The sequence below is a fragment of the Poritiphilus flavus genome, assembly GCF_009901585.1.
Lineage (GTDB): Bacteria > Bacteroidota > Bacteroidia > Flavobacteriales > Flavobacteriaceae > Poritiphilus > Poritiphilus flavus.
The window spans coordinates 115,344-230,686 of record NZ_WXYO01000006.1 but is presented as its reverse complement, the minus strand read 5'-3'; the positions used below and the strand labels follow the sequence as shown (position 1 = coordinate 230,686).

At 42.3% G+C, this 115,343-nt stretch carries 87 protein-coding genes (2 of these 87 cut by a window edge); 26 read left to right on the top strand and 61 right to left on the bottom strand.

The window, feature by feature from the left end; translation table 11 throughout:
- Together GTQ38_RS13760 and GTQ38_RS13755 are read right to left on the bottom strand one after the other, a co-directional pair.
- Positions 1-1,953, bottom strand: the 5' portion of a protein-coding gene (locus tag GTQ38_RS13760; RefSeq protein WP_238857940.1) for an ABC transporter permease. The gene continues 603 nt to the left of window position 1, outside the view; 1,953 of the gene's 2,556 nt are visible here — the first part of the coding sequence; the start codon lies at positions 1,951-1,953; the stop codon falls past the left edge of the window.
- A 2-nt stretch (positions 1,954-1,955) separates the two neighbouring features.
- Complete coding sequence (locus GTQ38_RS13755) at positions 1,956-2,639, bottom strand: ABC transporter ATP-binding protein (protein WP_161436120.1); 684 nt, start codon at positions 2,637-2,639, stop codon at positions 1,956-1,958.
- A gap of 76 nt (positions 2,640-2,715) precedes the next feature.
- Between GTQ38_RS13755 and GTQ38_RS13750 the strand changes: the two genes are divergently transcribed.
- Positions 2,716-3,426: an arylesterase gene (locus GTQ38_RS13750; RefSeq protein ID WP_161436119.1), complete on the top strand. Its 711-nt coding sequence runs from the start codon at positions 2,716-2,718 to the stop codon at positions 3,424-3,426.
- Between the two features lie 83 nt (positions 3,427-3,509).
- On the top strand, positions 3,510-4,244 hold the full coding sequence (locus tag GTQ38_RS13745) for a class I SAM-dependent methyltransferase (RefSeq protein ID WP_161436118.1): 735 nt from the start codon (positions 3,510-3,512) through the stop codon (positions 4,242-4,244).
- A gap of 3 nt (positions 4,245-4,247) precedes the next feature.
- On the opposite strand, the gene GTQ38_RS13740 is transcribed toward GTQ38_RS13745, so the two are convergent.
- Positions 4,248-5,840: an FAD-binding protein gene (locus GTQ38_RS13740; protein WP_161436117.1), complete on the bottom strand. Its 1,593-nt coding sequence runs from the start codon at positions 5,838-5,840 to the stop codon at positions 4,248-4,250.
- Position 5,841: 1 nt separating this feature from the next.
- A complete protein-coding gene (locus tag GTQ38_RS13735; protein WP_161436116.1) occupies positions 5,842-6,180 on the bottom strand; it encodes a hypothetical protein in 339 nt (112 codons plus the stop codon).
- Positions 6,181-6,499: 319 nt separating this feature from the next.
- Here GTQ38_RS13735 and GTQ38_RS13730 point away from each other — a divergent pair, with 319 nt between their 5' ends.
- Positions 6,500-7,672, top strand: a complete 1,173-nt coding sequence (locus GTQ38_RS13730; RefSeq protein WP_161436115.1) for a hypothetical protein — start codon at positions 6,500-6,502, stop codon at positions 7,670-7,672.
- A gap of 1,168 nt (positions 7,673-8,840) precedes the next feature.
- Here the strand turns inward: GTQ38_RS13730 and GTQ38_RS13725 are convergent.
- The 14 genes from GTQ38_RS13725 to GTQ38_RS13660 form a co-directional block, all read right to left on the bottom strand.
- On the bottom strand, positions 8,841-10,442 hold the full coding sequence (locus GTQ38_RS13725; protein WP_161436114.1) for a TIR domain-containing protein: 1,602 nt from the start codon (positions 10,440-10,442) through the stop codon (positions 8,841-8,843).
- A 470-nt stretch (positions 10,443-10,912) separates the two neighbouring features.
- Positions 10,913-12,043, bottom strand: a complete 1,131-nt coding sequence (locus GTQ38_RS13720) for a serine hydrolase domain-containing protein (protein ID WP_238857939.1) — start codon at positions 12,041-12,043, stop codon at positions 10,913-10,915.
- A gap of 588 nt (positions 12,044-12,631) precedes the next feature.
- Positions 12,632-14,167 (bottom strand): YifB family Mg chelatase-like AAA ATPase, encoded by a 1,536-nt coding sequence (locus GTQ38_RS13715; protein ID WP_161436112.1) that lies wholly within the window; start codon positions 14,165-14,167, stop codon positions 12,632-12,634.
- A gap of 28 nt (positions 14,168-14,195) precedes the next feature.
- Positions 14,196-15,971: a hypothetical protein gene (locus GTQ38_RS13710; protein WP_161436111.1), complete on the bottom strand. Its 1,776-nt coding sequence runs from the start codon at positions 15,969-15,971 to the stop codon at positions 14,196-14,198.
- Between the two features lie 6 nt (positions 15,972-15,977).
- Positions 15,978-17,312: a DUF4249 domain-containing protein gene (locus tag GTQ38_RS13705; protein WP_161436110.1), complete on the bottom strand. Its 1,335-nt coding sequence runs from the start codon at positions 17,310-17,312 to the stop codon at positions 15,978-15,980.
- Complete coding sequence (locus GTQ38_RS13700; RefSeq protein WP_161436109.1) at positions 17,309-18,649, bottom strand: DUF4249 domain-containing protein; 1,341 nt, start codon at positions 18,647-18,649, stop codon at positions 17,309-17,311. Before GTQ38_RS13700 ends, GTQ38_RS13705 begins: the two co-directional genes overlap by 4 nt.
- Complete coding sequence (locus GTQ38_RS13695) at positions 18,646-19,938, bottom strand: DUF4249 domain-containing protein (protein WP_161436108.1); 1,293 nt, start codon at positions 19,936-19,938, stop codon at positions 18,646-18,648. The genes GTQ38_RS13700 and GTQ38_RS13695 overlap by 4 nt, the downstream gene beginning before the upstream one ends.
- 12 nt (positions 19,939-19,950) lie before the next feature.
- Positions 19,951-22,725: a TonB-dependent receptor gene (locus GTQ38_RS13690; protein WP_161436107.1), complete on the bottom strand. Its 2,775-nt coding sequence runs from the start codon at positions 22,723-22,725 to the stop codon at positions 19,951-19,953.
- A gap of 99 nt (positions 22,726-22,824) precedes the next feature.
- Positions 22,825-25,221, bottom strand: coding sequence for a penicillin acylase family protein (locus GTQ38_RS13685; protein WP_161436106.1), 2,397 nt, complete (start codon positions 25,219-25,221; stop codon positions 22,825-22,827).
- Positions 25,222-25,334: 113 nt separating this feature from the next.
- Positions 25,335-27,323, bottom strand: coding sequence for a protein-disulfide reductase DsbD family protein (locus GTQ38_RS13680; protein ID WP_161436105.1), 1,989 nt, complete (start codon positions 27,321-27,323; stop codon positions 25,335-25,337).
- A complete protein-coding gene (tilS, locus tag GTQ38_RS13675) occupies positions 27,320-28,714 on the bottom strand; it encodes a tRNA lysidine(34) synthetase TilS (protein WP_238857938.1) in 1,395 nt (464 codons plus the stop codon). The genes GTQ38_RS13680 and tilS overlap by 4 nt, the downstream gene beginning before the upstream one ends.
- Entirely contained in the window at positions 28,641-29,465 is an 825-nt protein-coding gene (locus GTQ38_RS13670; protein ID WP_161436104.1) for an alpha/beta hydrolase, read from the bottom strand. Before GTQ38_RS13670 ends, tilS begins: the two co-directional genes overlap by 74 nt.
- Positions 29,466-29,505: 40 nt before the next feature.
- Positions 29,506-30,807, bottom strand: coding sequence for an anthranilate synthase component I family protein (locus tag GTQ38_RS13665; protein WP_161436103.1), 1,302 nt, complete (start codon positions 30,805-30,807; stop codon positions 29,506-29,508).
- A 6-nt stretch (positions 30,808-30,813) separates the two neighbouring features.
- Positions 30,814-31,347, bottom strand: a complete 534-nt coding sequence (locus tag GTQ38_RS13660; RefSeq protein WP_161436102.1) for an NADPH-dependent FMN reductase — start codon at positions 31,345-31,347, stop codon at positions 30,814-30,816.
- A 130-nt stretch (positions 31,348-31,477) separates the two neighbouring features.
- Here GTQ38_RS13660 and GTQ38_RS13655 point away from each other — a divergent pair, with 130 nt between their 5' ends.
- Positions 31,478-32,659 carry an acyltransferase family protein gene (locus GTQ38_RS13655; protein ID WP_161436101.1) on the top strand — a complete coding sequence of 394 codons (1,182 nt, stop codon included), beginning with the start codon at positions 31,478-31,480 and terminating at the stop codon, positions 32,657-32,659.
- Positions 32,660-32,744: 85 nt separating this feature from the next.
- Positions 32,745-34,163: a DUF3179 domain-containing protein gene (locus tag GTQ38_RS13650; RefSeq protein WP_161436100.1), complete on the top strand. Its 1,419-nt coding sequence runs from the start codon at positions 32,745-32,747 to the stop codon at positions 34,161-34,163.
- 73 nt (positions 34,164-34,236) lie between these two features.
- Here the strand turns inward: GTQ38_RS13650 and lpdA are convergent, their stop codons facing one another.
- Together lpdA and GTQ38_RS13640 are read right to left on the bottom strand one after the other, a co-directional pair.
- Positions 34,237-35,643 (bottom strand): dihydrolipoyl dehydrogenase, encoded by a 1,407-nt coding sequence (lpdA, locus tag GTQ38_RS13645; RefSeq protein WP_161436099.1) that lies wholly within the window; start codon positions 35,641-35,643, stop codon positions 34,237-34,239.
- Positions 35,644-35,745: 102 nt separating this feature from the next.
- Positions 35,746-36,204, bottom strand: a complete 459-nt coding sequence (locus GTQ38_RS13640) for an Lrp/AsnC family transcriptional regulator (RefSeq protein WP_161436098.1) — start codon at positions 36,202-36,204, stop codon at positions 35,746-35,748.
- 153 nt (positions 36,205-36,357) lie between these two features.
- Here GTQ38_RS13640 and GTQ38_RS13635 point away from each other — a divergent pair, with 153 nt between their 5' ends.
- The 8 genes from GTQ38_RS13635 (at position 36,358) to ribB (ending at position 45,932) form a co-directional block, all read left to right on the top strand.
- Positions 36,358-37,578, top strand: a complete 1,221-nt coding sequence (locus GTQ38_RS13635; RefSeq protein ID WP_161436097.1) for a PLP-dependent transferase — start codon at positions 36,358-36,360, stop codon at positions 37,576-37,578.
- A 74-nt stretch (positions 37,579-37,652) separates the two neighbouring features.
- Positions 37,653-39,140 carry a Na+/H+ antiporter NhaC gene (nhaC, locus tag GTQ38_RS13630; protein ID WP_161436096.1) on the top strand — a complete coding sequence of 496 codons (1,488 nt, stop codon included), beginning with the start codon at positions 37,653-37,655 and terminating at the stop codon, positions 39,138-39,140.
- A 109-nt stretch (positions 39,141-39,249) separates the two neighbouring features.
- Positions 39,250-39,756: a thiol peroxidase gene (gene tpx / locus GTQ38_RS13625; RefSeq protein ID WP_161436095.1), complete on the top strand. Its 507-nt coding sequence runs from the start codon at positions 39,250-39,252 to the stop codon at positions 39,754-39,756.
- Positions 39,749-40,114: a diacylglycerol kinase family protein gene (locus tag GTQ38_RS13620; RefSeq protein WP_161436094.1), complete on the top strand. Its 366-nt coding sequence runs from the start codon at positions 39,749-39,751 to the stop codon at positions 40,112-40,114. The genes tpx and GTQ38_RS13620 overlap by 8 nt, the downstream gene beginning before the upstream one ends.
- Positions 40,115-40,178: 64 nt before the next feature.
- Positions 40,179-42,551, top strand: coding sequence for a DNA translocase FtsK (locus GTQ38_RS13615; protein ID WP_161436093.1), 2,373 nt, complete (start codon positions 40,179-40,181; stop codon positions 42,549-42,551).
- A 4-nt stretch (positions 42,552-42,555) separates the two neighbouring features.
- Positions 42,556-43,200, top strand: coding sequence for a LolA family protein (locus GTQ38_RS13610; RefSeq protein ID WP_161436092.1), 645 nt, complete (start codon positions 42,556-42,558; stop codon positions 43,198-43,200).
- Between the two features lie 72 nt (positions 43,201-43,272).
- The gene (locus tag GTQ38_RS13605; protein WP_238857956.1) at positions 43,273-44,790 is read left to right on the top strand and encodes an LptF/LptG family permease; all 1,518 of its coding nucleotides are present in this window, start codon (positions 43,273-43,275) and stop codon (positions 44,788-44,790) included.
- Positions 44,790-45,932 carry a 3,4-dihydroxy-2-butanone-4-phosphate synthase gene (gene ribB, locus GTQ38_RS13600; RefSeq protein WP_161436090.1) on the top strand — a complete coding sequence of 381 codons (1,143 nt, stop codon included), beginning with the start codon at positions 44,790-44,792 and terminating at the stop codon, positions 45,930-45,932. Before GTQ38_RS13605 ends, ribB begins: the two co-directional genes overlap by 1 nt.
- A gap of 6 nt (positions 45,933-45,938) precedes the next feature.
- Here the strand turns inward: ribB and GTQ38_RS13595 are convergent, their stop codons facing one another.
- The 10 genes from GTQ38_RS13595 to GTQ38_RS13550 all read right to left on the bottom strand — a co-directional run bounded on the left by GTQ38_RS13595 (position 45,939) and on the right by GTQ38_RS13550 (position 57,394).
- Positions 45,939-47,132, bottom strand: a complete 1,194-nt coding sequence (locus tag GTQ38_RS13595; protein ID WP_161436089.1) for a DegT/DnrJ/EryC1/StrS family aminotransferase — start codon at positions 47,130-47,132, stop codon at positions 45,939-45,941.
- A gap of 280 nt (positions 47,133-47,412) precedes the next feature.
- Positions 47,413-48,057 carry an NAD(P)H-dependent oxidoreductase gene (locus GTQ38_RS13590; RefSeq protein WP_161436088.1) on the bottom strand — a complete coding sequence of 215 codons (645 nt, stop codon included), beginning with the start codon at positions 48,055-48,057 and terminating at the stop codon, positions 47,413-47,415.
- Between the two features lie 5 nt (positions 48,058-48,062).
- Entirely contained in the window at positions 48,063-48,818 is a 756-nt protein-coding gene (locus tag GTQ38_RS13585) for a sulfite exporter TauE/SafE family protein (protein WP_161436087.1), read from the bottom strand.
- Positions 48,819-48,947: 129 nt separating this feature from the next.
- Positions 48,948-49,967, bottom strand: a complete 1,020-nt coding sequence (locus GTQ38_RS13580; RefSeq protein WP_161436086.1) for a transporter family protein — start codon at positions 49,965-49,967, stop codon at positions 48,948-48,950.
- 70 nt (positions 49,968-50,037) lie between these two features.
- The gene (locus GTQ38_RS13575; RefSeq protein WP_238857937.1) at positions 50,038-50,430 is read right to left on the bottom strand and encodes a hypothetical protein; all 393 of its coding nucleotides are present in this window, start codon (positions 50,428-50,430) and stop codon (positions 50,038-50,040) included.
- A 46-nt stretch (positions 50,431-50,476) separates the two neighbouring features.
- Positions 50,477-51,136, bottom strand: a complete 660-nt coding sequence (locus tag GTQ38_RS13570) for an O-methyltransferase (protein WP_161436085.1) — start codon at positions 51,134-51,136, stop codon at positions 50,477-50,479.
- Between the two features lie 93 nt (positions 51,137-51,229).
- Positions 51,230-52,402 (bottom strand): serine hydrolase domain-containing protein, encoded by a 1,173-nt coding sequence (locus GTQ38_RS13565; RefSeq protein WP_161436084.1) that lies wholly within the window; start codon positions 52,400-52,402, stop codon positions 51,230-51,232.
- Between the two features lie 88 nt (positions 52,403-52,490).
- Positions 52,491-52,913, bottom strand: coding sequence for a hypothetical protein (locus GTQ38_RS13560; protein WP_161436083.1), 423 nt, complete (start codon positions 52,911-52,913; stop codon positions 52,491-52,493).
- Positions 52,914-53,113: 200 nt separating this feature from the next.
- The gene (locus GTQ38_RS13555; protein ID WP_161436082.1) at positions 53,114-54,061 is read right to left on the bottom strand and encodes an NAD(P)-dependent alcohol dehydrogenase; all 948 of its coding nucleotides are present in this window, start codon (positions 54,059-54,061) and stop codon (positions 53,114-53,116) included.
- 33 nt (positions 54,062-54,094) lie between these two features.
- The gene (locus GTQ38_RS13550) at positions 54,095-57,394 is read right to left on the bottom strand and encodes a malectin domain-containing carbohydrate-binding protein (RefSeq protein ID WP_161436081.1); all 3,300 of its coding nucleotides are present in this window, start codon (positions 57,392-57,394) and stop codon (positions 54,095-54,097) included.
- A gap of 311 nt (positions 57,395-57,705) precedes the next feature.
- On the opposite strand from GTQ38_RS13550, the gene GTQ38_RS13545 reads away from it, so the two are divergent.
- Positions 57,706-58,599 (top strand): FkbM family methyltransferase, encoded by an 894-nt coding sequence (locus GTQ38_RS13545; RefSeq protein WP_161436080.1) that lies wholly within the window; start codon positions 57,706-57,708, stop codon positions 58,597-58,599.
- A gap of 1 nt (position 58,600) precedes the next feature.
- Here the strand turns inward: GTQ38_RS13545 and GTQ38_RS13540 are convergent, their stop codons facing one another.
- The 3 genes from GTQ38_RS13540 to GTQ38_RS13530 form a co-directional block, all read right to left on the bottom strand.
- On the bottom strand, positions 58,601-59,227 hold the full coding sequence (locus GTQ38_RS13540; protein ID WP_161436079.1) for a class I SAM-dependent methyltransferase: 627 nt from the start codon (positions 59,225-59,227) through the stop codon (positions 58,601-58,603).
- A 183-nt stretch (positions 59,228-59,410) separates the two neighbouring features.
- Positions 59,411-60,532, bottom strand: a complete 1,122-nt coding sequence (locus GTQ38_RS13535) for a ligand-binding sensor domain-containing protein (RefSeq protein ID WP_161436078.1) — start codon at positions 60,530-60,532, stop codon at positions 59,411-59,413.
- 154 nt (positions 60,533-60,686) lie between these two features.
- Positions 60,687-62,012, bottom strand: a complete 1,326-nt coding sequence (locus tag GTQ38_RS13530) for a purple acid phosphatase family protein (RefSeq protein WP_161436077.1) — start codon at positions 62,010-62,012, stop codon at positions 60,687-60,689.
- Positions 62,013-62,335: 323 nt separating this feature from the next.
- On the opposite strand from GTQ38_RS13530, the gene mog reads away from it, so the two are divergent.
- Positions 62,336-62,869: a molybdopterin adenylyltransferase gene (gene mog, locus GTQ38_RS13525; RefSeq protein WP_161436076.1), complete on the top strand. Its 534-nt coding sequence runs from the start codon at positions 62,336-62,338 to the stop codon at positions 62,867-62,869.
- A 76-nt stretch (positions 62,870-62,945) separates the two neighbouring features.
- Here mog and GTQ38_RS13520 read toward each other — a convergent pair whose 3' ends face one another.
- A complete protein-coding gene (locus GTQ38_RS13520) occupies positions 62,946-64,334 on the bottom strand; it encodes a C40 family peptidase (RefSeq protein WP_161436075.1) in 1,389 nt (462 codons plus the stop codon).
- A 288-nt stretch (positions 64,335-64,622) separates the two neighbouring features.
- Between GTQ38_RS13520 and GTQ38_RS13515 the strand changes: the two genes are divergently transcribed.
- From GTQ38_RS13515 to GTQ38_RS13495, 5 genes are read left to right on the top strand one after another with little or no spacing between them, the layout of a single operon-like run.
- Entirely contained in the window at positions 64,623-66,026 is a 1,404-nt protein-coding gene (locus tag GTQ38_RS13515) for a YfcC family protein (protein ID WP_161436074.1), read from the top strand.
- 5 nt (positions 66,027-66,031) lie between these two features.
- The gene (gene argE, locus GTQ38_RS13510; protein ID WP_161436073.1) at positions 66,032-67,198 is read left to right on the top strand and encodes an acetylornithine deacetylase; all 1,167 of its coding nucleotides are present in this window, start codon (positions 66,032-66,034) and stop codon (positions 67,196-67,198) included.
- Positions 67,199-67,254: 56 nt separating this feature from the next.
- Complete coding sequence (locus tag GTQ38_RS13505) at positions 67,255-68,523, top strand: dipeptidase (protein WP_161436072.1); 1,269 nt, start codon at positions 67,255-67,257, stop codon at positions 68,521-68,523.
- 57 nt (positions 68,524-68,580) lie between these two features.
- The gene (locus GTQ38_RS13500) at positions 68,581-69,060 is read left to right on the top strand and encodes a DUF6702 family protein (protein WP_161436071.1); all 480 of its coding nucleotides are present in this window, start codon (positions 68,581-68,583) and stop codon (positions 69,058-69,060) included.
- 1 nt (position 69,061) lies between these two features.
- Entirely contained in the window at positions 69,062-69,646 is a 585-nt protein-coding gene (locus GTQ38_RS13495) for a HupE/UreJ family protein (protein WP_161436070.1), read from the top strand.
- Positions 69,647-69,651: 5 nt separating this feature from the next.
- On the opposite strand, the gene GTQ38_RS13490 is transcribed toward GTQ38_RS13495, so the two are convergent.
- The 11 genes from GTQ38_RS13490 to GTQ38_RS13440 all read right to left on the bottom strand — a co-directional run bounded on the left by GTQ38_RS13490 (position 69,652) and on the right by GTQ38_RS13440 (position 81,309).
- On the bottom strand, positions 69,652-69,900 hold the full coding sequence (locus GTQ38_RS13490; protein WP_161436384.1) for an Ada metal-binding domain-containing protein: 249 nt from the start codon (positions 69,898-69,900) through the stop codon (positions 69,652-69,654).
- 3 nt (positions 69,901-69,903) lie between these two features.
- The gene (locus GTQ38_RS13485) at positions 69,904-70,611 is read right to left on the bottom strand and encodes a 2OG-Fe(II) oxygenase (protein WP_161436069.1); all 708 of its coding nucleotides are present in this window, start codon (positions 70,609-70,611) and stop codon (positions 69,904-69,906) included.
- A gap of 25 nt (positions 70,612-70,636) precedes the next feature.
- The gene (locus GTQ38_RS13480) at positions 70,637-71,368 is read right to left on the bottom strand and encodes an alpha/beta fold hydrolase (protein WP_161436068.1); all 732 of its coding nucleotides are present in this window, start codon (positions 71,366-71,368) and stop codon (positions 70,637-70,639) included.
- 119 nt (positions 71,369-71,487) lie between these two features.
- Positions 71,488-72,321, bottom strand: a complete 834-nt coding sequence (locus GTQ38_RS13475; protein WP_161436067.1) for a bifunctional helix-turn-helix domain-containing protein/methylated-DNA--[protein]-cysteine S-methyltransferase — start codon at positions 72,319-72,321, stop codon at positions 71,488-71,490.
- 358 nt (positions 72,322-72,679) lie between these two features.
- Positions 72,680-73,495, bottom strand: a complete 816-nt coding sequence (locus tag GTQ38_RS13470) for a hypothetical protein (RefSeq protein ID WP_161436066.1) — start codon at positions 73,493-73,495, stop codon at positions 72,680-72,682.
- A gap of 294 nt (positions 73,496-73,789) precedes the next feature.
- Complete coding sequence (locus GTQ38_RS13465; RefSeq protein ID WP_238857936.1) at positions 73,790-74,317, bottom strand: Swt1 family HEPN domain-containing protein; 528 nt, start codon at positions 74,315-74,317, stop codon at positions 73,790-73,792.
- A gap of 53 nt (positions 74,318-74,370) precedes the next feature.
- On the bottom strand, positions 74,371-74,997 hold the full coding sequence (locus GTQ38_RS13460; RefSeq protein ID WP_161436065.1) for a DUF5343 domain-containing protein: 627 nt from the start codon (positions 74,995-74,997) through the stop codon (positions 74,371-74,373).
- A 605-nt stretch (positions 74,998-75,602) separates the two neighbouring features.
- Positions 75,603-75,980, bottom strand: a complete 378-nt coding sequence (locus tag GTQ38_RS13455) for a DUF2200 domain-containing protein (RefSeq protein ID WP_161436064.1) — start codon at positions 75,978-75,980, stop codon at positions 75,603-75,605.
- A 1,502-nt stretch (positions 75,981-77,482) separates the two neighbouring features.
- Positions 77,483-78,064 carry an HD domain-containing protein gene (locus tag GTQ38_RS13450; RefSeq protein ID WP_161436063.1) on the bottom strand — a complete coding sequence of 194 codons (582 nt, stop codon included), beginning with the start codon at positions 78,062-78,064 and terminating at the stop codon, positions 77,483-77,485.
- 211 nt (positions 78,065-78,275) lie between these two features.
- Positions 78,276-79,628 carry a serine hydrolase domain-containing protein gene (locus tag GTQ38_RS13445; protein ID WP_161436062.1) on the bottom strand — a complete coding sequence of 451 codons (1,353 nt, stop codon included), beginning with the start codon at positions 79,626-79,628 and terminating at the stop codon, positions 78,276-78,278.
- A 139-nt stretch (positions 79,629-79,767) separates the two neighbouring features.
- Positions 79,768-81,309 (bottom strand): arylsulfatase, encoded by a 1,542-nt coding sequence (locus tag GTQ38_RS13440; RefSeq protein ID WP_161436061.1) that lies wholly within the window; start codon positions 81,307-81,309, stop codon positions 79,768-79,770.
- Between the two features lie 1,323 nt (positions 81,310-82,632).
- Here GTQ38_RS13440 and GTQ38_RS13435 point away from each other — a divergent pair.
- Positions 82,633-83,445, top strand: a complete 813-nt coding sequence (locus GTQ38_RS13435) for a hypothetical protein (protein WP_161436060.1) — start codon at positions 82,633-82,635, stop codon at positions 83,443-83,445.
- Between the two features lie 82 nt (positions 83,446-83,527).
- Here GTQ38_RS13435 and GTQ38_RS21190 read toward each other — a convergent pair whose 3' ends face one another.
- The 13 genes from GTQ38_RS21190 to GTQ38_RS13370 form a co-directional block, all read right to left on the bottom strand.
- Positions 83,528-85,729 carry a carbohydrate binding family 9 domain-containing protein gene (locus GTQ38_RS21190; protein WP_161436059.1) on the bottom strand — a complete coding sequence of 734 codons (2,202 nt, stop codon included), beginning with the start codon at positions 85,727-85,729 and terminating at the stop codon, positions 83,528-83,530.
- 137 nt (positions 85,730-85,866) lie between these two features.
- Complete coding sequence (locus GTQ38_RS13425; protein WP_161436058.1) at positions 85,867-86,934, bottom strand: bifunctional transcriptional activator/DNA repair enzyme AdaA; 1,068 nt, start codon at positions 86,932-86,934, stop codon at positions 85,867-85,869.
- A complete protein-coding gene (locus GTQ38_RS13420) occupies positions 86,931-87,689 on the bottom strand; it encodes an isocitrate lyase/PEP mutase family protein (RefSeq protein WP_161436057.1) in 759 nt (252 codons plus the stop codon). The genes GTQ38_RS13425 and GTQ38_RS13420 overlap by 4 nt, the downstream gene beginning before the upstream one ends.
- Before the next feature lie 2 nt (positions 87,690-87,691).
- Complete coding sequence (locus GTQ38_RS13415) at positions 87,692-88,204, bottom strand: hypothetical protein (protein WP_161436056.1); 513 nt, start codon at positions 88,202-88,204, stop codon at positions 87,692-87,694.
- Positions 88,205-88,285: 81 nt separating this feature from the next.
- The gene (locus GTQ38_RS13410) at positions 88,286-89,941 is read right to left on the bottom strand and encodes a S41 family peptidase (RefSeq protein ID WP_161436055.1); all 1,656 of its coding nucleotides are present in this window, start codon (positions 89,939-89,941) and stop codon (positions 88,286-88,288) included.
- 135 nt (positions 89,942-90,076) lie between these two features.
- Positions 90,077-90,910, bottom strand: a complete 834-nt coding sequence (locus tag GTQ38_RS13405; protein WP_161436054.1) for a LytTR family DNA-binding domain-containing protein — start codon at positions 90,908-90,910, stop codon at positions 90,077-90,079.
- 433 nt (positions 90,911-91,343) lie between these two features.
- A complete protein-coding gene (locus GTQ38_RS13400; protein ID WP_161436053.1) occupies positions 91,344-92,585 on the bottom strand; it encodes a DUF6625 family protein in 1,242 nt (413 codons plus the stop codon).
- A 225-nt stretch (positions 92,586-92,810) separates the two neighbouring features.
- On the bottom strand, positions 92,811-93,428 hold the full coding sequence (locus tag GTQ38_RS13395) for a hypothetical protein (RefSeq protein ID WP_161436052.1): 618 nt from the start codon (positions 93,426-93,428) through the stop codon (positions 92,811-92,813).
- Positions 93,421-94,302 (bottom strand): DUF6734 family protein, encoded by an 882-nt coding sequence (locus GTQ38_RS13390; protein ID WP_161436051.1) that lies wholly within the window; start codon positions 94,300-94,302, stop codon positions 93,421-93,423. The genes GTQ38_RS13395 and GTQ38_RS13390 overlap by 8 nt, the downstream gene beginning before the upstream one ends.
- A gap of 268 nt (positions 94,303-94,570) precedes the next feature.
- On the bottom strand, positions 94,571-96,862 hold the full coding sequence (locus GTQ38_RS13385) for a S41 family peptidase (protein WP_161436050.1): 2,292 nt from the start codon (positions 96,860-96,862) through the stop codon (positions 94,571-94,573).
- A 421-nt stretch (positions 96,863-97,283) separates the two neighbouring features.
- Positions 97,284-98,207 carry a thiopeptide-type bacteriocin biosynthesis protein gene (locus GTQ38_RS13380; RefSeq protein ID WP_161436049.1) on the bottom strand — a complete coding sequence of 308 codons (924 nt, stop codon included), beginning with the start codon at positions 98,205-98,207 and terminating at the stop codon, positions 97,284-97,286.
- The gene (locus GTQ38_RS13375; RefSeq protein WP_161436048.1) at positions 98,200-100,437 is read right to left on the bottom strand and encodes a lantibiotic dehydratase family protein; all 2,238 of its coding nucleotides are present in this window, start codon (positions 100,435-100,437) and stop codon (positions 98,200-98,202) included. The genes GTQ38_RS13380 and GTQ38_RS13375 overlap by 8 nt, the downstream gene beginning before the upstream one ends.
- A 21-nt stretch (positions 100,438-100,458) precedes the next feature.
- Entirely contained in the window at positions 100,459-101,667 is a 1,209-nt protein-coding gene (locus GTQ38_RS13370; RefSeq protein ID WP_161436047.1) for a lanthionine synthetase C family protein, read from the bottom strand.
- A gap of 604 nt (positions 101,668-102,271) precedes the next feature.
- On the opposite strand from GTQ38_RS13370, the gene GTQ38_RS13365 reads away from it, so the two are divergent.
- Positions 102,272-102,634: a helix-turn-helix transcriptional regulator gene (locus GTQ38_RS13365; protein WP_161436046.1), complete on the top strand. Its 363-nt coding sequence runs from the start codon at positions 102,272-102,274 to the stop codon at positions 102,632-102,634.
- A 25-nt stretch (positions 102,635-102,659) separates the two neighbouring features.
- Here GTQ38_RS13365 and GTQ38_RS13360 read toward each other — a convergent pair whose 3' ends face one another.
- The 3 genes from GTQ38_RS13360 to GTQ38_RS21215 all read right to left on the bottom strand — a co-directional run bounded on the left by GTQ38_RS13360 (position 102,660) and on the right by GTQ38_RS21215 (position 106,729).
- Complete coding sequence (locus tag GTQ38_RS13360) at positions 102,660-103,970, bottom strand: HlyD family secretion protein (protein ID WP_161436045.1); 1,311 nt, start codon at positions 103,968-103,970, stop codon at positions 102,660-102,662.
- Between the two features lie 80 nt (positions 103,971-104,050).
- Positions 104,051-106,258, bottom strand: a complete 2,208-nt coding sequence (locus tag GTQ38_RS13355; protein WP_161436044.1) for a peptidase domain-containing ABC transporter — start codon at positions 106,256-106,258, stop codon at positions 104,051-104,053.
- A gap of 186 nt (positions 106,259-106,444) precedes the next feature.
- Positions 106,445-106,729 (bottom strand): LytTR family transcriptional regulator DNA-binding domain-containing protein, encoded by a 285-nt coding sequence (locus tag GTQ38_RS21215; protein ID WP_161436043.1) that lies wholly within the window; start codon positions 106,727-106,729, stop codon positions 106,445-106,447.
- A 167-nt stretch (positions 106,730-106,896) separates the two neighbouring features.
- Between GTQ38_RS21215 and GTQ38_RS13345 the strand changes: the two genes are divergently transcribed.
- The 4 genes from GTQ38_RS13345 to GTQ38_RS13330 all read left to right on the top strand — a co-directional run.
- A complete protein-coding gene (locus GTQ38_RS13345) occupies positions 106,897-109,983 on the top strand; it encodes a SusC/RagA family TonB-linked outer membrane protein (protein WP_161436042.1) in 3,087 nt (1,028 codons plus the stop codon).
- 14 nt (positions 109,984-109,997) lie between these two features.
- A complete protein-coding gene (locus GTQ38_RS13340) occupies positions 109,998-111,671 on the top strand; it encodes a RagB/SusD family nutrient uptake outer membrane protein (protein ID WP_161436041.1) in 1,674 nt (557 codons plus the stop codon).
- A 148-nt stretch (positions 111,672-111,819) separates the two neighbouring features.
- Entirely contained in the window at positions 111,820-113,883 is a 2,064-nt protein-coding gene (locus GTQ38_RS13335; protein WP_161436040.1) for a glycosyl hydrolase 115 family protein, read from the top strand.
- Positions 113,870-115,343: the 5' portion of a GH92 family glycosyl hydrolase gene (locus GTQ38_RS13330; RefSeq protein ID WP_161436039.1), read on the top strand. It continues 851 nt past the right edge of the window; the window shows 1,474 of its 2,325 coding nt (coding positions 1-1,474); the start codon lies at positions 113,870-113,872; its stop codon lies beyond the right edge, outside the window. The genes GTQ38_RS13335 and GTQ38_RS13330 overlap by 14 nt, the downstream gene beginning before the upstream one ends.

Genomic DNA, 115,343 nt, shown 5'->3' with positions numbered 1-115,343 from the left:
TTCCCGTATGCTACCAATAAGGGTATTGATAAGCACACCCTGTACGTTGAACACTACCCTGTCCCCTACTTTTACCCTGGCATCGTTCGCAAAGTTTTCGGCTACAGAAATAGGAACCAGGGTATCTGAACTTACGCTTCCTGTCCAGGTGCCATCCCTTACAGTTTCAGAAGCGATCAGGGAATCGCGGTAAGTCACTCTAAATTCGTGATTCATAACCCATCTTCCTACCCTGGAAGTGCTGTCTTTTCTGATCTCACTGATCGTCTGACCGTTTATTCCATGGACCCTCATGGTAATGATAGGTATATTGTCTATTACAGGCAGACCCTTGGGTAATATGGCATCGGCCACCTCTTCGGTCTGCGTTCGCTGCACATCGAGCAATATGATATTCGGGCTTTCTTCATTCCGATCTACTGTGAGTTTGGATAATAAAATGTCTTTGGTAAAGTACAGCGTACTGATCAAAAAAGTCCCGACGCCTATGGCAAGGATCAAAGTAGTGGTCTGATTGTTAGGTCTGTGCAGATTCCTGATACTTTGGCGGGTACAGAAACCCCATTTCAAAGGAAAGTAATTCTTTAGCATTCGCATTAGAAGGCTGGACAGTCCTACCAGGAGCGCGAAAGTCACCAGTATGCCAAGTACAAAGGCTACGGAATAATTGATATCGTCCAGCAACCAGAACGAAAAGAGCAAAATGAAGAAGAATATTGAGCCAATGATTCCAAGCCTTACCCCAAGTGAACTCCGCCCTGGTCTTTCAACTGCCCTCAACACATGAAGTGGCGAAACGAACCAGGTCTTTACCAATGGTAACAGCGCGAATAAAACCGCCATAAAGAACCCCAGCAATACGCCTGTGAGTACAGCCGTTCCGGAAATGGAGATCTCAATATCCACAGGAAGCAGATCTTGCAGAAGCAAAGGTGCCAGTTGCTGTACCATTATGCCCAGAGCCGCCCCAGCGATCCCACCAAAAATACCGAGCACTGCTATTTGTAGGAGATAAATAAGGAAGGTTTGCTTTCTGGTGGCTCCAATGCACTTAAGAACCGCAACATCCGATAGCTTCTCGCGTATATAAATGTGTATAGCACTGGCGATACCCACACAACCCAGTAAAAGCGCTATAAAGGCCACAAGGTTGAGGAACTTACCGAAATTCGAGTAACTACGTCCCATATTACGGCTGGTATCCAGATGCGTGTCCATATCTGCGCCTTCGGCATCAAGTACAGGGTCAAGATCTTCGTAGAGCTTCTCCAGGTCCATGGAAGGCGTGGCCAGAAAATAGTAACTGTAATTTACGCGGCTACCGCGCTGCAATAATCCCGTGGCTTCAATAAGGTCGTAGGGCATAAATATCGCTGGAGCAATACTACTGGAGATTGCAGACCTTCCCGGAACCATTTTCAGGGAGCCGGCTATTTCCAGGGTGGAAGTCCCGATCTTTATACTATCTCCCGGTTTGAGGCGGTATTGCAGCATAACGGTACCATCTACCAGGACTTTCCCGGTGCTTTGATACAGGGAACCGGCTTCTTCCGGTTCAGTTTCCAGACTTCCGTAGAAGGGGAAATCTCCGGCTATTCCTCTCACCTGCGCCAGTTTTGTCGCCCCGTTTTTGGGAAAAGCTACCATGGAAACAAAGCTGATCTCTTTTCCTTCTTCACCTCCAAGGGAGTCTATAATGCCGGCAACCTTTTCGTTTGGTGGGTGATTGCTATCAATGATATAGTCTGCTCCCATCAGGGATTTGGACTGCTGGGAAATATTATCCGTCAGATTATCACCAAAGGACTGAATAGAGACCAGGGCTCCTATACCCATTACAATGGAAGCCATAAAAAGAAATAGCTTCCTGGCACTGGCCTTGCCATCCCGCCAGGCCATCTTGAGCAGCCAGCGCGTTCCGGCCTTGGTTTTGTACTTTCTTCGGATATCCATACCTAAACCGCGGTTTGTATGCTGCTGATCTGTCCACCCTTCAAATTCAGTACCCGCTGATTTCGTGCCGCTAGATCCAGATCATGGGTAACCATGACCAATGTAGTACCTGCATCCTTGTTCAGGTCAAAGAGCAGTTCTATCACCTTTTCCCCGGTCTCCATGTCAAGATCCCCGGTAGGTTCATCAGCAAAAAGTATGGCCGGTTTATTCGCAAAAGCCCTTGCAAGGGCGACCCGCTGTTGTTCTCCTCCGGAAAGCTGCCTGGGATAATGGTCCTTACGCTGTGCAAGGCCAACTTTTTCGAGTAATTCCAAGGCCACCTTATCCGCAGACGATGCTCCCATGAGTTCCAAAGGCACCGCCACGTTTTCCAGGGCTGTCAGCGTTGGCAGCAGCTGAAAGTCCTGAAAAATAAACCCCACTTTTTCGTTTCGCAGCAGCGCCCTTTGGTCCTCATTAAGCGTTCCGAGATCCGTTCCGCATAACTCCACTATGCCCGAATCCGGTGTATCAAGTCCCGCGCAAAGCCCCAGTAAGGTGGTTTTTCCACTACCTGATGGGCCCACAATGGCGAAGGTATCTCCTTCTTCTATCGTAAAGGAAATGTCGTTCAAAATCTTTAAGGTGTTGGATCCGCTTTGATAGCTCTTCTCCAGATGCTGTACGTTTAATATCTTTGACATCTCCTCCTTTTGAAAGTATTGATTCTTAAAAGGAGGAAAAATAAAGAATTGTATTTGGATTTTAGCCCGTTGTCTTATGAGAGTGATGTTAAAGTTTTGTTATCTATTGGGGCTCTTCCTGCTTATTTCATGCGGGAATGCAACAAAGAAGGAATCGGAGAGCACAGTATCCGGAACAGAGGGACAGTCTGCCACTGAAGAGAGTTCCGAAACAGATGCGGATTCCGGAGTGATTTTATTCTTTGGCGATAGCCTGACAGCCGGGATGGGACTGGAACCGGACGAGGCTTTTCCGGCGGTCATTCAGGAGATCATAGATTCCCTTCAACTCAATTATAAAGTGATCAATGCCGGGCTTAGCGGAGAAACCACCGCGGCGGGAAAAAACCGTCTTAGCTGGCTGCTGACTCAGCAGGTGGATGTATTTGTACTTGAACTCGGCGCGAACGACGGGCTGAGAGGTATTCCACTGACGGAAACAAGAGGTAATCTCCAGGCTATCATAGAGGCCGTACGCAAGGAAAATGCTGAAACGGAGATCATTCTGGCCGGGATGCAGATACCACCCAATATGGGACCTGAATATACCAGTGAATTCCGTTCAATTTTTCCGGATTTGGCAGAAAAGAACGATTTACACCTTATTCCTTTCCTGCTTAAGGATGTGGGGGGAATAGCCGAGCTGAACCAGGAAGACGGCATCCACCCTACCGCGGAAGGCCAAAGGATACTGGCACAGAATGTATGGCAGGTTCTGGAAAACGTGATTACTGAAAATGGCGATTAGCGGCCAAAAAGCGGCATTTCAAAGAGAATACTTTTGCACCGGGCTTTTATTCCTTAAATTCGGAAGTCTTCATTCATTGAACTATGAAAAAATTGCTGCTGAAGTTCCTCAAAACAGCTCCTTTTGAGTATTACCAATACCTGAAGACCAGGGTAAAAAGGTCAAGATCAGGTGGATTGATCCGCAAATACCTCAAAAACTCCCAAAGCCCAAAACTCAATATAGGCAGTGGACGAAACGTACTTCCTGGCTGGTTAAATACAGACAGATACCCCCCTAACACCAAAAAGGAAGAAGTGGTTTACCTCGATGCCAGTATCCGTTTTCCATTCGCGGATGACACTTTTGAGTTTATTTATTCAGAACATATTTTTGAGCACCTTGAGTTCAAGGATTCCTGCAATATGCTGGCCGAATGTTATCGCGTACTAAGACCAGGCGGTACCATGCGTATGGCCATTCCGCATATAGGCTTCCTACAGGAATTATATAACCGTCCTGAAGCGCCTGTATTAAAGGAGTATATCTCATATTCCATGAAAGATGCCTGCCCGGAGATCCATGAGGTACTGGGCGAAAACGAACATTCTAACATCTTTGTGATCAATAATTTTTACCGGGACTGGGGGCATCAGGTGATCCATAGTTTCGGGAGTTTGAAAGACCTGATCGGAAAATTTGGCTTTAACCCTATAGTCCGCAAAGAGGTTAGTGAGAGCGAATTCACTGAACTTACCGGACTGGAAGGAAACGGACGTGGGGAATACCCCAGGGAATTCTACGATGTACAAACCCTGGTAGTGGAAGCCAAAAAATAGTTGCTAAACAATCAGATCTTCCGTATTTGGCAGAGGCTCAGATAGTTTTGTTGTATCCAGAAATGGTGCGGAAAACACCTCCTGCATGGGTACTGTCAGCAATTCTTCCCGAACTTTCTTCCACTTCTTCACATCCTCTCCAAACATATGCTCTACCAAACCAGGGAAATCCCAGGCCGCGTTTTTCCCCCAATGAATGGTAAAGGGAATATTGTTGTCTTTTAAAACCTCGATCATCTTTTTGGAGTATTCCTGCAGACTTATGATCTTTTCCTTGTCGCTCCACTGAATTCCGTCTATCTCAACCATACAGGTAAATGGAAACCTTGAAAAGGCCAGGGTAGCCTCGGATTTCTTGATAAACCGCATAGCAAAGATCCCTGGAACCGGATTATCTCTTGTAAGCTTGGCCAATAACTCCAAAGCTTTTGAAGAATGGGTATGATCTACACCAAAGGAACAGGCGAAAGCCCTGCCCTGATACCCGGCATCCCAGAAAATCTCTGACAATTTGCCTACCGTTGTTTTTTCTTCTTTGGGTAAAATAGAGGATTTAAGCAAGTTGATCAGCTTAGGAATGGATTTTGGAAGCTTTTCCGCGATCTTGATAAACAGGTAAATGAGATCGAGGTAGACAAACTCTTTTTGAAAGGGTATGGGATTTCCAAAATCCGCCTTATAATTCTCGTAATATTTGATTTTGTAAATGAATTCTACCGGGTATTTGTCTTCATCGCTATAAGGGTTCGTGAACACCTTGTAGTGAAACGGCCGGACCCCATTGAAATCCGCTCCAGGAATTTGAGGGTCAAAACCACTGAAGTCCAGGGTATCTGCAAGCTCAAGCGCCCTGGCCTTGTCTATCTTCTTTACAAACCTATGCAGCAAATAAAGGTTTTCAGCCTCAATGACCACCCCGTGAATAAAGCCCATCGAACCAAGACCTACCAAGGCAGCATTGAAGGTGTCATCGTCCCGAATGATCCTGGCTTGGAAATTCTGGATATAAGTATCGCGCAGGGCCGGTTTGGACGCACGTTCCAGGTAGATTACATCTTTAGGCCGGGGCCCCACGATCAGGTTGAGCCCAACTACGTAATCCTGAACAGAACCCACGTCTATGGTGGATCCGTGCACGCCGGTAGAAATACAGCCCGCAATGGTCTGGCCATTACTGGCACCTGAGGTTTTCAGAGATTTTCCCCGCCTTTCCAGGAATCGGGAGATCTCCTTGATCTGATTCCCGCACTGGAACAAGAACAGATTGCTGTGTTCGTAAGTGGAATCCTCGTGCATTTCCCCTTCGAAGATGGGAAACTTCAGGTTCATAAAGCTATTGAAGTGCATGCGGTCTTCCGCATGGGCAATATTGGACATGGACCATTTGGATCCAATGGCCCTAAAGCGCTGATGTGAGTCCGCGGCCTGCTTGATCAGTTTCTGTATCTCCGCGGCCGCGTCGTTGTATTTTTCAAAATCGTTAAGTCCGGAACTGTTCTTCTCCAGCTTCGTGGTCAGGAAGAACTTTAGGGGAAATGGGCCATTTTTGTGCAGGGTATCCCAGCGGGTGCGATCCTGTATCGTTGTTGTTGCCATATTACATACTGTTTTCTTTGATACAGACGTATTTGATCTTCACCTTTTTCTTCCTTCCAAAGGTGATCGCATTCAAGAGAATGCCTCCAAAACTGCTGCGGTATTCCACAGTGTGCAGTGCCCCTGAAGGGCAGTCCGAAATATTGAAATAGTGATCTCCAGTGGTAAGTTTCCGACTCACCACGGTATCCAGGGTGTGGACATTATAACCGGCATAGGCATCTTCCCGTTCTGTATCCGCAGGTTCCCATTGGCCGTTATCAACCTGGAAACGAATGGAATAGCAGGAGCTCATCAAAAGGAATATCCCAAAGCACAGAGCCAACTTAAAACCACGCATAGCTTAATCTTTTAAGGGTTTAACTTAAACAGCAATTGCTTAAAAAGCGATCGTAAAAAAATGGGGGAAGTGTATCACCGACGGTGATGAAACTAAGATACAATTTTATTTGATAATCGTACGGGAATTGAAAGATAAATCTTAATTTTATAATGGCCCTGTATCTATTCCGTTTTTAATCTTATCGGTTCCATTTTCGACACTTTATCTCTTCAAATTCTAGGGCTTTGCTGAATTTCATGGATGTAAAATGGGAGTTTTTATCTATGACAACTAAAAATCATTTCTTATTAAAAAGCGTGTTCAAAATATTAAGATTATGGGGGACGTGATATGGGGCATCTTAGGCTGGGGTATGGTTGCATTTGGCTCTGGAATAGGAATTTACATGACTATTAAGTTTAGAAATGATAGTCGCGGTAAAACTGAAAAAATAATTTCTCTGAATGAAAAAATTAATTCTGTAGGGCTTATAAATGAAGAACTAAATAGAAGAATTGAAAATATTGCCTGTGACATCGAAGATATTGCGACTAGTACTAATAGAATTTCTAAGAAGACTCGAAAATTGACAGAATCCAATTTGGCCTTATCAAAAACGATAAAGAATTTCACAAAAGGTAGTAACCAGCCATTCTTAATCTATTTTGACCAATTTAGTTCACCAAACGAACTTTCGATTTACACTAGGATAGACGGTGATGCCCCTACCTATATTACGAACATAGTCGTATCCGAATTCTACTACACATCTAAGGAAATATTTAATCAGAATCTTCGCGGACCTGCTATACATGAGAACGACCATGTCCAAAATTTTTATCCAAGGCAAATCCTACCCAATATCTATCAACAATTAGGGACCATAAAAAACCTAAAAGGAAAAAAATGGAGACGTTTTTATATTGAAATTCAAACTAATAATGCAAAATATTATCAGCATTCCTTTGTGCTATTCTATGAAAATATTGGAATTTCTCAATGGGAACATGAATCCAAGCTATATGATCAGAGCAGGAACAAAATCATAATGAGCCATAAATCACCTTTCATTACTAGAGAGACAATAACGAAAATGGAGGGCGAAGAATATTGGCATATACACGGTGGTTGGTTTCAGGATAATTACTTACCAAAAGAGGAAGTCCAAGATCACTTTGAAATACCCGAAGAACAATTAAAACTAGAAACCACGGCGTTAGAAAAACTAACTCAGTCCGAATTAATTGCCTTGGCTAATGAACAAATCCAAACGCTTGATTCTAAAATCGAAGCCTATCGCAAAAAGAAAAAGAAAATTTCAAATCGTTATAGGCCTTTAAAAGACAAAATCATGGCTGACACATCTGACATGGGGAAATTAAATAGAGAAATGAGGAATATTATGGACAAAGAATCGGAGGAACTTAACAAAGAAATCGAAGAGCTCATTTTAGATTACCACAAAAATCTTAGAATTAAACTTGTGACAATAAGAGACTTTTTTTTTTAGTAGAATTCCTGATTATTTTGAAAATCCGCCTCAAGATATTCCAGCAAAAGTGGATAGGATAAGGATGGATAGACAGTATATTAATCCTAATAATGCCGCTTTGCTGGAAGGAGTTAGTAAAGATTTAAAAGATCTACTTGATAGATATGAAACTAAATCGCAATAACTGTTTGCCCAAAGTATCGCAATATAATTTCTGAACTTCAATAATCGCAGTGTTTACCTACAGGTAGGATAGACATGCATATTCTATAAAAACTTAAGACTAAGCATTATAATCACTCTCAACTCCAAACTCGAATAAACTTTAAGTTCATCTCTTCAAAAGATTAAGTTCATCTCATCAAGAGTTTAGGTTAAACTTTCTAAGACTTTAAGTTAGACTTTTATAAAGCGTGGATTTTCATGGAGGTTGAAATACAGCCCAACCCTCCGCTACCGCGAGATTGTATCTCGTGGTAAATCCATAAATAGAATCAATCAGCCCGGATGATCGGCTTTCTTATTGCTTTTTGCTATGCATTCCTCTCTCCTGATATTTATCAGGCTCGTCGGATGCAGTAAAAGCAATGGAAAAAGGATGCCTTCTCCATATGTATTTTTGCATTACCCTCCTGTCGGTCGGGCAAACAAAACCAGTTCAGAAACTTCGCCCTACAGGCATAAATCCTGTAGGGTACCATTACGAAGCTTTCTTCGCTTATACTTCGGAGAAGGAGGACTCTCAATTGGACTGAAGATTTTAAAATGAAGGTTTTTAAGAAATAGCGGTGCTGCAAGCGGAAGTGCGTTCCGCCGTTCGGGTTAGAATACTGATTTATAGAAGAAGCTAACCAGGCGGAAAAGAGCATGGAGCGCAGGCAATTTGAGCGTTATCGCCAAAGGCAATAATTTCCTATAAAACCTTCTTGAACTTTTGGTTCTTTTGTTTCAAGACAAAAGAACATCAAGCAACAATACATCTAAGGATAAAATTAGTTCGGATTATACTTGTAGGCCTTAAGCTCATCGTTCAAAAAGACTAGTAATAAGTTTTATGCACGTGACAAACAAGCACAGATTACACCTTGTCCGCCTTTGGTGGAAATCCGCGTTATCCAGGTTTAAGGTTTTAGCATCAAACACTCATAACTCATAACTCATAACTCACAACTCATAACTATCATCCCTACCATCCAAAATCCTTAATCGCTCTCACCCTGTAGCTACGGTGTTCTACATGCCGGTTGTAATGATAAGAAGTGTTACCATCGAGAAATCTCAATAGCCGAGCCTGATGCTCTTCAAAAGGAGTGGAGCTCCAATAGAGTCCGTTGGTAAACTCCCCTTTATTATCAGCCCCCTGCCCTATGCTATTGTACATGCTTTGCAATTCTTCAAAGGAAGGAAGTCTCCAGCCTGCCCCTAGTTGCTCGTCAATTTTATTGGCATCCTGCCAGGGCATGGGGCCGGCATCATCAAGATGCGCGATCTTGCCGGTATTATTGTCTGTGTTGAGTTCAAAAATAATGCCTTCCTGGTGGTAGTCGCCCACAGCAAAAGTTACAGCAGCCTCAGTGAGCGTTACGGATTCTTCATCAGCACTTTCTGAATTGTCTGTCGCCTCCACTTTCGTTTCATTAGTAGCCGCGGCTTCCGGAGCTTCATTTTCTGTACTGTTGCCAAAAAGCGAAAAAAGCCAGATGATCAAAACTACGAATACAGCCCCCATTGCCGCCCGGATGATGTTCCTTTTTGTGAAAATATTTGAAGCCTCTGATGCTTTTTCCGGCTTCTCCCCGCTCGACTCCACTTTAGTTTTCGCCTGAGCTGGAGTGGTAGAAGGCGCGGTAACTGAGGTCTTTTCAGGTCTTTTTGTTTCTGGAATATCACTTTTGGCTACTTTGGCAGAACGGCTTCTTTTCTTACGTTCCGCCCTTTTGCTTTTTACAGTTGCATGTTCCTCTCTGAACCCATTTTCCGTCTCGGGCTGTTGGTCAGCCAGGGCTGCTTCTTCCCTTATCCTTCTTGCCTTTTCAAGACGTCTCTTCTCCAGGGCCTCTTCCCAAAGCCTGTCCTCCTCTTCCCTTCTTCTTGCAGAGGCCTCCGCCGCTTCCCTGATTCGTTTGGCTACTTCTGCCCTCCTTCTGGCTTCGGCTTCTTCTCTTGAGCTGGCCTTCTGGCCAATTTCTTGCTGTGATTCACTGTTTTCTTCCATATCGTTTGCCTTATTTTCTGCGGGATCAAAACTTATGGCTACCTGTCCCGATTCTTCGCTTTTTGCCCTTTTCTTTTTGGATCGCTTTTGGTCTAAATGTTCTACAAGATCTTTGATGATCGAATTTATGCCAGATGCAATATTGCCATATGCCTCTTCAAGCGAGCCCCATTCCTTTAAAGGTTGACCCTCCTCCGGTAAAAGGGGTAAGTCCTTTAGCGAAAATTGATAGTCCCCTAAATCGAATTCCTCGTCCCAGTCGCACTGCTCCAGGAGTATTGGAATGACCACAGACTTTTGTTCCTTTTGCCTGTCCATCACCAGCTTGAACTCCGGCTGGCGCATAAAGCCGGTCTTCATAAATGCTTCACTCAGCAGAAGCACGAATACTTCCGTATGGCTGGCGCGTGATTCAAAGTGGAATTGCCAGGGTTCTCCCGGAATTACAGCATCTTCAAGCCATAAATTCAAATCGTAAGTGCCCCTCAAATCGTCCAGATGTGCTGAAAGATCAAGCATGACATCTTTATCCTCCAGAGCATAAATCCCAAACATATTTAGCTTCCGAGCCATTGATTCTGCCTTAGTAAGATCGGGAAATTCTCAGGCTATTTAATGGACTAAAAGGACCTGGATTTCCACTGGAACAAATCACTCTAACCTCTCTAATATAGAGAAAATGAGATAAATGGAGGTTTTTAGACGGATGGATTTTTAGATGGTTGGATGGTTAGACGGGCGGACGGGTGGACAGTTAGACGGATAGATTCTTAGACAGCCAGACTTTTGGACCATTAGATTTTTAGATTATTAGATGGCTAGACTGATAGATAGTTAGATGGATGGATTTTCAGACATATAGACTGTTAGATATTTAGACAGTTACATATTTCCATTAGTTCACTTTAAAATTACCAAATCTTCAAATTACCGCATAGATACATTTTCACATTGATACATTGGTACATTGGATGGTTGGATGGTTGGATGGTTAGATGGTTAGACTGTTCACTGATTACTGATTACTGTTCACTGTTTACTGCTCACTGCTCACTGCCCACTGCCAACTGATTAAGTGGTTTTTCGCTCGTATGGACCCGAATGACTTCCTGAACAATATTGTAGAGGTCAGTGATCACGTGCTGTGCTATCCTGGATTGGTTGTTTAGCAGTACGCATATACCGAGGTCTTCCTCGGGAAAGAGCCCTATTTCATTGCGGAAGCGGTTAACACTTCCCCCGTGGTGCCACATGGTGTTTTCGATCTCTGAGTTACCGGACCGGTATCTATGAATCCTCCAGCCAAAACCGTAATACGAGGCTGTATATCCCGGCCAACGCTGATAGTATTTATGCCGCCCGGGTATCTCAATAAATGGGGTAAAGGCTTCCTGTAAGGCTTCTCGTGTCATTACATCAGGACGGTGTCCGAGTAAAAGCTGCATCCATTTGGCCATATCCTCTGCATTGGAATTGATTCCTCCGGCAGCAACGGCATTATAGTAGGAGTTGGTTAGCTTCCCGGATCTCCACCCACGCCGGGCTCTGACATGTGGTTTGGCTTTGTTCTCTGTCTTCCTTAGTGCCTCAAAGTCCATTGTGGTCGCACACATTTCAAGCGGATTAAAAAAGCGTTTTTCCAGGGATGTGGTAATCTCCTGCCCGGTAACCTTCTCCATCATTTCCCCGGAAAGTGCAAATAGCGCATTTTGATAGCTATACAGTTCCCCAGGCTTGCTTATGGGTTGTACCTCAGTAAATCGGCCTGCGATCTCGTCGAGAGCCAGGCCGGCGTCAACAAGATTTGTGAAGCTGTGATAGGGTGCTCCTGAGGTATGTGACAACAAATGGGCCAGAGTGATGTTTTCGGTATTCTCCCGATCTCCTAACTCAAATTCAGGAATGAAGTCACTAACTCTGTCTTCCCAGCTCAACTTTCCTTCAGCTTTTAGATCTGCTGCAAGCACCCCTGTAAATCCTTTTGAAAGCGAACCCAGTCGAAAGACCGTTTGTCCGTCTACCTTCTTGCCTGTACTGCCATCTCGTATTCCGAATCCATTAGCCAGTAGCACTTGTTTCCCTTTTACAATACTTACACCGGCACCCACAACTTCGCCGGATGTTATGGCCTTACTAAAATAAGAGTCAATGGCCTGTTGCAAGGCAAATTGCATTTCTTTATCAAGAAACCTATTATATTGTTTTACAGATGTATAGGTATTTTCATCTAAGGTTTCTGTTGAAGAATGAGTGGCTGAAACAGAGTCATTACCACTTGACGTCAGAACAAGTAGGAATAGAAACAAAATCGCCAGGCCAGCGAAGACTTTAAATCGGTACATGGGCAAAAATAGCTTTCGTCCGGATAAGAAATGAGACAGGACTTTTGGATATTAAACCCATTAATCCGTTGATTATTATATGTTCCGGTGTTTTTATCAACATCCAGCTAAAATTAAAGAAAATCTATTTAAGATAATACAGAATTACTTTTCAAGTTCGGATAGATTTTTTGGATTGTGAGATCGTTAGATGGATAGATGGTTGGACGGTTAGATCGTTAGATAGTTGGATGGCTAGACGGTTAGATTGTTAGACGGTTGGATGGTTAGATTGTTAGATAGTTGGATGGTTAGATTGCTAGACTGTTGGATGGATAGATGGTCAGACGGTTAGATGGCTGGATTTTTAGACGGTTAGACTGTTCACTGATTACTGTTCACTGATTACTGCCTACTGTTCACTGCCAACTGCCTACTGCACTACCCCATCCATCCTTCTCTATCCAGGCTACGGTACTGGATGGCCTCTCCGATATGTTCCGGAAGTAATTCGTCTTTGTTTTCCAGATCAGCTATGGTACGGGCTACTTTTAAGATACGGTCATAGGCCCTTGCAGAGAGTTGCAATTGTTCCATGGCATTTTGAAGCAGTTCCTTAGAGGTACGATCCAAAGGGCAGAATGTGCGCAGTTGTTTGGTGCTCATTTGCGCATTGTAATGCACTCCGTTTACATCTACAAAGCGTTGCGTCTGAAGCATACGAGCTGCTCTCACACGCTCCCTGATAAGCAGGCTGCTTTCCCCCTTGCGGTCGTCCGACAATTTCTCAAAGGGAACAGGGGTAACTTCTATATGCAGATCGATACGATCCAGCAAAGGCCCTGAAATTTTACCAAGATAGCGCTGCATCTCCGCCGGCGAATTGGTTACCGGGGCATCTGGATCATTAAAATAGCCCCCTGGGCTCGGATTCATACTGGCTACCAGCATAAAACTGCTTGGGTAAGTTACGGTGAATTTTGCCCTGGATATGGTTACCTCCCGATCTTCCAAAGGTTGTCTCATAACCTCCAGCACACTCCTCTTAAACTCCGGTAACTCATCCAGGAAAAGCACTCCATTATGCGAAAGTGAGATCTCTCCGGGTTGAGGATAACTTCCACCACCCACCAGGGCTACGTCCGATATGGTATGATGCGGACTCCGAAAAGGCCGTTGACTCATCAGGCCGCTGTTGGTGGTCTTTCCCACCACACTGTGTATTTTGGTCGTTTCCAGGGCTTCCTGTAAAGTCATCGGCGGTAGAATGGATGGTAAACGCTTAGCCAGCATGGTCTTTCCCGAGCCGGGCGGGCCGATCAGGATGATGTTGTGGCCTCCGGCTGCCGCTATCTCCATCGCCCTTTTGGTGCTTTCCTGACCCTTGACGTCCGAGAAGTCGAACTCGGGAAAATCCAGCTGCCTTAAAAACTCTGACTGAGTATCTACCACAGTAGGCGTGATGGGTTCTTTGTTGTTGAAATGATTAATAACCTGGGTGATATTGCTCGCTGCCAAAACTTCCAGTCCCTCCACTATGGCGGCCTCCCGGGCATTATCCTCGGGCAATATCAGGCCCCGGAAGCCATCTTCTTTGGCCTTTATTGCCATGGGAAGCACCCCTTGGATGGGTTGCAATGCACCGTCCAGCGACAGCTCTCCCATAATGACATAGTCCCCGATCTCCATAGCCTCAATTTGTCCTGAGGCTACCAGGATTCCCAGCGCAATGGTCAGGTCATAAGCAGCACCCTCCTTTCTAAGGTCTGCAGGGGCCATATTAATAATGATCTTTTTTCCGGGTACTTTAAGACCGTTGTTCTGCAGGGCCGCCGCTATCCTGAAATTGCTTTCTTTAACCGCATTGTCGGGTAATCCCACCAGGTGATATCCTATTCCCAGGGCCACGTTAACCTCTACGGTAATCGTTGTAGCCTCCACGCCGAAGACGGCACTGCCATAAACTTTTGTAAGCATAGATCCGCTATTTTCTCAAGCGGCTAATCTAATTGCTGACAGTGAAGATTTTTTGCAGGGAAATAGGTTTTCCATAAGACGTATAGCCTTCCAATCGAATTTCGTAGGTGCCGGCCACATCCGAAGTGTAAAATGGAAGTGGAATTTCCGGACTTTGAACTACCAATCTGGGTTCCCAAAGTAATTGTGTCCTGAAATCTGGGATCCTGGCAAACTCCGGGGAATTTTCTTCAGTATATGCCGGTCTGTAGTACTCCTTTTCGGGACTGGGCTTCAACAGGGGTATGATACCATTTGAAGGTTTCCGGACTTTGTCAATATAGTCTCCATTCAAAGTTTCCAGCACCACCAATCCCTGATAGGTTTTAGAACCAAGTACATATCTATCCCGAAGTACGCCGATGCTTTTGATGGACCTGGCATCATAATCCAAAATGCTGTTATGATCCGGAACAAGTATACCATCAATGGTAACCAGGGGAGGGAAAGCGGTGTACTCCGAATTCAAAGGTTCCAGTGGTTCCCGTACCCAGAAGGTATAGGAATCCTTGTCTTCTTTCTTTACCCATACATGTTCTACGACCTCTACCAGGGTTTCCCTAAGGGTACCGAAACGGGTGTAATCCTCCAATTCAAAGACCAGCGGAATTTCCCCATCAAAAGGATCTGTAACTTCAGCCGCCTTCAGGGTATCCGGTTTTACCTGGAAATAGGCATTCTCCAACTGGTTATTCAGGCTGCGTTCCAAAATGGCTTCACGGTCTTTGACGGAGATCTTAAAGTTGTAGAAATCCTTTAGGTCAAAATCCCAATCAGAGAGATCGGCTATAGTATACTTATGAGGGGATTGATTTCCGTCCATTAACTGTAATACCGCAATATCCGTGTTGTACGGTTTGTTCAGGTAAGTCACAAAATTACCCTTGTCATCCGTTAGCGCGGACTTGGTCTGAAAATCCTTTCCGGGCAGGGATACACCGATATACTCCTTTTTCACGGGATCACCGGTGTTAGCGTTTACTACTCGTCCGGAAAACAATTCCCCTCGTTGTTCCGGGATAAACACCACTGAATTAACACGATTAGGCACCTCCTTAAGCTTTGCTGAATATTCCTCGGCATTGGCCGTAGCTGTAATCTGAGGAGGGGCCTTAAAATCGTCCAATTTCCGGACAGAGAGGGAATAGGTTCCAAAACCCAGGTTCCCTCTGTAGTTTTTTAGTATCAATTCAACCCTTTCCCTGTTCCCGTAGGTATCCTTATCGGTTAACAAGGCCACCGGGCTATCTGTGCTCAGATTGGAAAGCACGTTAGTTGTTGAATCCTGTACTTCTTCCTCTGAGGCCAAAATCGCACTTTGATCTGAGCGGTAAGGGTTGATCACCGCCAGATCACTCTTAAAAAATTGCCGGGAGCCGGCATTTTTCATCCAGTTGGTATAGGCTACCAGTTTGTAATTTCCTGAGGGCACATCCACAGGCAGAAAAAAGTCGCCCTGTCCCATTCCCCGCCTGAGCTTTATCTTGTTGGTAAAGATCTTGCTACCATCCTCTCCCAATAACTCTACATAGGCAACCTGGCTGATATTGCTCATTTTCAGGCTTCGGGTATTGAGGCAATAGATCGAATAGTACAGGTATTCGCCCGGAAAGAGAATAGATGACGACTGATGCAAATACAGGCTCTCCAGAGGGGTTTGTTTTAGCGCTTGCAACTCTTCTTCGCTCTTAATAATAACCTGGCCTTCTACCTTTGGGAGGCAGAAAACAGCAAGACAAAAAAGTAAACTTATCGTTTTTTTCATAATCATTTATTCTATCCAAAAATCAGGAACAACATTACTTCCAAGTATCGTGCAATCCCCGCAAATACGGTCTACAAAAATGTATGGTCCCGGGCAAACAGCCTCAAGTCCGCCATTGTTTTCATCCACATAGGAGATCACGTCAATATTTACTCGCTCTACCACAGATTGGGGACAGGGCATAATCGATTCATCTATACAAAATGAAGGGTGGGCCTCAGGGCTGGATTGTAAATTGCAATTGACGATATAGGCCGGCTTAGGCTCTCCGTCAAAAAAGTCTTCAAAATCAAAAAACAGTCGCTGTTCGGAAACCGAGCTGACCGAAAAGTAGCCCAGAACAGGGATTTGCCTGCCATCTTCAAAGCTGATATTGCTTTCGAGTAAACCGGGTTGTACCTGCGCAAAAACGGATTCGGATTTGGCAAAGTCATCCAATTGCTGGTAAAAAGAAAAGGCCTCTAAATCCTGAACAAACTGCCGTACCAGTATGCTGTACCTGTGCGTTATTATAAAATCTTCTTTGCTGATGAACCGTACCAAAAAACGTTCCACGCCATTGCCAGAAAGGTCTTCAGTACTATTTAAAATGACATCTTCTGAAGCCCTGGTATTGTAACAAACCCTTTCCTCTTGCTCGCGAGGTACTAATTCCAGGTCATAAGTAATTACAGGTAGCGCACAGGGATCATAATTGGTCAGCTTAAATTCTACAGCGGTCCAAAGAGGCGCAATGACCTTATAGGTCTCTTCGTAATTATAGCGGTAATACTCAGATTGTCCCTCTGAAACCGAGCTATCGATATAAATTAAAATTCCTTCCTCATCAAATTCATTTCGCCCTCTTTCGGCATAGATATTAGTCAAGGTGGATTCTCCAAAATAGGACTCCGGTTGGGATTGTAGTACCTCGCCCCTGGCAGTGGTGATAAACAATTGATATGCTCTCCCCGCTTCAGCAGCAAAGGCCGTTTCCGAAAAATACCTGCCAGGTTCATCTTCTACGAATCGGATCTCATTGCCTTGCTCATCCCGAACACGGACATCGGCGTCCCTTTCATACAAAACCGGTTTTTCATTTATCTCTTCCCGAGGTAACACAGAAAGGGCTGGTTCCGTTTCATCAAAGCTGATAATACTATCGTTTAGAAAACTAACTGCCCTGCTCAAAGTCACTTGCTGTGTTTTTAATTCATTTGTCAAGGTTGCCTCTACAACCAGAACCTGATCCACATCGATCTGGGCGCTGAGTTCTGTATCTATAGCTACTTCTTCAATGCAGCTACACAGCCCAAGGATCAGGCCAAAACTAACCAGGTATGTTATTCTTATTATTTTCAATCTTCTATCCAAAAATCTGGGACCACATTGCTCCCGAGTATGGTGCAATCTCCACAAATACGGTCAACAAAAATGTATGGCCCTGGGCAAACCGCCTCAAAACCGCCGTTATTCTGATCTATATATGAGATCACATCAATATCTACTCTCTCAACAACGGACGGAGGACAAGATCTGCCTGTTAATCCAGGAGAGCAAAAGGACACGTGTGCCTCCGGACTGGATTGCAAATTGCAATTGACGATATAGGCCGGCTTAGGTTCTCCATCAAAAAAATCCTCAAAATCAAAGAACAATCTGCTTTCCGAAACTGAGGCCACGGAAAAGTAGCCGAGTACAGGGGTCATTCTGCCATCTTCAAAGCTTATGTTGCTTTCCAGTAATCCAGGCTGGACCTGTGCAAAAACAGATTCAGACTTGGCAAACTCATCTAATTGCTGATAAAAGGAGTACGCATCAACATCCTGTACAAACTGCCTTACCAGTATGCTGTATCTATGTGTTATGATGAAATCATCTCTGCTGATAAATCGCACCGGAAACCGTTCTACCGAATTCCCATCAAGGTTTTCTGTTGAATTGAGGATCACATTTTCGGAAGCCCTGGTATTATAGCAGACTCTTTCCTCCTGCTCGCGGGGAACAACATCCAGATCGTAGGTGATCACGGGTAGCGCACAGGGATCATAGTTGGTCAGCTTAAATTCTACAGCGGTCCAAAGAGGTGCAATTATCTTATAGGTCTCTTCGTAATTGTATCGAAAGTATTCAGATTGTCCCTGTAGATCAGTACCATCTATGTAGATAAAGATCCCTTCCTCATCAAATTCGTTTCTCCCGCGTTCCGCGTAGATATTATTAAGAGCGGATTCTCCGGAGTAAAATTCCGGCTGCGATTGCAGCACTTCGCCCCTGGCGGTGGTGATGAGCAATTGATACTCCCTACCAGATTCCGCGGCAAAGGCCGTTTCCGATAAATACCTGCCAGGTTCACCTTCTATGAAGCGGATCTCAGTGCCCTGACCATCCCGCACCCTGACATCAGCGCCCCTTTCATACAATACCGGCTTTTCGTTGACCTCTTCCCGGGGAACGAGCGAAAGTGCCGGCTCCGTTTCGTCAAAGCTGATAATGCTATCATTCAGAAAGCTTACCGCCCTGCTTAAAGTCACCAGTTGCGGTTTTAGTTCATTGGTAAGCGTAGCCTCTACCACCAGAACCTGATCCACATCGATCTGAGCTTTGAGTTCCGTGTCTATACCTATTTCCTCAATACAACTCCACAGGCCTAAGATCAGGCCGAAAAATATCAGGTATGCATTTCTTATATATTTCATTCTTCTATCCAAAAATCTGGTACTACATTGGACCCCAACTCCCTGCAATCCACGCAGGCCTTAGATTTTGTATAAAAAGGAGCCCGGTCCCGGTTTCCTTCCTCGTCAATGACTTCCCCGTAGGTCGGATTATCACCTACGTAATCTATCAGCCCCGCTTTTATGGCCGATATCAGTGGTGAACCGGCTGTTCCGTCAACCACCAGTTCCCCGTCAATAAAGGTAAAGTGGAAACCTTCAGGATAAAGCGGCGGGGAACCCAGGGGGGCACAATTGATCGCATAAGGCGGCAGGTCTTCGTCCGGATAAAAATCCCTATAGTTAAAAAAGAACCTTTTTTCGCTATAGGAACTCAACTCAAAGTAACCTAATACCAACGCATTTTCAGTGTTTACTGCCCTGATATTCCCTCCTAAAAATCCCGGTTGGGTACTGGTAAAAACGCTTTCTGATGATGAAAAGTCCTCCAGGGTGGTGAAATAGGAATTCGCCTCTGCCGTCTGATGATATTGTTTAACCAGTATGCTATAGCGATGTGAGATTGTATAGTTATCGCTTTTCAGGAAGCGCACTTCAAAGTCGTCCAGTTCGTTTGTACTCAGATCCGCTGTCGAGGCCAATATCAAGTCTAAGGAGTGCTGGGTTCCAAAGCAGGTCTGCGCTTCTTCAGTCCTTGGTGCTACGGTGACCTCGTATCCATCGCCATCAGCAAAAAAAACGTCATCCACCTCATCCCATTCAAACGGATTGTAATCCGGAGCGATGATCTTAAAGGTCTCCTCGTATTCATATCTGTAAAAATTGGTGCCTCCGGAAGCTCCCTCAGCATCGACCAGGATCGCAATCCCATCCTCACCGAGATCATCTGGCCTTCTTATGGCCTGAATATCACCTATGGCAACCGGAGATGGCAGTTCTTCCGGATCGGATAGATAATTCATGCCATCCGAGGTCTGGATCTCAAGTTGGTATCGCGTACCAACTGACAGTTGCATTGGTCCGGTGGAACGGTATGTCCCTGCTTCACTTTCCAAAAACTCCATACGGTTCCCGCTTTCGTCTATAAGGCTGACACTGGCATTGGTTTCCGCAGCGGCGATCTCGGACTCAAATGGGAAAGTCCTTGAGAGATAAATGACCTGAACCCTGTTCTCATCGGTCAGGCGGGCATCCACTACCAGGGCATTCTCAAATTGCTCCGTAGTGGCCTCGAAAGGTTCTACACAGGCCTGAAATCCCAAAAAGACCCCAGTCAACAAGAACAAATTCGATATGTACCTAGCTATCACCTTCACCAGCGGTTAGAATTTAAAATTATAGGTTATAGACGGGATGGGAATGGCAAATATGGAGCTTTGCAACGCCCTTACTTCTCCCGCTTCTGTCACAAAAAACACGGAATAGGGATTGTTTCTCCCCAAAACGTTGTAAACGGAAATTGTCCAGAAACTATGGGCCAACTTTTTAATCTTATGGTTGCCTTCAATATTTACACCCAGATCAAGACGGTAATAATCCGGAATGCGGAATTCATTACGATTACTGTAAAAAACGTATTCCGCATTGTTGAAATTGAATTGACCTATGGGATAGGTCACCGGTCGCCCCGTCTGATATGCAAAATTAAGTGACAAGCTGTAACGCCGTGTGAATTTGTAATTCGCGATAAGGCTTACGTCATGAGGCCTATCGTAATTGGATGGAAAAAATACCCCTCCATTGATACGCTCTTCCGGGAAAGGGCTGTCAAAACGGATCTTGGATCTGGAATAGGTATAGCCCAGCCATCCGTTCAGCTTACCCCGGTTCTTGCGTAAAAGGAATTCTACGCCATAGGCCCGGCCGTCTCCCTGAAGTACTTCAGTCTCTATTTGCTGGTTCAGCAGCAGTTGAGCCCCTGTCTTAAAATCCAAAACATCCTGGGAACGCTTGTAAAAGCCTTCAAGGCTTACTTCAAACATATCGTCCTCAAAATTCTTAAAGAAGCCCAGGGTAGCCTGCTGGGAGGTTTGTGGTTTGATATTGGAATCGGACAGTTTCCAGGTGTCTATGGGTGATACCGTAGTGGTATTGGACAAGGTGTGAATATACTGGTACATATTGTTAACACTGGCCTTTATCGAAAAGTCCGGTGTGATGAGATATCTGGCAGAAAGCCGTAGTTCCGGCCCGCCATAAGTCTCAATGACCTCATTGTTATCAAAGGTCTCCGTCCCTATCTGGGACCCCTGATTTCTGGGTACTCCCTCTGCATAAACCCGCTGTTCCGAAGGCCCAAGGGCTGCAAAAAATGAATAGCGTACTCCTGCATTGATGGCGAACTTTTCGGATATGGTAAAATTATCCCCTATATAAATACCTCCTTCGAAGCCTTTTTCCTCCGGAACCGTAATTGGATTGATCGCCGAATCGGGTCCAAGCGGATCTATGGAACCAGGATTTACCGTATACAATTTGGCGGCAATCCCATATTTAAAGGTATGCTTGTCGCTGTATCTGAAATTGTTGTAAAGCTTCAGTTCGGTTTCCTCTACCGAGTAGCCCAGGTCAAAATCCGTATTGCTTTCGCCATCGAACTCGATATCAAAGGCGTAACGGCTGTTAGACAATACCAGCCCTCCATTATTCCTTTCATTAAAGGTGTGTTTCCATTCCACGGAAGCTGCCCGGTTACTGTAACCAAAGAGGGAATCTGAAGTAATGCTAAAATTATCGCGGGAGTAGTAGGCCGTCGCTTTCAGGCGGTTGTTTTCATTAATGCGATCCGTATAGTTTATAATGACATCGTAGAAAGAGGCTTCACTGTTGCTAAGGTCCTCATCGTCCAGGGACCTGAGGATCCAGTCTGAATAGGCGCCCCGACCGCCCAGTACCAGGGAGGATTTGCCCTCCTTAATAGGGACTTCAAGGGCGATATTCGCCGTAACCGGTCCTATAGAGGCTTCACCAGCAAACTTGTCGGTATTCCCGTCTATGGTTTGTATATCAAATACAGAAGACAGACGGCCGGCAAATTCCACGGGGATATTGCCTTTGTATATCTCAACACTTTTGGTAACAAAGGGGTTAAGCGCCTGGAAGATCCCAAAGAAATGGGTCGGGTTATACACCACGGCATTGTCCATTAAGAACAGGTTCTGATCTGTTTTACCACCCCTGACATTGATCCCCAGTGCCCCCTCACCAGCGGTGGAGATCCCCGGAAGCGTGGTAGCTACCTGAAGGACGTTACGCTCACCAAGTACAAGGGGAATATCTTTAGTTTCTTCCGAATCTATGATCTCTGTACCTGTCACCTCCTCTTCTACATTTTTCTTCTTATCAGCCTCAAGGATAACTTCACTCAACTGCTGAACGCTCTCTCCGACGAATATGTCCAGTTGACCGGAATTGTACACGATCACGTTCTTTTTAACACTTTTCATGCCGATAAAGCGGGTTTCCAGCAGGTTGCGCCCAGCCGGAAGACTAATTTGATAATATCCGTTTTCGTCTGACACGGTACCTAACCCCCTGTTGGTAACCACTATGGCGATGTCTCCAATAGGTTCATTGGTCTTTTCGTTTCGCACATAGCCAGACAGCGTATATCTGGCCTGACGATCCTGACGGTTTTCCCTTCCAATCCGTATGGTCTCTATCTGTTCCTCTTCCGTTGAGGTCTCATCCGCATAGAAAATGGGTGTTGGCGACTCATTCTCCGGGTCTACACCGGTATCATCCGTAACCACGGGGGTTCCTTTTTGAAAGAAATCTTCCGGAAGGCTGTCGTAGATTGTATTGTTTTTGGAAAGTACCACCTCATTTTCATTCAGCTGGTAGTAATTGATATCTGTTTCCTTAAAAAGCTCTGTAAGTACCTCATCCAGGCTGGCATCTGCAAAATCCACACTTACTTTTTTAGAGCCAAACCACTGGCTGATGAAGTAGAAACGATAGGGACTCAGGCTTTCAATCTGTTTTATAACAGATTCAATATCAGAATCCTGTGCTGAAAATGTTAAGGTGTTGGTAGTTTGTGCGAAAGTTAGCGCATGCGCCAGGAAAAGCGTAAGGGCGAGTATTTTGTATCTCATTTAGACGAAAATGCGGCCCTAACCATACCCTCAGATCGATCCTAAGATCTTCTCTTCATAGCAATTTAAAGAATGGACCGGTATTGATGTTTGAATTAGCTAATCTCTTGGATTAAAGATAAGCAAAGAATTCGAAGTCTCTACGATTTCCTCTTTATTCATAAGCATTTTCCGAAATTCACCCTTATTGTATAAAACGGCCTGATCCTGGTAATAACGGCTGAAGGGATTTCCGGATTGACCGGTTGGTAAAATACTCACGCTATTTTCAATATCGGAGAAGTCTATGATACGTCTCGTAGAGGGGCCGGAACTTACGTTGTAACCGCCTTCCGTATTATCTGTAAAGGACATATTGTTGATTACCCCTCGTGTTCCTTCGATGGGAAAGGGACCAACATTAAAAAAGGACCTCAAGGCTTCTACCCGCCCAATTGGATGATTGTGCTCCAAGGTATGCAGCTTGTCCCAGGTCCAGCTGGCGCCATCCTCCCCAAATTCCATTTCCAGCGATTCAATAGCACGCACCAGGGAACGGGTAATAATGTCTTTGCGTGTTTCAACACTGTCTTCCGAATTGACATCATCCCACCAGATGGAATTTTCCATTTTTGCCATAGAAGCGATCAGGCGTTTGTACAAATGGGTCCTGAGTAGCTGATTAAAACCTTCCTCCCCCAGTTCATCCATAAAAATGTCCCTTAACAGGAAGGAGATCCATCGCTGATATACTGAGGCTGCTATGCTATTTAACGGAAAGTCCCCGTTCCAGGCGCTAAGACGATCCAGTTTTTTGATCTGATCATCGGACAGTTGTTTAACATCCACGGATTTGGCCAGGTTTTTTACAACCTCAGGACTCACTGATGAGGTCACATCCAGCATCATTTCACTTACCTGGCGCAGGTCCCAATTATCCGTAGAATCCAGCAATTGTACTATGCGTTTTGCACGGTCTTCAGGCAGATAATAGCCGGGATAAAGTCCTCCCGTAATGGAATCCGGTTGATTATTCGCTGAATACACGTAATGCGACCTGGGATTTATAGCCCTGGGATTTTCTGAATTGTCCAGGTAGCGCAATGGTTCATCTTTGGTTGAAGACCCATCCAGAATGAACTTGGTATGGGTACCATCGGGCATGAGGTAGAGCTTTGCAGTCGCAAACCATCCTATATTCCCATTGGCATCACCGTACATAATATTCAATCCCGGTGCATGAACATTAGGTAAGTTAATCCTGAAAGATTCCAGATCGTCAGCATGGCTCATACCATACAAGGCCTCCAGTAATTTATTCTCGCCCTTTGTGTACATCCACGACATGCTAACCGGGTCGCTTTCCTTCAACTCAGCCGCTATTCCATTCATGAGAGGTCCGTGAGCTGTTTTACGATAGGTGAAGGTCACACTACCCGAGTCCTTAACCACAATCTGCCGGCTAAGGGTTTCATACTCTTTCCATCCGTCAGGACTACGGTATTTGGTACTGTCATTGGGATTTTGCTGCTCGTAATAAAAATTCAGATCGTCATTCTGAAACATAGTCATCCCAAAGGCGAGATTCCTGTCATGAGCAAGGATTGGAAACGGTATACCCGCCATATGATAGCCGTATTTTTCAAAATCCGGGGTCACCAGATGTGCCTCGTACCAAACTGATGGTTGGGCAAACCCAATATGGGGGTCGTTCGCCAGGATAACCTTGCCGTTGGCTGTTTTCTCAGGGCCAAGTACCCAGCTGTTACTGCCAATGAATTGTGGTACCGGCAACTTTTCCATTGCCCTGTCGGTAACCGCAGATAGTAAATTCAGGGTAGAATCTGTTAGCCGGGGTTTATGGTTGGGGATGCGTTCCAATTCCGGTCCTATATCAATCCCAAGGTCTTTCAGGTAGTCTGGCCCCAACTTTTCCCTGATCTCAGTAAGCAAAGGGTCCGTTTTGTGGGCCATTGCGAAACTAAAGGCCATATAGCCCATAGCATTATAAACATCTACAAGCGTAAACTCGGTCTTTTCCAAACCGGTCAGGTAGAATTCAACTGGTGTCGGCCCATTGGCGATGAATTCGTTAATTCCATCCAAATATGCCTGTGAGAGTATGGCGGTTTCGCTATCCGGAGAAAGAAGCCCAACCGCCTTATTGGAGTTCTCATCTATGCCAAGTGCAAGAAAGAATTTGTCTGTCTGTATAAGGTCCTTTCCAAAAACCTCGGACAGGCCTCCACGCGCAACCCTCCTCAATAACTCCATCTGCCACAGCCTGTCCTGGGCATGTACATAACCCAGGGTCCTGAAGGCATCTTCTTCGTTCTGTGCATAGATATGCGGAATCCCATGGGGGTCAAAGTAAACCTCAACAGCGCCGGAGAGATTCGCCATGGATTCAGTTCCGTCGTAGTCCGGTTTAAGCTTTAAAAATAAGACCACTGTGGCGATCACGAGTAGTAACAACAGGGCAAGAAGAACAAGGCCAAATCTTTTTAGCTTTTTCACGTGTCAGTTTTGCATATTAAAGATAGCGGTATTTTGACGATAAAAAAACCAGGTAATCGTAAGTGAGGTTGTTGATTTTAATAGCCTGAAACTGAATAACTAAAGACGAAAATCTACTTTTTTTCAAGCAGGGCGATTTGTACGTATTTTCTTAAGCCTCCCTGGAGCCAGGCCTTGTATGTGTCGCTATCCGTTGTTTGAATCGCCGAATTCAGAACTTCTAATTCGGGAGATAACAAGACATAATACGGCTGGGAAATTGCTCCAAAATTAACGGTTTGGAAGGTTCCCCATTTTTCACCTATGGTTTCAATGGTCTTTACCCGACCCGACTGGAATTTAAAATCGAATTGCTCTGATTCCGGCAGCTGTTTCCTATCGTCAATATAAAGGGAGATCAATACAAAATCGTTTTTTAGCATATTGTAGATCTCGGGTTCACTCCAGACGTTTTCTTCCATTTTGCGACAGTTTACACAGGCCCAACCTGTGAAATCAAGCAAAACGGGCTTACCGTTTTCTTTGGCGAAAGTCATTCCCTGATCAAAGTCCTTAAAACAATCTATTCCAAGGGGACAATCGCTTTCTTTTTCAAATATGCTATAGAAATCAGGGGGTGGAAAACCACTGAGTAGTTTAAGGTTAACAAACTGAAGCGAGCCCAGGATTAAGTATATGGCGAAGAGACCACTGAGCACCCCTACTCCAATCCTGGTTTTTGAAAGTTTTTGCCCACTATCACTTTTTGTGAACCGAAGCCCACCAAAGAGGTAAATGGTAAGCAGTAATCCGAGAAGGATCCAAATGCCAAGAAATATCTCCCTTTTAAGCAGTCCCCAGTTTCCAACAAGATCCGCATTAGAGAGAAACTTCAATGCAAGGGCTAATTCCAGAAAACCCAGGACCACCTTAACCGTATTCATCCAACCTCCTGATTTCGGCAAGGAATTCAACCACGCAGGGAACAATGCGAATAAGCCAAAAGGCAATGCAAGGGCCAGGCCAAAGCCGAGCATCCCGGCAGATAAATTATCCGCTACATCGCCTACCGCCAAGGTAGTACTACCCAGCAAACCGCCTAAAATGGGACCTGTACAGGAGAATGAAACTATCGCCAGAGTAACAGCCATGAAAAAAATACCCAGGGCACCGCCTACTTTCCCTGAGGCTGCATCCATCTTGTTTGCCCATGAACTGGGCAGGGTAAGCTCGTAATAGCCAAAAAATGAGAAGGCAAAGAAAACGAAGATCAGGAAGAACAGAATATTCAGCCACATATTCGTGGCAATGGTGTTGAGGATCTGAGAGTCTACCGAATCAAACAGGTGAAATGGCAAACTCAGCAGAAAATAGATCAGGACGATAAAGAAACCGTACAGCAGTGCACTCCGAATTCCTTTTGAACGGTCTCTGGAATGCTTGGTAAAGAAAGCCACAGTAAGCGGGATCATGGGAAAAACACAGGGGGTCAGTAAGGCTATCAAACCTCCCAGGAATCCCAAACCAAAGATCATCCAAAGCGCTGAACCTCCGTTAGCATCCACTTGCCCTTCGGCACTCAGCAACTCCTTATTCTTTAGGTCGAGCTTTAGCGAAGCTGCAAGAGCTTTACTTTTATCATCCAGGGTCTTTTCCTCGGTAATGACCGCCTGACCATCCAGGGAAAAATTAAAGACGATTTCCTTGGGAATACAAACTTCCTTACATACCTGATAAAAAAGAACGACCTCAATCTGATTAGGTCTGGGTTCCAGTAGGCGGATCTTTTGCGTAAAAACCGCCTTTTTCTTGAAAAAGGTCTCGTCTACCTCAAAGATATCGCTATAAGCGGTAAGGGTTTCACTTTCTTCCGTCTCCCCAAGCAATTCATAGGATTCTCCCGCCTTTTCATAGGTAAAAACACTGGGTAAAGAGCCACCTTCCGCCGTGTACTGAGAGTATACGTGCCAGCCTTCGAGGATGTCTCCCTTAAAGACGAGTTCGTATTCAGAATCTGAAAGCTGATTCATTTCCTGCGACCACAATACAGGTTCATCCTCAGTCTGCGCAAAGGCAAGACCCAGGGTAAATAATGTCAGTATGCTAACTAAGATATGTTTCATTCCAACCAGGTAATTTTCAGGATATGCCCGGTAGCATCCGTTACCTTGAATCTATCGTCCGCACGTCTGCCTAAAATCCAGACGATGTCGTCTCCAGAGCATAAAAGCCATTGTTTTTCTTTGGCAATAATGTCCATCTTCTCGTCCTTGAAGAACTTAGAGACCTTTTTTTTGCCCTGCATTCCCAGAGGATAAAAATAGTCTCCTTTCTTCCATTTCCTTACGACCAGCTTAGGGTTTAACGTTTCTTTATCAACATATATTATCCGTTTCCCCGTCTCTTCAATGGCCTTAACTTCTTGTTTTACAAGACGAAACGGGGTTTCTTGCCCTTTATCCTCTTTAAAAACTTCATATTCTTCGTAATTCCCATCCCGCAACTCTGCCAGCAGCAATTCGTCCCGGTCTTTGAGTAAACGATGCGTTTTAGAACGGATCTCTTTGCCACTAACTGCTGTTAGCAGTGACTGTAGATCACTCCACTCTGTAAAGCCATAATCCTTAAACAACAAGTGTAAATAGGCGTCCAGTGGCTGAAGTTGACTTAGCTTATTGCAATCCACCCTGATAACATCGGCATCTGACTGGAATAGCCGGTTTCGGAGTTCGTCGGCCTGCTGCTCAAGAATCGCGGCGCTGCCACTCAGGTAGGACAGGGAATTTTTAAAATTTTTTAAAAAGGTAGGATGCAATTCCTTAAGTTTTGGCAATAGCTCATGCCTGATCTGATTCCTAAGGTATTTGGTATCCGTATTTGAAGCATCTTCACGCCATTCCAATCCTTGTTCTGATGCATACAGAACTATCTGCTCCCTGGAGAATCCTAATAATGGTCTTGCAACCCAGTCGGTTTTCCCGGGAATTCCAGCCAAACCTTCTATTCCTGAACCCCTGGAGAGATTGATAAGAAAGGTTTCCAACTGATCGTCCAAATGATGCGCCGTTAACAGCCAGGAATACCCCTTCTCCTTTACGAGCTCTTTAAACCATTCATAGCGTAGTTCCCGAGCCGCCATTTGAATTGACAGTTTATTTCTATTTGCGTAACTTTCTGTTTTAAAGCTTTTTATATAATATGGCTTTTGCAATTTATCAGCAAGTTGGCCAACGAACTTAGCATCTTTCTCACTCTCTTTTCCGCGAAGTTTGAAGTTGCAATGTGCAATCCCAAAATCCAATTTAAGTGCAGCGCATAAGTGCACCAGCACCGTACTATCCACACCCCCACTGCAGGCAATTAAGAAAGGCTCCTTCTGAATTTCAGGAAATGTCTTTTCAATATGTTCTTTGAATTCATTCAGCACAACCCAAAAGTACTTAAAGTTGTTTCTGCAGCCAATTTCGGATCTCTGTGAAGAGCTCAGACCTGCGATGGTCATAATGAAGCTCATGCAGGCACCCCTCAAAAATCTTTAAGGTTGTCTGCGTAGAATTATTGTGAAACTCCCGGGTGCCGTTTACGGCTATGATCGGATCTTCGGAACCGTGAAACAGCAAGGTATCCAGCTGCAATAAATGGGCATCTCTAATGGCCCGAATACCTGCGTCCATTACCGGAAAGGAGAACATGGGACTCACCTTGTCATGGATCAGCGGATCATTCTGATATTTCTCCACTTCTTCGGTCAGCGTTGAAATTCCCTTTGGATCCAAACCAGAAGGCAGGGTGAGTGAGGGATAAAGTTTCAGCATTAGTTTGCCTAAAAACATTTTCCAGGCGGGTGGTTTAAAGGCCAGTTTCAGATAAGGACTTGTAACTATAAGCCCGCCGATATCCGGTTTATACCTCAGAGCATAATTTAAGACCAGATTCCCACCCATGCTATGACCATAAAGAAAGACCGGCAGTTCCGGGAATCTTTGCTGAGCTTTGGTCAGGACAAATCCAAGAATATCCAGCAAGGCCTCATAACCAGGGCAATGACCCCGTTTTCCACCGGATTTGCCATGTCCAATATTATCATATAGCAATACAGCACAGGATGCTTCCAACAACGCCGGCACTACTCCTTCCAGATATCTGCCGGAATGTTCACCCAATCCGTGTACCAGTATCACAACTGCTTTTGGTTCAAGTGGTTCTACCAGTTGTAAAAAGAGTCTGGTATGCTGGGTATCCTCAAAGAATTCTTCTCGCTTCATTGGAACAAGGTCAGTATTTTTTTGCGGCACTGAAAAGAGATCAGCCTTTTTCAAGTACTTCTTTCATCGCTTTGGCCTTTATAAGGCATTCTTCGTACTCCTTTTCCGGGGACGCCTTGGCCGTAATAGCGCTTCCAACCGAGTAGGAAACATATTTTCGACTTTCGTTATACAAGATACTGCGGATAACTACATTGAAATCGAAATCCCCTTCCGGGGTAAAATACCCGACAGCACCACTATATAGCCCCCTTTTACTGGCTTCAAGTTCTTCAATAATTTTCATTGCCGAGATCTTTGGAGCCCCGGTCATACTGCCCATGGGAAATGTCTCTTTGACAAGCTCAACGGGGTCCGTGCGCTCCTCGAGCTGGCAAACAACAGTGGATATCATTTGATGTACCTGGTCAAAGGTGTAAACCTTGCAAAGCTCTTCTACCTGTACACTACCCTTCACTGCACTTTTGGAGAGGTCATTTCTCACCAGGTCGACGATCATTATGTTTTCCGCCCTTTCTTTGGGATCCTGTTCCAGGGCTTTCTTCAAACGGAAATCTTCCTCCTCATCCCCTGAGCGACGTGCTGTACCTTTTATGGGCTGGGAGATCAGTTTTAACCCCTCTTTTCTCAGATAGCGTTCGGGAGAGGCAGACATCAGGTACTGATCATCCCTCCTCAGGTAAACTGCAAAAGGTGGACGTGAGATGGCATTGAGTTCTTTAAAGGTTTTTTCAGCATCAATTTCCGTATTCTCCATAAAGAATTCCTGGCAGAAATTGGCCTCGTAGACATCTCCCCTGTGAATATGCGACAACAATTGTCTGACCCTTTCAAAATAGCTATCCTTAAATATCTGCATACGAATTCGTACCGGATGGGATTCAGATGCCGTCTTTGCTTCAGGGGGTAACAAACCAAGGATAGCCACGAAGTCCGTCCGGGCCTCCTGTTCAACTTCGTTCAGGTAGAGGAAATCCACACTATTGTCAACTATTCGTATGATCTTCAGGGGTTGAAAAAAATGGAGGTCTGGAAAGCCAAGGCCATCGGGGTTATTGGAATCCAATTGCTCTATCTCATTCTTGAGATCATAGGAGAAGTACCCGAAGATCCAGTCTGAAGTCTGCTTCCTGAATTCCTTCAAACGGTCAAAGGCGTTCGGTTTAGCCATTGTGATCTCCGTCTTTGCCTCTACCGCCAATAAAGCGTCAAAAGAGCTGTACTTCCTTTTGTGATCGTTGCTATCCAGCCAAATTAAGCGATCAAATTGCCTGGCCCATGCCAATAATTGTTCTTTGAACTTCGGAACTTCCGTAATCGTGAATGTGACCTTGTCACGCAATGGGTGTCAAATTTGAGAAAGAAAATCATTCAATGCCTTGCTGTGCGCTTCTGCCAGAGTGGAATCCGTGATTCCCTCACCTTCTTTGAAGTTCTCATTAAAACGGGGAAGTGAAAACTCGCCAAAGACCTCTGCGCCGAAACGACCAAAAATCGCACTCACTACTGCTAAGGCACCTACTCCTCCGCGTTGCCCTGGAGAGGCAGACATCAAAAGTACCTTTTTGCCTTTCAGAAAGCCTCTCTCCAGACGGGAAAGCCAATCGATCAGGTTCTTAAAGTAGGCAGAGGGGTTGCCGTTGTGCTCATTTACTGAAATGATCAGGCCCTCTGCTTTTTGTATATCGTTCTTAAGTTCTATCAGCGAATTGGAAAAGCCCTTTTCCTTTTCATAGTCCATACTATACATCGGGAACGGGAAATTTGCCATATTCAGCAGTTGAACCTGATGCGGGTCAACCAGGGTTGCGGTATATTTTACCAATTTGAAATTCACGGAGTTGGAGGAGTTGCTACCAGCAAATGCCAAGATTGTCGCCATATAATGATTATTGTGTTCTTCTTGGCGAAAATACCGCAAAACCGATTGAATTGCGAGTATTTTATCTAATTTTGCCGAGTAAAACATCCAAAAACCCTCTTATACAAGTATATAGGGGTAATTCATCGGAATGAAAACTAAAGCCGCAAGACTGTATTTCATAGACGCCATGAGGGCCTGGGCTATTCTTATGATGCTCCAGGGTCATTTCATTGACGGTCTACTGGATACGGTCTTCCGGGATCCTGATAGTTCCGTGTATACCGTCTGGAAGTATTTCCGTGGAATAACCGCACCCGTCTTTTTTACGGTGTCCGGTTTCATATTTACTTATTTACTCATCCGGGTTCCGGAGGTAGGGTTGGAAAATCCAAGGGTTAAAAAAGGACTGAAGCGCGGGTTGCAATTGCTATTGATCGGTTACCTGCTCCGACTGAATTTATTCGGGCTGTTTAAAGGACACATTTACGATGCCTTCTACCTGGTTGACGTACTGCACTGCATCGGCCTTTCGATTATCGGGATCATCGGTGTATATCTGCTTTCACAAAAAGCCCAAAAGATATTCCCGCTATTGCTGTTAGGGATAACCTTGGTGTTGTTTATGTTTGAGCCGGTCTATAAATTGTGGACCTACCCGCTCTTACCGGAAGGAATAGCCAACTATTTTACCAAAGCCAACGGTTCTGTTTTTACCATTATCCCATGGATGGGTTATACTGCTTTTGGTGGATTTTTATCTGTATTATTTACACGGTTTAAGAACTACAAAAGGCTTTATCCTGCGGCTATTGCTATATCTTCCTTATCCGGTTTTGCATTGATCTTATATTCCTCTTCCCTCTTTGTCAGTCTTTCCAGACTTACTGGAATACAGCTGTTTGCAGATATCTATTTTAACAATTATCTGTTTATCAGGCTCGGGGATGTTTTGGTAGTATTCGCGGTCTTTATGATCTTCAGATCCCTGGTTACCCAAAGGACAGTGCTCCGAATCGGCCAGAATACCTTATCTATTTACGTAATCCACTTTATTATCCTTTACGGAAGTTTTACCGGATTGGGATTGTATCGCTTTTTCCACCATAGCCTGACCCCGGCTGTGGCCATACCCGGAGCATTGGCGTTTATGGTTCTTTGTTCCTACGCCGCTCTGCAATACGATACCCATGAGGTAGCTGTAAAACAATTCATCAGCAAATCCATCAAAAGTGCCTGGTTCAGAATTGAGCCCTTTTATCAGACTGCGCAAAGGGTTTTGAAGGCGAACATCTACAAGCTACTTAGATTATTAGGGGCCGTAAAGAACTGATCTACCAGCTATTAATCATAAAATATAGTTAAAATCATAATGTTCCGGTCGGAATGTCGACTATATCTTCAGCTAGGAAAAAGATATGTTTACATTCGTCAAGTACGGAACCCTGTTTTCGTTTCTATTCAGTGCGCTTCTGCTGATTACCGTTCTGAGTCGTGAAGAAAGCGAATTCATAGATAGAACGGAAACGAGCGCATCCACCGACCTCACAGAACAAGAGATTGGCCATTTTATCAATCTGGTCACCCGTAATGAAGAAAGTGTAGCCACACAGGCCATCATATATATCGATAACAACTGGAAGCCTGGTTATGAAGTTATGCTCCTGGAGAGTATATACTTTTCCCTGAACGGCAAACATTCAGCAAAGCTTATTCATCTTTTGGAACGCAAGACGGGTAAGGCGTATGGTGCAGACCTGGACAAATGGTTTGAGTGGTTGTGGAACCGACCTGCAACCTTCTCACCTGCCTATTTTGAATTCAAAGCCCAGCTTCATCAACTCATAGATCCGCGATTCTACAAGTATTTTTCCGAACGCCATTCCACAGCCAGGATCCGATTGGATGAGGTCCGATGGGGAGGGGTGCTACAGGATGGAATACCACCCTTGCGAAACCCCAAAATGATAGCGGCAGACGGGGCTTATTATCTGAATGACGATGACGTGGTTTTTGGCATAGAGGTCAACGGAGACGCCAGAGCCTATCCAAAACGCATACTGGCCTGGCATGAAATGTTTGTAGATACTGTTGGAGATACTCCCGTGGCCGGGGTATATTGCACACTTTGCGGAACGGTCATACTGTATAAGACGGACCATAAAGGGGTCCGGCACAGCATGGGAACCAGTGGATTTCTGTATCGCTCCAATAAACTCATGTATGATAAAGAGACGCAATCTCTGTGGAGTACCCTGGAGGGGGAGCCTGTGATCGGCCCCCTGGCAGGAAAAGGCATACAATTAGACTATCTCAGTGTGGTGACCACTACCTGGGGTGAATGGAAGAAGCGCCAGCCAAAGACTACAGTACTATCTCTGGATACCGGGCACAGAAGAGATTATAGTGAAGGAGCTGCCTACCGCGATTATTTTGCGACAGACGAATTGATGTTCGGTGTTCCTAAAACTGACAACAGTCTAAAGAACAAAGCAGAGATACTGGCCATACGACTTCAGAACAAAACAAGTGAAAATCTGGCGATTTCCAGTAGATTCCTTGCGAAGAATCCCATTTACCATTCCAGGCTGGGAAACACAAATTTTACGGTATTCACGGACCGGACCGGTGCCCATCGCGTGTTCGACACCGCAGCATTAGAATTTAAGACCTACGACGGTAGATCCAAAGCACAGGACACTCAGGGAGGCAAATGGATACTGAGCGAGAACGAGTTAGTATCGGAAAGCGGTCAATCCTTAAAACGGATTCCGACTTTTAACGCCTTTTGGTTTGGTTACAAGGCGGCCTTTCCTGATGTACAATTGATCAAATGAGGAGGATTGCTATGAAGAGGAGATGCCCCATCGCGCCCTAAAGGGCGGATGGGGTTTTCTAATTTCTTCAGGCTTAGATATGCAATGGGCGGTTATCCGTAGCAGCAAGCGCGGCCTCTTTAACCGCTTCCGCGTAGGTAGGATGCGCATGGCTCATCCTGGAGATATCTTCGGCCGAAGCACGGAATTCCATTGCCGTAACGGCTTCTGTGATCAGGTCCGCGCATCGGGCCCCTATCATATGCACCCCAAGAACCTCGTCTGTGGACGCATCAGCCAGTATTTTTACGAAGCCATCAATATCCATACTTGCCCTGGACCGGCCTAATGCGCGCATTGGGAACTGGCCGACCTTGTAAGCCACCCCGGCTTCCTTGAGTTCTTCCTCCGTTTTCCCGACAGCGGCTACCTCAGGCCAGGTATAAACCACCCCGGGAATGAGATTATAATCAATATGGGGCTTTTGTCCGGCAAGGATCTCGGCAACCATGGTCCCCTCCTCTTCGGCCTTATGGGCCAGCATCGCGCCTCGTATCACATCGCCTATAGCGTAAATATTCGGAGTTGCGGTTTGCAAATGTTCGTTGACCTCTACTCTGCCGTGATCGTCAATTTTTACCCCGGCGGCCTCCGCATTCAGTCCTTCGGTATATGGCCTTCTTCCTACGGAAACCAAGCAGTAATCGCCTTTGAGAACTACCTCTTCCCCTTTGGCGTTATCTGCTTTCACCGTGATTTCCTTGCCTTTGCGTTCCACAGATTTTACCTTGTGAGAGAGGAGGAATTTCATTTTTTGCTTTTTAAGCACTTTCATCAATTCTTTAGAAAGAGAGGCATCCATTCCGGGAATGATACGGTCCATAAACTCCACTACGGTAACCTCGGCACCCAGGCGTTTATATACCTGCCCAAGTTCCAGTCCTATGACCCCTCCTCCGATGATAATCATATGCTTGGGTATTTCAGGAAGTTTCAAAGCTTCAGTGGAAGTGATAACGCGTTCCTTATCCAAAGTGATAAACGGGAGGTTTGAAGGTTTGGATCCTGTGGCTATTATGATGTTTTTAGCTTCAATGGTCTCCTTTTTGCCGTCGCTTTTAGCGATCTCAACATGTGTGGCATCCTGAAAACTTCCTAATCCCTCGTATACATCAATCTTATTCTTGTCCATAAGGAACTGCACCCCCTTGGTGGTCTGGTCTACAACGGCCTGCTTTCTGGCGATCATTTTTTCCAGATTTACTTTAACTTCTCCGGGGATCTCAATACCATGGGTCTCAAAATGCTTTACAGCATCCTCGTAGTGATGGCTGGAATCCAACAGGGCTTTGGATGGGATACAACCCACATTCAAACAGGTTCCGCCAAGGGTGGAATATTTTTCAATAATCGCGGTTTTCATTCCCAGTTGGGCACAGCGAATTGCAGCTACATAACCGCCCGGGCCGGAGCCTATAACGGCCACATCGTATTGCGTCATAATATGATTTTTGTATAAAGAATAAATTCGCTCAGAACAGGATCATTCTGAATTAACAAAAGTACGAATGTTTTACGGTTCAACAAGGCGGTGTTCCAAGCTTTAAAGCTGAATGGCGGTACTGTATTTGACCTCCTGGATCGCGAACGAGCTTTGGGTGCTGCCGATATTTTTCAAAGCCGTTAATTTACCTACCAAAAATTCCCGATAGGCTTCCATATCCTTAACACAGATCTTTAAGAGATAATCGTAGTCTCCGCTGATATGGTAGCACTCAACAACCTCCTCAAGCTGGAGGACCTCTCGCTCAAATTGACGCACATATTCCTTGATGTGTTGTACCAGTTTAACATGACAAAAGACCACAAAGGCCTTGTCAATAAGACCTTTGTTTAATAGGGTAACATACTTTGCTATTACCCCCTTATTCTCCAACCGTCTGATTCGCTCGTAAACAGCCGTATTGGACAGTTCCAGATCATTGGCGTAGGCCTTGATCGTCCGTTTGCTGTCTGTCTGTAACAACATCAGCAGCTTTTTGTCAATTTCGTCCAGTTGCATGCCGAAAGATTTTCCTTTTTATGAATTAATCCAAGAAAGTTTTAGATTGAAAATCTGTATTTGTCTTTAAGAATAGAATTATTTTCTAAATATAGGGATATACATTGATAAAATGTCTTATACATGGTATTTTTATAGTCTAAATATATTGCAATGGACTATAAGGCATCAGATCAATTTCAAGACTTACAGTATTTTGGTGAATTCGGAGGGGTAAATCCCTCCATATCAGATTCTTCAACCTACACCTTTCTCTCTGCCAAAACCATGTTCGACACTTTCGAAGGAAACACCGAGGGCTGCTATTTATACAGTAGGCACTCGTCCCCTTCCAATCTGTATTTGGGTGAGGCCCTGGCCGCTCTGGAGGGCACAGAAACCGCTAACGTCTTTGCAAGCGGTATGGGAGCGATAAGTGCCGTGATACTACAATTGTGCAGTTCCGGGGATCATATCATCAGCAGCAGAACGATTTACGGAGGCACTTATGCCTTCCTTAAAAACTTCCTGAAAAAATTCAATATTGGGATCTCTTTCGTCGACATTACGAATCTGAAAGCCGTCAGAGAAGCCGTATGCGATGAAACCAGGTTGATCTATTGCGAATCTATCAGCAACCCATTGCTGGAAGTAGCCGATATACCCGGGTTAAGCAGAATTGCCCTGGAAAACAAGCTTCCCTTAGTAGTAGACAACACCTTCTCCCCCCTATCCATTCCTGCTGCCAAATTAGGTGCAGACATTGTGATCCACAGCCTTACGAAATTCATCAATGGTACCAGTGACGCTGTGGCCGGCGCGGTTTGTGGCTCAAAAGACTTTTGCCTAAGCCTTAAGGACGTGAATACCGGTGCCGGCATGCTGCTTGGAAGCACTTTAGATAGCTTGAAAGCGGCCTCCATTCTAAAAAATATGCGAACTCTTCACATCCGTATTAAAAAACACAGTCATAACGCCCATTACCTCGCCAGGCGGTTTGAAGAGGATGGTCTGAGGGTTGTTTACCCGGGCCTTAGGAGTCATAATGGACACAGTATCATGCAAAAACAGATGGTTTCCGAATATGGATTTGGGGGTATTCTTACCCTGGACGTTGGGAACCTTAGCCGAGCCAACGCACTCATGGAACTAATGCAAAAGCGCAACCTGGGATACCTGGCCGTGAGCCTCGGTTTTTACAAAACCCTCTTCAGTGCACCTGGCAGTTCAACCTCTTCGGAGATCCCCGAAGAGGAGCAAGCCGCCATGGGCCTTACGGATGGTCTGATCCGTTTTTCCGTCGGTCTGGACAACAATATTGAGAGGACCTACTTAAACATGAAGGCCTGCATGCTGGAACTGGGCGTTCTGAGCGAGAAAACAGCACTGGTTTAGGCCAATAACGGGCCTGGTTTGCACAAGCGTAGGCAAAATCGTATTATTACGGGCAAACTAATCCAAACTTCTCTATGTCCGAGAAAAAAACCAATAAGTACAGGCAAAACGAAAATATAGTTGAGAATCGGGAATTAAACATTTGGGAAGCTCTTATTCCAGTGTTTGCTCTGATAGGAATGCTTGCCTACAACGTTTACGTTTTTGGCAACGATGCTATTAGCGGTTCGAATCAATTCATTCTTTTGATGGGAGGCGCGGTAGCCGCGATTGTGGGCTTTTTCAATAAGGTATCCTACAAGCAAATGCTTGCAGAAGTAGCAGAGAATGTGAGATCCACCACTGGCGCGCTCTTGATTCTCTTAATGGTTGGAGCTTTGGCGGGAACCTGGTTGATCAGCGGCATTATTCCCGCGATGATCTATTACGGACTTCTGATCTTGAATCCCACGATATTTTTGGGAGCATGCGTAGTAATTTGCGCCCTGATATCTGTGGCCACCGGCAGTAGCTGGACCACGGCCGCAACTATTGGGATAGCCATGATAGGTATAGGTGACGCTTTGGGTATTTCCCTGGGGATGACCGCAGGTGCCGTGCTTTCAGGAGCTTACTTTGGGGATAAAATGTCTCCGCTCAGCGATACTACGAACCTGGCTCCCGCTATGGCTGGTGGCACCCTGTTCAATCATATCCGTTATATGGCATGGACTACCATACCAACTATTCTGGTTACTTTAACGGTCTTCATTATAATCGGGTTCTTTTTAGAACCTGGAGATAACGCATCGGGTACCGAAACCATTCTGGCATCCATTAAGGACACTTTTAATATCAACGGATGGCTGTTTTTAGTACCGCTTGTTGTAATCTTTATGATCGTCCGCAAAACCCCTCCGTTAGTAGCGTTATTGGTAGGGACCTTGTTGGGTGGAATCTTTGCGTTGATCTTTCAACCAGGGATCGTTGCCGGCATTACAGGTGTTGCAGAGTTGAACTTCGAATCTGCTTATAAAGGTGTCTTAAATGCAATCACACTGGAGACTCAGATCCCAACAGAAAATGAGCAGCTCGTGGATCTTTTCAAAGCCAAAGGCATGAAAGGTATGCTTGGTACGATTTGGCTGATTGTCTGTGCGATGGTCTTCGGAGGTGTAATGGATGCCATTGGAGCATTATCCAGGATCACGAAATCGCTTTTGTCCCTTGCTAAAAGCACCTTGGGGCTTTTTGCCAGTACTGTGGGCAGTTGTCTTGCACTGAATATAACAGCCTCAGATCAGTACCTGGCTATTGTAGTTCCCGGGAAAATGTTTGCAAAAGCTTATTCAGACAGAGGCCTGGCTCCAGAAAACCTCAGCAGGACCCTGGAGGACTCCGGAACGGTAACTTCTGTACTGGTGCCCTGGAATACCTGTGGAGCTTATCACAGCGGTGTACTCGGAGTAGGAGTAGGTGAATATTTTTTCTATGCCATTTTCAATTGGCTCAGTCCATTTACTACTTTGCTTTTTGCCGCTTTTAACATAAAAATTAAGCAGCTTTCTGCCGCCAAAGCATAACTATTGGCCCGTCCGATTGAATATCGGAGTTTAAACCAAATTTTTCTTAAAGGGAACTTCCCTTTCAACTATTATTTTTTAATTTCACGATGAATTTAAAACTCTAGCAATGGCAACAATAACTTTAGGTGGCAATACAGTTCATACCCTGGGCGAACTCCCTGCTGTAGGTAGTTCAGCTCCGAATTTCACTCTTACCAAAGACGATCTTTCTTCGGCTTCCCTTTCGGATTTTAGCGGAAAAAAGGTGGTTCTCAATATTTTTCCCAGCGTAGATACCGGCACTTGTGCTCAGTCCGTCAGGCAGTTCAATCAGGAAGCTGCTGAGCTAAGCAATACCGAAGTGCTGTGTATTTCAAGAGATCTTCCCTTTGCTCAAAAACGATTTTGTGGCGCGGAGGGGATAGAAAATGTCCACATGCTCTCAGACTTCAAGGATCACAAGTTTGGAAAAGATTACAGAGTTGAGTTTACGGATGGTGGTTTTCAAGGACTGCTTTCGCGATGTGTTGTGGTCCTGAACGAAGAAGGTAAAGTTCTGCACACCGAGCAGGTTGGAGAAACAGCGGATGAACCTAACTATAAAGCCGCATTAGAAGCCCTGATGGATGGCTAAAGAAAGCTTTCTGGTAAACAGGATCAAAAGTGTTGGGTATGCCCTCAAAGGGGCCATACTGCTGATTCGGACCGAAGGGAGTATTAAGATACAGGTCTTCATTACCCTCTTGGTCACGGCTGCCGGATTCTATTACAATATATCAGCAACGGAATGGATACTACAGATCCTGGCTATAGCCCTGGTACTTGGTATAGAAGGCCTTAACACAGCAGTAGAGAAAACTTCGGATTACATCCAACCTGAGTTCGACGATAAGATCGGATTCATCAAAGACATCTCCGCGGGGGCCGTAATGCTGGTGTCTATAGCGGCGACAATTGTCGGACTTATCATCTACATCCCCAAAATATTTTAGGAGGAGCCTTCCGGCGGCTTCACCTGTAAATTTGTATTTTTACCCCATAGAACAGTGCGATTGAATGGCAAAGAAGCGAAAAAAAACAAAACCTACGTCTTCCAAAAAAAAGGTTTCTTTCAGGTTTTCAAAACAGAATAAGATCATCCTTGGCAGTCTTTTGGTACTGCTGAGTATTGCACTTTTCTTCTCGTTTATATCCTATTATTTCACCTGGCAGGAAGACCAGAGTATGCTTAGCGAATTTGCTGACAGGAATGAACAGGCTAAAAACCTGCTGAATAAATTCGGTGCCAGTGTCAGCCATTTTTTCATGTATAAGGGCTTCGGCCTGGCATCATTTGCCTTTCCTTTCTTACTGTGTGTCACAGGACTTCATCTGTTTCTGGGGCTGGGCAGTAAAGGACTGTTGAGCAAGTGGGTATGGGGATTGGTTTTCGTTATTTGGTTTTCCATCGCATTGGGCTTTTTTGCCCTGGAGCAGCCTCTGCTGGGTGGGCTCATTGGATTTGAGATGAATGATTTCCTTCAGGATTATGCGGGAAAGATAGGGGTCATGCTTTTATTGGTCTTTGGACTTACTGTAATCCTGGTCCGATTGTTCAAATTCAGCCCGGAAGATCTGGCCGCTTATTTCAAAACAAAGCAGAAGCCACTGGCAACGGAGATCAGCGGAGGGGTAGTAAAAGATTCCGGGGACAGCATTATTTTGGATGTAGGTGAGGATACCCCGGTGGTGATAGACACTTACACGCATAAAGAAGATATTCCTCCTCTGAAGAAGGAAAAGGAAGTAAAGAAAGAGGCGCCAAAAACGGCTGAGAAGGAAGCGGATAAGATGCCGGACATCGAGATGAAGGTGGAGAAAATAAAGGAGGAAAAAGAGGTCAAAGATGTGCTTTCCAAAAAATTGGTAGAGGATTTTGGGGAATTCGACCCTACCCTGGAGCTGGGTAACTATAAGTTTCCCCATCTGGACCTGCTTGATCATCACGGATCTACCGGAGGGATCACCATCAACCAGGAAGAATTAGAAGGAAACAAAAACCGTATCGTTGAGACCTTAAAGAATTACAAGATCGGTATCGCCCAGATCAAAGCGACCATCGGCCCCACAGTTACCCTCTATGAGATAGTACCCGAAGCCGGGGTGCGCATCTCCAGGATCAAGAACCTGGAAGACGATATTGCCTTGTCTCTGGCAGCCCTGGGCATACGGATCATCGCGCCAATTCCCGGGAAGGGAACCATTGGTATTGAGGTACCGAACAAGAACTCCACTATAGTTTCCATGCGTTCGGTTATCGCATCGAGCAAATTCCAGAAGGCGGAGATGCAACTGCCTATCGCCTTCGGTAAGACCATCAGCAATGAAACTTTTGTAGTGGACCTTGCTAAAATGCCTCACTTATTGATGGCCGGTGCCACAGGTCAGGGAAAATCAGTAGGCCTGAATGCCGTACTCACTTCCCTACTCTACAAAAAGCACCCTGCGGAGGTAAAATTTATCCTGGTCGACCCGAAGAAAGTGGAGCTTACCATTTACAATAAGATAGAGCGTCACTATCTGGCCAAATTGCCGGATTCTGAAGAAGCCATCATCACGGATACAACGAAGGTGGTGCATACGCTGAATTCGCTTTGCATTGAAATGGACAACAGGTACGAACTCCTGAAGCACGCCATGGTGCGGAACATCAAAGAGTACAACGCCAAGTTTAAGACCCGTAAGCTAAACCCCAATGACGGGCATAAGTTTCTGCCTTATATCGTTTTGGTGATAGATGAATTTGCAGACCTGATCATGACCGCCGGCAAGGAAATAGAAACACCCATAGCAAGGCTTGCCCAGCTGGCCCGTGCGATTGGCATACACCTGATAATCGCTACTCAACGCCCTTCCGTAAATGTCATAACGGGTATCATCAAAGCCAATTTCCCCGCGAGGATAGCCTTCAGGGTTACCTCAAAGATCGATTCAAGGACCATACTGGATACTACTGGTGCCGATCAGCTTATCGGTCGGGGGGACATGTTATTTACGCAGGGCAACGACATTACCAGACTGCAATGTGCGTTTGTGGATACCCCTGAGGTGGCCAAGATCGCTGAATATATAGGTGCGCAACGGGCATATCCTGAAGCATTCCAACTCCCGGAGTACGTTGGAGAAGATTCTGGCACAGGTATTGCATACGAAATTGAGGACCGGGATGCCATGTTCCGCGAAGCCGCAGAAGTTGTTGTTATCGCGCAGCAGGGGTCAGCCTCCCTTATTCAGCGCAAGCTGAAATTGGGCTATAACAGAGCGGGAAGGATCATAGATCAATTGGAAGCTGCAGGTGTAGTAGGACCTTTTGAAGGAAGCAAAGCCCGACAGGTATTGGTCCCGGATATTTATGCGTTAGACCAGTTATTAAAAAATGAAACGAAATAGTCTTATGAAAAAAATATTACTCTTTACCGGAATGATGCTCGCGGTATTTACTGCCTCCGCTCAAAATTCCGAAAAGGCCAAGGCTTTGCTGGATGAAGTCTACAACAAGGTGAAGGGATATGAGAACATTGAGATAGACTTCAAATACGAACTCCATAATTCTGAAGCTAACATCAATCAGGAAACCCGTGGAGATGTAACACTGCAGGGAGATAAGTACCTGTTCAATTATCTGGGTTCCCAACAGTTATACGACGGCAATAAGGTTTATACCATCGTTCCTGAGAATGAGGAAGTGACCATAGAAGACCGAGCCGAGGATGAGAACACCGTAACTCCTTCCAAAATGCTCACTTTTTATAAGCAGGGCCACAACTACTCCTGGGATATCCTACAGAATGTAAAAGGAAGAAAGATCCAATTTGTAAAACTCATCCCAATTGATACCAATTCGGAGATCGCGTCGATCTTGCTTGGAGTGGATGCAGAGACTAAACACATCCACAAGCTTATAGAGACCGGGAAGAACGGCACCAAGACAACTATCACTGTTAATTCTTTTAAAACAGACCAGCAGTTGTCAAAATCCTTATTTACTTTTGATGAGAATAAATACAAGAGCGAAGGATACTACATCATAAGAAATTAGATCTTGCGCATATTAGACCAGTATATATTAGGGCGATGGCTCTATAACTTTTTTAGCTCGTTTGTCATATTGATGTTCATCTTCATATTTCAGACGATCTGGTTGTTTATTGACGATTTGGCCGGAAGGGGGTTGGATATCGTCATCATAGGAAAATTCCTGTTCTACCTGATGCCCAACTTAACGGAGAAAGTACTTCCTCTGACAGTGCTGCTTTCTTCCATCATCACTTTCGGAACTTTTGCGGAAAATTACGAGTTTGCCGCGATGAAAGCTTCGGGAATCTCCCTGCAGAGATCCATGCTGCCGCTGATAGTACTGGTAACCTTTCTCGGAGGCCTTACTTTTTACTTTGCAAACAGCGTGATCCCGGCATCGGAACAAAAGATCTATAACCTGAGAAGGAATATCGCCAAGGTAAAGCCAGCCGCGGTGATAGAAGAGGGTGTTTTCAGTGATTTTGAGGGAATGAATATCAAGGTGGATTCCAAGAGCGGGGAAAACGACCGCTTTCTCGAAAATGTGATCATCCACAAAAAGTCAGACCTGCAAAAAAACACCACAGTGATCAAGGCAAAAACCGGGGAACTTATCAGTAGTGAAGGGTCGGAGATCATACAATTGGTGCTCAAAGACGGGCACTATTACGAAGATATAGTTACCAAAAACAATAAAAGTCGGCAGAAATTCCCTTTTGCCAAGTCTAATTTCGAGACCTACACCATCAATATAGAGATCCCGGAGAACGACCAGGACCTGGAGGAAGACCGGAATATCCGTACGGATAAGATGAAGAACATCTACCGGCTAAGGAAGGATATAGATTCCCTGCAGGAAAACAATATTAAAGTGATCAATGCCTTCTCCAAGAATATCACGACCAGAGTGGGTGCTTTTGTGCCCCTCCATCCTAAAGATACCACAAAGGTCAAGGCTGATGATGACATGGAAGGAGACAGCATCTCCCCTGCTGAAAAAGAACTGCGGATAAAACAGAGCATTCAGGTGAGGAAGTCCAAGGTCTTGCTCTCCCCAATGGCCAAAGTTGCTTCCGTTCAGGACAGCAATAAGGTGGAGAACAGCGCCAGGCTGGAGAATGCCATGGATATTGTAAAATTGTACCAACCCTGGAAGCAAAACCAGATACTGAGCACCGCTAAAAGCAATATTTCGAACATTTTAAACTCCGTGAGCAACAAAAAGGAAGAGCTGGAAAGGCGTTACAAAATATACAATATGCACATTCTCTCGTTGCACAAAAAGTATGCCCTCGCATTTTCCTGTATCATACTGTTTTTTGTGGGTGCACCACTCGGAGCCATTATCCGAAAAGGAGGACTTGGATTGCCAATGGTTATCGCCATTGTCCTTTTCCTGGCCTATTACTTTATAGGGGTGTTCGCAGGTAATTACTCCAAAGAGGGAAACATCCACCCAATCCTCGGTGCATGGCTATCTACACTAATAATGTTACCTTTGGGGGTCTTTTTGACCAAAAGAGCAACGGCAGACAAGGGTCTGATGACCTTTGGCCATGTTATTGATGCGATAAAAGAGCTGTTTAGAAAAAAGAAGAAGGCTGAATCCTGATGAATGTAAGTACGGAAAAGACTATAGAGCTTAACACGATTGAAGAGGCTATTGCCGATATTAAGGCCGGAAAGGTCATTATTGTCGTAGATGATGAAAACCGTGAAAATGAGGGTGATTTCATCGCGGCAGCGGAAGCGGCAACACCGGAGATGATCAACTTTATGGCTACTCACGGCCGGGGACTCATCTGTGCGCCCCTTACCGAGGCCCGCTGTGAAGAACTGGAACTCAATATGATGGTAGAGAACAATACCGTTCTACACCACACCCAATTCACCGTATCCGTAGATCTGATCGGACATGGCTGTACCACCGGGATTTCCGTTCAGGACAGAGCGAAGACTATCAAGGCCCTGGTAAATAAGGAAACCAAACCCTTCGACCTGGGAAGGCCAGGGCATATTTTCCCTCTAAGAGCAAAGAACGGAGGTGTACTGAGGCGTACCGGGCATACTGAAGCCGCGGTTGATTTTGCGCGTCTTGCCGGCTTTGAACCAGCAGGCATACTGGTAGAAATACTGAATGAGGATGGAACGATGGCCAGATTGCCGCATTTGGTGGATGTAGCTAAAAAATTCGACCTGAAACTGGTTTCCATAGAAGACCTGGTGGCCTACAGAATGCGACATGACAGTCTGATCACCAAAAAAGACGCTTTTGAGGTGGAAACGCGCTTTGGAAAGTACGAGTTGCACGTATACCAACAAACGACCAATGACCAGGTTCACCTGGCGCTTACACGAGGCGACTGGAAATTAGACGAACCTGTGTTGACCCGTATCAATTCCACACTTGTCAATAACGATATCCTGGGAACGCTCACCAATAATGCCGACAAGAAACTGGATGATATGTTTAAGTCGCTCAACGACGAAGGCAAGGGAGCTATAGTCTTTATCAATCAGCAAAGCGAGTCCTTCAACCTGCTTAAACGGATTGCCGGTCTCAAAGAAAACCAGAAAAAAGGTATTCTGAAAGCGCCAAAAATTGAAATGGACGCGAAGGACTTCGGGATTGGAGCACAGATCTTACACGACCTGGAAATCAGCAAAATGCGTCTGATGACCAACAGCCAGCAAACCCGGAGGGTGGGTATGATCGGCTACGGTCTGGAAATTGTGGAATACGTATCTTACTAACAACCTTTAGGGGATCTTCCGCAGCACCTCAGCCATTTTGGCTGCCCTTGAATGCACCTCATCTTCGGTCCAACCCAGTTTGATTAAACAGGAGATGTTTCTTCCGATCCAATGATCGGAAGCTTCAAAATGCGCATCTGAGAATTGGGGTAAGCCTTCCAAAACTTCCTTGCTTACTGGCCCCAGGGTCTTTAATTGCTTAAAATGGTCCCATTTTCTGTGGTAATGCCAGTTGTTGTCGAACCAATAAAAACAGCCGTCCAGTCCCGCCTCGGACAGCGCTTTTTTGGCTCTTGCGGCACTGAGCTGGTCTGGCATAAAGAAATTGAGGAAGGAGTAATTCTCTACTCCACCTTCCGGCACTCTTCTGAAAGTGATCCCGGAAACACTTTCCAGGGCTTGCCTCAGACTATTGTAATTGCTTTTTTGTATGGCAAGGAATTCGTCTAACCTTGCAATTTGCGCCAGGCCTACGGCCGCGTTCAACTCGGAGATCCGGAAGTTATAACCCAAAAACGGATGCTTCTCTGCGCCCCTGTCATAACCAATGTGATCATGGCCGTGGTCCGAATAATGATCGGCATTGCGGTAAAAGCCAGTATTGTTTGTGATCAGAGCTCCGCCTTCCCCGCAGGTGATTGTTTTTACATAGTCAAAGGAAAAACAGCCCAGATCCCCATAGCTTCCAAGGGGTTTGCCCTGATAACTGCCTCCTATGGCCTGGCAGGCGTCTTCGATAAGCAAAAGTCCATGAGATTTAGCTATAGCCGAGAGCGCTTGCAGATCGGCCATAGAACCACACATATGCACCGGCATGATGGCCCTGGTACGTTCTGTGATGGCCTTTTCTACCGCCGAAGGATCCAGCGTAAGCGTATCATCAATATTTACCATGACCGGGACAGCACCTAAAGCCAGAACAGCCTCAAAACTGGCAACAAAAGTAAAATTTGGGATGATCACTTCATCTCCTGCGCCAATACCGGCCGCGGCCATGGCTACCGTGAGGGCGGCTGTACCACTACTGACCAAAAGCGCATGTTTGGTCTGCATTCTGCTGGCTAAGGCCTCTTCAAGAGATCTGGCCTTCCAATGCCCGTTGCGCATCCCGTCAAAACCGTATCGCATGAGCACCCCGGATTCCAGTACATCGTTTACCTGCGCTTTCTCTGTCTCTCCAAATAATTCAAATCCCGGCATAAAAGTTTTGTTGATGTAAGTTTAAGTCTAAGTACAAGTATAAGTCTAAGTTCCCAATTATTGCCCTTGAGTTTTACCCCTCACTGATTACTGTTTACTGATCACTGTTTACTATTCACTGCCCTAATTAGGTCTCGACTCCATCTTCACTAAAGTTTCGATGGACACGTGCGCTCGACCTGACAAAGTTAACTGTTCACTGATTACTGTTCACTGATTACTGCCAACTGCCCACTGCCCACTGTTCACTGTTCACTGATTACTGTTCACTGATTACTGTTTACTGATCCCCCTTTATATCGATCACACTTTTATCCATAGAACGGCGAACCTTTTTAAAATCCTGAAACATATCATCCTCAGCCCTGTAACCTACCGGAAGTACCAGAACGGAATTTAAGCCCAATTGTTCCAGCTTTAGAACCTGATCGTACTCTGATGGAAGGAAGCCTTCCATAGGACAGGAGTCTATCCTTTCCACAGCACAGATGGTCAACAGGTTCCCCATGGCCAAATAAGCCTGTTTTGCCGCCCATTCTTTGATCTCCTGGGTTTTCTTCGCCCGGAAATTCTGTACCATGGCCTGCTTAAAGGGGTCCAGGATCTCATCGCTGGTTCCCCGTACCTGCTGTACTCGCCTGAAATAACTCAGGATATAATCATCGTCCACGTTGGTTTCTATGCAAAGGATCAGTACGTGAGAAGCCTGCGCCACTTGTTTCTGATCAAAGGAGTAGCTGACCAACTTTTCCTGAATTTGCTTATCAGAAACCACGATCAGCTTAATAGGCTGTAAGCCATAGGAAGTGGCCGTAAGATTGAAAGCCTGCTTTAGCTTGTCTATCTTTTCCTGCGGTAGCATCCGCCCGGCATCAAACTTCTTTACGGCATATCGCCATTCCAGATCTGCTATTATATTCCCCATTGTCACTATTTAAAAAACCATAATTTAATTGATAAAATGATCACTACTACCACCAGGAAAGTTTTGATAAACCCATCTCCCTTCTTTACGGATATCCTGCTGGCCAACCATGCTCCGGATCCGTTGCCAATGGCCAAAACCAGCCCCACTTCCCATATAACCTTATCGTTAAGGATAAAGACCAGCAAGGCGGATAAGGTGTAAATCAATACCACGGCCACCTTGGTGGCATTCGTTCTGACCAGGTTCATCCGGTTGACGTAGTGCAAAAATAAGATTATAATGAATCCCAGGCCCGCATTGATAAAACCGCCGTAGATCCCAAAGAAAAAGAATGCGAAAATAGCCAGCCAGAGGTATTTTCCCTTTAGCCTTTCTTCCATCTGTTCTATCTTCATTTTGGGTTTGAAAATAATGATGCAAACCACTAAGATCATTATAATGGCCAGGATGCGGTTAAAGGTCTCTTCTTTGATATCTACAGCCAGATACGCGCCAATAATCGCACCCAAAAGGGCGGAAATACCCAAATAAACATTGAAGGGATAAGTGGATACGCCTTTGCTTTTAAACCCACCAACGGCAAGAGCATTCTGAATGGTAATTGCAACTCTGTTAGTCCCGTTCGCGACGCTGGACGGCAGGCCCAAAAAAATAAGCACCGGAAGTGAAAGAAGGGACCCTCCACCTGCGACCGTATTGATAAACCCAACGGCAAATCCAACGCCGATGAGAAGTGGGTAATGGTACCATTCTTCCATTCAGCAAAAATAGTACATCTGATCAAGTATTAACAGTGCTCCGCAAGATTAAAAAACCAACCCCATTTCAGATCCAAAAAAGAAGGCCGACCCAATGGCCGGCCTGCTCTTCATTTCCGTTCAAAGGATTCAAAAAGCGTATTGCAATCCAGCGGTAATCGTCTCTTTGGTCTTCAGTTGAATACCGTTCAGATCTTGTACCAGAGGCAGCGCCATTTCCAGGCCAAACCTCAGGTTTTTCAAGGCTCCTGAAGGAATATAAGTATTGAATCCAATGCCCCCGTTTACGAATGTTCCACCACTGTTCGCGGTATCCGCGGTTATTACCATCATTGGGTTTAAATTAGGGTCCGCACCTTCTATTTCTCCTACAATTAGGCCTTCCAGTCTGGCTGAGACACTTAGCCAGGGACTTGCCTTTACGGCGAACCAGTTGTTGAGGCTATAGCGGTTTCCATAACGGTAATCCCTTTCGTTTTCTCCAAAGCGAAATATCCCTCTCAACTGAGACCCCCAGGAAATTTGATCCGTCTGTCCCAGATAGGTCAGGGCCAGGTTTGTATCGAAAGTACCACTTCCAATTTGCATTGGATATGGCAATTCTGTCTCATTAGGTGCTGAAGCCGGGGTTACATCACTTTCAGTTACCGAGCCCGTTGGGATTGAAAAGCCCAACTGCCCATGCATGGTCTGTCGGTTCTTATTAAAAAATTTATAGAGCCCGGAAATCCGGATATCTCCAAAACCGGATGCCTCGGTGGTAAAACTACCGCCCATTCGGGTAATATGGTCCATTTCCATGGACAGATAGTTTAGCATCACCATTAGGGTGATCTTATCACTGGGCGCGTACATGGCTCCGAGCATATGCATATTCATAGGCATGTTGGTTGGAGTGACCATATAGTCTGCCAAAGCCTGATCGGTGGTAGCATCATCCGAACCTGCCCGCAGTTCATCCATATTCATGTACATATAGCGATAAGAGAACATCCATTCTCCCTTACCGTGCATATGATCTCCCATTACGGAAATAGGAGCATGTCCATCCGGTCTGCCAGCAGACCATTCTGTTGTATTTTGTTGATCGTCCTGGGCCACAAGCAGCCCACCGGCCATTATTAAAATGGCACATATTTTAAGTTTCATTGATCTTTTGTTAAGTGAATAATAAAGTGAAGAAGCACTTGGCCTTTTACAGGTAGTGCCCCCTGATCTCTTAGGAAATCCCGGAAATAATATTCACTGAAGTCGGAGGGTGAAAGTCTTGGTAGCTATAGAGATAGTGGTAGTTCTTAAGGTAGAAATCCGGAGTTGATCTCTTGAAAAACTGGTTGGCTTTGGCATGTACATCAAGTAAAACCACAAAACCTATAGGGTATTCTTCCATGAGGATACTCGGGAGGTTCCGTTGTTTTTCTTCATTTTGCTCATTGAGCATTTGCATCAGGTAGCACTTACCATTACAATCGAGTTCCGGCTTGTCCTGATTGATACAGAAAAACTCCGCGATATAGTCCTGGTTAACAATATATTCAAAAACTGGTGCCACCGGGCGGTACATGGCCAGCATGTATAAAAAAACAAAGAAAAATACCCCCGCTTTTTTCATGCCGCAAAGGTAATGCGGAAGGAGGAATAAGTAAATATGAATAATCTTAATTTTTGTAGCTGATGGCCAGGCCGCCGCCTGAATTGTCCACAGTGGTTGTAAAATCATCCAAAGCCATTACGTATTCCAGGTATTCCCTGGTGCCCGCCATACCTCTTTTACCAGGTGGACGAATGTTATGTGCTGCAAAGCATCCTTTGGAGACCAGTTTGGGCGCGACATCTTTAAAATAATTGATATACCAGCCCTTATCGGCATCGCTAAAAACAAAATCAAAGGGTCCTTTAAGTTCTTTTACGAGTTGATGAGCATTTGCCAGGCGCGCATCTATAAAATCCGATAAGCCGGCTTTTTCAAAATTGGCCAGCGCCTCTTTATACCTGCTTTCATCTATTTCAATGGTAATCAACTTACCCCCGGTTTTGCTGAAAGCCCAGGCCATCCAGATGGCGGAGTGCCCCGTGGAAGTCCCTATCTCAAGCCCCCGGGTATAACCATTCTTAAGGATGATATCGTAAAGCAACTGACCGTCGGAAGCCGGCACATTCATATCGCGCCATTTTCGTTTATTACTTTTTAAAAATTCCATGACCTTCCGATCCAGCTCCTTATCGGAGCTGACTTCCTGGGCCGCCGACTGGAATCCGATAAAACAAAGAACAAGGGTAAGTTTTAGTGCGACAGTTTTAATTAGGCCTGATTTCATCTTCTTATGGTTTAGGAAGTTACTTAAGGTATTGAATTACGGAAGACGAAGAAAGAAGATTAACAGTTCATTACTGAGTTTAACAATTGTTTTTTAGTGCTCGTCAATGGCGGGCAACAAATACTTTTCCACAATCCGGAACTGTGGTACTCTGCCAGTATAGTTACCTCCTGTAAAAACTATGACCGTTTTTAAGGGGGGAATAACAATGATCTTTTGCCCACCCCATCCCCCGGCATGGTAGGCCTCGATCTGTTCACCCTGATGTTCCAGAGGATTTATCCACCAGGAATAGGAATACCCCTGTTTACGAGAGGTCTCTCCAGGTACCTTAATGCCCGTATTGGACTTATACGGAATACGGCTTTTTGCCACCCAGGCGGATGAAACGATCTGTTCACCATTCCAAACACCCTCATCCAAATAGGTAATTCCTACCTTTAACATATCCCTGGGTTTAAGTTTCAGGCCTCCTGCTGATTCAATGACGCCATTCTCAAAGCGTACTGACCAATTGGCGTTTTCGATGTTCAGAGGTTCCCACAGATACTGCTGTGAAAATTCATCAATTGGCATTCCCGTTGCGTTCTTTAGGATCTCTCCTAACAGGATCTGGCTTCCTCCGTAATAAGCAAAACCGCTGCCAGGGGCACGGACTAAATTACCACTGAGGATATGTGAAACCGGGTCCATCTCGGAATACCAAATCCCAATGATAGGGTTTTCCAGGCTGCTGTAAGGAGCATTCCATTCTTCCCATTCAAGGCCGGGGGTCATGGTGAGAAGGTGTTCTATAGTGAGATGTTCTTTCCCGTCCCGAGCCAAATGTTGATGTTCCGGGAGATAGTCAAATATGGATTGGTCGACGTCTGCTATGAATCCCTTATCCACAGCAACTCCAATACAAACTGAGGTAATACTCTTGGTGTCGGACATAATGCTATGGCTCATATCCCGATCCCAGTTCACCAACTTTCCGTGATGGCGAGGTCCATCCCATTGGTAAATATGTCCTGGAAAATACTCCTCCAGGACCAGTTTCCCTTCCTTATAAAGCAGCAGGGAATGTATCTCCCCAAAACGGCCAGCTCCAATTTTATTTACAGCCTTTATGATGGGTACTGAATCCAACCCCACTTCGGTCAGGGTCCCGGTCTGTAAATCGTCAGCAAGTTCTGGAGGTGGATTATAGACATAGGAGTCTTTGGTTTGAGACTGACAACCCAAAAAAAGAAGCAAAAGAGTCAGAAATACCAGCTGTTTCATTGATCCTGAAGTTTAGTTTTTGCCGGGCATAGAACCAAACAAATCCCTGTAATTTACAGAAATCACAACAGCGAAATAATGATCAGGATCAGCTGCTTTTGAGCTGTCCGCTTCTAAAAGGTAAAAAATACGTCAGAGCAGTAATCGCGCAAATGATTAAATAGGGTTTCATAAGATATTGCCCCAGGAATTCAGCTTCTAAGGGAACGTTTTGGAACTGTGTAAATCCCAACGCGCCTATAACATAGCTTATAGGTATGAATATTAAGACATATGGGGCCAATTCTCTCGCCTTCCAAATCACCAAAAAGTAGATAAAAGCAGTCAGGAAATTAGAGATCCCAAAACTACCCATAAGAACAAGACTATCCGGAATTGGCTCTATTCCGGCCAGGTTTACCGCCGCGTATTTTACCCCATACGTATGCATAATTCCTCTGATCAAATCCATTATTGCTGCCATGAAAAGTACGAACACGTTTAATTTGAGGATGTTTTCTTTACTGAACATTTTCTTTTTCTTTTTGAATTATTAGTAATAATTTTTCGTTTGGCAAGCATTGGGTCAACCCAAACACGGGTGCGCCAAAAAGGTTGCTGTAAAGATTGACGAATGTCCTAGCCGATTGTTACCAGAGCATGAGAAGTTATATTCATTTGCCAGGGAATAAATGACTCTGGCGTGCTCTTCTTACCGCCTTTTTTGTTCTATTAGTCCCAAAGAACGGCTACCTTACCCCGGGTACGCATGGTTTCAATATAAGCTATGGCCTCGGGTATCTTCTGATAGGCATAAATACGGTCTATATGCGCTCTTACTTTGCCCTCCCCCAGCAATCCGGCCAAGGTATCCAGGTCTACAGTATTGGCCTGGGCTACAAATTGTGCCAGGGGGTACTTGCTTAAGGCCCTTTTCAAAAGCAAGCTCATCAGGGAGCCCATAGTGGTAAAACCGACTATCACCCCTCTGCTTCCCATACGCTTGTAGTCTGCATGCGTAAGGTTACCATGGGTATCGATCACCAGGTCGTATTTCCCCTGATGACTATGAATGTTTTCCTTGTCATAGGCAAGTACTTCATCAGCTCCCAGACCTTTAACAAAATCCACGTTTTTAGCAGAGCAAACCGCCGTGACTTTTGCACCATAGGCCTTGGCGATCTGCACGGTAAAATGACCAACTCCCCCGGAAGAGCCGTTAATCAGTACGGATTCATTTTCCTTGAGATTACCGTGGGTGATCAGGGCTTGCAAGGCAGTCAGGCCGGCTACAGGGACACATGCCATTTCCTTAAGGTCTGCTCCCTCGGGAACCCTGGCGCAGGCTGCCGCAGGCGCGCAGGTATACTCGGAGAATGCTCCTCCCTCGAAGTTTTCTCCATACACCTTGTCCCCTACTTTGAACTGCGTAACTCCATCGCCTATTTCCTCCACCGTGCCCGCAAAATCAGCCCCGAGAACCTTTTCCTTTGGCTTAAATAACCCCATGGAGAATCGTATAAAGAAAGGGCTTCCCCTAAGGGTATGCCAATCCGCCGGATTGACGGAATTAGCTGCCACCTTAACCAGAATATGACCAGCTTTAAGCTGTGGTTTCTCAACCTCTTCCAATTGTAGTATTTCAGGTCCGCCGTATTTGGATTTGGTGATCGCTTTCATTTTTGGTGTTCTCCTTTTCCCGGTTTTGAGAATTTAAAGCTTGACTATTTTTCGTACTATTTCTTCACCAGATTCCAACCGGAGTTGAAGAAGGTAGAGGCCTGCCGGCGAATCCAGAGTAAAACTTGCTTTGTTGGAATTTCTAAATTTCTGTGTAAGAACAACCTGGCCCGACATATCCCGAACAACAAGATCAAATGCGTGCAATGATACCGGTAAACTCACTTCAAATCTACCTTGCGATGGATTGGGGAAGACCACAACTTCATTAAAATAAGGCTCAGCCAGGCGTGACTTCAAGACGAACCACTCCGCAGAGTTAGGTTCAAGTTGTAACCATCTGGTCTTATAACTTACGTTGTGATTACCCCCTATACTACCTCCTGCCATAATCAAACGATCCGAAGAAACGGCTAAGGCAGGAGTCAATATGGCTTCAGGAAGCTCACATAGTTCAGACCAGGTATCCGTACTGGAATCGTATTGAGTAAGTGAATTAAAAACAACAAACCCTTCTCCCCTGCCCCCGGCGATCAATATTTTGTCGCCGTGCACCGCGGTGGCCATCTCAAAATGTGAACGATCATATAGCAGGTCCGCTTTTTGAGACCAGGAATCCGTTGCGGGATCATATGCGTGTAACAGACTTACATAATCTACTCCATTGTCATGTCCAAACTGACCTCCAATTGCATAGACCAAACCGTCTATAGTTGCGGCGCTCAGGTGGTTCCTGGGGTTTGGAAGGGGAGCCGCTGATTGCCAGCCTGCTGCCAGATCATTAATATCAAGTACATAGTGATCTTCGGAATCCGTAATCCTGTCTTCAAGAAGTCCACCGAAAAAATGGATCTTTCCATTGAGAAAGGTTGCAGCCCCGGAGCCTCTTTTCTCAGGAAGCGCGGGTCCCTCACTCCAGCTGTCTGTAGCGGTATGATAAATTTGAACCCTGTCAGTGACCGGACCGGGATTGTTCCCGACAAAGCCTCCTATTATCCAGAACTCATCATTAACGGCAACCATTGCGCCGTGGGTGACCGGTAGCAACATCGGTGTTCCTATACTCCAGGTATCAGTATCAATATCGTATATTTCCGTACTATTGAAAATTTCTATATTCCCATCATAACCTCCCGCCAGATATAGTCTCCCATTGACATTCGCACTTTGCCCCTCTATATGGGGGTACGATATGTTCGCCAGATCGTTCCAACTGCAATCCACTGCCGGTGGGGGAACCACGACCTCTCCACTGCCGAATATTTCCATGGCAGACAAAGTGGGTCTGTTTATACTGGCAGTAAATACGATATTCAGCATACCATCTGTAACTGCCGTATTCACTGTTTTGATCACGGCATGGCGTGCTCCTACCTCATCGGTAATATCCAGGTCTATGATCATTGGAGTTCCTTCAACCTCTACCGAAAACACTCTCTGGCCAGATCCGGTCCAATAGATCTCCGCAAAATGAAGTTTTATTTCATAATTACCCTCATCCAGGGGAATAGCATACTGGAATCCTCCAAGGTTCTCAGTGGAAGTACGGCCTGTACGATATAGTTCATCGCGATCCGTTCCTCCTATAGCAGCACTCGGATTAGAAGATGCCCTTCCTCCGATAAAGTAGGTATCCGCCTCGAATACTTCATCACCGAAACTCACCTGGCCACCACAGCTGTTTATACGGGCTATAAGATTCGTTTCGCCTCCTGTAGGCGGTGCTGCCTCCGTAAGGCTTACAACCCAATCCTGGGTAGTTACACCGTCTTCTGCCGTAACTGAATAGGTGACCGAACCCGAACTAAAATCTGTTGTAGCTCCGGAGCCTGGGACCACTGTTGCCCCTTCTGAAAGCGTAATAGCCGGGGCTACAGCACTAAGATCTGTGCCATGGGCAACCTCAACAGCAATGGTGTGATCTGTAGGATTGATTGTTGCTATACCCGTTTGTTGATCCACAGCAAAAGAGAGTATATCAGTATCTGTACCCAAGGAGTTTAGGCTGAATACCTCAAGGGCGGACACCAGGGGTCCGTTCACGCTGGCGGAAAATTCGATGTTAAGAATACCGTCCGCGACTGCGGTGTTTATAGTTTTTACCAGGGCATTACGTGCACCCACTTCATCGGTGATATCCAGATCCACGATCATTGGAGTTCCTTCTACCGCTACCGAAAAGACCCTTTGGCCTGATCCGGTCCAATAGATCTCTGCAAAGTGCAGCCTTAGTTCGTAATTACCGTCAATTACAGGAAGGGCGTACTGGAATCCTCCCAAATTCTGAGTGGCAGTCCGACCCGTATGGTAGAGCTGATCCATATTTGTCCCTCCTATTTCCGCATTGGTACCTGAAGAAGGTCTTCCTCCATTGAAAAAAGTGTCTGCCTCAAATACTTGATATCCAAGATTCATTTGCCCTCCACCACAGTTTATACGGGCTATCAGATGGAGTTCACCGCCTGTAGGAAGCGACGCTTCCGTTAGGTTTACAACCCAATCCTGGGTGGTAAGTCCGTCTTCTGCTGTAACCGCATAAGTCGCCGTACCCGAACTAAAATCGGTAGTGGTCCCGGGTGCCGGAACCACAGTCGCTCCTTCAGACAAACTAATTGCCGGAGTTATAGCGGTGAGATCCGTACCATTGGCAACCTCAATGGCGATAGTATGATCTGTTGGATTGATCGTAGATGAACCGGTTTGTTGATCGACAACAAAGGAAAGTATATCGGTTTCTGTACTTAAAGTTGTTTCTCCCAAAATTTCCAAGGCAGATAACAGCGGGCGGTTTACGTTGGCGGAGAACTCAATATTAAGCAGGCCATCTGTCACTGAAGTGTTCGCCGTCTTAATCACCGCATGACGCGCTCCTACCTCGGCAGTAATATCAAAGTCTAAGAGTATAGGGTTTCCTTCAACCTCCACCGAAAAAACCCTTTGGCCCGAGCCGGTCCAATAGATCTCTGCGAAGTGAAGCTTTATCTCGTAAGTACCATTGTCCACAGGTATGGCATACTGAAAACCTCCCAGATTCTGAGTGGCCGTTCGGCCCGAGCGGTAAAGCTCATCCTGATCGGTACCTCCTATGGCTGCATTCGTACTGGAAGCAGGTCTTCCTCCGATAAAAAAATCGTCCGCCAGGTATACTTCATCACCGTAACTCAACTGGCCACCACCACAGTTTAATCTTAATTCAAAAGCCGCGGGAACTGGGTAATTCAGGCTGCCGGGAGCGTTGTAATCGATAGAAATTGAAGCAGATGAAACAGGAAACAGGGCAAGCAGAAAAATCAACATTAATAGTCGATGAAATAGTGCGCGTTCCCTTTTCATACGATAAATTCTTGTTGGTTAAGCAGAAGGGTAATGTACAAAAAAAAACATACCACTTAACGATAAAATCAATACTTTTAAAGATTTTATAACGCCCTGTTAATCTAACGGTTAACTATAATAACATAGTGAAATTCTGGTGCTCCACCTTGACAATATTGAGCATAGCAATTAAGATTAAAAATTACCTTGCTGTCTTCGGGCTGAAATGCCGGGATATTCCTTTCCACTGATGATATTTTGAATATCAGATTTAATTGAGATCAGCCGTGATTTATTGGATATCTTTGGGACCGCAACAACAGATCTAAATGAGGAGTCTTCTGAGAAGCCTATTGTATAAGGAAGGTATAAACAAAATAGTCAGGGGGTTAATGCGTCTTATGGGCCCGTTGGTACCGGATAGGTATAGAATTAATCCGAGCGGGCTGGTCAATATCCGGGTGAATTCTGAAATTTCTTTAAAACTCAGTACAAACCAAACCAGTTACGTCACCCGCCGACTGTATTGGAACGACCCTCTAGAGTTTGAATACACCTCCGTTTTCCTGGATTTGATCAAGAAAGTGGACACCTTCTGGGATGTTGGGGCGAACATTGGCTACTACAGTATTCTGGGAACAAAGATAAATCCGGATCTCAAGGTGGAGGCCTTTGAGCCTTCTATAGGACCGTTGAAATATTTGTCCGAAAACTTAAGAATAAACGAGGTTTCCGATAAAATTCAGGTTCACCCCTATGCGCTTTCAAATGCAAGTGGGGACATAGATTTTTACGAGGTATTCAATCCGAAGTTTCCCAAAATCCTGAATCTATCCGGAGAACACAATACGGGGACAAAAAGGGGGATTCCATCCCAAAAAGTAACAGTCGCTGCTAAGCGACTCAGTGATATTCGCCTTCAGACCCCGCCTATAGACCTTGTAAAGATAGACGTTGAGGGTGCGGAGGTGGCCGTACTACGCGGGGGTTTGGATGCCATTAAAAAGGACCGTCCGATAGTTATTTGTGAGCTTTTGTTTGATCTGAACGAGTCAGAACTGGAGTCCTATTTCAAGGATCTGGAATATTCCTTTTTCGCTCACATCGGACATGGCCTAAAGAGGATAACTTCCCTGACCCGAAAGGAAGACAATGGAATACGGGATGTATTTTTCGTACCGCTGGAAAAAGAGCATTTGGTCACGGAATTCGAAATACTTTGATTCAGACTTTGAGGCAATTGTCCTGGCGATAGAAAAGCGCAGTGCACCAGGGTTTTGAGTTAATGGGGCCCATTCCCTGAAAATCAATACGTTTAAAACCGTTGTTTTGGAGAATTTCATATCCCTCAGCGTATTCCATTCGGTCTGCATTGTCCCAAATGATGACGCCTTCGGGTTTTAAGGCATTAAGGGAGTTTTTACAGCATTGAATTCTATCCCGTCCATCAATAATTATCACATCAAATTGCTGTTCGTATTTTAGAATGGACCGCGAATAGGCATTGGCCTCCAAAGACTCCAGGGAGCTGTGGACATTAGGTATTTTGGAAAACTTAGGTTCCAGCATCCTATACCACTTCTCGTCGTGTTCTACAGAGAACACCTCACAACCCAATGAAGACAACCAGAGGGTTGAATTTCCACTGCCGAACTCAAATACTTTGAAATCTGCCCTAATTCTCGGTCTGATAAAGGCAATAAAGCTGTAGGTAAACCATGGGATAGGCTCTTTCTCCCGGTTTACGGGTTGCTTAAGAAGAACTGTTTTGGTCCAACCGTATTTGGACAAAAAATTCTTTTGCAGGAGATAATACGCCAAAACGATCCTTCCTACTCTTGTTTTGTTCAAAAATTTGGTCAGCTTATCCTGAAAACTACTCAATTATTTGGCTTTTGAAGTAGTGCGCAAATTAGCAAACCGGATTGAATTAATGTGGGGATTTGAGAAAATTGTGGGTTGAATTTGCGTTGGGACTAACTTCTTCGGTTAAAATCTAAGCTACAATTTTGGATGGATTGTCGGAAAGAATTTTTATCTCGTCCAAGGTTCTTTATCGGAGACATTCGTTATTTCTTTACCGTCATAAAGGCTAATTCCTGCCCAGGTTGTAAACCAAATTTGCCCTTTGTGATCAGAATAAATGCTTAGGACCCCGTTTGTGGCCAGCCCATCTTTGGTAGTAAACTGTGTGAATTTTTTGCCATCATATCGATACACGCCGTGATTTTCCGCCGCAAACCAAATATTACCTGCCTGATCTTCACAAAAACTATAGGTTTCTACTCCTGCAATTATTCCTTCTTTTGTAAAGTTTATAAAGGTCTTACCATCATATTTACTGGCCCCTCCGTAATAGGTTCCTATCCAAATATTTCCCTGGCTGTCCTCAAAAACATCCGTCACATTATTATCTGTGAGTCCGTTCCCGGTGGTGAAAAACTCAAATTTATCGCCGTCAAATTTACTTATACCGTAGCCATCATTCACAAACCAAATATGACCTTTTTGATCTATCAGAATATCCCTGACCCGATTTCTTGACAACTTGGATTCCGGATTAGGAACATTAGGTTTCCGGACCTTAAAGTCTTCAAACTTTGATCCGTCAAACTTGCTTACGCCACCTACTGTACCCACCCATATTGTACCTTCTTCGTCAATTTCAACTGTCCAGATCTCATTGTCTATCAAGCCGTCCTGGGTGGTATAATTTCTAAACTCTATTCCGTTATAGCTGGTAAGCCCATCAGAGGTTCCCAACCAAATTTTTCCTTTTTTGTCTTCAGCTATGGCCCGGACCGCGTTGCCCCCTATCCCATTTTCGGGAGTGTACTGTTTTAGCGATTTACGGTCATAAAACAGGACCCCATCGTGATTCGTACCAAACCAATAGTTAGCCTTCTTGTCCTCATAGATCTGCCATACAAATTCACTGACTGTCCCATTTAAGGTGGAATGTAGTCCGGAGTTCTTAAAGCTCTGAGAGTAAACCAAGGGCTGGTGTGCTTTTTTTTGAGGCTTACTCAATACTTCCGTATTCTCTTTCGGCGCTTGTTCCCCTTCCTGGCCCTTGCAAGAGTAAGCCAATATGATAGCAAACCCCATAATTAAAAGCCCGGTTGAAATAACCGATGCGCTTTTAACTTCTACCATATTTATTTGATTTTTTCTAATGGTCCTGACTCCTAGCTTAGAGACCTTTGATTAATAGCTTAATTAAAAGTATTGACTAAGGCAGATAAAAGCAAGGGCAAATAGAAGGGATGGGCCGGTGGTGCATGAAAACCAGGGTATCTCTATTGCACTTCTACTTCAATTCTTTCTTGCCGGTTCTGAAATCTTTGGTAATTACCGCTTTGTCATACTCTTCACCCAGTACGGTGTAGGCTACATAGGTTAGTGTGTTGTCCTGAATTGTGATCACCTGGAAGAACTGTTTCTGTTCCGCGGATTTGTCCAACTGATAACCTTGTTTCTTATAGGCTTTCATTTGTTCAGCATCCAGCTCGTACTGTTTGGGACCGCTTACGGAAGTGACATAGACCGTACCAAGCTGATCGGGGTCTTCTGAGTCCGTGGTTCTAACAGGGACATGGCCTCTTGCATAGGTATGATCATGACCATTTAGTACTAAATCTACCCCATATTTGTCCAGAAGTGGTTTCCAGTTTTCCCGTGCAAATTCAAAGTCGCGCCCTTTTGCCGGGGAGAATACGGAATGATGACAACTAATGATCTTCCACTTTGCCGTGCAATCTTTCAATTGCTTTTCTATATAGCTGGTTTGTTCTTCAAGCTTATCATTAGAATTGAGGACAATGATCCTTATGTCCTGATAATCTATGGTATAAACAGTTTCATGTAGTTCAGGGTCCAGGTCCTCTTCAACCGGAAGTGTAAACTGGGGGCGCCATTGAATGGAGAGCCTCCTGGACTCCCCCTCTGTGATGGACGAGAATTCATGATTCCCGACAACGGGTATTGCTGTCCATTGGCTATGGATAAATCCACCGGCTTTATACCATTCTGCCCATTCCTGGTCCTTATGTGCATTGTTGATAAGATCCCCGGCATGGATCACAAACGCTGCATTGGGGGAGGTTTGGTAGGCCATACGGATCAGACGTGACCAGTGCTCGAGAATATCGTTTTGGGCATCGCCAAAATATACAAATTGAGTTGGTGCATAGCCAACCCCAGAGGTACGAAACTGAATCCATTCAGACCAGTGATCGCTACCGTCTCCAACCCTGTATACATACAGCTGATCCGGTTTTAATCCATCAAATATGACGTTGTGGTAATGGACCATCAGAGAGGTATTTCCTTTGTATAAGCCTAAATCAAATTGTTCCGTTTTGGCCTTTATGCTAACCGCCTTTTCAACAAAGTCGGAATTCACTTCGGCTTCTGCTATTTGGGCAAAGGCTTCGGTAATATTCGCATCAGTGCGCCAGGTAACGGCTCTATGTGTTGAAGGATCACCATGGAACGTCAGTATAATTCTATCCGGATCCTTACTCGGGATCTCCCAGTGATGCAGGCCATCATGATGAGTCTGCGCCAGTGCAGGGACAAAGTAGAGGATTGCCAGAGAGGCCAGGTAAGGTGCTAAACTTTTGAATATTTTCATGCTTCCATTTCTTTACCAATCCAACGCTCATTTTACAGCTCTAAACTAATAAGCTAAAAGGCAATTCAGTTCCTAAAGGTCTTTATTTATTTGTTAAATATTTCAAATCTATATTATTTAGATTGACAGTTTTGCAGAAATCAGCTTTGGCAAGGCCAATCAACTGGTATTGGCTACAAAGATAGGAATGCCTTCTCATATGTTTCTTTAAACAAGACTCTGGCCTGGTTAAAAGGCGTTCGGAAAAGCAGGATTTTATATGACTTTTAATTGTGCGGCAATTTCAATAGTTGTACTCTTGTTAACGCTAAAGTTGAGTACAAATGGGAAAAATAAAAATTGGTATAATCAATGTGTCGGATCGGGCCAGCCGGGGCGAATATGAGGATTTACCAGGTAGGGAAGTAAAGCGACTTCTGAATATGTGGCTTTCTAGCCCATGGGAAGCGGAGTATGCAGTTATTCCGGATGAACAAGCCTTGCTGGAAGAAGAAATGATCAACATGGCGGATAACAAGGGCTGCTGTCTGATCGTAACTACCGGTGGCACAGGACCCGCAGTACGAGATGTAACCCCTGAGGCAACCATCGCCGTTTGTGAAAAACTACTTCCCGGATTTGGAGAACAGATGAGGCAGGTGAGCTTACAATATGTGCCCACTGCTATTCTCTCACGTCAAACCGCTGGAATCCGTGGGAATTCGTTGATCGTCAATCTACCGGGTAAACCGAAATCTATTCGAGAATGTCTGGAGGCTGTTTTTCCGGCTATTCCCTATTGTATTGATCTTATTGAAGGTCCTTATCTGGAAACTAATCCAAAGGAAATGAAAGTATTTCGCCCGGGTCAGCGCTAAAGGCGAAGTATCCTTTCAAGAGGATTGGGCACAGCTTGGAACGAATCATTTCATGAATTAGGGCTTCGACACCGCTTCAATCTTCAAAAAGATTCGTCATCGCGTAGATCTCATCAATTACGGGTTCAATGACATCTTCAATTCCGGAACCAGCGGTGACAGAAGTTATGACCGCCTCTCCAATAATGTGTCTTCCAATTAGTTTCCCGTCTTTGTCCTGATGAATACCTTCTATTGGATACCTTTTCAGAAAGGTAGCCAGTTGCTCATCTGAATACGATGTCTTTAATCCCCAAATAGCATGAAGAATGAGAGGTTCTCCGTTGGGAGCATCGCCCACGTACAACATATTGTGTCCTTTTTTCCTTAAAATGGTCAGAAACGGAACTCCTTTTTCTTTGATCAATTTTATTTTCTCCTCTGCCGTATCCGGAAAATCGTATTTACGGCCAATCTTCAACTGATCCCTGGAATCCCGGGGAAGCCAAACTCTGTACGTACCGAACAAATCGCGAATTAAGGACGAACAATCCCGGTTTTCCAGATTTCCTCCCCAACCATAAGGTCTTCCTATCAAATTAGAAATCAATTGCCGAAGCTTGCCACCGTTGAACTCCAAATTGTCAAATGCTACCTTGTTTTTAGCTACTGCTGCCTTTAAGATCCTGGCTTTTTGGTTTTCATCCGCGTTCGCGAAGTAAACCGAAATCATATCGGGTTTATCCGGTATTTCTTCATAGGGCATAAACATTCCCATCTTGGCATTTATCGCATAATTCGAAAGCGGGCTTTTCAAATTGAGCCCATCGGAGAGCGGCTGGCAAAACATCGCTGTAGTCCATTGCTCTGCGAAATCATCATCGACAATAGCGACATCACGCATCGCCACCCAGCCTTTGTAAAACGGACTGATAACATAACACCACTGTCTATCGATAGAGATGTGCGCAATCAATACAGGGGTATTGGCCCACAAAGCGGTTTCCTGAAAATAATCAAAAGGGTAACCCTCCCCCGCGTTTGAGTACACGTCAAAGCCGGGACGAATTGTTGGGATCCTTCGCAAATCAGTATGTGTGATGGTTATGGCTCTTTTTAAAAAATTGGGAAAGCTATTCCGGTCGATGTTTTGCACAACTTCTTCCCGTTGCCATTTTTTATGGTTCTTTTTATTCTCACCATACCATTCATCATCATCCAGGTATTTATCAAGGTAAGACAGGTCCTTTCCCGGAAATGTAGTTAAAGAATCAAGAATTTCCCCTGGGCTTAATGTCCATGGTATAAAGAATTTTTGCCGGTACTCTGCTTGCAACGCTTCCGGGATCTGGAAATCCCCATTGGGATAATCCAATTGATCATAGGAGTAGGTGTCTATTCGGGTCGAACCCTCTTCCATTTTTACGTCCTTGCAGCCAAGAATTCCTCCAATACAGCATAGAAATAAGAACCAAAATAGACGCATGAATATTTATTTTTTACGGATTGATCAATTCAGGTTTAAGATTGCAACAAGTCATTTTTAATGACATCAACAAAGTTTGAAAATACTCCTATTCTAACAAACTACAAATGTTCTTCTAACGAATAAATGACATCATTCTTTCATTTTATCTCAACAATAAGACCTATTTGATAAATTTTATACCATATTAGTCTGTACCGAATATTTTAGTTTAAATAGACCGGAATTAATGAAAATCAGGTTTATTTGTTCTTAAACCAATAATTCGCTGCAGTCCTATTGAGATAAATGAGTAAATCGATTTCCAAAACCCCCTCTTTTTTTCAGCGTATACCCCATGCCATCACCATGCTTTTCGGCATTATTGTACTGGTAAGCCTGTTGACTTATATACTGCCAGCAGGAACTTACGAGCGGATTCTGGTTGATGGAAGGCAAACTGTTGTTCCGGGCTCCTACAAAACCATAGACTCAACCCCTGTTGGACTATTAGACATGTTCAAGTCCATTCCCCTGGGTTTTAAAGCGGCGGTGGAAATAATCTTTATCGTACTTGCCGGGGGGATCATGTTTGGCTTTATGGATAGATCCAAGGCGGTTGAAAACGCGGTGGGGACCCTGGTGAAGAAATTAGGTCTGAAAAACAAACATATGATCATTGTGATCATGACCTTTATCTACGGGATACTGGGTATAACCGTGGGTTATGAAAACAATATTGCCATGGTACCCATAGCGGCTGTACTCAGCCTGGCATTGGGAGGGGATCTAATACTGGCTGCCGGTATCTCCGTTGGGGCCATGACCATTGGCTTTGGGCTATCGCCTATAAATCCGTATACGGTCGGAACAGGACACAAAATAGCCGAACTACCTATGTTTTCAGGCGCCCTACTCCGCAGTGTACTCTGTTTTTCCGCCTTAGGTGTAATGGCATACTACAATGTGAGGTATTTTAAGAAGATCGCCCTGGATCCCAGCAAAAGTTTGGGCAAAGGTCTTGACGATAGTGAACTGGGATTGTCCCGGCCCTTACAAGAATATCAATTGAGCAGAAAAAACTGGATGGTCATTTCCATTTTTGTAATAGGCCTGTTGGTTGTCTTGTACGGCGTCTTCAATCTCAATTGGTACATCAACGAACTTTCAGCAGTATTCTTAGTGGTAGCATTGCTTTGTGGAATTGTTTCTGGCATGGGCGCTACCACTATGAGCGAAACCGTATTAAAATCAGTTGCTCTTGCCGCACCAGGGGCATTTATGGTAGGCTTTGCAACATCCATAAAAGTGCTTATGGAAATGGGAAACATTGGGGATACCATCTCCTACCAGTTTTCGAACGCCCTGGAAGGATTGCCCTTATACGCCTCGGCAATAGGCATGTCCATTTCCCAAAGCCTAATCAATTTTTTTATCCCTTCCGGTAGTGGTCAGGCACTGGCTACTTTACCCGTTATGTTACCCCTGGGAGAGTCTCTGGGACTTAGTAGGCAAATCACCATTCTGGCCTTTCAGATCGGTGATGGACTGTCTAACCTGGTCAACCCGACCCTCGGAGGGCTTATCGCCATGCTAAGTATGTGCAGAGTACCCATTGATCGGTGGATTCGTTTTATATTTCCAGTATTGATCAGTGTGTTTTTTTTAGCCTTTTTGGCCTTGATCATTGCCGTAGCAGTAAATTATAGTTAGATCTTATGAGTGTAGAGAATATCCTTGCAAAACTAGTGTCTTTTCCCATCCTTGGAGGTGAAAGTAATTTGAGCATTCTGAATTGGATAAAAGACTATTTGGAATCGCATGGAGTTGAAGTGAATTTGGTACCTAATGAAGTAGGGAATAAAGCTTCATTGCATTGCCGGATAGGCCCTGCTGCAGATGGCGGTGTTATCCTTTCAGGGCATATGGATGTGGTACCTGTGGAAGGTCAGGATTGGACCACGGACCCCTTTACCCTTACGGATAAAGGTGATGGAAAACTTTACGGACGGGGATCCTGTGATATGAAAGGATTCCTGGCCTGTTGTTTGGCCGCATTGCCTCAAATGCTTAAAGCTGATCTAAAAAAGCCGATTTACTTTGCTTTTTCCTATGATGAAGAGATTGGGTGTTTGGCTGCTCCTGAACTGGCACGGGCCATCAAAGACCACTACAGCGAGACCCCTAAATACGCTTTGATAGGCGAGCCATCCTTAATGGAGCCTATTGTCGGTCAGAAAAGCATCTATATTCTTGAGACCTATGTCAACGGTTCGGCCGGACACAGTAGCCGAATAAAGCAGGAAGTAAGTGCCATCCACGAAGCCATGCGACTGATTCTCTGGCTGGAAAACAAAATGAACGAATTGATCGCTGATGGCCGTTTGGACGAGCGCTTCCATCCCCCCCACTCATCCATTCATATTGGATTGGTCCAAGGAGGGATTGCGCCAAATGTCATTGCGGATAAAGCCCATTTTTTCTGGGATTTACGAACCATTCCCATGGATGATATTATGAGCATAGTAGAAGAGTTTGAAGCCTATTGCAGGCAGCGCGAAGCCGAACTGCGAAAGATCTTTCCCGATTTTTCCATAAAAACCGTTGAAAACCATCCACCTGTACCCTTTTTGGATACCAGGGCGGACGACGACATAGTCGATTTAATCAAAAGAATATCCGGAAATTCTAAGTTGAATACCGTTTCTTATGCTGCAGAGGCAGGGCAATTTGCGAATGAAGGATTTAATTCGGCCATTTGCGGTCCCGGTTCCATTGCACAAGCCCACAGAGCTGATGAATTTATTGCTAAGGAACAATTGGAAAAAGGAGTGGAAATGATGTATAAGCTCATTAAGGAGCTTTCTTCGGAGGATTTTGTATGATTCCATACGTTTCTATTGTTGTATATTTAAATCAATGCAAACATCAAACTAAAAACATGCTTAAACTACATCAAAATTACCTGGTTTTATTGCTGCTTGTGCTCTTTATAAGCAGTTGCAAAGAAAAATCCGCAAGCTCAGATGCCGATGCGGAAACCGAAGAAGAATTGGTACAAAGGGCCCTTGCAATCCACAAAGAAGTCCTTACACTGGATACCCATGCGGATACTCCTTTGCGGATGATTGAACCGGGCTTTGATATGGCGGAGCGCCATGATCCTAATGAAACCGGATCTAAGGTTGATTATCCCCGTATGAAGGAAGGGGATCTGGACGCCATCTTCTTCGCGGCCTTTGTTGCACAGGATATCAGAGATGACGATGGAAACACCCGGGCAAAGGAGCTATGCCTGCAAATGATAGATTCCGTAATAACCTCAACCGAAAGAAACTCGGACATAGTGGGATTGGCGCTAAATCCAGAGGATGCCTATTCTCTGGAAAAAGAGGGCAAGCGGGCGATCTATATCGGTATAGAAAACGGCTACCCCATCGGGGACGACCTTTCCAATGTTGAGCTGTATTTTAATAAAGGAGTGCGCTATATCACCCTGGTCCATTCGTCCAACAACGACTTGGCGGATTCCGCTACAGATACGAATGGAGCAGAACACGGAGGCCTGAGTGACTTTGGTGCGGAGGTAGTAGCAGAAATGAATCGTTTGGGTATTATGGTTGATGTATCCCATGGTAATGACAGCCTGTTTTACGATGCAATTGCCCTTTCCAAGGCACCTATAATTGCCAGCCATTCCAATGCCAGGGCAGTAACGGATCACCAACGGAACATGACGGACGAAATGCTTAAACTCATGGCGGAAAACGGTGGTGTGGTGCAGCTGACCATGCTGGCAGATTACCTTCGGGAAGCACCGCCTAATGCGGAGCGGGACTCCGCAATCGCGGTCTTACGGGCGAACATGAAACCCATTGGTGAAATGACAAAGGAAGAAAAAGCGGCGCTCCGCCAGTCCTTTCAGCAAGTGAATGAAAAATACCCCAACCCGCCTGCAACGGTTACTCATGTGGCAGATCATATTGACCATATTGTAGAGGTAGCGGGAATAGACCATGTGGGAATAGGATGTGATTTTGATGGTGGTGGTGGAATTGAGGGGGTTTTCGATGCCAGCGAGGTAATGAACATCACTATTGAACTGGTAAGGCGCGGATACACCAAAGCACAGATTGAGAAGATCTGGGGCGGTAATCTGATCCGGGTCTTTAAAGAAGTTCAGGCTGTAGCAGAGAAAATACAGTCTTAGAAGATAAGCTGATCTAATTTTTTGATGGTGTTGCAATGGTTGTTTATTTTGATTGCATTGGGTTTTTCCAAGCCCGAAGCTACTCATCCATTGCGCTTGTCCTTATGCGAAATTGAATATTCCTCGGGCAAGCAAATACTCTCCATTAACCTCAAACTATTCCTAACGGATGTCAACGAAGCCATTGTATTTGACCCCTACAGCAAGGAGCTCGCCTTTTGTCAGCCAAACGAACCGGCCAAAGCGAATAAAATGCTCATGGAATATGTCAACCAGTTTTTCTATGTAAAGGCAAATGGAAAAAAGGTTGAGCTGAAGATAAAGCGTAAAAAACTGAGCGGAGAAGGAGAAAATACCGCCCTGTGGGTGTACTTTGACTACAGGCATCCCGCACCCTTGAGCTCCCTGGAAATCAAAAACGCGGTTTTTACGGATCTGTTCTTTGATCAAAACAACATCGTTTATGTACACGTAAACGGAAAAAATAAAAGCATGATGCTCAATAAAAAAACTCCGGTCCACAAACTCAAATTCTAGTATGCATCCATTTGAATTTTACCTAAAACTGGGGTTTGAGCACATCGCGAACGTGGCAGGCTATGACCACATCCTCTTCCTGGTAGTACTATGCGCTGTGTATCGGATTGAAAACTGGCGGAAGATCCTCATTTTGGTTACTGCATTCACCATCGGCCATAGCGTAACCCTGATTTTGGTGTCCCTGGATATCTTTTCTATCCCATCCAACATCATCAAATTCCTTATACCCCTGACCATATTTTTAACTGCTCTCCATAACGTTATTGGCAAGCTTGAAACCGGAAATTCCATAAAAATGAAACGGAATTACGCTATGGCACTATTCTTTGGAATGATCCATGGTATGGACTTTTCCAACTACTTCAAAGCGCTGATCATGGATCCGTCGGATATTGTGATCCCCTTGTTAGGCTTTAATATCGGTATAGAACTTGGGCAACTCTTGATTGTCTTTTTTGTTGTCGGGATCGCTTTCCTCTTTCTCCATGTCTTAAAAGTAAAACACCGGGAGTGGAATTTGTTCATTTCAGGAGCAGCTGCCGGCATGTCCCTGATTTCTATGCTGGAAAATTCCTTTTGGTAAAATCATTAGGTTATATTTTCCTCTTTCCATCGACTGTATTCCCGTCGCATACAATGACCACAGGGCCTGTACCCCATCTCCTTTGCCTGCTTTTCATTTGAAAAAAAGACCCGGTTCACCTCTTTCATTCTTTTTCCTGATTTACAACGGAGTCTGCCATAGATCTTCAGCTTTCGATTACCCCCTAAGGTGATCGATCCTTCCTTTATTTTTTCCCGAAGCAGTTGCGGGCTCAATTCAGAATGGGCAATCATCATCTAAGTAGTTGCATCGTGGAAGATAATACCCATGGTCCAACGGTTGCCCAGATGTACCTCGCTTACACCGTGTTTCATATTTGCGCGATAATAGCCTCTGCTTCCTTTAATCGGCCTGAAGTTGGTGGCAAAAAGTACCATATCGCCCTTTTGTGGGTTTAATACATTGGCCTTGGATTGTGCCCGGGGTACTTGTTGGGTCAACACAAATTCCCCTCCGGTATAATCCTCTCCTGGTTCTGTCAGGCAAAAAACGGCCTGTATTGGAAAATACACTTCCCCATACAGATCCTGGTGTAAAGTATTAAAGCCGCCCTCTTCATATTTTAGTAATAGAGGCGTAGGTTTGTTTTGATCGTTTTCCGCGCATTTTCGCTGCAATTCCTGATGGGAATTCGGGTACTCCACTTCAATTTTCAGGGCTTTCATCCAGTCATTGGCAATAGTACTTAGCCCGGGATACAGTGAGACGCGCAAGTCCTGAATGATTTTCGGAAGTGGGTAATCAAAATATTTGTATTCCCCTTTTCCAAAGCGATGCCTTTCCATTACCACAGTTTTTCTAAACAGCTCAGATTGGTCATAGTACTTGATAATTTCCTCACATTGTGCGCTGTTTAAAACTTTTGGGACTCTACAATACCCTTTGGAATGCAGTTCTTCAGTGATAACATTCCAATCCAATGCTTTTATTTTATCTCTAATCATAGTTTTTGCTTTTCCGTTGTTCCCTTTAATTCAATTGGGCAATTTCTGTAAATATGTCTACAAGCTCATTTGGTTTACTAAAGAATGGGGAATGGCTGGCATTCAATTTATAGACCTTTCTGCACGGGGTTTCCGCATACATTTTTTGTTGGATGAAAGGCGTCACCGCCCTGTCATCGGTACATTCAATGTAATATCTTGGAACACTGCCGTAATGCTCCTTCGACAATTGTAAAGCCACCGTCCCTGATTCTATGGGCTCATGGCTCAGGATCACTTTGGCCATTTCGGTAATGTCATCATCACAGTCGTGGTACAGGCCTTCCTTAAAGATCTCAGTTCGCAGGGTATGCGATTTGCTTTCCTCATGAATATCCACATAACCTTTTAGCCATCCTTCGGTGTCCTGAACGGAGTACTCTTTTTGGGTTTTTCCGTTCGGAATGAGATAAGCGGCCAGATAGATCAGCTTTTCGATCTTTTCAGGTCGGAATTCAGCCGCCTGTGAGATCATAATGCCATTTTTACTATGCCCAACCAGGATGACCTTACCATCGATACTATCGATTAGATCACACAATTTTTGAACGGTTTTGCTAAAGGTCACCTCCCCTATTGGGGTTTTGTCCCTGCCCATACCGGGAAGGTCTATCGCGTGGACAGTATGACCTTGTTTTTCCAATATTGGGCTCACTTTGTGCCAGTTCCAGGCGCTGTGCCAGGATCCGTGGATCAGGATGAACGTCTTTTTTTCCATAATGCTGTGTTTTTAGTTTATAGTGGATTAAAGGATTTTTGATTTCACCAACAGCCATGGCTTCGCCTGTAGAGTCATAGCTCTATTTTCAATAATTAGAAATCTGTTGGTGGAATGGCTTACTGGGCTGCTTCCCAGCCTATCATCGCCGTTTTTCTGGTGTTACCCCAGGCATATCCACCTATGTTTCCGGAGGCCTGTATCACGCGATGACAGGGTATCAGGAACGCGACCGGATTACTGCCCACGGCTGTACCAACAGCCCTTGAGGCGTTTGGTGCCGATATTTCCTTAGCAATATTTCCATAAGTTGTCAGGGAACCTTGCGGTATTTTCAGTAGAGCCTGCCAAACCTTTAGTTGAAAAGGGGTGGCGTTCAGATGCAGTTTTATCTGGTTTAGTTTACTCCAGTCGTTCTGAAATATAAAAAGCGCATCCTGCTGTAGTTTATCCACAACCTGTTTGTAAGAGGCATTGGCAAAACGGACTTTTAGATCGGCCAGGCCTTTTGTTTCGTCATCATTGAAGGCCATATGGCAGATCCCTTTGGGTGTTGAGGCAACGATGAGGTTACCGAAAGGGCTTTCGGCAAAACTGTAATTGATAGCCAGGCTTTCCCCTCCATTTTTAAATTCGCCTGGGGTCATACCCTCAATATTGATAAAGAGATCGTGTAATCTTCCTGTACCAGACAGGCCGGTCTCCAGGGCCGTGTCAAACAAGGTAGCCTGTTTTTCTTTCAACAATTGTTTGGCGTATTCCACGCTGATGTATTGCATGAATTTCTTTGGGCTTACCCCTGCCCAATCGCTAAACAGTCTTTGAAAGTGATACGGACTCAGGTGTACACTTTCGGCAATGTCGCTTAAGGAGGGTTGCTCCTTAAAATTCTCCTTGATATAATTGATAGCGTCCGCTATCCTATCATAATTAATTTGTTGCTGCGTTTTCATATTCTTTGATTTTATAGGACAAATGTAGAGGGATGCTATTGCCCTTAAAACCCGATTCTTGCTCAATTGATTACAGCGTATTGGGATGGTCTTTTTGGATGGTTACAAGTTATGGAGTTTTTGAGAAGCTTGTGGACTGGGGTTGTCTTCAGAATATCTGAAGCCCTCCAGTCCTCGTGCATTTGGATTATCTTAAAATTCATGAACAAATTAGGATTATATCTAGCAGAATTCGATCAAAACTCAAAGGCATAACCTCTGATTCCAGGCCTTTCCATATCTGCAATCCGGTTTTTTTGGACTTTATCTTCAAATTGCTTCTTTAAGGAATTTGACATATTGCGTTTAACTGACTCATTTAGCTATTTGTTCCAATCTGTCCATAATTGGTAATCTTCATCGTTGTTGGGTCAATTAGTGGATGGTTGATTTTCTCGCTTGCTTGAAGAGGTCTACCAAATAGTGTTATTCGTTGTTGACCATTAATGTTCCATTTAACAGCAAAAGGAACAACGTTTATATGACGATACACCTTTACCATCTGTGGTGATCCACCAATATCTCTTCCAGTATTGTCACCTTTGAGCATTTCGCAAAGAACTTCAAAAGGTTCGTAATCAAGTCCTCCAGATGTTAGCTTGTCTCTAAGCCTCAGGATATTAATAAGTTTTTCTTTTGCCTCATCGACATAATTACCTATGAACATTACTTTGCGTTCACCTTCTATTCCCCTCCAAAAGCTGGCCGGTCTATATGTGAAAGCATTTTGACTATTAACGAAATGAATAGTCCAGATGAAATATCTAGAATATTTCCAAGAATATCCTCCCAAGATAAATTGAGCATCTGGAATTTTATAATCTTCCATAAGTTCACTTCGAAATTCTAACAAGTCATTAAAACATCTGAGTACAAATCCCTTGAAGAAGGCTAGATCTTGAAATCGCTTTTGTGAACGTGGATGATTATTTATTGCATTGATCAATTGAGTAATCATTGGATACGCATAATGGGTATCTCCAGCAAAAGTGATGAAGCTGTCCTCTCTGGGCAATGGAAAAATTTTCGGATTGGCATCCCACGCACCAACTGATCTCAACCGACTATCGGTTGCAATTACCAGCTCTTCGACCTGAGAAGAGACTTTCCTTAACCATGATACACATAAAGTCATTTTCGATTATCTATTTCGTGGAGAATATAGTTACCTAAAGACTCTAATATCAATATGATTTGATAAATCCGTTAGTATTAGCAAAATTCGAAATCCAAGCATTTTAAGGTTGTAATTTTTCAGTTTTCATAATGGTCAAACACTAATTATAGCGGCTGCTGTGTTTAATACGTCTCATTCTAACAATATTATAATGATATATTTCAGACTTCGAATCAATATCTGAAGCATAAGAAAAAATCTGAAAATGCCGATTAGAGTTGTAAGAAGTAGCAATTAGATATGGCCATTACATCATATTCCAACCTGCCTTATCCAATCCCTTATTAAAGTTCCAATTCTAGCCAAATCTTGTTCCGATAATTCTCCACTATGCATTATGACATTTCTTGACCTTTCAAGCGCTTTTATAATTTGTTGAGCCCATTCTAATGATACTATGTGGGGTTCGAAATACTCCCAATTGTCACCGCGCATAATAGAAATTAAATCGCCAAATTCCGTATAATTTATAAAATTGTCCCCTCTTTGCGTATGCCAACGAATTTTGTCCTCTTCTTCCTTCCTTGTTTCAGCCCTTTCTCTTACCTTGTTTGGAACACATTGCTCCCACCAATCCGCACCTTTTTCTTCTAAGAGCTTTTGAGTCACAAATTCACGAATACTGTTTTCAAAAGCACATATTGAAGTATATACATAAGACATCTTTTTAGAGTTTGCGACTAATTCTTGGGGTAATTCATCGATGCACAAAAGGCTATTTATTTGTTCTTCATCAACTTTGGCAAAAGACTTTCTCCCTGTAGCCTCAGTTGCTTCCAAAGCTTGTTTGGTCAATATACCCTTGAAAACGAATGAATATAAGGGGTCCGAATTCACAATAAGTGTTCCTTTAGAGCTTTAAAAATTGCGTCAAAAACAGCTATATCCTTTGTTTCTGGAAGATGAATTTGAATATTATAATGCATTTCTGTGGTAATCTTTTTATTGATTATCTCCCCCAGCTGTTTTGTTTCATCATATTCTGGTTCTTCTTGAGTTTCATATTCCTGTGGCTCAACCCTGGTTATTCCAGTATTTGAAAAATCGGCTATGTTGCACAATTCCTTAAATGTTTTTGCCATTAAGTCAAGGACGTTGTCAGTTTTCTTTCCTTGAAAGATAGTTTTCATCTTGTTCTTGACCTCGCTCTTTGTCATTTTTTGTGCATTTTTGTTAAGTTGGAATAGGTCTGAATAAGCGTCTTGTATGCACTCAGCTAATACTGTTTTTGTTCTAGTCTGGTCAATAAATGCGAAATACTTCTCAGTAGGAACTCCGTTACCATCTAACAATCCTAGGTCCTTAAAAAGTTTCAGGTAAAGTCGGTCATTTGTGCTTTTGAAACCTAATTGTTCCAAAAATGCAATTGTAAATTTGTCGGGTGCCTGAGCATTAACCACGGTGTCAATTATGGCATTGAGATTCTTAGTTGTAATTAAATAGCTTTCAATTAATGACATATATTTATTTTAATTTGCAGGCTTCAACTGAATAAGGCACAGCATTCACCATATACCACCTATAGCTAAGGTACTAAATAATCAAACTTCTTGAAGGAGTTTTCTGTGACGTAAGTATGTATCCACCTTGTCTTTCTAGAGTTTTAACCGAATATATTCCGAATCTTTCATAGATTCATACCATGGTCTGCACAAGTATTGTATATAATAAACTATGTAGCCACCCTGACTGAGCGTAGTATAATGATCCTAGTAGCAGTAACTTTTTATCACCTTCCGTAGCAAATAAATTAGAAGGTTTACACAGCTCGCTTGAGTAGGTGCTAACCGAAAAACCCCTGATCCCCTGAAACCGAGCCTTTCAAAAAAAGCATCCTACAGCAATAGCTTTAATTCACAACCTAAAATTATACCGGACTTTAATCAAAACCTGTTGTTTCTGTGGCTCCCAGGGCTGGTTGATGTTGTTGAGGGTGTTGTGGTTATAGACCAAAAAATATATCGCCTAATGGCGAGAAGATCCAAGGAATTCGTTTAGCATAAAAGGCGTTTTCCTGCCCGTCCGGCAGGCGGGAATGCAGTATAGATTTTGGTAGCAACAGTTTCTACTTTTTTTCTTCACGCAGAATTTTCTCCATTTTACGACCTCTTGCCAATTCATCGATCAGCTTTTCCATCTGTCTGCATTGTTTATACAATTCAAATTCATCCTCTATTTCTTCAATCCGATAACCACAAACGACTCCTTTGATCATGTGTGCGTTCGGATGTATTTTAGCGTTCTGAAAAAATGTTCTAAAAGATGCCTTTTCATCAATAAGCGCTTGTAAAGCATCTTGGTCATAACCGGTGAACCATTTAATTACCTGGTTGAGTTCTTCTTTTGTTCTACCATTTTTCTCCAATCTATTCAGGTAAAGTGGATAAATGGATGCAAATATCAAATTGGCAACCTTTTCATTTTTTTCGGCTGTAACTTTCATTTTTATCTGATTTTGAATTGATTGGTGTTAACTATCGCATACCCGGAAAACTCCACATAAGCTTATTGATATATCATAAAAATAATATTTCTTACCTAGAGGTTAAAAGGTATGGTAAAAATCCCATTGAGAGGGGTACAATGATTGTAAAACTGAGGAATCGTGAAATTGAGGAATTGGAAAATTAGACGGATAGATTGTTGGACTTTTAGATGTTTAGACTGTTGGATGGTTGGAGGTTTAGATGGTTAAACTGTTAGACGGTTAGATCTTTGGACATTTTAGTGAGGGACCGACTTCTGTTTACTGTTTACTGTTTACTGTTCACTGATTACTGTTTACTGTCCACTGCCAACTGCCCACTGCCCACTGATCTCGTCCTCTGTAGTTTAGCGAAGAAGAAGCGCCATCTACCTCCTAAAAACTGGGGTCTAAACCCCACCCCAAAATTAAGTTAGCCGTTGGTACTGCAATTTCAAAGCAGAATGATGATTTGTCCATTTGAAGATTTGAAAATTTGAAAATGGCCAGTCGGATCTTTGGAGGTATGGATTGTTAGAAGGATAGACGGTTGGATGACTTGACGAGTTCTTGAATTGTCCCTAAATACATTTAAGAGCAGATATCGAATATCTAATATCCTACTTCGTATATCTAATATCGTATATCGTACTTCGGCTATACGCTATGAGCTGTACGCTGAAATGTTTATGCCGGCTATCAACTCTTTGCCCTTCGTAGCCTTGGCGAAGAAGGGATCAACTATCAACAAATGTAAAACTGAGGAATCGTGAAACTGTGAAATTGAGGATTAGATGGCTGGATTGTTAGATCTTTAGACCTTTGGATGATTAGATGGTTGGACGATTGGATTGTTAGACGGTTAGATCGCTGGACGGTAAATTGTTCGGACGAGTTCTTGAATTGTCCCTAAATAAATTTAAGAGCAGATATCGAATATCTAATATCCTACTTCGTATATCTAATATCGTATATCGTACTTCGGCTATACGCTATGCGCTGTACGCTGAATTGTTTATGCCAACTGTTAACGATCAATAAATGTAAAACTGAGGAATCGTGAAACTGTGAAATTGAGGATTAGATGGCTGGATTGTTAGATCTTTAGACCTTTGGATGATTGGATGGTTGGAAGATTGGATTGTTAGACGGTTAGATCGCTGGACGGTAAATTGTTCGGACGAGTTCTTGAATTGTCCCTAAATAAATTTAAGAGCAGATATCGAATATCTAATATCCTACTTCGTATATCTAATATCGTATATCGTACATCGTATATCCGCTATAAGTTGTATCCTCCATAGCCGCAGGCGACGGAGGACTGTTCACTGTTCACTGTTTACCGTTTACTGCCTGGACAGGTCTCGACTCCCCGTCCGTACCGGCGCGGGCGGACGCTCGACCAGACAGTTTTGCCTACTGCCTACCCCTACCTACTAACTGTCAACTCTTTGCCCTTCGTAGCCTTGGCGAAGAAGGGATCAACTATATATATTGGAAACATTCACCTTTTTTGGTTCCAAAGTATTTTTCCCATAGGCGGTAAAGTAGCTGTGTTCCATCAAAAACTTATTGTTGTTCGCTATCCATTCCTCATCCGTATACACTAATCCAAGTTCTTTTTCCCACTCAGAGCGCAGCATTTCCCGATATATCGGGTAGCTCTCAAAAGATAAATGAATTAGGTCTGCATCACATACCACTTCCTCCAGGATATTTTTTGGATTTTGAGGTATTCTGGTGGCACCGATACAGCCCAAAATCATAGCGATTTTCTCTTCAGGATAATTTTGTGCTGTCAACCATTCGTTTGCCAGACGCTTACTTACCTCCTCATGACCGCTATAACATTCTATATGCCCTAAATCGTGGAAAACCGCCGCAAGCAAAACCATTTGCAATTCAACTTCTTTTAAGTTTTCAGCTCTACCTATTTTTCCTGCACCTTCCAACACCGTTATGGTGTGGTGTAGGTTATGAAATACTCTATTTTTGGGCTGTTCAGCTATAATTCGTTGCGCGGTATAGACAGCGGCCTGCAGTACGATATGTTGATTGCTCATTTTACGTTTTCTTTATTGTGTGATTCTTTCTGAGTGTTTTGCTAGGCGCTTGTTTTCAGCGTCCATAATAAAAAAGGATGTAAGGTGGCTTGTAAACAGTAACTTGCTGTTATTATCAAGTCTTTGTATAAACCATTTTTGAGCTTTAGTGACGGTAACGTCAAAGTATGCCGGTCTTATAATCATTCTAAGCGGATATTTGTATCTGGTTTTACAGACTTTTTGCAATTGCCCTGCTGTAAGCCTCCATTGGAATATCTGTAAACCCGGTTGCAAACCAAGCAACCACCACATCTCGCGACGGTGAAACATAAATACCTTGTCCATTCATTCCACTTTTATATAAATCCCCATCCTCGAATACCGCATCCCACTGATAGCTATTAAATTCAGGTTGTTCCCTAAACTCTTCAGCCATTCTTGGTCCCAGGGTCCCCTTCATAAAATTCTCCTTAACACCCATGGTTTGCATCTTCTCAAGTACGGCTTGAGATACTATCTGTTTTGAAGAAATGAGGTTCCAACTGGGTGTGAACAGCAAACCGAATTTGGCCATATCGTCCAGGCGGGAGCTAATCAGCCCATGGATAACACCATTCCCTTGTGGACTAAGCCCAAGTAGTGCGTCTCCGGTCATGCCGGCATGCATCCATATTCTTTCTGTTATCAGTTCACTTATTCGTTTCTTACCCACAGCCTCCAGGATAAGGCATAACATTTGTGTATTGGCGGAAGAATACTCGAAAGCCATTCCCGGTTCACGCAGTTTCGGTATTCGGAACAAGGCCTCATTGTGCGTCAGTTTTTTTCCATCAAGTACCGCCTCACCCGCTTCTGAAGCAGCAAAAATCCCATAAGGCGTTGCACCCTTACGTGACGCAGGATTTTCTTCCAGATCTAAGCCTGACTGCATATTGAGTACATCAATCACCTTAATGTTCTCCCATGCGGTTCCTTTGGTTTCGGCAACATAATTGGACACCGTTCTTTGTACGTCAATGAGTCCTTCCTCTTCAAACTGGGCTATCAGAAGTCCTGCAAAAACCTTGGCGTTAGACATCCATACATGTTTGTCATATTTTCGCATTCCGGGATAGCTTTCGTAGATTATCTGTCCATCTTTTAAAACCATTACGCCTTGTATGGGTGAATTTTCTGAAGTGGTAATACCCTCAAATGTTACCATTTTTCCGGTCTTTTCGTTTTCAAGCCCGATCTTTCCTATTTCGGATGACAGATTGTATTCCAACTCGGCTACCGCACCATCCCGGAGTATAACATTTTGAGGTAGAAACTCAGCCAGATGTAAATAGGAGTAAGCCCCGGCTTCTGTTATATCCAGAAACTTTTGCAGGGTCCAGGCGCGATTCATATCATAGGCCTTTTCGGCAGTGTAGCCATATTTTAGTGCTGATACTGAAAAATCTTCAGTAGGTGTGGAATAGGCATCCTCATTATCCTGAGACGATTCCTTTTGTGTGTATTGTTCATTTTGGCTTGTGGTGTTGTTTTGACAACTCAGTAGACAGCAAAATATGAGCATTGTTAATCCTAAGTTTTTCATATGCTTTTTTTTAGGTTTGCTGACAACTGAATATGGTCATCAGCTGATTTTAAGATCAATTGTTAATGATTATGTCCGTTTAAATAAACTATTACTTAAGTTCGTAACGTGTAGTATATCAGTCTAGTAGCAAGTTGATTTATTGCTTTCCTTGTTGAAGCTGTTCTACTAGTTTAGAAAAATCAAATGTTGCGGCTTTCTGTATTGGAGGATATTCCGCGAGTGACTTAATGTGTTCCACCAATAGGTCTTGTATGGGTTCATTCAGAAACTGTTTACGTTGTATTACATCAGATCTATCGGTTATATTGTCAAAACTTTCAAAGGGATCAAAGTGGAGATTATACATCACCGGAAACTTTTGTTTTACATAAGGAGCATAATAATCTTCGCTAGTTTCAAAATGTATTTTCCATTGATTTATGCGGACCGCTCTAATGTCTGACTCGTGATAGTAAATAAAATTGTTTCGGTTACTATATTCCTGATTCCCTAACCAATACTCTAAATTATTGACTCCATCAATATATTGCTTTCTTTCCTTAAGCATTTTCGCTTTTACATCTTTAACGCCGGCTGTAGCTGCCAAGGTGGTAAAGATATCCATGTGGGCTTGTATTCCCTGTAATCGTCGGCCTCCTCTAATTTTTTTCTTCCACATAACCATCATCGGAACCCGTACACCTCCCTCATAGGTTGTCATTTTTTCTCCTCTAAATGGAGTTGTTCCACCATGAGTTCTGGCACTATGTTCAGGACCGTTATCCGTTGAGTATATTACAATTGTGTTTTCTAACAGCCCCATTTGTTCCAGTTCATCCAGAATCTCACCAATCATCATATCATGTTCAATTAGGCCACTGCCATAAAAGTCATGCTCAGTTGTATAGGGCAATGCCAAATAGCGACTTTCGGATTTAAGTCTGGTAAACATGTGCATTCTACTGGGATTAAACCAGGCAAAAAATGGCTTACTATCATTCTTGGCCTTTTTTATAAAGTCCATCATGGCATCTTTAAACTCTTCATCTGCCGTCTCCATTCGTTTCCTGGTAAGTTGGCCCGTGTCTTCAATTTTTTGTTTGCCAACTTTTCCAAATCTAGGATCTACAGTTTTATCATCAACACTAGTTGCCCATGTATGGAGCACACCACGGGTTCCGTATCTCTTAAAATATTCAGGGTCTTGAGGGTAGTCTTTCTGCTCGAATTCTTCTTGTGTATTGAGGTGGTATAGATTTCCAAAGAATTCATCAAAACCATGGACAGTTGGAAGGTGCTCGTTACGGTCGCCCAGATGGTTTTTTCCGAACTGACCTGTTGCATAACCCTGCTCTTTTAAAACTTCTGCCAGTGTTGGTGAGTCCTTTTTCAATCCTAATGCCGCACCAGGCCTACCTACGGTTGTCATACCGCTTCGAATAGGATATTGTCCTGTAATTAGTGCCGCACGACCTGCAGTACATGACGGCTGTGCATAATGCTCCGTAAACATTATCCCATCTTGTGCTATACGGTCAATGTTAGGGGTATTATACCCCATTACTCCGTTGCCATACGCACTAACATTACTCCAGCCAACATCGTCCGGGAAAATGATCAGGATGTTTGGTTTTTCCTGTGCATATACGCAAAAGTGAATGATACATGCACTTATCGTATACAAAACTTTTGTTTTCATATTATGTTGATTTTTAATTTTCTACAAGGATCCCGGGTATGGTTACCGACCTGACATTCATCGTCAGGGGGCCAATCTTACAGCCCTTAAGGAGTAGGGCCAGGCTTAACAGTGCTATTAGTTGAAATTTCATAACTATTGCTTTGATAAACTGTGAATTACTCTTAATCCTATTTAAAAAAGAAAGCTAGCTAAGACTATTTAGCGATCACTAACAGCTCACGAAAACGGAAGTAAAACCGTAAGTGGCTCTGAATTGGAAAGGCAATAAAATTTAAGAATTTTTTCTTAAAATATATCAAATTTTGTAGGAATTAACTTAGAATTAATGTGATAAGATAAAATAGTGGATGAAGAGTGTAGATACAGTTTATAAAATAAATACTTTACAACGCTTCACCCGGAAGTGAATCGGAGCAGATATCGAATATCGTACATCGTATATCCGCTATACGTTTCATCCTCCGAAGCTTTAGCGTAGGAGGGCTATACGCTATGCGCCGTACACTGAATTGTTTATGCCAACTGTCAACTCTTTGCCCTTCGAAGCCTTGGCGAAGAAGGGATCAACGATCAACAAATGTAAAACTGAGGAATCGTGAAATTGAGGAATTGAGGATTGGATTGTTAGAGAGTTAGATTGCTAGACGGTAAATTGTTCGGACGAGTTCTTGAATTGTCCCTAAATACATTTAAGAGCAGATATCGAATATCTAATATCCTACTTCGTATATCTAATATTGTATATCGTACTTCGGCTATACGCTATGCGCCGTACACTGAATTGTTTATGCCAACTGTCAACTCTTTGCCCTTCGAAGCCTTGGCGAAGAAGGGATCAACTATCAACCATTAAGAGATACTTAGTAAGTCTTGGACTAATTGGAAAATGTATAAATGAAGAAATGTAGCAATTGGGCAATTTGAAAATTGAAGAAAATCAATTTAGCGGATATGATTACGGCCCTTTAGCTATTATTGAAACCTAAATGAATATTCCATATCCCTCAATGGTTATGGTAAAAATCCATATTTTAACTACAGCCTATAAAACCTATCGATTTAAAAAGTAAAAAATATCCTACAATTTGACGTTTTAAGGTGAAGCGGTATAATATTTGTTTATCTTTACAAGTAAGAATATGATTAATGAAAGTCACAAACTCCAAAATTAAAAGAGAAGGCAAAGACACTGGTCTTCGAGGTACCAAAAAGGGAGGGGTTAAAGTAAAAAAGAGCATTTTTTATAATCGCAAATCTGTGCGCGAAAATATTGAAAAGCTCTTCAAAAGTGACCCTAAACAATCTCCTTCAGCTGCCTAAATGCCTTATAATGTCCTTATATTCCCATTAATAGGAGGCTACTATATTCTTACCAACTTTCTTTATCTAAAATATCGTTTTCAAAGGAAGACCGCCCAGGAAAGGCTGCTTTTTTCCATAGTGCTTGGTATTGGTCTCCTTTTTCTGGCAGTGTTCATTCGTACAATATTCCAAAATTATTTTCCGTGTGATTATGCCTCATTGTCTGAGTTCCTTACCACCATACCTGTAATTAAGGTTCCATATTTATGGACCAGCATATTTACCTTTGTATTCGCTTTTATCAGTACTCATATTCTCAATTTAATCATAGACTACATATTACTGCCTTTTACATCAATTCAAGATCCCATAGATAGGGCAGTGTTAGAAGAGGGTAATGAACTTGAACAGTTGTTTCTCGAATCAGCGGCGTCAGGTGACCTTATACAAATTACATTAAAGAATTATAAGGTCTACATTGGTTTTACTGATTATATATCACCACCAAGTAAAACCAACTATTTCATCTTAACCCCGGTCTTAAGTGGTTATAGAGAATCGGAAACCAAAAAGTTCGTCATTACCACCAACTATCAGGAGGTTTATCGAGAATATTATGCGGAAAGTGATGCTGAAGAGCTAAATCCAGAGGTAAATGAAGAAGATGAGAGTGTTGTAGAATTTCCTGATATTGATATTGTAATAAAGCAGGATGAAATAATCACCGCCAGCTTTTTTGACGCCGATTTGTATTCAAAATTTAATCCGACTACAATCATACCTTTTAATAATGAAACGAGCAATAGCGAAACCTTAGAAGGAGATAATTAATTCTTACAGGTTGGGCATTGATGCTCCCCGGTCCTGCCTTGAGCGACAGCCGAAAGGCTCTTGAACGCAGCTGTTTTTTCACTCACAACCTAAAATTATACCGCACTTTAATCAGGACCTGTTGGTTTTGTAGTTCCCAGGGCTGGTTGATGTTGTTGATGGTGTTGTGGTTATAGACCAAAAATACGTCGCCTAAGGGCGAGAAGATCCAATGAATTCGGGCATTTAGGCCTAAAATACGACTATCGGTATCGTATTGCAGATAACTGTTTATCTGCAAATTTGAGGTCACGTTAAAGCGAACCCGAAGTCCGGCCAGGGTCTGGTCAAAATCTCCAAAAGGTAAGCGTGCCCTGTTATGCAAACCATTAAATTCGAAGGCAAGCAGGGCACTGGGATTCCAATTGAGGGTTAGTTCAAACTCATCCAAATTACCATCGTAAAAACTTCCGAACCACCAGGTTGCCTGACCACTTACCCTGCGTTTACGGGCAAATTCAGCCTCAAGGCGATAGCGCATAAAGTTATACTCCCCTACCGGGATGGTAACTCCCTCTGAAATTTCAAAGGGCTCCAATATATTTTCACCAACCGGCCTGACGTTGGCTTCAATCCGGTCCCCGCTTTCAAGCCTCCAGTTGATGGGAGCAGTAAACACACTGTAAGACTGCCAGGGACCTGAAATCGTATTGATATAGGTCACAAAAAACTGATGGAACATCTGTCGTAGCCAGGGGGTTTTGGGCCTCGGTGCAAAGGTTCCCCCAACGCGATAAAAATTTACGCCCCTTCTGGGTACAAAACCTAAAGAAGGATCAAATTGTTCGCCTATTCGGGCATAGGTCATGGCTACATCCCAACGGTCGTTGGGGTAGTCAATTTTAAACCCGGCTGCCGAACGGTCGCCCGTCAGGTCTTCCCGGTCTGTAAACAGTGCCCATCCACCGACCAAAAAATTCTTGTCACCCTTAAAACTTGTGGTCTGAAAGGTGAAATCAGCCCCGCTCATCCAACTGCCATCCCGACCCAGGGGATCGCCCGCCGTTCCAATAAAACCAAACGAGCTTTCTTTGAGCACATTCCTGCGAACTCTAAAGACACCCATATTGGTGGCTTCAAAGTTCTCATCGTTCAATACAAAGTCATTCGTTCGAATCCCCAAACCTCCGAAGGCTGTTTTTCCAATCCGACCATTCAACTTGGTGCCACCCACCACCGGTATTTGCTCATTATCCCGCAAACCAATTCGCCGACTAAAAAAAGGAAGCACCGTACTGGTGCCGGTGCCAAACCCAAATTCAAAAATGTCTGAGCCTTCCAGAAAAAAGGTCCGCTTTTCCGGAAAGAATAAAGGGAATCTCGTCAAATTGGTTTGCCTGGTATCCACCTCAGTCTCCCCAAAATCAGTATTGACCGTAAATGTAGCCAGTACGTTCGGGCCTATACGCTGATTGGCATCAAAACTAATATCCGGATCCAGGACCATGGCTCCATCTGGCCCTGTCTGATTGGCGTTGGCTATCAGGGAAGGACGAACGTTAATGCCAATTCCATAATTAAATTCAGGTAGTCCGGTAACCAATCCTGCCCTACTGGTTTGGGCAATCCATTGATCGCGTTTGACGTTGGACCAGCGAATGGTCTCCAGATTGCGCTGTATTCGTCGTTCCACATTGAATCCCCATTGGAACAGGCCTTTTCTGAACGCGATACTTTGAATGGGAATCACTATTTCGAGAGTCCAACCCTTTTCCGTAATCTGTGTTTTAGCATCCCAAACCGCATCCCAATCGTCGTTCTCATCTTCACCACGGTCCGATACCAGCGCATCATAACGTGCTCCCAGGGCATTCACTGCAAAGATGTAGCCCGATTGCCCGTCTAAAAAAGGGTCAATGACCACTTTCACATGATCTTCTTCCGAAATATCGGTATCACGAAGTTTGGAAAAGCGAACAATGCCTTCCGGATTGCTATCATTGCAGGTCACTCCGATAACCACAGTTCTGGCATCGGCTATAACCTGGACCAAAGTGGATTGTGAAGGTATACCCCCTTCCTCAGGAACGGTTGTCCTTAAATTGGTAAGTACAGGGGCATTTTTCCAATCATCTTCACTTAAAGCCCCATCAAAATTGAAGGATTCGGTCAATTTTCCAGAAGCAAATTCCGGTCGCTCAACGGTTTGACCAAAACCCAATTGAAGAAAACCCAATAGGAGAACCAAAACCCATCCATATTGCAAGATGGATTGGAAAATTTGAAGGTTCTTTATGGTTTGCACGTTTTGGATTGGAATCAATACTGCCAGCTAAATCACCCATTAAGATAGTCTAAAGATTGTTTTATTAGGGCAGAACGTCTTTAGTTTATTGTGGTTCTTGATACGTTAACCAAGTACTTCAATATTTGAAATCAAAGTCAAGTGCCAGTCATTGATTTTTTCTCAAAATCCAGCAGCCATTTTTTCCTTGCCAAACCGCCTCCATATCCAGTCAATTTAGCATCCTTGCCTATTACCCTGTGGCACGGAATTACAATGGAGACCCTGTTCATCCCATTGGCCCGGGCTACTGCCCTTGTTGCCTTTTCATTTTGCAATTTAATGGCCTGTTGCTGATAGGTTGAAGTCTGTCCGTAGGGTATTTCCTGAAGCATCTGCCATACCTGTCTTTGGAATTGTGTACCTGGTGTTTCAAGGGAAACTTCAAAGCTCTTTCTTATTCCTTGAAAGTATTCTTCCAACTCCCTTTTCAATTGTTTTGTATGTGAATTTTCACCAGATAAAATCACTGCGTTTAGTCTTTTCTGTAAATCATTGAATTCTGTTTCCAGCATTTTTCTATCGGTAAACTCCAATAGACAAATTCCCATATCGGTAGCGCATACAAACATAGGTCCCAATGGAGTCGTGAGACGATCAATCAATATTACATTTCTATCATCGCTTTTTGTTGGCGACTTTCCTACAAGCTTTTTATAGGTATAGCCAAAACCACTCAATGAATCATAACCAGAATCGAATGCTGTATGGGTAGAAGAACTGCCGCTCTGTAGCTCAATAATGGCATTATTGATACGAAACATTCTTTGGTAAGCCTGAAAGGTTATCCCATAGTTTTTTTTGAACCATCTTCTAACCGTAAACGGATTGAGGCCATTTTGTCTAAGCGTTTCATCGCTTACCTTCTCTTTAGGACTTTTTTTAACCATCTCAATGGCCAGCATTACATGAGAGGGAGCCTGATTTGCATTTTCGGTTGGTCTGCAGACTTTACAAGGACGGAAACCATTAAGCAAGGCTTCCCTGAAAGTCGGGAAGAACTCTACATTTTCTTTATGGGGTTTTCGCGCCCTGCAGGTTGAGATACAAAAAACTGAAGTTGTCTTAACCCCAACAAAGAAGATCCCAACGTACTGAGGGTTTCTATCAAGCAATGCCTGATAGAACTCATTGAATCTGCTGTTATCTTCAATAGTTACCTTCAAAACAACGATTTGAAATTTTGATTAGACCTGATTTCTTCAAGGGTGTTCCTCAATTCATCAGTCATTTTGTTGAACACAAAGTTACCCATAGAAATACGCTTAACACCCAAACTTTTGAGAATATGGAAATCCGGAAGGTCTGGCATGCACATAACATTAAGTGGCAGGTCCGTGGCTTTGGTGATTTTTTCAACGTCTGCTTTATTCTCAATACAAGGCACAAACAGTCCGTCCGCTCCTGCTTTTTGATATTGTTTTGCTCTTAACACTGTTTCTTCGGCAGCATTTTCCATACTCAACAAAAAGGTATCGGTCCGAACATTGATAAAGATATTTTTCCCATCCGAATTAAAACGCGATGCAATGGCCTTCAACATTTTACTAAAGTACAGGCTATCTGTTAAAGATCTTTGCCCGTTCCTTACCTTACTATCCTCTATATTGATACCAACAATTCCCAATTCCGAAAGTTCGGATATAATGGCGATAATCTCTTCTACCCCGGAACCATATCCTGATTCAATATCTACTGATAGTGGTAAGTCAACACACTTTACAATTCGTTCAACAATGTATTTCAATTCGTGAAATGAGATTTCTTCTCCGTCTCCATATCCCAGCATTGTGGCAATGGCCCCGCTGGAAGTGCCTATTGCCTTAAAATTGAGGCTTTTTGCAATCTTTGCGCTTGCAACATCCCAAACATTGGCCATTAAGAATGGATCTTCCTGGCTGTGTAAGTCCTTAAAATTCATTGTCAATTTAAGTTTATGGATAGATTTAATATTGTTCTTGTGTTTAAACTGATCTCTTGATCACTATATGCAATTCCAAGACACAATGGAATTCCTATGGAACCCCAATCGAACGAATGATTCAGGAAATAACAGATTCCCGTGGTATACATAAAATAGGCCGATTCCAGGGCCTGACCCGGAACATAGGTCACTTCACCAAACCAATTGGTGAATAGACTAACAGAATCGAATAGGGGTTTTGATTTTAAAGTATACCCAAAGAAGGTATAGAAACCGTAAGTGTCGGAATCGCTTATGAATGTAGCCAATTCAATGAACTTTGATTCAAGTGAAAATCCTGTCCCTATTGAGATAACAGGGCTATAAGCCACTTCGTTCTGTCCAAAATTGTAATTGACAATTTGGGGGGTTCTTACAAATAGATTGGTTCTTAGTTTACTTTCCTGAGCTTTCAGAATACAGGGTACTAAAACACTTAAAACAATACAGCCAATTGATTTTTTTAAATTCATATTGCAAAGGAATCGTCCTCCCTATTCCATTGCAACCGAAAAATTGACATGTATTTTTCTAGCAGAACTTTCTAAGTCTTACTATTCTATTCTGATCTCCTTTAGCATCTCCTGAGCGCTTTTTCCAATGTCTCCGTTTGAATCGAACGAAATTGCTTTGTTTAGTGCCTCTATTGCGTTTTTCTTATCATCTGCCTTTATTTGGGCAACAGCCAGGTTTTTCCAGGCCTTTGCAGAATTGGGAAATAGTTGTGAGACAAAAGATAGTACTCCTATACCAGTTTGGATTGCTGGCATCCTACCGCTGTTTACCAGATGCAGGCCGGCTTTGGTCAATTCAGTTTCAAAATCGAAAAAATTATACTTTGGGTCTTTGATCATTTTAGGGACTTCGACCGCTAATTCTTCTATGTCTCCAGAAACGAATCCATCCGTAAGGTAACGCATAGGATTGGGTTGGAAGTTGGGATCCGAAAAAGCCAAAGCCGCATCAAGCACAGGATCCTGATTGGTTGAATATTCCTCAAAAGTCATTTCTACGGGAATTGCGGGAGCCAGCCATTCCGCATTTTCCCATGCAGCTTTATCCTGCCACCAGGCAAACGACAAGTATACCGGAAGCTTAGTATTCGGCAATACCAACGGGCCGCTGTCCCCATAAAAATTCACGTTTTCCGCTGTCGGTTCTCCAACAAAAATGGCATTGGTATAGTTGTGCAATTCATTGACCAGATTTTGGCAGGCAGAAAAAGTGCGTCTGCCTATAATTACAAACAGCTTTCCGACTTTATTAATTTTCTTATTTTCAATAATTCCGGTGATCAAAGGCCTGTTCTTGTAGTTGTTTCCTCCCCCATTCAATCTAACGTCGAGGATCAACTTTTCAACCTTGTTGTCTTCAATAAAATCAAAGAGACGTGCATAAAAAGATGACATTTTCTCTTTAGGGTCGTCCTCTATTTGACTTAGTCTTACATATAGCGACTTTTCTTCGGACAGGTATTCAAAAAAATAGATCCTTTCTATATGCTTTAGGTATAGAGGCGTAGTTTTTTGATCTCGTGCTTCCAACCAATTTTCATCTTGGAAAATTAAGCCATACTGGGTGGGAAGATATTTGTTATCTCCTAAGGACATGAATGTTGTTTTAAAGGACTTATCATCTTTTTCCAGGCTAAGCTCCACAGCGTTCTGAAGTTTGTCTGTGATGCCCTGCGCATGAAGCACTTCGGGTATTGTTAAATGATTTATACCATAGCCCTTAAAAAATTGGGTATTTTCTGCGCTTACCACTGGATAGATCTTTTGCAATGCCTCCATCACGGGAACCTTGTTTATTGCTTTAACTTTGGCCCCCAATGCTTGCTTATAGTCTTTATGTACCCCTTGAATGTAAACCCCGTCAGCATACTGATAGAGGTTAAAGGGGAGGTGTTGAAATTCAAATGGTTTATGATTATAGTCAACTGCCATATGCCCATATTTAAATAGGGCTATGATTCTTGACAGCCCCACAACGATCTCATGATCTTCTAAATTTGGGATCTCCTTATACAAGGATTCCACTTCAGCATCAAAAGTGTCTTTGGTTGTTTTTACAAACAGGAAGGGATAATCTTTGTGTATGGCGTTTTGTAAAAAGCGAAGGTCTTGTTGCCATTGGGTTTTTGTAGGCCTTTGTTGGGCAGCTAAGTTTACAAAGAATAAGAGATGCAGTATAACTAGGATCTTTTTCATGATTCATTTTTAGGATTGATTTCAATAAGAAAATTGAATTTTTCCCTCAAAGAGAATCTAAAAACTAAAACGCTATGGAAAAGAGTGACGAGTAGGTATACTTAGTGATGAAACAGCACTATTTGGGCTTAAATCTTAGATTTTGGGATGAATAGCCAAGGAGGATTTTATGGATTTATAGTAGGTGTTAGAGAGTGGTATATCCAACCCATGCTGATGAAACTCTATTTTCGCGTTTTGTGAATTTCCTTTTACCCTTTTTATATTGGAAATGTTTACGAGGTAAGATCTATGACATCGCTTTAAAAATGCTGCCTGCCTGTTTATTTCGCTTAAGGTGTTACGGAAGGTTTCATGTTTAACCTGGCTGCCTTTTTCATAAAAGATCTCAACATAATTCTCAGAGGATTTGACAAACAATAATTCTTCATTTTGAATCAGCAGTTTTTCCCCTTTGTTTATACCGGATAATTCAATTTCATTCAAAGATCTCGGACTAATTAATTCTCCAAACCTGCTTCTGAAATAAATATAAAAAGGGAGTAGTATGAGCATTATTGGGATGATGGAGGTGCGGATAAACCACAGTCCATGCTGTAAATATTGATTTGTTCTATAATCCTGATTGAAAAATTCATTAAGAAAGACTTGATTATAGAAATGAATGGGGATACTCGAAATCAGCATTAAAGTAAGGAAGGCGATAACCTCATTTTTGATCGTCCATTTTTTATGATTTGCAGTATACCACCAGCTTTCCAGCCTTGCATTGATTACATAGAATATTGAAAACAAGACACCAAAGCCACCGAGTATCAGGTTTTTATAATTTGATTGAAATCGATCCGTATCAAAGGGTCCCAAAAAGATCATGATAAGTGCGAGTATACCACCCAGGATAAGGGCAATCGCCAATTGGTTTTTAAAGCGGGAGTTGAAAGATATTTGCTTGTGTAAAAAACTTATCATTATTCAACATTACTAAATATCGACTAGCTTTCTATACAAACTTGAATATTTCTGTTTTGATTGGATCACAATGCGCAATATCAACTTTCTGTATAATAGTGCTTTGTATACACTTTTGTTTGGTAAGAAGAATGTATGAGAAAATGACAAAATACCGGCACCATAATGTTTTTTGTTATGATTTTCATATCAACATTAAGATGAAAGACTATAGAATTGTTACGCCAATAGCCTAAGACTTTTTGTAAAAAACATATAATCCATGAGCTACGGCAGTTTGAGCATCCAATTTCACTGATTAATTATGGAATTGTTTATTGTTGTTTGAAAATTTTTACTTCCATTCATTTCGCAATGAGGGAATTTAGAGGAATAATGTAATATGGTCATTTCACTTAGGATCTATGTACTTTAACACTTAGAGTTTTGCCATTTAATCTTTGATAATTTCATAAACCCTTTGGAGTCCTTTTTTGTTTGTCCAAACGATTTTGGTTATGAAGCCTTCGGTAGTTTCACATATTTTTAATTCAATATTCGGTTTACTCCTGATAAAAAGAGTTTTACTATTAAAAACTGAAAAATGAACAGGATATGACTGATTCGAATTAGTTAAGGATAGTATATATTCTTTAGTTTCGTTCTTTTTAATAGAAACAACAGTGTTCCAAAATTTGTATTTCCCCTCAACTCGCGGAGCAGAACTGAATCCAGGAATAAGATAAGAAATATAAAAGTCCATGTTACGAATTAGGCCTCGTAGAAATGGATAGAATTTTTCATAATAAAAATATATTATGGCTATTTGAAAATGAGATTTATGCTTGTTGGTAATGAGATGCTTATGGATGAAAAATCTATCCGAAATATTGGATTTCAGGTATTTTTTTGTATAAATATTTGATTTAAAATCAATTAAATGGTAAAGCAGCGCCTCATATTCAGAGCTATAAATTAATATTCCATTATTCCATTCAAGATTTCCAGGTAAACTTTCTATGGCCAACATCCTAAAGGATGTTTTAATCGCATTAGTGCTCTGTTCATTTTTCAATACATGGTGCATGCTCTCAATATCACAATTAACACTAAATATATCTTTTCCCATTCTCAGCAAATCATGTTTAAAATTGCATTCATCAAAACAGTAGTGTTTATCAGATTTGAAAACTTCCAAATAATCCTTGCTTTTTGAAAAGAGCATATTCGATTTTGTCTCATTTTTGAAAAGCATGAAAAATCCAGATGGATAGTCCCTGTTAACAGAGAATACGTCATATTTGTCCAAAAGCTCATCTGGAAAAAAATTCCTAATTCTCCCCAATATCACATCTATATCACATATTCCCCAAAAATCAAATGCCTTCAAATAGTCTGAAAAAATGACTCCATAAGCAGGTTTAAAATCGCATAGTTTATAAGCACTTTTTATATTTATTTTGCAGTCCAATACCTCCTCAGCATCTCTGATAAAATCATTTAATGTATAGTAGATAATCTCCACATTCTTGGGTAAAACACCTTCGTAATTGTGGTCCGAAAAAATTAAAAATTCTATGGTGGGGTTAGAACAGCAGGATTTAAGAAAAAGCTTAAAGTACCAGGGGAAACTTCCGAAATAGCAATTAATTAGTTTAATTTTCTTCATTCTGTTTTTACCTGCATGAACTTTCATAAAAATTTTGGAATAACTCAGGCTATCAAATCAGACCCGGTAGAACAAAAAGTGTAATATTGAATTTATGGGTAGTGATAAAGAGAGTAATTTAATTGCGGACTTTATTAACTACCTATAATCAAAAAGGTCTATAATTCGCTAAAATGTCATATATGATCTGGATATTATGTATGTAAAATGATCCTTAATCCTTGAACTGTTATGAATAGTTTTTACTTTCAACTATTTCACAATTAAAGAATTAAAGTAAACAACATGCCTAGCAAAAAAATTAATCAATTTCACTATGACCATATCTCGATCGTTACTTTTAAAACTCAGATTTTCAAGAATTTCGTTCCCGCTTACCCAGTGATCAAAATTTTTGAAATCAAAAATTAAGAGATCCCATCCTTTTAAATAACTCTCAAATACTTGATTGAAAATTGTGGCTTTTTGAAAGATTAGATGTCCCTCTTCATTACTTTCAACAGTTGTTAAACCCTCGCGAAAATCAATATCATTAAGGGGCCATTTAAATTTGGGCTTAAAAACATTTACTGACGGATTGAATTTATAACTAAGGCTTAGTGTATTCATCTGATTCTTTTTTAAGGCTTCGCTAAATTTCTTAATGTCAGATATCCATCGCATTTGGAAATTAGCGCGTAGGTCCAGGCAACCAGATTGAAACTCTATATTAATCAGGTCATTCAACATTAACAATAAAACATCATTATTCTTAAGATGTTTCGCTTTTTTTTTGGTTCTGTTATCCAAATATCGGCTTAATTGATCTTCAAAGATTAGATCATTTTTACGTGCAAAAACCCTACTCCTTTCAAATCTTTTTTTATCCAAAATCCATATTGTTTATGCGTTCATAGTAAACCGGATAATCTATTGCCAATCTCAGGCAAACTTGTTCGTTGATAATTATATTAGATTTAGCCAAACCAACAATGTGATTGTATTTTTGAATTGGAATCATTGTCATATCAACTATCTCATTGAAATCTGCACTTAAATTGTCGAATAGAGTTGTGAGTTTCAACTTATTTTTTCTTTGCCAAAAAGAGAATAAAAACTGTTCATAAAACATATTGAAATATTCCTGATCTAAATATTTAAGAGCCCCAATATTTTTGTTTACAAAACTCATTGCAAAAGATGTATAATTTTTAAAGAATTCTATATTAGATCCTCCGATAACTCCAGCATTAACACCGAATATTTGTTTGGATTTTAAGTGGTCTAAAAGGTCATCAGGAATATATCCAAAAAGATCTATGATCTTCTTAGAGGTACGGGCGTAATATCTGGCTTGCCTATCAATACTTTGAACGCAAAGATCAGATTTGAATAAATTGGAAAGCACGTCATCCCATATAAATACATCACCATCAACATGAATAAACGGACTACTTTGAATACTATAGGTTTTAATTTTTCCTATAGCCCAAAGACTTTCGCTAAAACGACTCAAAGGATCCAATTCTAAATGAACCTGGTCGTAAGGAAGTTTTAGCCTGTTGATGAGCAGTTTTTTTCCGAATGAATCTGTGACCAGTTCCAGGTTCATATCGGGGTAAATTTTTCTTAATTGCAAACAGCTCAATGCCCAGGACATATAAAAACATTTGGAATTTAGCCAGCCACCATTGTTTCGGCTTAGCAAACTGCCCGTTGAATTTCCCAAAAAAGGCTTACTCCAAAAGCTTTGAACTAATTTCATAATACGATTGTCTCAAGGTCTTCTAAATTTTAACCAGGTGATCAAAAATTTCTACCGACTATGGTTTTCTATTTTTTGCGAATTTTATTTTAACCGGTAAATGGATTTATGGTATTAAGGGCACATGAAAAAACCCTTTAAACGAACATAACTCAGCCTTGAAATTAATCAGGGTAACTGAGTACAATTTTAGCCCAACGTTTCAGGTTAATCTCTTTTAGCTTCTCATTGCCAAAAGTGTCATTATATCAAAATCACAACGAATCCTTTAAGGACTATGGACTCTTTTTTCCCTTGTCAATTCAATAGCCTTTTCCAAAAACTCATCTTTACCCGACTTAAGCCCCTGAATTGTTTTATTTACATAAATGTCTGGTAAAATCCCAATGGCATGGAGCTGTGATCCATCGTGTTTAACGACTTTCATGCCGGTCCAGGTAACTACGTATCCCCCAGGTAGTTCAAAAGAATTCGCATTGCCATTTGTACCTGCTGTGGGTTGGCCAACTATTGTGGCGAGTTCATACCCTTTAATATATCCCATATAACTTTCCGCATAACTAATGGCTTCGCCGTTAGTTATGAAAATTACTTGTTTGTCTCCCAGGAACGGTTTTTTGCTTTTCATCACTTCCATCCAATTGCGTGCTTCATATCCCAATAAGTTTTCCTGATCCGGATAAATAATTTTCGGCACCATCATCCAAGATTTCGTAGTATCATTGGACTTGAGCAGATGTCTTATGAATTCATGATTCTTATTTGGATAACCTCTTAAATCGCAAATTATAGACTTACTTTTCTGTAGTTGGGGCATCAATTCATTAATTGTTTCCATCTCAATTGTGGTAATATTGAGATACATCACGGAGTCATTTAGAATTTTGTAAGCAGGTCTATAGTGGTTAAAAGACCTTGCATCGTGGTAAGAACCCGGTTTTCTCCTGAGATCTATTTCTTTATCCCCGATAGTAACAATAAGACGGGAATCTTTATCCCCGTAAATACTCGTAGTGGTAGATATGTGATCTAGCCAACCTTTGGTTCCAGCTGATATTCTCGATCTTATTTCCGTAAAGTATTCTTTAGAATTGATACCATTAATATGAGTAATTACGTCCCCAATATTTATTGGAATCTGTGCATCAAGTATCCGCGTTACTACCAACTTATCCTCAATCCACTCCCAAGAAATAGGCAGTGCATAATATGGTTTTTTACCTCTGGAAATATTTATATGACCATCTTTCAAGGGTGCAGTAAATTTTTGAAGAGTTTGTAAATGGTCTTTTTCAGTTTTGTCATCATAACAGCGTAAAAGAGCTTTCCTTAATTCTGCCTCCCAATCAACACCTACCTCCTTAAAATAGGGAAAAAAGTGTTGAAATACGTTATAGACATTTAGCACATTTCCCAGCCTGAATTCAAGATTTTCAGGTAGATAATTGTCGTTTTCCAACTCCTTTTGAAGTTTTACAAGCTCTTCGGTTTTTGCTTGAGGAAAGGTATTTTGTTCGTTTGAGTATAATACAAGAGGGATCTGACAAAAAATGTTTTCTCCAACTTTCTTCTCAATCAATTCTCCAAATTTTGGGCCATTACTATAAAGCTTCTTTTCTTTGTCACCAACTACAATACCTGTGAATTTTATTCTAGCGGATTTATACCCTTCCGATGACTCGTTTTCAGAAATAGCAAAAGAATACCCCTTTCCACTGTAGCCCCATCGAGCGTAGCTTTTGTCTTTATATAGAGTTTCTGTTTCAAATCCGCCTCGGTCTAAGGGTATGGAAAACCATTTACCCTTATCTTCATATGACAATTCAACTTTGTCAAAATAAAGAGTTCCCCTGCCTCTTAATTGACATCCGATTATAAAAGACTTGGCTGTTGAATCAGCAATACCTTCAATCTGATATTGTTTCCACACATTTTCAACAATAGGCTGGTTTTTCATATTATCAAAAAAACCTGTTGTTTCATCAGAATTGAGCGTTTGAAACCTTAAATGTCCAGTTCCATCTGATCCATTTTCCATCTTAACCCATCCGGAGTATCTAATTTTTTTTCCTTTATATTTTTGGGCATCAATTATGGTTGTCAATTGACCAAAATCATCGGATTTAAAGATCATTTTTTTTGCATTCACCCTGACACTGCGATATGTGTCGTTGTAATCATAGCTCATACCAAGATGAACTCCCCGGTGTTGCCAATAAGTTGTTTGATATCCGATTAGATTTTTGGGAGTGATTTTCTCTAAATCATATGGATTAATTTTGTTGCTTATGTAAAACTTGGCGCCAGGGGCTATAGGTTTAAACAATTTGTTTAAGGCCTCAACAGTTTCTTCCGTTGATCTACATTTTATTATTTGTTCTGCACCATAAATAGAAAAACTGTTCCAATCTAAACTAGAAGCCTCATCACTAGGATGAAAATATTTTATATAACCATAGACTTTTGCGAAAGTCACTAAATTTTCAATATTCCTTCTATCCTGCGCTATAGAGATATGGCAGACTATCATGGCAATAAGAGATAAAATGAAATATTTCATAACCGGAATTAGTTAAATTGAATATTTTAGTCAAAGGAACATTTTAAAGCGCCAATTGCCTATACTATATCAAACTGAGCTCAATAATGTAGGAAAATTTTTATATAAATCTACAATATATTTTGGCATTGCTTAGATAAATCAGTACAACTTAATTTTACTTATTCGACCTTAATTCGTTCCAGGGGTCACCAGCCATATTTTTATCAAAATGATTTTGAAATATATGAGCCGTGGACTGGCTTTTTATTGCTGTTTGTTATACATCCGGCCGAGGAGTTTTATGTTAAAGCAAAAGGCAAATCGTATTATTCATAGTTCGATATTGCTAAGAGCGGATAGCAATTGGCTTATCAAGAAAAAACTGGATAGTTTCATTTTTAACTTTTAAGTGCCATCGTTTGGAAAGATTAGTATAATCTCACAATAGGATTCCAAGTTTTGATTTCTGCCTTGACATTTCGCTTCTAGCAATAGAGGATTTATAATATCGGCACAAAAAGTCGTAACAAACCAATTCGTGCATTCGATTTTTTGATTTGAATAATCTGTTCATAAACATATGGATAAAACTACCCATGAGTTTCTCGATATCCTGTTGTAAAGTACGTCTCTCTTCATGTTCGAGTATTTTAGCTGCGGTAGCTTTAATTTTCAAACTTTTATCTTCTAAAATCTGTATAATAATTGCATACTTTGGCTTTGACTCAGAATTTAAATCCATAAAGCTTTCAATCTTTTCTCGTGCCTCTCTATACTTTTTATCCAATTGCTTTTTTAATGATCTGGACATCGCGAATTCCTCCGCAAATCCAGTTCGGATTTTCTGTAACAAGGAATATTTTTCGTGCTTTCCGAAATTAAAAGTTGTTAAGAACGAATCTATGGCCAATAAACTAAACAACCATCGCAATTCTTCATGTCCATCGCTTTCAAGAAAGCTAAGAAATTTTAATACCATCTGGCTATCATGGAAAAAAATCAACTCAGCCAAGTCCATTGTATTTTCGCCATATCGTCGCAATTCCCTTTCATAGGTATCTGTCTGTATTTTCCATACCATATCTTGATTTATCAAATCTGTTAAAGGGGGAGATAAAAGATTGATTATATATGCAATCTTATCAGGTTCGTTATAGTGAAATCTAATTCTTAAATGGTGTTCCGGGTCCGAATATCTGATAAAGAACCATTTATCTATTATTTTGTCCCTTAACAAGGATGAGATAATTGGAAAAAAGACCTCTGTAAGGATAAGGTCTGAGGTTTTTGGGCCTGTATATATTTTGTAATAAAGCCATTTGTCTCCCAATACAAAACTTCTTTGAGTAGCAATTTTATCCATTCTTGAGTTTTTTGGAATTGTAAAAGGATAATAAAACCTGATTGGCAAAATGCTCTCTATTCGCTTCTCCCTTGACAACACCCTCATCACAGGCTAAAAATTCCCTAAGCTTAATGGTATTTTTATTTTTTATTGTATTAAGGAACATTTTTGCCGAATTTAAATTCTTCAAATTAACGAGCAATTCATTATCCCTTTCAGATAACATAACATATTGAGGCATGTTCTTTTCTTTTCTAAACTCTTCTACTTTATTGAGCAGACTATTACTATTGGCCATGTTCTTCAAATTTTGAATTTCGGACTTCTTTATGTTCCATGTGGCTTCTTGTAATATAAAGTCGCCAAATACAATTCTTGGAATAAAAGCGAAGTTATCTGCCAGAGGCCCTAAATCTAGACCAATTCTCTTTCTCATACCCTGCGTTTGCATATCACATAAAAAATGATAAACAGGTAATGCATTTTTTCTATAGTTGTGTGCATTGGTAAGTCGGGGAATTACCTCCATATCATGTTTTTTGGATTTTAGTAAAATTCCTTTCCTGTTGATAGAAATTGATAAGTCGTCAATAGGTATTTGATTCGAAGGAGGTAAAATGGATTTAGAGAGATAGGGGATTTCATACTTTCTTATAACTGGCCTCATCACAATATTACCAACTCTGGACTCTGGTAAATGAGAAATTTCAGCAAGAATCTTATTATGATTCATTCTAGTTTCCACATCAACAATACTGTGGACATAATTTTTGATATCCTCGTCCGCATATCCGAAGCGACTGAGGAGGTTAGCCGCACTAGATCCACCTGCACCACTGAGTTTTATTTTTACCTCACCATCTACTTTTAAAAGTTCAATCATGACTGAAAAAGTATCTGGTAAATCTTCCCAGTTTTCTTCAAAATCCTCAAAATCTTCCTCTGACAGGTTTAGTAAATATTCACTATTCATAAGAGACCGAATTACTTTTTCCTGCAATACGGAATGTATCTTTTCGTACTTAATTTCTCTGGCCAGGTGTTCTTGATTTTTATTGGAAAAATCAATATCATCAATCAAAGGATTAATATCATTGTCTTTAGAGTTGTTCAGGTACCCGATACCAAGTTCAACATCTAAAGCTTTGGTAAGGTCTATTTCTCTTTCTCCGTACCGTTCATAAAATCTACTTTGAAATCTTCCTAATGTGGTATCATAAGTAGGAGTTATTATATTAAGAAAGTTTAGACTGCGTTTTACTGATTCTACGATTTCTGAGCTTATTCTGTTTTCCCTTGTTTCAAGCATCAAATCAGTTTGAAAAAGATCATTTAATTCAAATTCTGTACCTAGTTTTTTCAAATCAGTACTCAGCTTTAAATAGGTGTTCGGAGAATTTCCCAGAACCACATCGATCTTTTCCAGATTTTTGTCTATTTCGGTCAGTTCATTGCCTAAATTGCTCAAATTATCGTCTGATTCTTCACTTAAAACGTCTATCATTTGTTTCAAAAATTCCGGTCCAGAAACTGATGGTTCTAAATCACTTACTAAAATTTGGTTTTCCACTAGCGATTTAACGAAGTCCAGGGATTCTTTGTAACTAATGGTTTCGTTTATCAGGGTTTGGGCTAAATCTTCGAGCAGAGCACCATTAGCTGCTTTTTCTAGCACTTCTAACAAGTAATGGGAACTATTTACTGCAATAACCTCATTATGTCTATTATTTGAAATGTATTTATATTCTATGTAACGCAATTCATTGCCAATGAAGTAAATACTTGAGTTAGGATAAAAGAGTAACTTCTTTTCTATATCTTTTGATTTAATAATGTCCTGGGAAAGAGCGACGGCATAATTCATGTCTAAGCGTGTATGACGACGATGTTTTTGCCCTTTACAGATTTTTATTCTAGTCTCATGCCCGAATTCTCCAACCGCACAACCAGCAAAAAGTCCAAAAGGTGTGCATCGTGAAGACATCCTGGCAATATACTTGAGAAGGGCATATTCTAATTTCTCCTTCTTTTTATCGTTTTTTATTTTCCCATCTACCCATTTGTCTAATTCTTCAGTAAGGGATCGTGAAGCCAAAAAAATAGCCTCTCTTACAATCGGGTTTTGCCAAATTTTTTTTAGTTCTGTGCTTGTGATATGATCTGTGGATGTAAGTTTTTTAAAAAAGGATACGGGAAAGATAGGCGCCCTCAATAAAAATTTTGGGAAAGATTCGTATGGATTACTCATTACTCCTTTAACTTTTAACACTTAAGCTATCATCATACATTCGGTCCAGGAATTGTCCTTAGAAAGATATCCTATGATACTTAACCCTATACCAGCTACGCCATTTAAAATTGTCATATCATGTTTCCAGTTTGTATGATGCCTTGATGTCCACATTTTGTAGCCACCGTATAGGTCGCCATGAGTTGCTTTTGCTAAACCATCAGTTCTCCAAAAAGTAGCGGCATTTTTAAAGTTCTTTTGACCTGTTTCACTATACATATAGCTAAAAATTTGGGCAATACCGTAGGAGCCATGACAAAGCATGGCATCCTTTACAATATTTTCTTCAAGGCAACCCATTCTAGCCGCGTGATTTAAGATTTCAAGAGCTACTTCCTTTATGTTTTGATTATCAAGACTAATTCCGGCTTTCCAAATTGACAAACCTACTCCTAAATCTCCATAGCACCATGCAAGTCTGGAATCCATATCGATATGCTTTCCTTTACTTATTTTGGCCGGTAGAAGTGCGTAGTTGGTACGATCTATGCTTACAAGATTTTTAATAAATTCCGTACTCTCTTCCAATAAATCGCAGACCTCAGCTCTAAATTCATCAATCCTGTTAAGCCTGGAAAGAAAATTTAATATACTTGAAATTCCATGGGATAAGCTTAGATTGTAGTCCCATTCATTACTTCCGATTTGAGTTATGGATTTCCATTTTATACCATCCTTATCTCGTTCAGCCTTACTTTTTAAAATTAAAACGAGGTCTTTTAAATAGCGTCTATATCTTTCTTTCAGTTTCATCGATTTCGTGCGAGTATAGCGCTTAAAAAAATAAACACCGAAACCCAAAGCACCATGCAAGAAATCGTAGTAATCGCTCTGGATGTCTGATATCATGTTTTTGTAAAGTAAGTGATCCAGGTCTGACAGGATTTCATCGTTATTAATCTGAATAAAGTCCTTTTCCTCCAGGTGGTCCAAAACCCACCCCAAACCGGCAATTCCAGAACAATATGTCATGGTATTAAACTTTTGTCCTAGTCCTTCAACACAGGTTGTTAAATTCTTAGCACCTATATCCGCATACTCACTTGAATCTTTGAATTTGGCATAGTAAAATTGAAACAACGCGATTCCGGAGATTCCCGCCAGGACCCCACATTTGTCACTTGCAATATTTTCCACTTTTAAGCTCTGAGCAATTTCTTCAAGCTTTTCAGTAAGACATTTTTTCATTAGGCTAAAAAAAATTTAGAATCATATTTCGGCCATCTGTAGTTACTTATTGTTTTGAGAAATCAATATTAAAGCATGTCTTGGTCTAAAGGGCTTTCAGAAAAGATATCGCCCATAATTAATCAAGTACTAAGTTTTGGAAATGGCTATTTTCGTCTTATCCAGTAAAGCAGGACTTCAAATCCAAATGTTATTTATTATTTAATTGACAAAAGCCAGTCAGACCGTGACCAGCTTTGAAAAATCTAACAAAATGTATCAATTGCACTATGCCATTTGATTTAAGCGCAATCACATTCTGAATTACCCGTTCCAGGTTGCGTACAAGTACAAGAAGCACCGTTTCCAATATCTGTATTAGGTACACAGGGAACATCGAACGAATCCGTGTAACCGCCACTAATACTGTGATAATCTGATAATTTGGAAATGGCCTTTTTGTTCAGCACCAAAGATGTTAAAGACCTCTTTTTCATTGTTAAAAGATTTAAAATATTAATAGTTTTATTCCTACGTAATTTAAAATAAATATTACATTTATAACATGATATTTATGACATACTCTATGTGATTTATTGCATTTAGTAGAATCAAATTACCATAAGTGATTAAGCGAAAACTTAGTGATAGACGAAATTCTTTGAGGATCTCTCAGGAGCAGATGGCTTTTGAACTCAACATGAGTCAATCTCAATATAGCAGACGAGAAAATGGAATTACTAAAATCCTGAACAAAGAATGGGAAAAGATGGCAGAGATATTAGGAACTTCGATCAAAGAAATCTATGAACCAAATGAAGGAATAATAGAAGTCATGAGCGATACACCAATAGGTAGTATGGATGACCGTGATAACTTACCAGATTTCTTGTTGGAAACGATGAAGAAATACATTAAAAAACTCGAATTTGAAAACGAAGAACTTAAAAAAGAGAATTCTCAGTTAAAAAAAAAAGAAAAAGGGTGATACAATTGTGTTGAATTTTTATGTGCTAATTCCTCGTAAATATTGATGTCAATTGATAAAATATTCGCTCAAGGACACTAAGTTCCTCGGTAATAATTTCGGCATTTCCCTGCATTTCCTGCTTAAATTCTAAGTTTTTGTTGAACGATGTGTTAAGGTTCTCTATAACCAGAAAAATAGAGTAAATAGCCTCGCCTTTCTTAGGCACAGCAGAGATGTCTATAATTTTCCCTCTTAGGCTTCCCCATTCATGATATGGATAATTATCCAACTTAATAATTACTTCCTGACCAACTTTTACCTTTCCAGAGTTTTGCACTGGCATCGTTACATGACCTATTAATGAGTCTATTTTTGCCGGAACTATTGTAAAAACAATTTCTCCTGATTTGACATTTTGATACTTGTTTCGTATATCAAACATTGTCAGCTTACCGTCCATTGGGCTTTTCAAAACATACTTTAGTTCCCAATTGAATATCTCATTTTTCAATAATTCCAACTGAGCAATTAACTCCTGTTTATTGGCATAGGTGAGCTCTTTGTCAGAAATAGTGTGCCGAATTTTACTTCCACTTAAGGCAGCTATTTCTATTCTCGTACTAGCAACAATACTTTTCAGACTTTCTAAATGTTGTTTGTCTGCCAGGTATTTTCTCGCTATAGTCTCAAATTCAGACTTCGAGATAACTCCTTTTTCCATTAGCGTTTTATTTCTCTGGTATTCCGATTCCGAGAAATCTAATTCTTGAGAAAAAAATTCAAGTTGTTTTCTTTGTTTATCCAACAACTCGTACTGTCTTCTAATTTGAATAGAAGTATTCTTTATTTCATTTCCGCTAGGCTCAAGAGTATTGAACAGAATATATGATTGGTATTGCGAAATAAAGTCAGAATATGTCTGCCGAATGTCACCAAGCTTTAAATCTGAAGGAAACTCAATTTGCAAAGAGTCTAGTTCTATCAATATGGGATTGAATGAAGACAATTTGTTTTTCAGCCAATAAACGTCCGAAAGATCCGCCGTGTTCTCGATTTCACCAATAATCTCTCCTTCTGCAACGGGATCACCTGTTTCGGCATATAGCCCTGTAAGTTTGCCAGAACTGTTTGCTCTAATATAGGCCGGTGGTATCCTGGTTGTTATATTTATTCGAGCTAATATTATATCATCATAACGTATGATGGCACTCATCGCAATCAGCAAAAATACTATTAGGAATACTACAGTAATACCCCACCTTATCATCCAGTTAGGGGCCCTCCCAAGTATTTCCTTTACTTGATCTGAACTCTCATTCAGATAATCGATTTTCTTTTTCTTTGCTGTCGACATGAAAAAAAATAATTCTCCAAAAAGTATAACAACTTAGCATTTCAATATAAAAAGCCTACTATATTCCTTTAATATCAAATTCAATTCCCTAACTCCAACTGATTTTTTACAAGAGTATAATAGGCTCCTCTGGCGTTTACTAATGTCTGGTGTGAACCCATTTCTATAATTTTTCCTTTTTCCAGGACAATAATATGATCTGCTTTTTTCACAGTACTCAGCCTATGAGCCACAATAACAACAGTCTTTCCCTTATAAAAATCTTGAAGATTTTCCATTATTACTCTTTCATTATTCGCATCTAATGCGCTGGTCGCCTCATCAAAAAAGATATATTGAGGATTTTTATAAACAGATCTTGCAATCAATATTCGCTGTCTTTGTCCTCCACTAATGTTGACACCACTTGCTCCTATTTTAGTATTGTAGCCTGAAGGTTGATTTTCAATAAAACTCCCTATGTTCGCTACTTGAACCGCGTGCATTAATCGTTCCTTATTGATTCTTCCTTTGGAATCAGACTCCGTTATATTTCGTGCTATATTATCATTGAATAAAAATCCATCTTGCATCACTGAGCCACATGCCTTTCTCCATAAAGGGGTATTTAGCATTTGAAGTCGGGTATTGTTTATATAAATACCACCCTCAGACGGTTCATAAAATTTAAGTAATAGCTTAATTAATGTTGTTTTTCCACTACCACTTGCGCCCACAATGGCAGTCACTTTTCCTTCAGGGATTTCGAAATTCAAGTTCTGCAAAACCCAGGGAGAGTATTTTCCTCCATACCTAAAACTAACATTTCGAAATTTTATGTTTTTGACATGGGGAAGAGCAAGCATATCCTCATCGCTGGCTTTTTCTTCATCTTCCTTAGAATGGATTTCCGATAACCTTTCAAGGCTTATTTTCGCATCCTGTCCCGCCTGAATGAATGTAACGAAATTGTTTATGGGTAAATTTAATTGTCCTATGATGTACTGAATAGCTAACATCATCCCAAGACTCAAATCTCCTTGAATGACCAATTTGGCAGCGATGAAAGTTATCAGAATATTTTTTAGTTCATTCAGGAAACGACCACCCGTGTTTTGGATTTGTGATAATGAAAGTCTTTTGATAGAAATTTTAAAAAGACGTACCTGGATTATCTCCCATTCCCATCGACGTCTTCTTTCGGAACCATTTAGTTTTATTTCCTGCATTCCAGAGATTAGTTGGTATAAGCTACTCTGGTTATTGGATGACTGTTCAAACCTTTTATAATCCAACTCTGCTCTTTTTTTCATAAAAAGTAATGTCCAGGATATGTAAATAAGGGAACCGCAGAAAAAAGTAAAAAAAATTCCCAAGCTATAATACGCCAAAACCACTCCGAATATGACTAAATTAAATGCCGAAAAAAGTGTATTTAAACTCGTTGTGGATAAGAAGTTTTGTATTCTATTATGATCATAAATTCGTTGGATAATATCACCTGTGTTTTTAGAATCAAAAAACGCTATCGGCAAGCGCATAAGTTTTATCAAAAAATCCGAAATTAGGTTGATGTTTATCCTGCTGGTAATATGTAACAAGATCCATCCCCTTATAAGTTCAACCGTTGTTTGTGATATAAACAATGTCAGTTGCGCTACCAGGATAAGGTAAACGAAACTCAAGTTTTGGTAGTTGATACCATAGTCTACAACTGCTTGAGCAAGAAAAGGAAAAATTAACTGCAGTATACTTCCAATTACAAGTCCTATAAACAATTGTGTTAGGTATTTTTTATAGGGTTTGAAATACCAGAACAAAAACTTAAATCCGTATTCATTTTTGAGTTCCGGATCATTTGAATAAAAATTAGGAGTTGGTTCGAGTAAGAGCAAATAACCTTCATCTTCTTCTATATTCGCATTTTTTCCAATCCAACCATCTAAGAACTCATTTTTACGAAATTTTAGTAAGCCGCGAGCAGCCGGATCCGCAAGAATTACTGTTTCCTTTTTGATCGCATAAATGACCACAAAATGTCGCTGTTTCCAATGGGCAATGCAAGGCAATGGTGCCTCCTCATCAAGCGTTTTAAAATCAATATTTACTCCAAGCGAATGAAAACCAATGCTTTCTGCGGCTTCGGCCATTCCTCCAAGTGTAACTCCTTCTCTTGTGATATTTGCTTCTTTTCTTAAAAACTCTGCCGAAAAAGACCTCCCGTAGTACTTAGTTATCATTCGCAAACAAGTTGGCCCACAGTCCATCTGATCAAGTTGCCGATAAAAAGGGAATTTCTTTTGATTCATAAACTTCTGGACAAAATCTTTTTAAAGGAAAGGAATTATATTATAATATTTTAAAGTATTATAATTTTTTTTTATAAGAAATTTACTACTTTTTAGTAAGCCTTTAGAATAAAAGCCCATAAATGATTCTGATGTTTTTCTTAGCAGAAATTACTACCCGGTAAACACTAAAAAGGAAACTAAAATTTATGCGGTAGTATCCATTGTATATTGATCAACAATTTTACTAGTATCCAACCCATGCTGATGAAATTCTATTTTCGCGTTTTGTGAGTTTCCTTTTACCATTTTTATATTGGAAATGTTTACGAGGTAAGATCTGTGACATTGCCTTAAAAATGCTGCCTGTCTGCTTATTTCGCCTAAGGTGTTCCGGAACGTCTCATGTTGAATATCATGCTCTTTTTCATAAAAGATCTCAACGTAATTCTCTGAGGATTTGACAAACAATGATTCCTGCTTCTCAATCACCAGTTTTTCCCCTTTGTTTATACCGGAAAAATTAATTTTTTCATTCTAATCCAATCTCCGGAAAATTAAACAAGAATTAAATTAAATAGTACATGTTTTCGAAGAATATGTCCATCCCCACACCTTAAGTATGATGTTAAATTTATCGGAAATAAACTAACGTGATTATGAAACTAAAACTTTTCTTTCTGATGGTATTATCAGTTTCATCAGTGGTGCTGGCCCAAACGCAGGTTACAGGGGTGGTATTGGATGAAGCCAACGTACCGCTACCTTCTGCCACTGTGCTGGAAAAAGGTTCAAACAATGGCGTGGTTACCGATTTTGATGGTAATTTTAGTATCACTGTCAGTAACAGCAATGCAACGCTGGTCATTTCCTACATTGGTTTCGAGTCCAGGGAAATTGTTCTGGATGGCTCTTCAAGTTATACCGTGCAATTGACATCATCCTCAACTGGCCTCGACGAAGTAGTGGTCATTGGTTATGGTGCGGTTGAGAAAAAAGATCTGACCGGTGCGGTAGCATCCTTGAGTAACGAAACCCTAACTGAACAACGTAAAACGGATATTGGCCAGGCCCTCCAGGGCAGGGTTGCAGGTGTTGATGTAAGAACATTGAGCTTTAAACCAGGTGCTCCATTGTCCATTCAGGTTCGTGGCAACACCGTAATTACAGCCAATCAAGGGAGCGAACGAGACGGTGTAAGCGACGATATCAGCACAGACCCCGACCAACCTCTATACGTAGTTGATGGTGTATTCTTTGATGATATCAACGCACTAAATCCAGCAGACATTGAGCAGATGGATATCCTAAAGGACGCATCTGCAACTGCCATTTACGGCTCCAGAGGTGCAAATGGGGTTGTTATCATAAGTACAAAGAGTGGTGTTGAGGGTAGAACACGATTTACCTACGATGCTACTTTCGGCCTTCGCGTGCCCACTAACGTACCCGACTTTTTTGATGGGCCAGAGTATGTGGCTTTTGTTGATGATGTATTAAGAGCAAGAGAATGGCAAAATGCCGATTTATCGGTTGAAGCTTATAACAATGTCACTATAGACCGTTCTACGGAGTTTCAGAGTACAAATGAAGAAGCCAGCAACGTAGCAAATGGCAGATATACAGATTGGATAGACTTATTCCAAAGGACCGGGGTTCAAACAAGTCACACAGTGGGCATGTCAGGTGGTAAAGATGGCCTGGTGTATAACGGGTCTTTAGGATATCTAAAGGATGAAGGTGTAATAGGGATAGAAGAATTTGAACGTTATAATCTTAGCGCGTCACTTTCCAAAAAGGTTACTGAAAAGCTTACTGTTGGCGTAAAGACCTATTTGACACTTTCAGAACGTGAAGAAGGTAGTAGGGAATTGTTTAGAAGCACATTTAGATTAGCGCCTACAGTAAATCCCTTTGATGCAAATGGAGAGGCAATTGTTTTTCCTGATGATCAGGACCTTCGCTTTCCAAATCCTGTATTTGAAGATGAAGGAGCCTGGAGAGTAAATACAAAAACCTTAAACGTCATTGCAAATGCATCCATAGACTATAAAGCAAACGATTGGCTCAACTTCAGGACACAGTTTTCACCGAATATCTCTACATCAAGATTTGGAGAATTTAGAGGACTATTGACCAAAAACTCCAGAAATGATCCTTCTCGGGTAAGGTCTGTTTATGACACAGGTTTTCGAACCTCATATACCTGGGACAATATCCTGGATTTCAACTTTGATATAACCCCGGATCAAAGGCTAAAGGCTACGCTGATATCTTCATTATTTTATGATAATCGGGAGGGTAGCATGATCCAGACAAGAAATTTCGACACAGATGCCTTCTTGTTTTTTAATACAGAAGGAGGAACCGACATAAGAGATTTTGATAGTTTTTATACCAAGGAGACCCTGGCTTCATTTGCTGGTCGCTTGAATTACTCCATAAAGGATAGATATTTATTCACGTTTACTGGTCGCTATGATGGTTCTTCAAAGCTGGCCGAAAGTAATAAATGGCAGTTTTTTCCATCAGCGGCATTTGCGTGGAGAGCCAGTGAAGAGGTGTTTCTCCGGGATGTAGACTGGTTGAACAACCTAAAATTGAGGGTCAGTTACGGGGAATCAGGTAATGACAATCCGGTAGATCCTTACAGTTCATTGGCATTTTTGCAGCAAGCGAATTATCTGTTTGACGATGATATCGGATTGGGAAAAATAGTGCAAACCCTGCCGAATGCTGATCTGACCTGGGAGGTATCCAAAGAATATAATGTTGGACTTGACCTTGGTATTTTGAACAACAGAGTCAACCTGGCAATGGAATATTATAGAAAAACCACTGAGGGCAGCATTCTCAATCGACAATTGTCATTTATAACAGGCCTTGGAGAGTCTGGTAGCACACCTTCTTCGATTGGTAATTTTGGATCGGTCAGGAATAGTGGTGTTGAAATAACACTGAATACGGTCAACATTCAAACTGCTGATTTTTCATGGAGAACAAACATCAATTATACAAAAAATGTCAACGAAATTTTAGAACTGTACGATGGTGTTGAACGGATTTTAGTAGGTACCGACCAGCGTCTAAACGGTGTACTTCAGGTCGGGGCGCCTATAGACGCCACTTTTGACTACGAAGTTGATGGTATTTGGAGCGTAGATGAAGCTGCGGAGGCAAGCTCATTTGGGGCATTGCCCGGGCAATACAAATTTGTGGACCAAAATGGCGATGGAGTTATCAATCCCGATGATAAAGTTGTACTAGGTTCTCAATCTCCTGACTGGATTGGAGGTATGACCAATACCTTTAATTATAAAAATTTCGAGCTCAACGTACAGGTAAACACCCGCCAGGGCGTATTTGGTCACTCTGAATGGCATCAGAATTTTTCAACTTTTCAAGGTGATAGAGCGGTTTTTAATAGTCTGGATCAGGATTACTGGACACCTAATAACCAAGGAGCCAGATACCCATCACCAGAATATGGTGAGGATGGGGGAAGACCGTGGTTTTATGAAGATATGTCCTTTGTACGAGTTGGTAATATAGGCGTGGCATACTCTTTTCCGCAGCAAGTTTTGGACAAATTAAAATTATCAAACCTTCGATTATCGATTGACCTGCAAAATCCTTTTGTGTTTACAGATTTTGAGGGTCCGGACCCGGAAACAGGTTTACAGAACTCATACAATATGAGCTATTCCATAAAAACATTCTTGTTTGGTCTAAAATTGGCCTATTAATAAAAAAAAAGAAAATGAAGTTCACTAGAAAAATCAAATACCTTGTTAGTTCGCTACTGTGTTTATTAACCGTTGCGGCTTGTAACGACTACATAGAGGAAGATATCTTTTCTGATATTACTAGCGAAAATTTTATTGACCAGGAGACTGCAGACCAATTGGTCGTAGGGGTCTATAGTGCATTGCGGGCGGCTTATAGAGATTATACTTTTAAGTTTTCCGGTACGGACATATTTGCCTCACAGGGTGAAATCTTTTCTTTCAGCCCTGAAAATGATTATTTCAATCTAAATGCCTCCATCGGGGTTTCCGTTTGGGCCAATAACTACAGCATTATTGGGAAGGCAAATACCGTAATAAATCGCTACGAAAACCAGATTGCCTGGAGCGAGTCAAATTTACCTCAGCGCGATTATGGCATAGCCCAGGCAAAGGCTTTAAGGGCATTGGCCTATTTTAACCTGGTTCAACAATACGGTGGTGTAGTGCTTGAAACTGAAGAAGCTCAAAGTATACGGGTAGATTATGAAAGATCTTCAGAGGAAGCGACTTACGCTTTGATCATAAGTGATTTAGAAGACGCGATTCCGGATCTATTGGAGAATCCGGATATCGGGCGTTTTTCCCAAAGAGCAGCTCAACATTTGTTGGCAGAAGTTTATCTCACAAGGGCATACACATCCTTTGCCGACAGTAATGACTTTCAGACAGCAGCATCTCTGGCAGAGTCGGCCATAGGCTCATATGATATCAGAAGTCAGTCTTTCGCAGAAGTTTTCGATATAAATAACCAGGTGAACGACGAGGTTTTGTTTGCCGTACAATGGGGAAGCAGCGGTCTTGCCGAAGATAAGAACAATAATAAACACTCGATTTTTATGAATCAGGTGTTTCAATATCCTGGCATAGAAAGAACAACAACCTTATACGGTGTTAGTTCGGGAGGAGGGATGCCAACACCTTTTTTCTACTCCCTGTTTGCTGAAGATGATATGAGGGAAGAAGCTACCATTCACAGGGTGCTTTTTGCTGATTCCGAAGAGTTATATGATGCAGATGGTGACGGTCCTCTTCCTTCGGATTTCATTGCCGTGGGAGATACCGTTGTTTACTATCCGAAAACGGCTCTTGATGCTACTGAACTTGCTGACCAATTGAACCGGCATTATGTGTATCAGCCTGACCAATATCTATTTGGTCTTCCAGATAATATTCCCGGGGCTACTTACCAGTATTCAAGCAATATATTAAGAACAAATTTTCCCATTTTTAAGAAGTTTGATGACATTGATTTTAATGAAACTGAGGAAGGAGCTCGAGACACTTTTGTCTTCAGAGTAGCCGGCACCCATCTGTTGGCGGCTGAAGCTCATTTAGGAGCAGGAAATGCTGCACAGGCACTATTTCATATTAATCGCGTTCGGGAAAGGGCAACCGGAGTTCCAAACCAATTGATAATTGTTGACATTGATGAGATTCTGGACGAAAGGGCCAGGGAACTGGCAGGAGAGGCCAATAGGTGGGCCGTATTGAAGCGCACAGGTAAGTTGGAAGAGCGAATCAACCTGTACAATCCTCAAGTGGTTGACCATGGTGCCTTTGATCCGTTAATCCATTTATTGCGACCTATTCCAGAATCTGAATTACAGCTTTCCGACGGTTCATTACAACAGAATCCCGGATACTAGAACTTTTTGAGAATTATTTTGAGTTAGTGAAGTTTAGTTAATTGAGTTTAGTACCATGGGCAGGCGACCATAGGCCTGCTCATGGCATTTAACACACATATATTTTTCCTCGCCAATAGTTTTAAGCTTATCATTCAACCGTTAATTCATGCATAGAATATTGATTTCTTTTTTGGTGATTGTACAGTTGGCTCATGTTTCTTGTGTAGAACACAAATTGACCAAAGTATACCTGATTAAAGGTGACCATGTCGATACTCTTGAAGAAAATGCTATATACGATTTAAAGGCTGATCTCGAAAAAAGTATTGATAATGAAGTCCTCGTACTTTCAGAAAACAGCCCAACTCCTGAGGAAGGGGTCATACTGGTTTTGGGGACCCCCCTTTCAAACAACCTCATGATGAAACTCCTTGCTGATAGTGGCAGTTCATTGACTGGTGATAATCCTGGTCCAAGAGGTGGATTGTGGTCTAAAATTTCGTTTCCAAATGGGTTAAAAGGTATCGCATTGGCCGGGTCTGACCCCCAGGGCCTGCAATATGCCATTTATGATTACGCCAGAGAAATTTTGGACATCGACCCATTATCCTATTGGACCGGAAAAGAAGGCGGCAAAAGGAATGTCGATAATCTATTTGCTTTTGAGAATCGGGTTATAGCTCCACCCAAAGTACCCATACTGTGTTACTTTGAGAACGATGTTGATGAATTGGCCAACTATAGAGGAAAGCCGTTGGAATACGATTGGGAAAGCTACGCGGCAATGATAGATGCCCTCGTAAGATTGCGTTACAATGCCATTCAGCTTTTTGACATGTTGGGCAGGCCGGAATTTTACAAACGTCCGGAATATCAAAACAGGTATCCAAATTACCAGTTGGATGTCGAATATCTGGACCGAATGATTGATTATGCCCATAGTAAAGGCATGAAAGTTCAGGTTGATTTCGCATTGGGGTACCAATTGCATCCAATGGAAGAAGAAATGGCAAACTGCTGGAAACTTTACAAGGAAAATTGGATAGATGCCTGGCGCTACTATTTTGAAGAAACACCACTGGCCAAAACTGATATTTTTATTCTAAGACCCCGCCACCAGATCTGGGATTGGGAATATAAAAGCAGTTGTGGCGAAGATAAAATCGAAGTCTTCAACGAAGTATTTGAGGTTTTTGATGGGCTGGTGGATTCTTATAAACCCAATGCAACAAAAGCCCTGATCTGTTATTCGGATGCTATGGAGATGTACAACAACGGATTTCGACCTCCAAAGGATTGGATCGTCGCCTGGTCAGATGACGGGTTTGGTGGTTTTGAGCATTTGCCCAATTCAACTGATGGTTACCAGTTTGGCACCTATATGCATGCCGGTTTTTGGTTGAACCATACTGTTCACGATCCCTATCCGGAAAAGGTAGCCTCAAGAATGAAACAAATGTTCGGGGATTATGGCGCAACGGCATATTGTATGGTCAATGGCCAGACATTTCGTCCGTTTATGCTTAATCTTGAAGCCTATAGCCAGGTCTGTCAAAATCCGGAAACTTTTCACGGAGACACTTTCTATAAGACCTGGACAGAGCGTTATTTTAACGAGAGCGTAGCGGCAGATGCCCGAAAATCGATGCAATTTTTACATAAGGCACAACAAGGGGGCCACATAGGTTATGTTCAGCATCTATGGGAAATTCGGGAGGCCATAGCATATCTTTCCAACAAATCTATTGAAAGACCGGGTAAATCTCCGGTACCTTATTCATACGCCAGGGTGGAAAATGATTTTGACCATGTACTAATGGTCAAAACGTATTTAGATAGTGCGATGGTGGAAGCCAAAAAGGGAATGTCCAAAGATATGGGCGAAGAAAAAGTATTTTACAATTCCTACATAAAGCTTCCTGTACAGATCTATGACGACCTTATTGCATTTGAACTGAAATTGCATAAAATGGCTAAGCTGAAGAAAATGTATGAAGAAACAGGCAATACAGTGAAAATCGAAGAGGCTTTTGCGGTTTTGGCAGATGCACGTAATGACCTTAGAATAATTTATGAAAACAGGTTAAAGGGGGATGGAATTCCAAAATGGGAAGGATGGTACCATCCGAGAAATCGGAGACCCAATAACGGATTCCCTACCGTGGCTATGATGGATGCCATAGATAGTAACCTTCAGAACCTCATAAAAAAGCAGCATGAAAATAAGTAGGCTTTTTTCTTTTTTCATCCTCTTGCTTATCGCATTTTCAATCTTTTGTTGTCAGCATCGTGACAAACAAATGGCAATTGCCCTTAATTCCACAACAAGCCATCCTGTCGATCTGGTATACCCACAATTGGATACGGAGAATTCTCGATGGTTCCTGTTCTCTTCCGCGAGCCGTCCCTTCGGTATGGTAAACCTAAGTCCTGATACCAAGCTCAGGGGAACTTGGGGCAGTGGTTATCGCTATGAGATAGACACAGTAAAAGGGTTTAGCCACATTCATGGTTGGCAGCTCTCAGGTCTTTCCGTAATGCCATTGTCCACTAATGAAGAAAAGGGTAAATCACCTTATACCGACTTTTATTCAAAATTCAGCCATGATACTGAGAAAATAGCGCCGGGCTATCATTTTCTTCACCTGGACCGCCATGACATAGATGTAGAACTAACCGCAACAGAAAGGGTTGGTTTTCATCGCTATAAATTTCAAAATGGCGCAAATCAGGAGATTCTTTTTCTTTTAAATGCAACTTTAGGCCCTTGCACTACCGCAGATGGTGAATTGCAACAAGAGACACCTACGACACTCTCCGGCTCATTCATAATGCAACCCACAGAGCGACGACCAAGGCCATTTAAGGTCTATTTCAAAGTAGCGTTGAACACAGAAATTACGGCGGTCGATAGGGATGGATCTACTGGCAATTACAAACTTACGCTACAAAAGATCAATTCACCCGTATTGATGAAAGTAGTCATTTCATATACCTCATTGGCAAACGCCGAGAAGAATATGCAAGCCGAACTACCCCATTGGGATTTTGACCAAATTGTTGGGGAATCAAAAGATCATTGGAACGAAATGTTAAGTCGAATCAAGGTAGAAGGGGGTAGCGAAACTAACAGGCGTCGTTTTTATACAGATTTGTGGCATGCACTATTGGGTAGAAAAATGATCAACGATGTCAGTGGAGCATATCCCGATAATACAGCTGAGACATTTCGCATTGGCCAATTGCCAATGACAGTCGATGGTCGTCCTCAATTCAACCATTACAACTCTGATGCTTTTTGGGGTGCGCAATGGACCATCAATACCTTATGGGGTCTGGTATATCCTGAAATTAAACAAGAGTTTGCCAAATCTTTGCTACAGTACTATACCGATGGCGGATTGATACCACGAGGACCCTCTGGGGGCAACTACACCTATGTAATGACCGGGGCTTCCAGTACCCCTTTTATCGTTAGTGCCATTCAGGAGGGATTGATTAACGAGGATCTGGAAAATATTTATAATGCCCTGAAAAAAAACCATCTATCAAATGGTATTATGGCAAAAGCTGGTTACGAGCACAAAACAGCTTTGGGCGGTGGCTTCGATTATTATGAGGAGATGGGATATGTGCCCTATCCCATTCCGGAGGGAAAATTCGGATTGCACCAGGATGGTGCCAGCCTGA

Bases quoted from the DNA above. Each gene is read 5' to 3' on its own strand.
- GTQ38_RS13755 (WP_161436120.1), bottom strand. From the start codon at position 2,639: ATGTCAAAGATATTAAACGTACAGCATCTGGAGAAGAGCTATCAAAGC.
- GTQ38_RS13750 (WP_161436119.1), top strand. From the start codon at position 2,716: ATGAGAGTGATGTTAAAGTTTTGTTATCTATTGGGGCTCTTCCTGCTT.
- GTQ38_RS13745 (WP_161436118.1), top strand. From the start codon at position 3,510: ATGAAAAAATTGCTGCTGAAGTTCCTCAAAACAGCTCCTTTTGAGTAT.
- GTQ38_RS13740 (WP_161436117.1), bottom strand. From the start codon at position 5,840: ATGGCAACAACAACGATACAGGATCGCACCCGCTGGGATACCCTGCAC.
- GTQ38_RS13735 (WP_161436116.1), bottom strand. From the start codon at position 6,180: ATGCGTGGTTTTAAGTTGGCTCTGTGCTTTGGGATATTCCTTTTGATG.
- GTQ38_RS13730 (WP_161436115.1), top strand. From the start codon at position 6,500: ATGGGGGACGTGATATGGGGCATCTTAGGCTGGGGTATGGTTGCATTT.
- GTQ38_RS13725 (WP_161436114.1), bottom strand. From the start codon at position 10,442: ATGGCTCGGAAGCTAAATATGTTTGGGATTTATGCTCTGGAGGATAAA.
- GTQ38_RS13720 (WP_238857939.1), bottom strand. From the start codon at position 12,043: ATGCAATTTGCCTTGCAACAGGCCATTGACTCTTATTTTAGTAAGGCC.
- GTQ38_RS13715 (WP_161436112.1), bottom strand. From the start codon at position 14,167: ATGCTTACAAAAGTTTATGGCAGTGCCGTCTTCGGCGTGGAGGCTACA.
- GTQ38_RS13710 (WP_161436111.1), bottom strand. From the start codon at position 15,971: ATGAAAAAAACGATAAGTTTACTTTTTTGTCTTGCTGTTTTCTGCCTC.
- GTQ38_RS13700 (WP_161436109.1), bottom strand. From the start codon at position 18,649: ATGAAATATATAAGAAATGCATACCTGATATTTTTCGGCCTGATCTTA.
- GTQ38_RS13690 (WP_161436107.1), bottom strand. From the start codon at position 22,725: ATGAGATACAAAATACTCGCCCTTACGCTTTTCCTGGCGCATGCGCTA.
- GTQ38_RS13680 (WP_161436105.1), bottom strand. From the start codon at position 27,323: ATGAAACATATCTTAGTTAGCATACTGACATTATTTACCCTGGGTCTT.
- tilS (WP_238857938.1), bottom strand. From the start codon at position 28,714: ATGAGCTTCATTATGACCATCGCAGGTCTGAGCTCTTCACAGAGATCC.
- GTQ38_RS13670 (WP_161436104.1), bottom strand. From the start codon at position 29,465: ATGAAGCGAGAAGAATTCTTTGAGGATACCCAGCATACCAGACTCTTT.
- GTQ38_RS13660 (WP_161436102.1), bottom strand. From the start codon at position 31,347: ATGGCGACAATCTTGGCATTTGCTGGTAGCAACTCCTCCAACTCCGTG.
- GTQ38_RS13655 (WP_161436101.1), top strand. From the start codon at position 31,478: ATGAAAACTAAAGCCGCAAGACTGTATTTCATAGACGCCATGAGGGCC.
- GTQ38_RS13650 (WP_161436100.1), top strand. From the start codon at position 32,745: ATGTTTACATTCGTCAAGTACGGAACCCTGTTTTCGTTTCTATTCAGT.
- lpdA (WP_161436099.1), bottom strand. From the start codon at position 35,643: ATGACGCAATACGATGTGGCCGTTATAGGCTCCGGCCCGGGCGGTTAT.
- GTQ38_RS13640 (WP_161436098.1), bottom strand. From the start codon at position 36,204: ATGCAACTGGACGAAATTGACAAAAAGCTGCTGATGTTGTTACAGACA.
- GTQ38_RS13635 (WP_161436097.1), top strand. From the start codon at position 36,358: ATGGACTATAAGGCATCAGATCAATTTCAAGACTTACAGTATTTTGGT.
- nhaC (WP_161436096.1), top strand. From the start codon at position 37,653: ATGTCCGAGAAAAAAACCAATAAGTACAGGCAAAACGAAAATATAGTT.
- tpx (WP_161436095.1), top strand. From the start codon at position 39,250: ATGGCAACAATAACTTTAGGTGGCAATACAGTTCATACCCTGGGCGAA.
- GTQ38_RS13620 (WP_161436094.1), top strand. From the start codon at position 39,749: ATGGCTAAAGAAAGCTTTCTGGTAAACAGGATCAAAAGTGTTGGGTAT.
- GTQ38_RS13615 (WP_161436093.1), top strand. From the start codon at position 40,179: ATGGCAAAGAAGCGAAAAAAAACAAAACCTACGTCTTCCAAAAAAAAG.
- GTQ38_RS13610 (WP_161436092.1), top strand. From the start codon at position 42,556: ATGAAAAAAATATTACTCTTTACCGGAATGATGCTCGCGGTATTTACT.
- GTQ38_RS13605 (WP_238857956.1), top strand. From the start codon at position 43,273: ATGTTCATCTTCATATTTCAGACGATCTGGTTGTTTATTGACGATTTG.
- ribB (WP_161436090.1), top strand. From the start codon at position 44,790: ATGAATGTAAGTACGGAAAAGACTATAGAGCTTAACACGATTGAAGAG.
- GTQ38_RS13595 (WP_161436089.1), bottom strand. From the start codon at position 47,132: ATGCCGGGATTTGAATTATTTGGAGAGACAGAGAAAGCGCAGGTAAAC.
- GTQ38_RS13590 (WP_161436088.1), bottom strand. From the start codon at position 48,057: ATGGGGAATATAATAGCAGATCTGGAATGGCGATATGCCGTAAAGAAG.
- GTQ38_RS13585 (WP_161436087.1), bottom strand. From the start codon at position 48,818: ATGGAAGAATGGTACCATTACCCACTTCTCATCGGCGTTGGATTTGCC.
- GTQ38_RS13580 (WP_161436086.1), bottom strand. From the start codon at position 49,967: ATGAAACTTAAAATATGTGCCATTTTAATAATGGCCGGTGGGCTGCTT.
- GTQ38_RS13575 (WP_238857937.1), bottom strand. From the start codon at position 50,430: ATGAAAAAAGCGGGGGTATTTTTCTTTGTTTTTTTATACATGCTGGCC.
- GTQ38_RS13570 (WP_161436085.1), bottom strand. From the start codon at position 51,136: ATGAAATCAGGCCTAATTAAAACTGTCGCACTAAAACTTACCCTTGTT.
- GTQ38_RS13565 (WP_161436084.1), bottom strand. From the start codon at position 52,402: ATGAAACAGCTGGTATTTCTGACTCTTTTGCTTCTTTTTTTGGGTTGT.
- GTQ38_RS13560 (WP_161436083.1), bottom strand. From the start codon at position 52,913: ATGTTCAGTAAAGAAAACATCCTCAAATTAAACGTGTTCGTACTTTTC.
- GTQ38_RS13555 (WP_161436082.1), bottom strand. From the start codon at position 54,061: ATGAAAGCGATCACCAAATCCAAATACGGCGGACCTGAAATACTACAA.
- GTQ38_RS13550 (WP_161436081.1), bottom strand. From the start codon at position 57,394: ATGAAAAGGGAACGCGCACTATTTCATCGACTATTAATGTTGATTTTT.
- GTQ38_RS13545 (WP_161436080.1), top strand. From the start codon at position 57,706: ATGAGGAGTCTTCTGAGAAGCCTATTGTATAAGGAAGGTATAAACAAA.
- GTQ38_RS13535 (WP_161436078.1), bottom strand. From the start codon at position 60,532: ATGGTAGAAGTTAAAAGCGCATCGGTTATTTCAACCGGGCTTTTAATT.
- GTQ38_RS13530 (WP_161436077.1), bottom strand. From the start codon at position 62,012: ATGAAAATATTCAAAAGTTTAGCACCTTACCTGGCCTCTCTGGCAATC.
- mog (WP_161436076.1), top strand. From the start codon at position 62,336: ATGGGAAAAATAAAAATTGGTATAATCAATGTGTCGGATCGGGCCAGC.
- GTQ38_RS13520 (WP_161436075.1), bottom strand. From the start codon at position 64,334: ATGCGTCTATTTTGGTTCTTATTTCTATGCTGTATTGGAGGAATTCTT.
- GTQ38_RS13515 (WP_161436074.1), top strand. From the start codon at position 64,623: ATGAGTAAATCGATTTCCAAAACCCCCTCTTTTTTTCAGCGTATACCC.
- argE (WP_161436073.1), top strand. From the start codon at position 66,032: ATGAGTGTAGAGAATATCCTTGCAAAACTAGTGTCTTTTCCCATCCTT.
- GTQ38_RS13505 (WP_161436072.1), top strand. From the start codon at position 67,255: ATGCTTAAACTACATCAAAATTACCTGGTTTTATTGCTGCTTGTGCTC.
- GTQ38_RS13495 (WP_161436070.1), top strand. From the start codon at position 69,062: ATGCATCCATTTGAATTTTACCTAAAACTGGGGTTTGAGCACATCGCG.
- GTQ38_RS13490 (WP_161436384.1), bottom strand. From the start codon at position 69,900: ATGATTGCCCATTCTGAATTGAGCCCGCAACTGCTTCGGGAAAAAATA.
- GTQ38_RS13485 (WP_161436069.1), bottom strand. From the start codon at position 70,611: ATGATTAGAGATAAAATAAAAGCATTGGATTGGAATGTTATCACTGAA.
- GTQ38_RS13480 (WP_161436068.1), bottom strand. From the start codon at position 71,368: ATGGAAAAAAAGACGTTCATCCTGATCCACGGATCCTGGCACAGCGCC.
- GTQ38_RS13475 (WP_161436067.1), bottom strand. From the start codon at position 72,321: ATGAAAACGCAGCAACAAATTAATTATGATAGGATAGCGGACGCTATC.
- GTQ38_RS13470 (WP_161436066.1), bottom strand. From the start codon at position 73,495: ATGACTTTATGTGTATCATGGTTAAGGAAAGTCTCTTCTCAGGTCGAA.
- GTQ38_RS13460 (WP_161436065.1), bottom strand. From the start codon at position 74,997: ATGTCATTAATTGAAAGCTATTTAATTACAACTAAGAATCTCAATGCC.
- GTQ38_RS13455 (WP_161436064.1), bottom strand. From the start codon at position 75,980: ATGAAAGTTACAGCCGAAAAAAATGAAAAGGTTGCCAATTTGATATTT.
- GTQ38_RS13450 (WP_161436063.1), bottom strand. From the start codon at position 78,064: ATGAGCAATCAACATATCGTACTGCAGGCCGCTGTCTATACCGCGCAA.
- GTQ38_RS13445 (WP_161436062.1), bottom strand. From the start codon at position 79,628: ATGAAAAACTTAGGATTAACAATGCTCATATTTTGCTGTCTACTGAGT.
- GTQ38_RS13440 (WP_161436061.1), bottom strand. From the start codon at position 81,309: ATGAAAACAAAAGTTTTGTATACGATAAGTGCATGTATCATTCACTTT.
- GTQ38_RS13435 (WP_161436060.1), top strand. From the start codon at position 82,633: ATGCCTTATAATGTCCTTATATTCCCATTAATAGGAGGCTACTATATT.
- GTQ38_RS13420 (WP_161436057.1), bottom strand. From the start codon at position 87,689: ATGAATTTTAAGGACTTACACAGCCAGGAAGATCCATTCTTAATGGCC.
- GTQ38_RS13415 (WP_161436056.1), bottom strand. From the start codon at position 88,204: ATGAATTTAAAAAAATCAATTGGCTGTATTGTTTTAAGTGTTTTAGTA.
- GTQ38_RS13410 (WP_161436055.1), bottom strand. From the start codon at position 89,941: ATGAAAAAGATCCTAGTTATACTGCATCTCTTATTCTTTGTAAACTTA.
- GTQ38_RS13405 (WP_161436054.1), bottom strand. From the start codon at position 90,910: ATGATAAGTTTTTTACACAAGCAAATATCTTTCAACTCCCGCTTTAAA.
- GTQ38_RS13400 (WP_161436053.1), bottom strand. From the start codon at position 92,585: ATGAAAGTTCATGCAGGTAAAAACAGAATGAAGAAAATTAAACTAATT.
- GTQ38_RS13390 (WP_161436051.1), bottom strand. From the start codon at position 94,302: ATGAAATTAGTTCAAAGCTTTTGGAGTAAGCCTTTTTTGGGAAATTCA.
- GTQ38_RS13385 (WP_161436050.1), bottom strand. From the start codon at position 96,862: ATGAAATATTTCATTTTATCTCTTATTGCCATGATAGTCTGCCATATC.
- GTQ38_RS13380 (WP_161436049.1), bottom strand. From the start codon at position 98,207: ATGGATAAAATTGCTACTCAAAGAAGTTTTGTATTGGGAGACAAATGG.
- GTQ38_RS13375 (WP_161436048.1), bottom strand. From the start codon at position 100,437: ATGAGTAATCCATACGAATCTTTCCCAAAATTTTTATTGAGGGCGCCT.
- GTQ38_RS13370 (WP_161436047.1), bottom strand. From the start codon at position 101,667: ATGAAAAAATGTCTTACTGAAAAGCTTGAAGAAATTGCTCAGAGCTTA.
- GTQ38_RS13360 (WP_161436045.1), bottom strand. From the start codon at position 103,970: ATGTCGACAGCAAAGAAAAAGAAAATCGATTATCTGAATGAGAGTTCA.
- GTQ38_RS13355 (WP_161436044.1), bottom strand. From the start codon at position 106,258: ATGAATCAAAAGAAATTCCCTTTTTATCGGCAACTTGATCAGATGGAC.
- GTQ38_RS13345 (WP_161436042.1), top strand. From the start codon at position 106,897: ATGAAACTAAAACTTTTCTTTCTGATGGTATTATCAGTTTCATCAGTG.
- GTQ38_RS13340 (WP_161436041.1), top strand. From the start codon at position 109,998: ATGAAGTTCACTAGAAAAATCAAATACCTTGTTAGTTCGCTACTGTGT.
- GTQ38_RS13335 (WP_161436040.1), top strand. From the start codon at position 111,820: ATGCATAGAATATTGATTTCTTTTTTGGTGATTGTACAGTTGGCTCAT.